Raw genomic sequence first — 106,979 nt, forward strand, 5'->3', positions numbered from 1 at the left:
AAAAGGCGCAGGGAAACAAGAGTAGGCCTGACCAGCCGATAAACACAAAGCGATCGCGCTTTAGCCAGTCGTCAAGGACGTCGAACCATCCTCGCTCGGCTTGCGCGCGTCCCATTGCTATGGTCATGTCAAATCCTCTTTATATGACATCCAATCCATAAGGTCGCGGCTCTTTTAGATCCAATTCCAATTCTAGATTTGAATTGTGCCTATCAGAGCATTGCCTCAGAGCAGGGGTTTATATCTACTAAGTATTCCAGATATTAGAGCCAGGGGGACAATATTCCTACCCTAATAGCGATGACCCTGCCCGAGTCGCACCTGTTAGCTCCTTACAGCCAAGCATTAAGCCGGGCTGAGAGGGGCTAGGTTTCTATTTATGATAAGGAGTGTTCTAATTTTTTACAATCTGATACGTAAATTCTCAGGTGGGCGGGTCGGAGGTTTGCCCGGTTGGCAGTGCTCAAGGGCCGTTTGCTCCGGTTCTTCGGGTGCCTGTGGGGGTTTAGACTAAGGGTATCTACTGTTTGGTATAAGTTGATGGTTGGTGGTAGCTCTGCCCACAGGTGAGCCGTGAGGTGAGCCCGGAGCTGCCTGGGTCACCCGGAGCTGCCTAGGTCAACGGCATTGCTGCCTCTGACTGTTTTTCTTAGCGTTTTTAATTCGTTTACCCGTTAGCCCCATTAGTTAGACAGCTATGACCGCCTCTATTTCTTCGACTCAGCCGCAGACTCTGAAGCGCTCCGTGCTGGGGGCTCGTCGCCTGAGCAATATTTTCTGGGCCACGGTACTCACGCTGGGGGGGCTGGGGTTTGCCCTGGCGGGAGCCTCTAGCTACCTAAAAACGAACTTGTTGCCCTTTGCGGACCCCACCCAGCTGGTCTTTATTCCCCAGGGCATCGCCATGGGCTTTTATGGCGTGGTAGCCCTGGGTTTAGCAGCCTTTCTGTGGGTGGTAATTAGTTTGGACGTGGGCGGTGGCTACAACAGCTTTGACAAAGACAGCAACCGTCTCAAGATTGTGCGCAAAGGATTTTGGGGCAAAAACCGCCGTATTGAAATTGAGCACCCTTTGGAGGATGCCACGGCAGTGCGGGTATCAATTAAAGAAGGACTGAACCCGAAGCGCACCCTTTACCTGCGGGTCAAAGGACGGCCCGATATTCCTCTGACTCGGGTTGGGCAGCCCATTCCGCTGTCAGACCTAGAGAATCAGGGGGCTGAGCTAGCGCGGTTTTTGCAGGTGCCGCTGGAGGGCCTGTAGAAGCTCAATCAGACAAGGCTCAAGCAGACAAGGTCTCGATCGCCCCGGCCCCCGTCGCCGATCCCTTGAGATAATATGGGGGGTCGGTTGAACTTTAGGAATTGACGTATTGATGGCTCTCTCTATGCGCCCGTTTACCCTGGCCCTCGCCGCTGTCCTCACCCTGTGGCTGGGGGCTTGCGCCAACTCAGGCAATCTGGATACTACAGCGGGTGATGCTCCCGCAAACCCAGGGGTAGCCGAAGAAGTAGCGGCAGCTCCAACCGGTTTAGCTGTGCTAGATGGGACGGCCACCGTGGAGATAGTAGTGAATGGTAGCCCCATTGTGATGGAGCTAGACGGCACCAATGCCCCCATCACCGCCGGTAACTTTGTGGACCTGGTGAATCGGGGGGTTTACGACGGTCTGGTGTTTCATCGTGTGGTGCGCGATCCGGAGCCTTTTGTGGTTCAGGGCGGTGACCCCCAGAGCAAAGACCCCAGCGTACCTGCGCAGCAGTTGGGTACGGGCAGCTTTGTTGACCCTGACACCCAGGCCCCGCGCTACGTGCCCTTAGAAATCAAGCCAGCGGGAGCCGAGGAACCCATTTATAGCGAGACCCTTGAGGAAGCCGGAATTAGCGAACCCCCAGAGCTACCTCACACGCGTGGAGCGGTGGCAATGGCGCGATCGCAGGCGGTAGACTCGGCCTCGGCCCAGTTTTACATCACCCTGGCGGAGCTGCCCTTTTTGGACGGCAGCTATGCGGTGTTTGGCTACGTCACCAGCGGCATGGAGACGGTGGATGCCATTCAGCAGGGCGATCGCATTGAGTCGGCGCGGGTGACGGCTGGGCTGGAGAATTTGAAGACTGAGTAGGCAGGAATGGGTGGATGGGTGGACGGGTGGATGGGATAGCGGGCTGGTGCTTTTGCGTTGAGCGCATCCCTGAGTAACCAGAAGTCGGGCGATCGCCGGGTGGTAGTGTCGGGCCTGGGGCTGGTGACGGCTCTCGGTACCACTGCTGCAACCACCTGGGAGCGTTTACTAGCGGGAAAATCTGGCCTTTGCTTGCGGCAGCCGTTCCCTGAGCTCTCCCCTCGCCCTCTGGCTCTGGTGGGCGAACAGCCCGCCGATCTAAGCGATTTGCTGGGGCTGGCGGTAGCGGAGGCGATCGCCGATGCCGACCTATCCCTACCCCAGACCAACTGTGGTGTGGTGATCGGCTCTAGCCGCAGCTTTCAGGGCCGCTGGGAGCAGATGGCTCGCCAGCCCGACTGGGCTGAAAGTCCCTGGCTGGAGGCCTTGCCTCACATGGGGGCGATCGCGGTGGCCCGCCAGATTCACGCCCAAGGCCCAATGCTGGCTCCAATGGCGGCCTGCGCTACGGGGCTGACGGCGATCTTTCAGGGCTACGAGCTGGTGCGGCGGGGGCAGTGCGATCGCGTGGTAGTTGGTGCCGCCGAAGCGCCCATAACGCCGCTCACCCTGGCGGGCTTTGAGCAGCTGGGAGCGTTGGCCACCACGGGCTGCTATCCCTTTGACCCCGAACGGGAGGGGCTGGCGCTGGGGGAAGGGGCGGCGGTGCTGGTGCTGGAGTCTGAGCGATCGCTGGATCAGCGAGGGGGACCGCCCCCCTACGGCTACATTTTGGGGGCCGGGTTTAGCAGCGATGCCTACCACCGCACGGCCCCTGACCCAGAGCTAAGGGGTAGCCGTTTAGCTTTGAAGAACTGCCTTTACCACAGCGGCCTGAGGCCAGATCAGGTAGGCTACATTCACGCCCACGGCACTGGGACGCGGCTCAATGACGACCACGAGGCGCGGCTGCTCCAGTCGGGTTTTTCTCCACTGCCGTGGATGAGTTCGACCAAGGGGGCGACCGGGCACACCCTAGGAGCCTCGGGGGCGATCGGGGCGGCCTTTTGTCTTTTGGCTTTGCGGCATCAAAGGCTGCCACCCAATGGAGGATGGCGAGGTGAGAGCATTTACTCAAAGCTGGTGACTGAACCTCTTCCCGCCACCCTAGAAATGGCTCTGTGCTTTAGCTTCGGCTTTGGTGGTCAAAACGCGGTGCTGGCTTTAGGGCGAGCGTAGGTATAGCCGTCGCCGTTAGGGTTCGGAGGTTTTCACAGCAGTCGGTTAAGCGATCGCCATGCGCTCATTCGTTGCCCCAGTGTTGGCCACGGCTAGCAGAACTGGCCAACGCCATCGTCTTAAGCGACAAACCAATTGACGTTGCCGCTCAGGGGTAGCGGTTTAGCTGAAGCTGCTAAAAAATTTCATCGCTATTTGAGGCAGGTGGCTGATCTCAAACCACACTTGCCTGGGGTTAATGCCAAACAGGTATTGCAGCCCCATAAAAATCACCGCTAGACCAAGCAAGGGCACCAGCCCTACACTCAGAATTCTGAAAAATAGCTGGGAAGCTAAAACCACGACGGCGATTGCCGCAACCAGCAGCACTAGCTGAGAATCAATCGAATTAAGCAGAGAATCCATAAAATCTGCAACCCGCTAACCATCAAAGACCATTCCAGAGGAATTCAGGTCATCCTACCCCAACTTCCCTGGGTCAAGCTGTTACCGCCGTCACGGCGAGTTTGCTGATAGCTCAAGCGCATAGGCCACAGCAATCTCCACCAGAGGATCCGAAACTGAACACTGGTAAACGTCGTGTAGGTTGGGCGTCCTGCCTGGCCGCAAAGTGGACAGCCGAGAAGGATATCCGCCAAGATTGGGGCCTTGACCTTAAGCAATTTCGCTAAATACATAGACCATTGCCGCCATGGCCAGCACGGTGACAACGGTACCCACCACCTCTACCCCCACCGAGGCGCGGCGGTGGGCAGGCCGCAGCCAAAAATTGAGCCAGCGCACGATGCGGGGCATCACCACCAGGGTAAAGACGCAGGTGGTGATCAGATTGTTGGCGAGCATGGCGCTGGCCGGGTCCCAATCGTCAAACAGGCCCAGGCGCTCTAAAACAAAGCCCTGCACCATGATGATTGGGTACAGCCCCAGCACCACGGCCAGAATTTCCTTCCAGGCCGGGGGGCCAAGCCCGGTTAGCTCTTCTCCGGCTTCGTTGCTAAACCAGCCCTGCATGCCGGTCTCAAAGGAAGTGAATTTGTAGGAGATAAAAATGTCGCGCCCGGCTTTGAGTAGAGCTTCGCGATCGCTTGACTGCAACCAATCCCTGAGCTGATCGGGCTGCTCAAAGTGCAGCACTGTGTACCACTTCAGGCAGCCTTCTTGCACCGCCAGAGGGCGGTAGCGGTCGGCCCGCAAAAAGCCCTGCGATCGCTGGGCTGATTTCACTACACGGCGGTGCCAGCTGCGAAAGGCCCAACTTTTATTACTCGGCACGATGTACTCAATGATGACGCTGGGGCTAGGCAGATCAGAAGCTTCTTTGCCCAGAAGGGCTCTAAACCCATTCGATGTCGCCAACCGCCGACGGAGTCGATCCCGCAGCCGGGTGATATTTGCCGTCACCGATTCCTGTAGAGCCATGGTGCCCAATGTCCTTTAGAAGCCCACTACTGTGGACTGTATTCAGTATACAATTGCAAATGTTGCGGACAGGTGAAATTCTTGCAGCTACAAGCATAGGTCGATTCACCAAAGAATTAGCCTATCTAAGGGCAGACTATGAGGGCTTTAGGGCTATAACCCGGAACCTTTCTGGTGCATCGCCGCCGGTAACATAGCCCCCCTGCTGCTTAATAGCCGTGAGATGGGCGATCGCTGCCGCCGTAATTTGCTCCCCCGCCACCAGCGTCGGGATACCGGGAGGGTAGGCCGAAATCGTGTCAGCGCTGAGACGACCGACGGCAGCGCTGGCCGCGACAGTCTCAGTAGCTGCAAAGAAGGCTTCGCGGGGCGACATCTCCGGCAGAGTATACGGGGTGTTGGCAGGGTCTACCACAGGCTGAGGCCAACGATCGGCGATAGAACGCTGCGGGATAAATCGCTCGGCCAGCGATCGCAGCCCCACCACGCACTGCTGCCCATCCGCCTCGGTATTGCCCAGGCTAACGATCAGCGTCAGGTGGCGCAGCTCCGGCAGCTCCACGGTGACGCCCAGTTCCGCATGGAGAATTTCGTCGGCCTCTAACCCCGTGATCCCTAGGCCCGACACATCTACCGTCAGCCGGGTCAGATCGAGATCGCCAACGCTAGAGAAGGCTGATACAGCTGGCTGATCAATCACCGTCAGGCCAAGAATTTGGCCCAGCTCCCTTCGCATGTGCTGGGCCAGGGCTAATGTACCAGACAACAACGCCTTGCCCTCGCTTACCACCTGGTGACGAGCAGCATCCAACGACGCCAGCAATAGCGCATTGGGGCTAGTGGATTGGGTGAGCTGAAGCGCTGCTTGCAGTCGCAATGAATCGATGCGGTTCCCTTTTGTATGCAGCATAGCCGCCTGGCTCAGCGCCCCCAGAACCTTGTGGGTTGACTGCACCACCAGGTCGGCCCCCAACGCCAGCGCTGGAGTGGGCAGATCGGGGTGAAAGGCGAAGTGCGGGCCGTGGGCTTCGTCGATCAATAAGGGAATGCCGTGGTGGTGGGCTAGGGCTGCGATCGCCCCAACATTTGAACAAATCCCGTGGTAGGTGGGCGACACCAGCAGCACCGCCCGAGTGTCGGGGTGCTCAACCAGGGCCGTAGCCACGTCCTCCGCCTTCACCCCCAGCGCCAAGCCCAGCTCTCGGTTGTATTCTGGCGACACAAACACCGGCATCGCCCCTGCCAGTACCAGCCCCGCTACCACCGAGCGGTGGGCATTGCGCGGCACAATGATTTTTTCCCCAGGGCCAACGGTGGCGAGAATGGCCGCTTCAATGCCGCAAGTCGAGCCGTTGGCAAGGAAATAGGTGCGATCGGCCCCAAATGCCTCAGCCGCGAGTTCCTGCGCTTCCAAAATCACGCCTTCTGGAGCAAATAAATTGTCTAGCTCTGGCAGCTCCGGCAAATCAGCCGCCAGCGCCGCCCCCAGCAGTTCCTTCAACCGAGGCGATGCCCCCTGCCCCCGCTTGTGCCCCGGTGCGTAAAACGCCGCGTGGGGCCGCCGACTACTGGCCTGCAACGCCGAGAGAAGCGGAGTTTGCGATTGATCGAGCATGGCGGTGTAGATCGATTAGACGAGCTGTGAAAGATTCTCGATCTCAATGGGATGCTTTTGCGGCACGATCAATCCCCTAATCCTCGCCGTAAAAGTGAATCACGTTGCCCCTAAAAAGGGGGCCAGAGCGATCTCCCAAGCATTTCCCATGCTCGATAGAGCGTGCTGGCTTCCCGATGTTTCTCACTTACAAAGATCTATTGTGTCCTCCCCTTTCCAAGGGGACAGGGGAGATCTCTTCTTAAGGGAGCAGGGATGACCTTTACCCGCACCACCGCCACCAGATTCGCTATAGTCTGAGAGGAAAATCTGGAGAGTATCCCATGGCTAAAGCTACCTGGAACGGCGTTGTACTGGCTGAGAGCGACGCCTGCGAAGTGGTCGAAGGCAACCAGTACTTCCCCCCCGACTCGCTGAATATGGACTACTTCAAGCCGATTAGCAAAACCACCGGCTGCCCCTGGAAAGGTACCGCCAGCTACTACGACATCGTGGTGGACGGGGAGACCAATGCCGGTGCCGCCTGGTACTACCCTGAGCCGAAGTCTGCCGCAGAGAACATTAAGGGCTATGTAGCGTTCTACAGCAACAAGGTGAAGGTAGAAGCGTAGGTCTATGTAGGGGCACAGCAGTGCTGTGCCCCTACCGCCCAGTTACGCTTTCTTCAGCCAGCTAAACATGGCCCGCAGATCCTTACCCACCTCTTCGATGGGGTGCTCGGCTTCGCGGCGACGCATGGCGGTAAACCCGGCGTTGCCCGACTGGCTTTCGAGCACAAACTCGCGGGCAAACTGGCCAGTCTGAATTTCCTTCAGCACCTTGCGCATTTCGGCGCGGGTTTCGTCGGTGATGATGCGGGGACCACGGGTGTAGTCGCCGTACTCAGCGGTGTTGGAGATGCTGTCGCGCATTTTGGCGAGGCCGCCTTCGACCACCAGATCCACAATCAGCTTCACTTCGTGGAGGCACTCAAAGTAGGCTAGCTCGGGCTGATAGCCAGCATTTACAAGGGTTTCAAAACCAGCTTTAATCAGCTCGCTGAGGCCGCCGCAGAGCACCACTTGCTCCCCAAACAGGTCGGTTTCGGTCTCTTCGCGGAAGGTGGTTTCGAGTACGCCAGCGCGGGTGCCGCCGATGCCCTTGGCGTAGGCCATAGCGCGATCGCGGGCCTGACCGGTAGCATCTTGATAGACCGCAAACAGGCAGGGCACTCCCTGGCCCTCCTGGTAGGTGCGGCGCACCAGGTGGCCGGGGCCTTTGGGAGCCACCATCACCACATCGACATCTTCGGGGGGCACAATCTGGCCAAAGTTGATGTTAAAGCCGTGGGCAAACAGCAGCACGTTGCCCGCTTCGAGGTTGGGGGCGATCGCTTCTTTATAAATAGTGCGCTGCACTTCGTCGGGCAGCAAAATCATGATCCAGTCAGCGAGCTTCACGGCATCGGCCACAGGCTTGACGGTGAGACCTTCGGCCTCGGCCTTGGCGGTGGAGCGGCTGCCTTCGTACAGGCCCACAATGACATTGACGCCGCTGTCTTTGAGGTTGAGGGCGTGGGCATGGCCTTGGGAGCCATAGCCAATAATGGCAACGGTTTTGCCGTTGAGCAAATCTAAGTTGGCGTCACTGTCGTAATACATGCGGGCCATGGGGTTCTCCTTGAAGTTGACGGGCTGCGGTGTTTTCTGTGCAAGCTCTTGATTCTATCAAACTAAGGGGGGTAGCCCAATACCTCAGACCATGATGTGGGCTGCGCCGACCGGGTTAGCTCAGGGCAACGGCGGTGCTTGGGCCGATCGGTAGAATAGGGACAGGCATCAAAATTATGGTTACAGTCCTCCCCGTGAGCACCGCTGATGGTCAAAGCCACCTCTCCCCCCACCCTTTACCAGCAAGACTTGGTGGCCTGGTGTGACGACACTGTGGCCAAGCTCAAGGCGGGCGATTTTGCCGCCCTGGATATCAATGCGCCGCCAAGCCTGCGCCAGCATTGGCCAAACACATTTCCTGAACTTTGGGAAAATGCCCTCTCCGATGCGCGAGAAGACCATCCCCAGACGGTGTTTCCCGATCGCTGGCCAGGCAGCACCGATCTAGATGCCCTGCTGAGTGAAAAGGTTTGGTAGCCTCTCCATGAACCCGCAGATCTCGACCTCCGACAAACAGCCCACCGTTGCCCTGGTCACTGGAGCCAACCGAGGCATTGGCTTAGAAGTAACCCGCCAGCTGGCCCAGGAGGGAATGACGGTGATACTAGGCAGCCGCGACCTGGCCAAGGGGGAAGCCGCCGCCGCACCATTGGTTCAGGCCAGGTTAGAAGTTTTGCCGCAGCCTCTCGATGTGACTGATCCAGACAGCATTCAGCACCTCGCCCAGACTGTAGAGCAGCAGTTTGGCCACCTCGACGTGCTAGTCAACAATGCGGGCATTCTCTACGACACCTGGCAGCAGGCCAGCAATGCCGATCTGGCGGTGGTGCAGGAGGCCTGGGATACCAATACCCTCGGCCCCTGGCGTATGGCCCAGGCCTTTTTGCCCTTGCTCAAGCGCAGCCCCCACGGTCGCATTGTCAATGTCTCTAGCGGAGCCGGAGCCCTAAGTAGCATGGGGGCAGGCACCCCGGCCTACAGCACGTCAAAAGCGGCCCTAAACGCGTTTACCCGACTACTGGCCGCCGAGCTGAAAGGGACGGGCATTTTGGTCAATGCGGTGTGCCCTGGCTGGGTCGCTACCGATATGGGCGGCAGCGGCGGTCGCCCAGTGGCGGATGGCGCGGCCAGTGTTGTGTGGGCAGCAACCCTGCCCGATGATGGCCCCACGGGCGGGTTCTTTCGCGACGGCAAACCGCTGGATTGGTAGAGCGGCTGGAGGGCTAGCGGCGAATCCATTTGGTGAGTATGCGCATGGGCAGGCCGGTGGTGGGGTCGAGCTGGGGTTAACCCACTGGCCAAATAGCTCCACTAGAAAGGCTTCGCCCTCGTTGAACACCTCAACGATCGCACCCGACGTACCCTCTGGTGCAGCATTCCCCTCCGTCAAAGGCACTGACTCTAAAAGCTGCACGCTATCAAAAAGCTGAAACTGAGTCATGCTAAGCCTCCTGCGCGATCGGGCACAGCTGTTACAAACCGGGCAACGCTGGTTCCAAATTTAACAATCCAAACAGTCCGCACTCGTCTCACCAGCCCCACTGGGCCATTGAGCAATAAGTACGCTCGATAAATTTTGCCATATTCATTCTGGCTTTGATAAGCCAGTGCTTCAGGGCTGACAGCCGCCAGTATGGCAGTGCGAATTGCTGAGGGTGAGCGAAAACCCATAATGCCAGTCCAGAATCTCTGCTTATCTCCCCCCCTGTCCGGGCTTGCCCCTAGCGCTAAACAAATATTCTGCTTTCTCTAGGGGAAATTCAAACCGCTCTGGGGGGGAATCTACACTGGCCATACTCGCCCACCCACCTACTCATCCACTCCCCTACTTACTCTCCCCAGGCTCAACCCAGCGCCCATCAGCCTTGATCAAGTTGATCAACTCCGCCACGCCCTGGTCTTCCGGCACCTTCTTAATCTCATCACGGCCCCGGTACAGCGAAATATAGCCAGGGGTTTTGCCCACGTAGCCGTAGTCGGCATCGGCCATTTCGCCGGGGCCGTTGACGATGCAGCCCATCACCGCAATGTCTAGCCCGGTCAGGTGCTTGGTGGCTTCGCGCACCTCGTGGAGCACATCTTCGAGGTTAAACAGCGTGCGACCGCAGGAGGGGCAGGCCACGTATTCCACCATGGTTTTGCGCAGCCCCAGGGCCTGCAAAATGCTGTAGCAGACGGGGATCTCTTTTTCGGGCGCTTCGGTCAGTGACACGCGGATGGTATCGCCAATGCCCTGGGCCAGCAGGGTAGCGATGCCCGCCGTCGACTTGATGCGGCCATACTCGCCGTCGCCCGCCTCGGTTACCCCCAGGTGCAGAGGGTAGTCCATACCCAGCTCGTCCATGCGGTGGGCCATCAGCCGGTAGGCGGCCACCATCACCGGCACCCGAGAGGCCTTGAGAGAAATCACCAGGTTGCGAAAGTCGAGAGATTCGCAGATGCGGATGAACTCTAGAGCCGACTCCACCATGCCTTCGGGGGTGTCGCCGTAGGTGAATAACATGCGCTCGGCCAGCGACCCGTGGTTGACGCCAATGCGCATCGACTTGCCCTGGTCGCGCAGGGAGACCACCAGCGGCTCCAGAGTTTCGCGAATTTTGCTGCCGATGTCGTCAAACTCGGTTTGGGAATAATCGGTGCGGCCCGCCTGGGGCTTCTCAAACACGTAGAGGCCGGGGTTAATGCGCACTTTATCGACATGCTTGGCCACCTCCAGGGCAATTTTCATGCCGTTGTGGTGCACATCGGCCACCAGGGGCACGGGCTGGTAGGTATCCTCTAAAATTTTGCGAATGTCGGCCAGAGCCTTGGCGTGGGCCATGCTGGGCACCGTAACGCGTACAATTTCGCAGCCAATTTCATGCAGGCGACGAATAGCGGCGGCAGACCCTTTGATATCCAGCGTGTCTTCGTTGATCATTGACTGCACCACGACCGGGTGGCCGCCGCCAATGGTGACGCTGCCCACGGGCACCGGACGGGTTTTGCGGCGATGAATGGTGGTGTCGAAGGGGTCAAAGGCGGGGGTGGCGGACGTCGAAGAGACAGGGTTAGGAAGCGTTTGCATAGCCTTTGCTCAATGGTTGCCGGTGCTTAGAAATAGAGGGTTTGGCAGTTTTTATCTACCTCCCAGAGTGCCACAGAATGGCGGCTCAGAGATGATAGAGCAGCAAAAATGGCCCGCTGCTGTGATCCAGAATTCATTTTGGTGAAGAAGATTGACTAGAGCAGCGGCTGTACCTGACGGAATGCCTCAATGTCGATCTGCTGAAGGCGTTCGTAAGCGCGATCGATGCTGCGCTGCCCCCGCAAAAAGCCAGTGCTGGCCCCAGGGCACAGATGGGCAAGGGATTCAGCAGAAAAGCGAGTTTTCAGCGCCTCGACCTGCTGGAGCTGGCGGGGCCAGTGAAAGGTTTTGGCCAGACGCAGCGGCTCGGGTTCGCCCGTTCGGTTGGGCAGCAGGTGCCGCCCGGTAAAAAGCACCCCGCCGTGGGCGCTGTAATAGAGACAGGCTGAACCTGGCGAATGGCCGGGGGTCCAAACCGCTTCTAGCTCGGGGCTAAACCTGAACTGGTGGTGAAAGGTCGTGGTGGGGGTATCGGGCAGCAGGTAGGCCTCCTGCTCTTGAATCACGACCTCGCAGTTCAACGCTTTGTGAAGCGTAGCCGCCCGCCCAATACTGCCCCGGTGGGTGATAAACAGCCACTGCACTCCGCCGTGAGCAGTCAACCATTCGCGGTTACTCTCATCCCAAGCGGGGGCATCGATTAGCAGATTGGCCGGTTGGCCTTCGGAGCTGTTGTTTACAATAAAGTAAGCGGTGGCTCCTTGGGTATCGCGGTTGGGGGGGAACGCATATACAGTGTCAAACACCAAGCGCGGAGCCTTAGGGCTAGGCGGCGGAACTGGGGCTAAAGCGGCTGTCATAGGTGCAGGAGGAGGGGTGAGAAACACCTTTGAAACGCCTATACTAACTGAACTCTGCCCCGACTACCTCGGCTAGCACCCACTGAAATAGTTTAATGGGTCTGTTTTTTGGGTCAGTTTTTGAACTCTGTCTTCACAAAGCACGTTGCCCTGGCTTGAATCGTTGCACTCCACTGGCTACACGATGGTGTTTTTCTGGCTTTTTGTTCTTGGTCTGCTGACCTATGTGCTGCTTCAGCGCAGCGTTAGCCGCATCACCCGTACCCCTGTGTGGCTACTGTGGCTGGTGATGATGTTACCGGCGTTTATTTTAACTGGTTGGGTAATAGCCAACGGTCCTGAGGCACCGGCTCCTACAGCTCTGCTGCTGGGTTTGTTTATTGCCTGCCCGATTTTGTACTGGGCGCTGATTCAAAAGGGGAGAATTTCGGTGCCCCAGAGCGCTAAACCCGAGGCCGAAGCCGGTGAGACCAAACGAGCGATCGCACCACCGCCTAAGCCTACCCTGCGCCCCATCGATAAAGACGAAGAAGCAATGCTGCAGGGCTGCTTTCCGTGGTCGGTGTACTACCTACAAAACATTGAGTACCGTCCCCAGGCCATGATCTGTCGGGGCCAGCTGCGGGCCTCGCCCACCGTAGCCTACGACACCGTGCGCGACAACATTCGACGCCATTTCGGCGATCGCTTTCTCGTCCTCTTTCAGGAGGGGTTGCAGGGCAAGCCAGTGTTTGCGCTGGTACCCAACCCTCAGGTGGAAAAGGGCGATCGCAGCACCAAAGCCCTGACCCGTCCAGGGCTGGCCCTGGGGCTGCTGCTGGTTACCCTATTTACCACGACGGCGGTGGGCACCTACCTGGCTGGAGTCACCGAAGAGCAGCTACAGGCCGCGCCCGCTTTGATCTTGCAGGGGCTGCCCTACGCCCTGGGCCTGCTGTTCATTCTGGGCTGCCACGAGATGGGCCACTACCTGGCCGCCCGCCGCTACGGCATGCGGGTGACGCTGCCCTACTTTATTCCGGTGCCGTTTTTCTTAGGCACCCTGGGAGCCTTTATTCAAATGAAATCGCCGGTGCCCAACCGCCGCGCCCTGTTTGATGTGGGCATTGCCGGGCCGCTCTCAGGGCTGGTGGTGGCGGTGCCGCTCTTGCTGTGGGGGCTGAGCCAATCGACCGTGGTGCCCATTCCCGAGGAAGGCTCCAGTCTGCTGAACTTTGAGGCCCTCGACCCCAAGGCGTCGCTGATGCTGACGCTGCTCTCTAAGCTGGTGCTGGGGGCTGGGGTAGCGGCTGATCAGGCCATTCACCTGCACCCGATCGCGATCGCGGGCTGCCTGGGCCTAGTGGTCACCGCCCTCAACCTGATGCCGGTGGGTCAGCTTGACGGTGGCCACATTGTCCACGCGATGTACGGCCAGCGGGTGGGCGGTGTGGTAGGGCAGGTGGCCCGGCTGCTGGTGTTTGGCCTGGCCCTGGTGCACCCGGAGCTAATGATTTGGGCCATTCTGCTGTTCTTTATTCCGGCGGCAGATCAGCCTGCCCTCAACGATGTCAGCGAGCTAGACGATCGCCGCGATTTTCTGGGGCTGCTGGCCTTGACACTGTTAGTTATGATTGTGCTGCCAGCACCGGGAATTCTCACTCGCCTGCTGTACTAGCCCCAGGGCTGCCTGTTGTTTTGATAACCGCCATGTCCCAAGACCTAACCCAGTGGATTACGGAGGTGCGCACCCTCCAGCGACAGCTGGCCGACACCCAAAAGGAGCGTGACCAGGCCTACAACAGCGCCGCCAACTGGCGTCGGCTCTACGAAACCGAAGCCCGCCAGCGCCGCGAAGAAACCGCTGAATTTCAGAGCCAGCTCGAAGCGCTCCAGCAGCAGCTGGCGGCGGCTCCAGCGATCGAGGCCAGCGACCTCAGCGGGGTTAACTCACTTCAGGGCTTGCAGCAGCATCTCGATGGCCTGGTGCAGCGCTGTCAGGAACTAACTGATCGCCTGGAGGCCGAGCGCCAGGCCCACGCCCAAACCCGTCAGACCCTTACCGCTGCCCTCGGCGATACCTTTGACGCGCTCAAGTAATTACAACGATTTTTACGACAGAACCCCAGATTCTTTTGGAGCTAGCCAGCGATAAGGCTGTCCTGTGAAGAAATCTGGGTTCCGGTCGAGCGGTTCTTGTCATTCCAAACCCACACCGAGTCCAAGCTCAAAAACCTCGGATCAAAACAGGCATCTCGTAGGGGCGTAGCATGCTACGCCCCACGGCAAATTGAGGGTGTTCATCGGGGTTCGCTCTGTAAATAGCCGTTCCCTAACCCCTTTGGGGCGGCTGAGTGCCCAGCACTCGCTGCGCGAACACCAACGACTTCGCTCAGGGAACGGCTATGGCTGCTCTGCTAATGGGGGTACGGCACTAGCGCATAGACGATTAGGATTAGACATCAACCACCCGCAACGAAGATATAGCGCAGCAAAAAGATCGCGGCCAAAATCCACATGCCGACGGTGGTTTGGTTCGTTTTGCCCTGAAAGGCTTTGATCAGCGGAAAAGCAATCAGGCCCATAGCTAGCCCTTCAGCGATCGAAAACGCCAGCGGCATCATGATGATGGTGAGAAAAGCTGCGATCGCATCGGCGGGTTCGTCCCAGTCAATGTTTTTGGCCCCCGACATCATCAGCACCCCGACGATGATCAGCGCCGGAGCTGTTGCGAAAGCCGGAATGCCCTGCAGCAGCGGAATAAACAGCACCGACGCCAGAAACAGCGCCGCCGCTACAAGGGCGGTAAACCCGGTGCGCCCGCCCTCGGCAACGCCTGAGGCCGACTCGATGTAGGTGGTCACCGTTGAGGTACCCAGTACCGCTCCGGCAGTAGTACCGATCGCATCGGCCATGAAGGCTTTTTCAACCCCTGGGAATGAGCCATCTTCTCTGATGTAGCCCGCCTTAGACCCCAGCCCCGTGAGCGTACCGATGGTGTCAAACAAGTCCACAAACAGGAACACGAAGATGATGCTTACCATCTGCCAGAAGTTGATGCGGAAAAGCTCGCCCAACCCCACAAAGGCCTGACCAAACAGGTCAGTAGGAGCCTGAGGCACAGCCATCAGCCCGGTCGGCCAGGGCGACACGCCAAAAATCCAGGCGAGAATGGCAGTACCCAAAATGCCCCACAGCAGCGCTCCGGTCACCCGACGGGCAAAGAGCGCGGCAGTAATGCCTAGCCCCAGCAGCGCCATCGCCGTTTGGGGCGATCGCAGGTTACCCAGGGTCGTAAAGGTTGCCTCCGAAGACACAATAATGCCCGCGCTCTTGAGGGCAATGTAGGCGATAAACAGACCGATCCCGGCGGTGGTGGCGTGCTTTACCGCATCGGGAATCGCCTCCACAATTTTGCTGCGCAAGTTGGTGATGGTCATGAGGATGAAGATAATCCCCTCGATGAACACCGCCGCCAGGGCCACCCGCCAGTCAATTCCCAAGCCGAGCACTACTGTAAAAGCAAAGTAGGCGTTAATGCCCATGCCCGGTGCCAAAGCAAAGGGCAGCTTGGCGTAGAGCGCCATAATTAGCGTGGCCAGGGCGGCAGAAAGGCCTGTCGCCATCACCAGTTCCCCAAATAAATCTCCCGACTCGTTAAGAAAGACCGCATTCGACAAAATGGCCGGGTTCACAATCAAGATGTAGGCCATCGTCACAAACGTTGTTAGCCCTGCCAGCGCCTCTGTGCGAAAGCTGGTGCGGTGGGCGGCAAAATCAAAAAATTCCGCAATTTTGTTGCCCGGCCCCGAGTTCGAGGGTGCCTGAGGCAGTTGTTCAGTGGGCTGGGTCACAGTAGCACTCCTTGTGAATGGATAGATGATTGGCCGATATAACCCACAAGGCCAATAGACTCAGCCCCCAGTCCACGATATCTACTCAGTTGAATCTGTTATGAATGCTACATTCTCTTGATTTTTACGCATACTGTAACGTCCCTATGCGTCTCTCGTTGGAGGGATTCAAGTGCCAAAGCATAGTTATTCTGGCGTGAGGTCACTTGCGCCAGGGCCACCGAGTACCCATTTCGGTAGCCGCCGACCAGCCTAAATACAGCACTAGCAGCACAACGCCAATCAAAAAGGGGGCAAAGTCTTCAGGCATAATCTACAGAATTGGAGACAAGTTTAGGGGTAGCGCGATCGCACACAGCTAATCCCAAAATTTTAGTAAATCACACCATGCTGCGATCGCGCAGATGAGCGTCATAACCCACAGTTCCAGTCCTAATATTTTCCTTTCAAAGGAATACCCCTCAGAATTGCCAAACCCAGCAATCCTAAAGGGTATTTACTCAGCTATAGCGCAAGCTACATAATTAAATAGCAAGCAGATTGGAGATTTGAGACCGCATTTCATCCTGCCGTGCAGCGAGGTTCAGGCCCTACTCAGATTCCTTTGCGGCCTCAAAGTCTTCCTTCTTTTGCTCCTTCTTTTCGGCCCCTTTCTCGTCAAGATTGTCTACGAATTCACGAATGCGCTCTTCGTTCTTCTCAGCGTAGGACTTATTCTCTTCAGTAGTCATACTGTTAACCTCGATTTAATTACACAAAATCATTAAGCTCAATTTAGTCGTCCCCTTAAAAATAACCATCTACTCTATGAGTGATTTGAGTTGGGCAATGTTCTACCGCAGGGGTTAAGGTGCCGGGGCTATACCAAGTTTGAAAGGATGGCTGCAACAGCTCGCAAACGACCATCTCACGCCCTTTACGTAGTGATGTGACCACGCAGTGGTGTGAGGTTGGCTAACGCCTTGCTCTAGCCCAGTAAAAGAACCATAGATGGGCTACAAGCAGAAGCTTTATCACGATTTAACCAAGACCAAGGGCGCAATGCCGCTGTGGAAGCGATCTGGGGCGCGCGTCAGTACCAAGCAACAATTTCTTGCTCCTGACCCAAAGGTCTCAACTTAATACGAACCAACTAAACCGATACGGAGAGGGTGGGATTCGAACCCACGGTCCTTGCGGACACCCGATTTCAAGTCGGGCGCATTCGACCACTCTGCCACCTCTCCAAAGGGGGATGACTGCCGTTACAGCAGCTCTTCTAATCTGTTATATCACTCCGCTGGCTCAGTTCGGAGGCTAATCTGTCTGCCGATAAGCCCACCTCCTGCCCTTTGATGGTGTGCCAGACAATTCACAGGCACAAGGCTGGTCTTCAAAAAAGAGGCTCTTCGTCACAATGGTTCACATTAATCACGCTTGTCTTTGGAGCCACAGCGCCACCCGACATCTAGCCCTCAGTGGCTTATGGGTGGCCATGTAATGTCGGCCTACTACTAAAAGCTATGAGTCAATCCATGTTCTCGACCTGGCCTGTTTCCCTTAGTGCCCCTAAGTCTGCTGTCAAGCCTGAACAGTTGACCAGCACAGAACTGGTAGCCCTTTGCCAGCAGCGGCTCCGGCCCGAGCGAACCATGTTCGCCGAACTTCTGCGCCGCTACCAGAGTCATGTAGATAAGCTGCTCTACCACCTGGCCCCCGACTGGCCTGATCGGGCTGATCTAGCCCAGGAAGTTTGGATTCGGGTATATCGCAACATGCGCCGCCTGAACGACCCAGCCAAGTTCAAAGGCTGGCTGGGCCGCATCACTACTAACCTGTTTTATGACGAACTGCGGCGGCGCAAGCGCAATCGAGCCACACTTTCTCTTGATGCCCCTCTAAATTTAGAAGATGGCACTATCGATTGGGATGTGCCTGCCAGCGCTCCTGGCCCTGTAGATACCATGATGACGCGGGAGTTTTACGACCAGCTGCATCGCGCTATTGCCGATTTGCCTGAGGTGTTTCGCACGACCATTGTGCTGCGGGAGATTCAAGGACTCTCCTACGAGGAGATTGCCGATATGACTGAGGTATCTCTGGGTACTGTAAAATCTCGTATTGCCCGTGCTCGCCAGCGCTTGCAGGCCGAGCTACAGCCCTATCTAGGCTACTAAACTAACCTGCAACCGTCACTTCGCAGGGTGCTCTGCCAATTCCTCACCGCGTGCCATCGGGTGAAACCACCTCCCTTAGAGTTGAGCCTGAATTGCGCTATTAGAAAAGTCTGTAAACCTCTACCTATTGATTTGTGTTTTACCGATTAGAAATGCTCCCAAGAGGTTACCGATTTTAGGGTGTTGGCATTATGATCAATACCGGCAGTAAAAATACCTGAACTGACTTTTGGTTAACCAGGGGTCGTTTAAGGCCTGATGCCTGCCTTGGTCGTTGTTTAGTTGCTTATTTCAGGTGTTGTTTTTGGTATGACTACCTCTCCTTACACGCCTAATCAGGTTCAGCCGTTACCCTCTCAGGGCGTTCACCCGGATGGGCCTCTGACCTCAGCTGCGTCTTGTTGTCACGACTTAGATGCCACTAAGCGCGATCGCTTCGAGTTGCTAAGCGCTTACCTCGATGGTGAAGTTACCTCCGAAGAGCGTCAGCAGGTACTGCGCTGGATTCAGCATGATGACGGTACCCGCCGTCTTTACAATCGTTTGCTGGCCCTACGCCAGGGCATACGCAGTCAAAGCGCCCCTCCAGACTGCAATGCAGAAGCAACGCTGGTAGGGGTATTTCAGTCCCTCAACCACCGGCTCAGACTAGCTACTATGGCTAGCGCTGGAGTGGCCGCTATTGGCGTTATTAACCTACTGTCTGGTACTGGGCTGGGCGCTCCGTCCTGGCGAATGGCTACCGTTGCCCAGCCTGAAGTTCTAGAGATTGCTCTCGACAAGCCTGCTTTTCCTATTCCTGAAGCCTCGGCGGTCATATCCACTGACCTTACTAAGCCTCTCGAAGCGGGTGGCTTGCCCATCGACTCCGAGCTTTAGACCCTAGAGGACAATTAAAACCCCAGCAATGGCTGAGGCTGAACTCGACAGCGGACCTGCTGGCTATAGCCAGCAGGTCCGCTGTTTTAAGGCAGCTCCATACAGAAGCTAAAACTTCTCCAGTTGGTCAAGGTGTAGCCAAATGTTTGGGGTAGGTACTATCCCAAACTTAACCAGGGCGTAGTCGTCGCTGATATCTAAAATTTCGCCTTTGGTTTCGAAGAGGTAGGACGGAAACCGAGTGTCGCTGGCGGTGGCCTCCAGGCTATTTTCGAGTTTTTCGCGGACGGCCCGCACCAGGTCGCCCCGCTTCAACGCTGCTGCCATAAATTTACTTACTATCAACCTCAGCTTTACTGTACACGAAATCACTCTGCTGCTGCCTTGCTCCTGGCTATCGCTGGCTTTCCTAGCTTGCCCAGGTGGGCTCTGTCGCGCCGCTGGCACAGTCTTCTATCGCTGGCACTGGGGACAGTAGTGGGCCGAGCGCCCCGCTAGCTTGAGCCGACAAATAGGAGTAGCACAGACTCGGCAGGGCTCGCCGTCGCGATCGTAAACCCAGGCAACGCCGCCGTAGTTGCCGTTAATGCCGTAGATGTCGCGGTAGTCGCTAAAGGTCGTGCCCCCCGACTCAATGCTGGTAGTAAGTACCTTGCGGATGGCGCTGTGCAGGCGTTGTAAACGCTGCAGACCAATGCGATCGCTGGGAGTAAGCGGGGGCAAACCGCTTAAAAACAGGGCTTCGTCGGCGTAAATATTGCCAAGGCCCGCCACCAAGGCCTGGTCAAGCAGCGCATTTTTGATCGGGCGACGGCTGCGGGCCAAGCGCTGGCGCAGATAGGCCACTGAGAAACTGTCATCAAAGGGTTCTGGCCCCAGGTTACGCAGCCCTGTCATGATGGTGTCTGGGGCAACCCCGGGGGGAACCCACCAGAGACGGCCAAAGGTGCGCTGGTCAACATAGCGCAACTCGTGGTTTTGGCTCAGCCACAGCCGCACTCGGCAGTGGGTCTGCACTGGAGTTTTAGGGTCAAGCCACAGCAGCTGACCGGTCATGCGCAGGTGCACCCCCAGGTAGCCGCCAGGGCTGCCGTCAGCCTGAGTCAGCTGCCCCAGCAAATATTTTCCGCGACGGTGCCAGTCACTCAGGGTAGACCCAATCAGGCCCGCCAAAAAAGCAGCCTCGTCAGCAGGGTACGCAATCGCCCTGGAGAGCAGCACCTGTCCCCCCTCTAGCCGATGGCCAGGCGTCACCCGTGCCAGCCCGCGCCGCACAGTTTCAACTTCAGGTAGTTCTGGCACAGCCTAGCCCTGGGCCTTTGCTCCCGTTACGGTGTGTCTTTGCACTATAGCAACGCTCCTGGGAAGAACGCAGACCAGGAACCAGTGCGTCGGCAATATGAGGACGCTTATGCGCCTGGTAGCGCCCTAGTATTGCCCTTTTGGCGATTAGCCTGTGGTCTAAGCTATCGGACCCCCGCTACAAATAGCTAAGGCCCATGCCGAAGCACAGGCCTTGGAGTTTGTTAGCTGTAGCCAAACTTGCCAGTAAGGCCAAAAACCCAGCAAGCTGGGTCAGTAGTCCAGCCTTGGGGCCAGCCGCCTAGGAGGCAGCCTTTTTAGCGGCCTTGGGGGCTTCAACTTCCTGAAGCTCAGACAGCGCAAAGTTGTTGGTATTGATACCAGCGTAATTTACCTTATCGAAGCGCACTACCGCGGGGTATTTAATGCCGCTTTGGTCAATGGTAGCCACGGTACCGACTTCACGGAACCAGTAGGACTCTTTGCGGAGAATACGAACTTGAGAACCACGTTGAACCATGAACAATGCCCTCTTGAAAAATCAATATTAATGGCGGCTTGCCCCGGCCAACCTCTAACCAAGGCTTATTACAGAAAGCCTATAGCCAAGCTTGGATGGGGGTTATTCCATGTCCACCAGATTACTACGAGTCTTCGAGTCCCACGGCTCTAGAGGGTTTAAGTTTTATTGCAAGCCGAAAAAGCGGATCCAGCCTCTCCCAAGGTGTTTTGGAAGTTGCTATTTCGCAGCAGCCAAAGGCAGCAAACGGAACGGCTGGCGGATAATAAGATGCTGGCAGTCGCACCAAATCTCTTTGGCGAAAGTTTTGTTTACATTTCGCAACATTCGGGCATACTAACGTTACCTTACCTCAGGAGACTTACCTAGCGTGCTTACCAACGTTGAGGCTCTGGTTCAGGCTACCGATGGTCGCTACGCCTCTGACCAGGAACTGATGTTCTTTCAAACCTACCTGTCTACGGTTGGCACCCGATTGCGGGCTTACCAAAAAATTCAGGCTGCTGAACCGCAAATTGTTGCCCAGGTGATGACTCGGCTCAAAGTTCAAAGACCCGGCTTGTTTCAGGTGGGGGAACAAGATTTGGCCGCCAAGTGGCAGCGAGACACAGTGCGCGTCTTGCGATACAGCGCCATTGCGCTGCTGCTGGATGACCCTGAGCGGTTTAAAGAAACCCTGCTGAGCTGGTTTCAAACAATTATGCGCGCCTTTGGTGCCCAAGAGAGCTGCGACCTCACCTACACAGCTATGCAGGCCGTCATGCCTCAGTTTCTCAACGCCGAAGAACTCACGCTGTTTGTGCCTATCCTGGAGCTGAGCCGAGTCACCCTGGGCCGGTAGGGTTATGTGAGCACGTCTTCAAGCAGGCTAGACGCGGCAATTTGGCTGGAGGTAAGTAGCTAAATTGTCGATAGATTAGTTATTTACCGACATCGCCCAGGAAATCAGAGATGGTTTTCTGGGCGATTTGTATTAAAGAAATACTACATTTTGTATCGACTAGACGAACTGGCGAATAGTCCAAACCCCTCTGTCTTCTACTATTTGGGCCATGGGTGCAGCGTGAACCCAGAGCGCGATCGCCCTGCAGAGTGGTGAACTCTGCCCAGGCCTGGGCACATTACACCTATCGCTGAAAACAGTCTTACAAGGCTTGTTCAATCATGGTTATGACCACCGAGACCGCCCACCGTCTGCACCAAAAATTTCCTAAGAAGCACAACCACTATGCCCTGCGGGATTTCTTTCAATTTAATGGTGAATACGGCACCATTACCGACTGGAACGATACCCGCAATGTGCTTACCAGTGAAGACTTTATTATTGGCCTGCTAGAAGGGCTGCAGGAAGAAGTCGGCGATGCCTCTTCAGCCATCATGTACACCGTGGGGCTGGAGTGGGGCAAAATCGACTCGCTCCAGTTTGAAACCTGGTTTGAGCGCGAGTTTGCCATGAGCCCCCGCCGAGCCAATCTGATGTTTCTGCTCGAGACCTGGTGGTGGCCCTACATTTCTCAGGGCTGGGGCCGTTGGGAAGTAGACATGAGCGATCGCAAGCAGGGTTTCATGTTCATTAACCTGTTTGATTCCGCCGTGGCGCGCACTCTGGGCGATGTGGGCAAGCCCGTCTGCCACCTGTACGCCGGGTTATTCGCCGGTTTCTTCACCGAAATGGTGCGTAAGCAGCTGAGCTGCATAGAGATTCAGTGCTACTCCATGGGCGAAACCTACTGCAAGTTTCTGCTGGGGGGCCGCGAGCGCATCGATGCCGCCGCCTTCTGGATGAATGAAGGGGCCAACGCCCGCGACATTGAGAAGCGGCTGCGGGCCGGGGAAGGTGGCCAATGAGCGCGTTCTCTCTCGATGCGATGACCGAGTCAGATGCTCCTCAACCCTGGCTCAAAGAAACCGTCCAGGCTTTCTTTCAGGCGGTGGCCTGGGACGGGCGAACGGTACTGGCCACCCCCGGTCTAGGGGGCACCGCCCGCTCAGAGTCGGCTATGACGATGACCGTCAGCGATTTCTTTGAAAATATCGCCTGGGACGGTCAGCCCACTATTGGGGTGCCCATTGCGCCCCTAGAGGCCGCCCCAAATACCCCGACAGATTCTGACCTCGATTTGACCCTAGACGGATTTTCTGACCTGTTTGGTTAGCCGCCGCGCTTGGCGAAGACCGACCTCAAAGCTGACCGTTAGAACCCGTTATCCCTGGTTGTCTACTCGACCTACCCTGCCCCTCCAATCCAGAGGATTTTGCCATGACTTTCAAGCTCGACGCCCTGTTTGACTCGCCCGATAAGCAATACCTCGACGCCAACGACCTCAGCACCCTGAGCCAGTACGTTAGCTCGATTCCAGAACGGATGGCGGTCTACCGCACCCTGCGCGACCAAGAAATTGCCATTGTGCAGCCCATTGCCGATGCCCTACAGCAGCAGGCCGGTCACCCTGAGCCATTGGTCGAGCGCAGTGTGCGTAACGGGCTGATGGTGCTGCGCTACGCCGCCATGGCCATGCTGCTCGACGACGAGGGCTTTGTCGAGGAGCGCCTGCAGGGTTGGCTACCGGAGATGGTCAAAGCCTACGAAACCCGGGCGGTTGATCAGCAGCTGTTTCAGCTCCTGCACAAGCAGTTGGGCAAGGTATTTTCGCCGGCTCAGCTCGGCCTGCTCAAGCCCAGCCTTGAGAAAGCGCAAAGCCTGATGCTCAACACTCGCGAGACCGTTACCCTAGCCGGGCTGCTCTAGGCGCAGCGGTTATCCAATGCGGCTTAGCGCCCGTTCAGCGTTTGGGGTTGCCCCTGTCTGCCCGCAGTTGGCGGGTCTGACCACCATCATCATTCTCCTGTGAAGGACGTTACCTATGGTTTCTGTTGCCGATTTACTCACCGATGGCCGGCTGCCCGGCAACTACTTTGCCCAGGATCTCTACGTACGGGGGTCAACCGAACTGGGGCTGCTCGAAAACCGTCGCGGCGATCGCCTTTTGGCCATTCCCGACGCGCTGCTGCAGGCCATCTACTCTGGTCTAGAAAAGGAAACCGGCCAGGCGTCACGGCTGGTGCTCTACAACTGCGGCCGCTGGTGGGGCAAAAACTTCTACGCCCGCTTTTGCGAAGAACTGGCCGACTACTACAAGCAACCCCTGGCTAGCCTGTCGATGGCCGAATTTTTGCAGTCGCTGCAGCAGTGCTGGAAAACCCACGGCTGGGGCCAAATTCATTTGGATATTACCTACCGCGATCGCGGGTTCTTGGGTGTAGAAATCTGGCATTCGCCCTTCACGGCGGCAGCGCCCCAGGGCCAAAAGCCCTCCGGCGATCTCGAGCGCGGCATTTTAGAGATTTTCTTTACCCAGCTCACCGGGCGCGAACTGCGCTGCGCCCAGACCAGCTGCACCGCCAAGGGCGACGACTGCAACCGTTTTATCTTGGGTCTAGAGAAGCGGCTCGCCCCGGTAGAAGGGATGGTGGCAAACGGCCAGGCCCATCAGGCCATTATGCAAACCCTGATGCAGCAGGGGTAACCGAGTGGTGGCCCTAACCCGGCAGATTAGGCGATCGCAGTATCGTATCCTGGGGCTGGTCGGTCACGGACAGTTTGGCCGAGTCTACTGTGCCATTCACCGCACCACTGGCGAGCTGGTCGCCATTAAAGACCTCCACAAAGACCGCTTCCCAACCCACAAGTTTTTGCGGGAGCTGCGGTTTTTAATTAGTCTGGAGCACCCTAGCATTGTCACCTGCCACGCCCTGGAGCACTCCACCAGCGGGCGGCAGCTGGTGCTCGACTACTGTGAGGGGGGCACCCTGCGATCGCTGCTGGAAAGCGATACCTTACTCACGGTGCAGGAGGTGTTGGGCTTCGCGCTCGATATTCTCGCGGCCCTGGAGTGCGCCCACCGTCAGGGCATTGTGCACTGCGACATCAAACCCGAAAACATTCTCATGGAGCTGACCCCTGGCGGCTGGGTGGCGCGGGTGTCTGACCTGGGCATTGCCCGCCTCAGTCAGGAGGCCGCCGAAGCGGATATGGGCCACACGGGGTCGCCCGCCTACATGGCCCCCGAGCGGTTTTACAACCAGCATCCCCCCGCCGCCGACCTCTACGCGGTGGGCATTATTTTGTACGAGCTACTGCTGGGCCAGCGCCCCTTTTCGGGCACTCCCATGGAACTCATGGTGGCTCACTTAAACCGCCATCCGATCGTACCGGCGCAGGTACCAGAGGTGTTGAGTCAAGTACTGCGCAAGGCTCTGCAAAAGCTGCTGCCCAAGCGCTACGTTACAGCCCGAGACATGCGCACCGACTTGATGGCAGTGTACGAAACTTGCCAAACCCAGGGGCTGCTGACCCAGCCCGCCTGTCTGAAGGGGTTGCCTGAGGTTGACCTGGCCTCAGACTTGCCCTTTGTGCCGCTGCCCCACTCGACGGTGGTGATGGGGCTAGTTCCGCTCCCTAAGGGGCATCTGGTTGTAACCTGCGGCCAGCAGCGGGTGTGGTTTTACCACTGGGCTCAGGCAGGCATGGCCGCGCCCCAGGTGAGTCAGGGGTTTACGCTACCCGCCCCGGTGCACGCCTTTTTGTCCATTCCTCAGGGCGGAATCATTGTTACCGCCGAGTCGCTGCACCTGCTGTCGATGACCCACGGCCTGGGCTGTATTGCCCAGGGCACTCACCCCAACCAAGTGGCGGTGGCCCCAAACGGCCGCTGGTTTGCTACCGCTGCGCAGGCAACCAGCGACTGGGTAAAGGTCTCGATGCGCCAGCTGACGATGCCGCCGGGTCAGGGGGTCAAAATATCGGCTCCGAAGACGGCAACCCTGCCCAGCCAGCCGGGGGATCGGCTGGTGGCGCTGATGGCTACGGACAACCGCCATGCGACGTTGGTAGTACGTCGGGGCAGCCGCACGCTGTTCCACGGCGTTACGCGCCGAGGCACCTACCTGGGCACGATTTCGGCGTCGATACCAATTTACAATCTGGTCGCCACCAGCCACCCCTACCGCTACCTGGCCCTCGAAGAAAACTGCCCCAACGCCGTGCTGATTGTGGATTTAATGCCGTTTAGAATGTTGCGCTATCGGGTTGATATCGCGCCTCACTGGCTATTCGAGACTGCGGTAGGCTACGGTTTGCTCAGCCAGGATGGAGAATTTGCGCTGATCAATGACGAAGGCCGGGTGATGAACCGCATGACCGGACTGCCTCGCCCGACGGCGATCGCGCAGCGCACGCCTGCACAGTACCTGTGGAGCGTAAACGAGGGCGATCGCAGTCGTATCTACACGGTCAATCTGGGCGATTTAGCGCCGGATATTTTGTTCTAGCTATCGTTTTGGGCATCTTTTACACAATTTAGGCGACACTATAGGGCGGTTGTTTCAAACACTAAGATTAAGCCCATGCTGGAGTTTATGACCCTGCCCAACAACGTGCTGCCTCCGGTGGCTCCCTACTCCCATGCGGTAAGAGCCGGGGATTTTTTATTTGTGACTGGGCAGCTGGCAGAGGATCCGGCCACGGGCGAGGTGGTCAAAGGTCCAATTGAAGAGCAGACCCGTCGAGTGATGGAAAATTTGGCCCTGGTGCTTGAGCACGGGGGCAGCGGCTTTAACAAAGTGGTGATGGCGCGCATTTTTGTCACCGACTTTCGCTATTACGAAACGGTGAACGCCATCTACCAGTCGTACTTTGGCCATGCCCCCCAGCCCAGCCGCACCACAGTAGGCGTGACGGCGCTGGCGGGCTATGGGGATGTGGAGATTGATTTAATTGCGTACTGCGGAGAATAAACTGAAGCATGAATCTGGGTGAGGGCAAATGGCCGTTTGCCCATACGAGAGACTTTGCCGTTTTGATTGGTACCTGTATCCAGCAAGGCTCGCTTTTTAGCTGCCATCCCTCCTATTCTCCAGATCGGGGGGCCCGTCGCCTGGTGCCAAACATGTGGGCATACACATAGGAAAACTCGCAGCCTGCAAAAAAGATTTGGCAGGCCAAAAAAATCCACAGCATCAGAATCATCACGCTGCCGATCACGCCGTAGGAAATGAAGCGGCTGCCCAGGCTGATGACGCTGTTGCTGACCAGCCACTGCAGCCCGGCCAGCAGCAGGGTAGTCAGCAGGGCACCGGGCCAGATGTCGCGCCAGGAGAGTTTGATCGAAGGCAGAATGCGGAACAGCCCGGCGATCGCAAACCCCAGGGCCAAAAACGACCAGCCCGCCTCCAGGCTTTTGCTCAAAATGGCTTCGTCAATGGTGAGCAGGTCAAAGGTTGCTTGAAAGGTATTTACCAGGGTAAGAATGACCTTAATCACAATCTGCGACAGCAGCGAGGCCAGCAGCAGCAGCGCCGTGGCCAGCACCAGCAAAAACGCCGACAGCTTGTTGACCACAAAAAAGAGCACCATGCGGACGGGCGACCCGGCTTCGCTGACGCGGCTGGGAGTTTCCCAGATTTTATTTACCGATCGCTTCAAAATTGCAAAGATGGTGCTGGCGGCAAACAGCAAAATGCCAAAGCCAATCAACCCCGCTCCGACGCTGTTTTCGTAGAGAGAAACGATGGTGTCTTTAATTAGCTCGTGCACCTCGGGGGGCAGGTAGCGCACAACCACCGCCTCGATAGCCTCAAACACCTCGGTATTTGGCCCTACCAGCGCCCCGGCCACGCTCAGCACTACCAGCAGCAGCGGAAACAGCGAAAACAGCGCGTAGTAGGACAGCGCCGCCGCCATACCGGGCACGTTGTCGCGATCCCACTTGAGCCAGGTTTGCACGAGCAGCTGGGCGGGTTTGGAGGGCAGCACCTGGGTGCGCAGGTAGGGCAGCAGGCGCGATCGCACGTAGTTGAGCATAGGGGTAGGCCGGTGAAACCGAGGGTATTATCGCCCGCAGCCGATGCCGACCCGGCCCTAGCAGGCTGGCGATCGGGGCTGCACTAGGGTGGCGATCGTGCTCACCAGTAGGTCGGGCTCGATGGGTTTGGCCAGGTGCAGCTGAAAGCCAGCGGCGAGGGCCTGCTGCTGGTTGACCTCTCCGGCGTAGGCGGTGAGGGCGATCGCGGGGATATTGCCCCCCTGGTCGTGCAGCCGTTTGCGGATCTGCTGAATCAGCGCGTAGCCATTCATTTCGGGCATGCCGATATCGCACAGCAGCAGGTCGGGCACCGCCTGGTTGAGCTGGCTGAGGGCCTGAATGGCAGAGGCCGCCGTGGCTACCTCTGCCCCCGCCTGGGTGAGAATGAAGGAGGCCAGCTCGCGCATGTCGGCCTCGTCGTCTACCACCAAGATTCGTAGCCCGGTTAGGTCGGTCGCCTGGTTAAGGGGGGCCGCGGCAGACGGCTGATTCTGGCTGGTCAGGGCCAGCGGTAGCCGCACCGTAAAGGTTGCACCCAGGTTCTGGCCTGGGCTTTCGGCGGTAACCAGCCCGCCGTGCAGTTCGGTGAGCTGGCGCACGATCGCCAGCCCCAGGCCTAGGCCGCCAAACTGTCGGGTGGTGGTGCCATCCTCCTGGCGGAAGTAGTCAAACACGTGGGGCAAGAAGTTGGGGTGAATGCCTTTGCCGGTATCTCTAACCTGAATTTGAGCGTAGGTGTCAACTTGATCCAGGGTGATGGCGACCTGCCCACCCGCTGGGGTGAACTTGACCGCGTTGGAGAGCAGGTTCCACACCACCTGCTGGAGCCGGTTGGTGTCGCCTAAGACCTGGCCCGCGATCGCCTCCAGCCTGGTTTGAATTTGAATCCGTTTGGCTTCCGCCGCCAGGCGAACGGTTTCAGCCGCCGCTTCAATGGTGGTGACTAGGTTTACCGGAGCAATGGTCAAAGTCAGCTTGCCCTGCAAAATACGGGAGACATCGAGCAGGTCTTCGATTAGCTGGGCCTGAAGTTTGGCGTTGCGCTCAATGGTTTCGAGGGCCTGGTCGGTTTTGGCCGCATCCAGCGGTTTGCTGCGCAATAGTCTGACCCAGCCCAGAATTGGATTCAGGGGCGACCTGAGCTCGTGGGACAGGACGGCCAAGAACTCGTCTTTGATGCGGTTGGCGGCTTCGGCTTTGGTGCGATCGCGCTGGGCAGCCTGGTAGAGCTGGGCATTTTCGATCGCCAGCGAAGCCCGATGGGCCAGTTCTTCGGCCAGCTGCAAATCGGCGGTCGTGTAGCGGCGGCCCGACTCCGCCGAGATAAACGAGATCACGCCGATGATGCGGTCTTGGCTACACAGCGGTACTGTCATTACGGAGCTAAAGCCCACCTGCCGCAAAATCTCTAAATGCTCAGGGTCTTTGGCGGCATGCACCAGCAGCTCATCGGGAATTTCGGGCACCAGGTCGGGTTGCCCAGTGCGCAGGGTGAGGGCGGCACCGCGCTCGGCCTCGGTGTCTAACGGGTACTTATCTCGGATCTGGTAGGCCCATTCCAGTTTGGCTGGGTCAATGTGGGCCACAGCAATTTGGTCAATCGCGCCACTCTCTTCCGCAATGTGGACGGTACACCAGTCGGCCAATTCTGGCACGGTGAGCCGGGCAACTTGCTCCAGGGTGGTTTGGTAGTCGAGAGACGACGCCAGCACCGCGCTCGACTCAGCAAGAAACCGCTGGGCGTGCTCTAGCTTGACCTGCTCAGTGACATCGACCACGTAGGCTAAAAGCCGCTCTACCCGCTGGTCTGAGTCGACCGTTGGCAGGTAGTAGACGTTGTAGTAGCCGGGACGGCGATCGTCGCGGCCAGGAGTGTTAATGGGCAGGTTTGGCGAGAGAAACGGCTGACCCGTGGCATAAATTTGACGAAAAACGTCAACAATTTCGGGATCGACTTGGCCAAATAGATCTTGAATAGACTTACCCAGGTGATAGTCACGGGGTAACCCATTGATCTCGGCTAGGGCTTCGTTGATGGCGATATAGCGCTGCTCACTGTCCAATAGCGCCAGCCCAATGGGGGAGGTGTCAACGATGGTTGCCAACTGCTGCTGGGCGGCTTCAGCCTGGGCTCGGGCCAGGCGTTCTCGCTCTAGCCACTGTTCTCGCTCCTGCTCGGCTTGCTTGCGCTCGGTGACATCCAGCACCAGAGACAAAACCGAGGTCATCTGTCCCGACTCATCTCTAAGGCTGGAGTTGTACCACTCGCAGTGGACCACGGCGCGATCTTTGGTGTAGTTGCGGTTGTAGGAAAAAATGTGGGACTCTTCACCGTAAACCAACCGGCGGCAGGATTCAGTAACCGGTTCTAGATCGTCTTCGTAGATCAGCGGGATCTCGGCTAGCGTTTTGCCCAGCATTTCTTCGGCTCGCCAACCCAGAATGCGCTCGGCACCCGCAGACCACCGGGTCACGCGAAAGTCTCGATCCCACTCGACAACGGCCATCGGCGTGTTTTCAACGTGAAAGTTGAGCTTTTGCAGCGCTTGATGCAGGGCCTCTTCTGCCTGCTTGCGCTCAGTAATATCGATTACCGCACCGATCGACTGCCTGGGGTTGCCTTGAACGTCGTAGGAAAACTGCCCTCTAGCCTCGACCCAGCGAATAGAACCATCGGGCCAGCGCAGGCGATATTCGTGGTGGTACTCAGTGCGGTCTTGAATTGCCTGCCGGAGCTTTGCCTTGGCCAGTGCCAGATCATCGGGATGGACGCGGTCGGCCCACATCCTGTAGCTCGGTTCGCCCTCGTCGGGCTGGTAACCCAGTATGGTGAAATGTCCTGCCGACCAGCGGATGACGTTAGTTTGCAGGTCTCGTTCCCAAGTGCCCATGCGGCCAACGTTAAGAGCGATCTGGAGCCGCGCTTCGCTTTCGCGCAGCTCTGCTTCGGCCCGCGATCGCTCCACGGCCAGCCAGGTTTTTTCGGCAATGCGCTCCATCAGAGCCGCGTCGTCGGCCGTCCAGTGGCGCGGCGTGGCGTGGTGGAGCACCAGCAGGGCCACAAACCGCCCCCGCTTTACCAGCGGCACGCAAACCAGCGATTTGGTTTCAATGGCGGCAAAGGCTACCGCTCCGACCCCAGCGGTGCGAGGGTCGCGATCAACATCGTCAACCACGACGGTTTTGCCCTGCTTGAGCTCGGCAATGATGTCAACCCCAAACGAATCCATGTGGTGTTTGCCGACAACGCTAATAACGCCGTCGCAGTAGTCGCGCTCGACGATCACATGGTCTTGGGCGGCGTCAATTTCGCCGTAGGCACAGCGGTTGACGTTGAAGTGCTGGCCGGTGGCATTGACCACCTGCCAGACAATTTCCTCGGAGTCTTGCAGGGTGCGAGCGGCGTCGTTTAGCTCAATTAGAAACTGCTGCTGCCGTTCTTTGCGCTGCAGTTCGGCCAGCAGGGCCTCGCGGTTGGCTTCGATTTGCTTGCGATCGGTAATGTCGATCGAAACCCCGATCATGCGCACGGCTTGCCCGGCTTCGTTGAGGTAGACCTGTCCCTGGCTCTTGAGCCACCGCACCCCACCGTCGGGGGCAATCACTCGATAGTCTTGGGCAAAGGCCCGATTTCCCACCACGGCTTGCTCGGTCGCCTGCCTGAGCAGCGGTCGATCGTCGGGGTGAATGCAGGCTCTAAATGCCTTGGTGGTGCCCACCTGCATACCCCAAATCTCTTCGGCATTGGGAGAACATACAACCTGCTGCGTTTCTAGATCCACATCCCAGGCCACCATTCGGGCCGATGAGAGGGCTAGCTGTAACCGTTCTTCGGCCTGCCGCAGATTTGCCTCAATCTGCTTGAGGCGGGTCACATCCTGAAACATGCCAATGCCGATCGCCGGGTGTCCGTACATGGCGGGCAATATTTCTCCCCAGCACAGGGTGGCGCGAATGCCGCCGGGGGTATGCCAGTTCATCTCGTAGTTCTGTAGCTGCTCCCCACGGGCAATCAGCACGGCGGGCATTTGGTCGGTTGGAATGCGACCGCCCTGGGCATCGGTGCAGTAGTAGGCGTTGGCATATTCCTCTAAAGATTTGTTTTTAGGTAGATCGCCCCCGGCTAACTCATTGGCAATGCGATTGGCAAACGTGACGTTTGCGGTTTCTGGTTCAATGAAAACAGTGGGCGTTGGCATCAGATCGAGAACGGCTTCTAACCATTTCTGCTGGTTTTCAAGGTCTTCCGCCTGCTGTCTGAGGAGCCTTTCGGTGTGCTGCCGTTCGGTAATGTCTTGAAACACTACAACGGCCGCCAAAATTTGCCCCTGCTTATCTAAAATTGGGGCCGAACTAACTGTAATCACGGTACGCTGACCATCCTCCTGGCGCAGCTCCATCACCTCATCGCTAATGACGTCACCGGCTCTCAGCGATCGCGCCAGCGGATACTCATGGGACTCGTACTTTTGGCCATCGGAGCGAAACACCTCAAAGGGCATGATGGACACATAGTCTTCCAGTTCGTAGGAGTGCTCGTAGCTATAGCCCAAGATTTGTTTCGCCTGCTCGTTGGCCAGCATTAATTTGTTAGACGCGGCCTCGGCAATCAAAACGCCCGCCGGCATCTGTCGCAGCACCGCTTCAAACTGAGCCCGTTCTGTTGCCAACTCGCGGAGCAATTGCTCTCGTTCCGCCTCCGCTTGCTTGCGGTCGGTGACATCTCGAAAATAAACCGTGAGGCCCTCCGCCGAGGGATAGGCTATGGCCTCGATCCAGCACTGCACCGGCTCGCCAAACTCTTCCCAGGCGACCGGCACTTGCTCTGCGATCGCCCGGTGCATGGCCTTGTAGGCTACCCCATCCACCAGCTCAGGAAAAACCTCTTGCCAAACCTCCCTGCCAAGCAGGTCTTCTGGCACTCTGTGCAAAATCTGGGCCGCCGCCCGATTGACGTAGGTGTAGCGCCAGTCGCGGTCAAAGGCCACAAAGGCATCGGTGATACTCTCCAAAATGGCGGTGACCTTGCGTTCCGTTGCCCGGTCTACCTGAGTTGAGGTACTGGCTAGCTGCGCCTCCAGCGCCTGTTTTTGCTGCTGTAGCTCAAGCAGCTGGGCTTGCAGCCGCCCGATTTGAGCATTTTCTTCGTCGCAGCCGGTAGCGTCTGCCGCGCCTAAACTGCGGGCAAACCGCTCAATGACTTCGGAGCGGGACGTGCCTCGCTGCTGCGCCACTTGATCGAGCGATCGCCAGGCCGTGTGGGTTAGAGATAGGCTGACTCGATGTTTTGTCTCTCGCTCCCAGTTGTTCACAAACTTGCCGCTCGCGTCGCGTCTCATGGAGGATGGAACCGTGTATATAAACGGTAAATTCCATTCAACTCGACTCTGTTGTAAATACAAATCTTCCGTAAGGAGGATGTTTTAGCTCAACCGAGCACTACGCCAGGGCTGTGCCCTAAAAAGGGTCTAGAGCGATGGCTACAGGCCTGTTTGCTATCCAAGTTTTTGCTCTTGACAACTGTTTTGCTCGGGTTTGATCGGGGGTTTTTGAACTCGGACTTGCTCTAAACATAGCCGTTCCCTAAACGAAGTCATTGGCGTTCGCGAAGCGAGTGCTGGGCACTCAGCCGCGCCAGCGGCATGGAAAATTTGTATCAGTATGTTACGGAGCCCGCTAGAACGCTAGCAGTTGCTGAATTAAGGCCTTTAGCTCTTTCATTTTGACGGGTTTGGGCAGGTACTGATTGGCACCGGCCTCCAGGCAGCGCTCCCGATCGCCGGGCATGGCCAGGGCCGTCAGGGCAATAATAGGTAACGTGGCAAATCGAGCGTCGCTGCGAATCAGCTGCATGGCCTGGAGACCATCCATACCGGGCATTTGAATATCCATCAGGATCAGGTCTGGCGCTTGAGTTTGGGTCAGCTCGACCGCCTCCTGGCCGCTTTTGGCGTAGATCAGGCGGTACCCCGAGGCGGTGAGAAAGCTCGAAATAGTGGCTACGTTCATGTCATTGTCCTCTGCCAGCAAAATCAGCGGCCTGTCTACCGCCTGGTGAGTAGGGTCGGGCAAGCTGACAATGAGCGCGGGAGACAGCGGGGCGGGGTGGCGTTGCTGCAGACTCTCTAGGGTCTGCTGGAGCTGCTGACGGGTGATGGGCTTGACCAAATAGTCTGAGGCCCCTAGCGACAACCCATAGGAGCGCTCGTCTACCACTGATACAACAATCACCGGAATAGCCTGGGTTTGGGGCGAAGCTTTGAGCTGCCGCAGCACGTCCCACCCCGAGCGATCGGGCAGCAGAATGTCGAGAATGATCAGGGCGGGCTGCGCCTGCACGGCCTCCTGCATGACGCGATCGCCGCTAGGGCAGACAATAGCGTCTAGCCCCTGTTCCTGCAGATAGCGAGCCAAAATACCGGCCGCTTCGACCGAGTCTTCGATCACCAGCACACAGGTATTGTTGGCATCGAGGGGCTGGGCCGGGGCGGTGGGGCTAACAGTCGCGTCTAGGCCCGTCTCGCTCAGGTAGGGCAGCGTGACGGTGAAGCAGCTGCCCTGATCGACCTCGCTGGTGACCGACACGCTGCCGCCGTGGAGTTCAACGATCTTGCGCACGAGGGCCAGACCAAGGCCAGTCCCCGTATACTGACGGCTTAAGCTGCTATCAATTTGGACAAAGGGCTGAAACAGTTTGGCTATGTTATCCGGGGCAATGCCAATGCCTGTATCGGTGACCGACAATTTAAGCCAGTTGTTGACAGCGCTGGCAGGGCCTTGCGGTTCAACCTCAGCCGTAAGGGTGACCTGCCCACCCGCGGGGGTAAATTTAACCGCGTTGCTGAGCAAGTTGATTAAAACCTGACGAATACGCCGCTCGTCTACCGCAATGTCGGGAATCGGTCGAAGGCTTTCTAGGCTAAGGCCAACGTTTTTTGAAAACGCTATTTGCCTGACGAAGCTCAAGCTCGACTCGCAGAGCTGCTTTACGTTCAACGCCACGGGCTCTAGCTCTAGTTTGCCGGCCTCAACCTTAGACAGGTCGAGAATGTCGTTGATTAGGTCTAGCAGGTGCAGGCCGCTGCGCTCGATGGTGCTGAGAGCCTGGCTTTGACGGTCATTGATGGGGCCAAAAACATGCTCCTTCAACCCCTCAGCCATGCCCAAAATAGCGTTCAGCGGCGTGCGCAGCTCGTGGCTCATGCTGGCTAAAAACTCGTCTTTGAGGCGAGTGGCGCGATCTAGCTCGGCATTGGTCAAGACCAGGCGCTCGTTAATGTGCTGGAGTCGTTCTTCAACCTGCTTGCGCTCGCTAATGTCTAGGTTCACCCCAATCATGCTTTTGGGATGGCCATCGCCATCGCAGCGCACCTTGCCGTAGGCTTTGATGTGGTGAATGCTGCCGTCGGAATGAACCACGCGGAATTCAGGATCGTAAGTAGCCTGCCCCAGCACAGTCTGCTGCAGCAGCACTTCTGCCGCTTCAAGATCGTCGGGGTGCACTTTGTCAGCCCAAAACTGGTAGGCCCAAGAGGCGTCGGCATCGGGGCCAAAGTCAGCCTTAGAGAGCCCGTAAAGCTCGTACATCCGCTCATCCCACAGGATAGTGTTTTGCTGAATATCCCACTCCCAGCAGCCGATCGCGCCGGAGTTGAGCGCCAGGCTCAGGCGTTCAGACAGCTTCTGCCGCTCCAGTTCGGCGAGTTTGCGATCGGTGATATCGAGGGCGGTGCCAAATAGTTTGACCACTTGACCCTGGGCGTTGCGTTTGACGTTGCCACGAGCTTCTAGGTAGACGAGGGTGCCGTTGGGCCTCAAAAACCGCACCTCGACCTCGTAGGGAATGCCCTCCTGCATCGCCCGGTCAAGGTACTGCTGCATGCGATCGCGATCCTCCGGCGGAAAGTAATTAAAATGCTCGGCGTAGGCCGGTTCGGGGTTGCTGGGGTCAAAGCCCAGAATGCGGAAGAGTTCGTCTGACCAGGTCAGTTTCTGGGTGAGCACATCCAGTTCCCAACTGCCCAAATGCACCATGCGCTGAGCTTCGGCCAGGGCAGCCTGGCTATAGCGCAGCTGGGCCTCGACCCGTTTGATCTCGCTGATGTCGAGCACCGTACCCACCAGCGCCAGCGGCTGCCCGGTTTCTCGATGCACCAGTTCGGCTCGCGACAGCACGTAGTGCAGGCTGCCATCGGGATGGTAGAGGCGGTATTCAGCCTCAAACGGCTGGTTCTGGTCAATCACCGCCTGGGTCTTCTGCTCGATCGCAGCGCGATCGTCGGCATGGATATACGCCAGAAATTCGGCGAAGGTGGGTGGCCCCGCCTCGGCGGCCCGACCGAAGATGCGGTAGGTTTCGGCTGACCAATCAATCGCGTAGGTGTGCGGGTTAAACTCCCAACTGCCCAGGCGAGCAACGCGCTGGGCCGCCGCCAGGTGCGCTTCGTTCTTGAGCAGCTGCTCTTCGGCCTGCTTGCGGCGATCAATGTTGGTTTCTGAACCAATAATGCGGACGGGGTTGCCGCTGTCGTCCCAGCAGGCCTGACCCCGATCCAGAATCCAGAGGTAGTGGCCGGCCTGGTGCCGAATGCGGTATTCGGCCTCGTAGAAGGGGGTTTTTCGGGCCAGGTGAGCGTTAAAGGCGGCCAAAACGCGATCGCGATCGTCGGGATGAATGCCGTTCAGCCATGCGGTCTGGCTAGCATCTTCCAGCGTCGATAGCCCCCGCAGCTCCTTCCAGCGCTCGGTGCGAAAGACCTCTCCGGTGATCAGGTTAAGGTCCCACAGGGAGGCATTGCTGCCCTGGATAGCCAGCTGCCAGCGTTCCTCGCTCTCGCCCAGGGCGGCGGTGCGCTGCGCGACGCGCTCCTCCAGCTCGCGGTTTAGAGCCTGAAGGGCAACTTCGGCCCGGCGGCGATCGCTGATATCGCGAATGATCAGCAGCACCTCAGTGGCGCTGATTGCGATTGCCCGCAGCTCCTCGTACTGTAGGCGATCGCCCACCTGAATCTGCTGTTCGTGAACCTGCAGCTCTCGGGTTTCTAGGGCACGACGAATAGCGGCCATCTGGAGCTGTGCCACCTCTGGCGGCAGCAGCTCGGGTATGGTGCCGTTTGGCATTGCCAGGGCAGAAGCAAAGACATTAAAACTGCGATCGGGGCTGATGAAATCGAGATATTGGCCCTCGGCACTGACCCGTACTAATAAGTCTGGAATCGCCGCCAGAATTGCGCGGTTGGTGGCCTCGCTCAGGGCCAGCGCCCGTTCGGCCTGGTCGCGTTCGGCTTCGCTGCGTTTACGCTCGCTGATGTCGCGAATCACAAACAGCACGTCATCACCGTTAATCGAGCTAGCTCGCACTTCTTCCCAATACAGCTCACCCTCGATCTCGAGCTGATGCTCGTAGACCTGAACAGCCCCGGTCTCAATTGCTTGCCGTGCCATCCGAACTTTCTGAGCAGCCAAAGGCTGGGGCAGGACATCGTAAACGGTGTAGCTGAACGAAGTTGAGGGGGGCAGCAGCACTTTTTTGACTGAGCCACCGCTCAGTATGCCTAGATATTGCCCCTGCCGGTTAATCCGCACCAGCAGATCGGGGATGGCTTCAACAATGGCTCGGTTGGTAGCTTCTAGCGCTTTGTGTTCGGTAATATCGCGCACCACAACCAGCACCTCATTAGTAGCGCAGGGGTTAATTCTCACCTCCTCAGTGCGGAGGCTGTCGTTGATAACAATCTGCTGTTCATAAATTTGCAGATCCCCCGTCTGAAGCGCCTGCTGAATGTGCCTCAGTCGCAGGGTCGCTAACTCTGATGGCAGAATTTCATCGAGCCGCTTGCCCGGCAGAAAAACATTGCCACAGTGAACATTGGAGCTAGGTGACAAAACGCAGTCAAGATAGATGCCCTCCGCCGAGGTTCGCATAATCAAGTCGGGCAGCGCCTGGATCAACGACTGATACTGCTGCTCTCGGTTGCTGAGCGAAGCTGCTAGAGCCTGCTGTTCTTGGAGCACCTCCCACAGGTGGGGCTGCAGGCGCTCTCGGGTAATCACCCCCACCAGCACACCGCGATCGTCTAGAACAGCCAGGTGATCGGTGGAGTGCTGCTCTAGCTGCTGCATCAGCATCGAGAGATCGCCCAGGTCAGCCTGCCGCACCGTGACAACCGGCGATCGCATAACGGTAGCGATGGGCAGATCGCTGAGCGATCGCCCCTGAACCACCAGCGACAACAGATCGCGCTCAGTAAAAATACCCTCTAAATTTGCCCCGTCGGCAACAAAAACACAGGGAAGTTGCGGTTGACTACCGCCCATTATCCGTAGCACATCGGCAACAGATGTATCGCCGCATACCGAGGCAGTAATCCCGACAAAAGAATGGCGCATGGATGATATAAAGCAGCGGAAAATTACGCTAAAGATAGATTGCCCTAGATCCCAGGAATAGGATGATCATCCTGAGCCTCAGAAAAATCATTGAGACGCCTAGGTAAGGGGGAACTTATTGAGACAATCGGCATTTTTTTAGCCAAACACCTCAGTATCTCCTATAAATATAAATATTCGCCAGCAGCCCAATTCTAGGTAAACGAAGAGCGGCCCTGTTGCATCGCATTGCGCTTAATGGTTAAAGCTTGTGTATAGATTCAAGTCTATAATTCGGAGTCTTTAAAGCGCTTGGGGCTGTAGCTTGTTATGACATGTCAACATTCCCAAGTCGTTGATTTAAGCCTTTTTCTCTGCACAAAAGCGTTGAACAGCCCTCTCAAAAATCGATTGATATCATGCGGCTTCTGCTAAAAATAGACATTCAAACTGTTGCTCAGGTTCCTGGTATTTTTCTGAATTCTTTATAAGTTTGGTTGCTTCTGTACTGCAAGCAGCCCTCGCCAGAGGCGTTTGGGAACGCTATGGAAGAACCCTACAAAAGCGTCTAGAGAACGATCAAAGCCTCGCCACTCGCCAGCCGAGCAGCCGATTGCTTTACTTGCTCAAATAGCCTCATTAATAAGTCTATGTCCTCTGCTTACCCTCACTCAATTCTCATCGTTGATGACGAACCCAGCAATTTTGAAGTGATTGAGACACTGCTTGCCATTGACGCAGCAGAAGAGACATTTTCTAAGCAGGCTCAAACCTATCAACTGCACTACGCAGCCAGTGGAGCAGCGGCGGTCGCGGCCCTCGACCTCTTTCAACCCGACGTCATTTTGCTCGATGTCATGATGCCAGGCATGAGCGGGCTGGAGGTCTGCCAACACATCAAAGCCATGCCCCGGTGGCAGGCGGTGCCCATCATTATGGTGACATCCCTCACCTCTAAGGCCGATTTAGCCCGCTGTTTTGCAGCCGGGGCCGACGACTTTATTGGCAAGCCGGTTACCCGCCTAGAGCTGACCGCCAGGGTGCGATCGATGCTGCGCATTCGCCAGCAGTATCAGGCCCTGGCGACCTTCAACGCCAGCCTAGAGAAAACCGTGCAGGAGCGCACAGCCCAGCTGCAGGCCAGCCTCAACCGCGATGCCCTCACACAGCTGCCCAGCCGCGCTTTTTTGCTTCAGCAGCTGGACGCGACCCTGCGGGCTAACTGTTTCTCCTTTGCGGTGGTCTATTTAGACTGCGACCAGTTCAAACTCGTCAACAGTGCCTTTGGCCACGCCGTTGGCAATCAGCTCCTGCTGGCGATCGCTGAGCGTCTGCGACAGCTGCTGCGCCCCGACGACAGTTTGGCGCGGCTAGGTGAAGATGAATTTTGCTTTTTGCTGCATCACATTCACCACGAAGCCGATCTAGAGCCTTTTATTCGCACGGTGCTGCAGAGCTTTGCTAGCTCGTTTATGATCGGCGACTGCGAAATTTTTATGACCGCCTGCCTGGGGGTAGCCCTGGGCAACAGCGCCTACCAGCACCCCGAAGAACCTCTGCAGGACGCCGATACGGCGATGTACAAAGCCAAGCTGCGGGGCAAAAACATCTGCCAGGTCTTTGACTGCCAAATGTCTCTGACGATGCTGGCGCGCCTCACCCTGGAGACAGACCTGCGCCGGGGCCTCGACAACCAGGAGTTTGTGGCCTACTACCAGCCCATTGTCAACCTAAAAACTAAGGCGGTGTGCGGGTTTGAGGCGCTGGTGCGCTGGCAGCACCCCGATCGCGGCATGGTTTCCCCCGGCGAATTCATCCCCTGCATGGAAGAAACCGGGCTGATCGTGCCCGTAGGCATTATGGTGCTGCATCAGGCCTGCCGACAGCTGCTGGCCTGGCACCAGCAGGGTTGGACAGATCTGACCATGAGCGTCAACCTATCGGTGCGCCAGTTTGCCTCTGCCACCCTGCTGACCGATATCGATCGCGTGCTGGCCGAAACGGGCGTCAACCCTAGCCGTCTAAAGCTAGAAATTACCGAAAGCGCCCTGCTCGAAAACGCCGATACGGCCATAGACCTAATGGAACAGCTGCGATCGCGCCACATTCGCATCAGCGTTGATGACTTTGGCACGGGGTATTCGTCTTTGAGTTCGCTCCACCGCTTCCCCCTCAACGACCTAAAAATCGACCGCTCCTTTGTCAGTCAAATGCATGAGAGCAGCCGCAATTTTAAGATCGTCAACACCATCGTTTCGCTGAGCAACCAGCTTGAGCTCACCGTTGTTGCCGAGGGCATCGAAACCCGCCAGCAGCTAGACCAACTGCGGCAGCTCGGCTGCGCGCTGGGTCAGGGGTATCTCTTTCATCCGCCGCTCAGCGTTCGAGATATTGAGACCCACATTCTCACCCGGTCTGCCTACACCGGGTGAAAGAAAAACGACGCGCCCAAAATAGCGAAGGTGGAGAGCAGCAGCACCCCCTCCAGCCAGTTCGATTTGCCGTCCTGGCTAATTAAGTTGACCACCGCTACGGCAATCACCACCGCGATCGCCTCAAAGGGGCCAAAGTTAAGGTCCATCGGTTGACCAATAAACTGGCCCACAATCACCAGCAGAGGAGCCACCAGCAGGGCCACCAGCAGGCTCGACCCCATGGCGATCGACACTGACAGATCCATGTTGTTTTTGACCGCCATCCGCACAGCGGTGACGTACTCCGCCGCGCCACCTACTAGGGGCAGCAAAATCACCCCCGTAAACAGGTCCGTCAGCCCCAGGCTGTTGGCAGTTTCTTCCACCGCCCCCACAAAAATTTCTGACTCGATCGCCACGCCGATGGTGGCGGCCAAGAGCACCCCAATCCAGAGCCACAGATTGGGTTTTTCTCCGCCGTGCTCGCCCTCGCCGTGGCTGCCCTCCAGGTCACTCACCCCAACATCGTAGAGATAGCTATGGGTCTTGAGCGAAAACAGCAGCGTTAGCCCGTAGACCAAAATCATCACCGCAGCCACCGTTAGCGACAGCCGGCTAATCGCAACCGGCTCGACGATGTTGGAGGTGTTGATCACCATGGCCGGTAGCACAATTGCCGTCACCGCCAGGGCCATGGTGCTACCGTTAATGCCCGCTACGTTTTGGTTAAACTCCTGCTCTTTGTAGCGCAGCCCGCCAAAGAACATCGACAGCCCCAACACCAGCAGCAGGTTGGCCAAAATCGACCCGGTAATGCTGGCCTTGACAATGTCGATCAGGCCCGCCTTCAGCGCCACCAGGGCAATAATCAGCTCGGTGGCATTGCCAAACACCGCATTGATTAAGCCCCCAATGGTAGGGCCTGTGACTACAGCTAACTCTTCAGTCGCAGTGCTCAGCCAAATCGCCAGGGGCACAATGGCCAGCGCCGACAGCACAAATATAGTGAGGGCACCCCACTCCAGCCGTTCTGCTGCGATCGAAATTGGAATAAAGAGCAGCAGACCCAGGGAGACAATATTCTTTATCGACATAGATAGTTAGCTCAAGGAATTAGGTGGGCACTGGATAGGCCAGCAGCAGCGCCATCTGCTCCTGGCTCAGCACGTTACCGACCACCCGCCGCACCGGCTCCGGCCACACCTGAATTAGCGTTGGGGTGGCTGAGACATGGGCCGCTTCGGCCTCACCGGGGTGAGTAGTAACGTCGATTACCTGAAGGGTGTAGGCGCTGGGCAGGGTCGACTCCAGGGTAGTGTACAAAAACCGCAGCATTCTCTCGGTGGCTACGGTGTCAGCGCCGCTGACAAACAGTTTGAAACAGTGGGGCTGAGACACCGCACCGAGAGCGTCGATCGCATCGATTGGCAAAAGCTCCTCTGCCATCCCAATAGACTGCTCAACCCGCATGATTAAGTCGTGGCATTCCCACAACTGCGGAAATATAGGCCGATACGACTCAATCAGCGCCACAGAACATTCCTCGGTGCTGCTGTAGTTGGGCTGCCACTGGAGCTGACCCAGGCCAAACAGAGCGTTGAGCAGAGGCTGAAACCGCAGGGCGCGGGGGTAGGCCTCGGCGACTGTAACCGGTGACTGGGTGGTAGGGTTGACCCAGCGATCTACGGTGGCCGTAAAGCAGGGCAGCAAAAAATAGGGTGGCTCGGTCAGCCCCAGGTGGGTTTGAAGCGCGGCACAGAGGTCTAAGTGCCAGTGGGCGCGCTTTTGCTCGTCTAGGCAGTAGACGCAGTCGCCCCCAGGGGTAAATAGGGCAATGCCCTTAAAGCTGGGGGCAACCGAGTCAGACATCGCGAAGTTAGACACGGCCCCGCAGCATTTGGGCCATTTCGTTTTGCTTGGGCGACATTTCCAGCGCGGTCTCTTCGGTAATGCGCCCCGACTCGTAGAGGGCGTAGAGCGACTGGTTCATGGTACACATGCCGTCGAAGGTACATTTGGGAATCAGCGCTTCGACTTCGTCGAGCTGACCGCGCAAAATGTAGTCTTTGATGGCGTCGGTGTTAATCAAGATGTCGTGGAAGGCGGCCCGCTTGCCGTCGGTGGTGCGGCAAAGGCCTTGGGCAATGACGGCCACCAGCGACTCCGCCAGGGAAACTCGCACCGGGGCCTGCTGCTCGGGTTCGTAGAGGTTGAGAATCCGCTCTACGGTTTTGACGGCGCTGTTGGTGTGCAGGGTGCCCATCACCAGGTGACCCGTTTGGGCTGCTTTAAGGGCGGTGTTGACGGTTTCTTTGTCCCGCATTTCACCGACCAGAATGATGTCGGGGTCTTCCCGCAGGGAGGCTTTGAGGGCGTTGTCGAACTTTTGGGTGTGCATGCCCACTTCCCGCTGTTTGATCAGCGATCGCCGGCTGGTGTGCACAAATTCCACCGGGTCTTCGATGGTAATGATGTTTTTGGGCATCTCGGTGTTGACGTAGTCAATCATCGCCGCCATGGTGGTCGATTTACCCGAACCGGTCGGCCCCGTCACCAGCACCAGGCCCTTGTGGTAATGGCACACATCGCGAAAGATGGGCGAGAACCCCAGCTGGTCGAGGGTGAGAATTTTCACCGGAATTAGACGCAGCACCATGGCCGGGCCGCGCAGCGAGTCAAAGATGTTGATCCGGATGCGGGTGAAGTCGTACTGGGCGGCCCCGTCAAAGTCGAGGGTTTGGCGAAATTCTTGAATTTCTTCGGGCTTGAGAATTTCTTCAAGCCAGCTGTAGAAGGTGGCTTCGTCGGTGGTTGGGTACTCAGTGACCGAGATATCGCCGCGATCGCGGAACCGAGGGGTTTCACCCACCCCCAGGTGGATGTCTGAGAAGCCTTTGTCAAAGGCCTCGCGCACAATTTTTTCGAGGGTAAGCCCGCCGCTGACCTTGAGGGTGTCAGCCGCCTTGGGCATGGGGGGTGGAGAAGCCGGTCGATGGCGAGCCTGCCCTGGGGGCGGAGCTGCCGGAGCCGCAGCCGCTGGAGGCGGGGGCGGAGCTGCCGGAGCGGAAGCCGCTGGGGGAGGGGCCGGAGCCGCTGAAGCCTGACCGGCAGCAGCCTGGGCGGCGGCCTGACCAGCGGCGCGGGCGGCCGCCTGGGCGCGGGCCTGCGCAGAAGCCTGGGCCTGGGCCGCTGACTGGGGAGGTCTCGGCGGCGGCGGCGGTGCGGGTTGGGCCGCGGCGGCGTTGGGTAACTCAGCCATGAAAGGATTCTCCATAATGGACTCAACAGCGACAGGTACAACAATCGGGTAAAAACAGCGCGGCTACCCGTGGAATACAGTCAGGTTGCCCACATTAGGTGCAGAAGTTAGCCGAGCTATGATCTCCGGCTATACCCTAGCAGCCCATCGACGTTAATGGTTTTGATCGGCCTGGCTGACACCAAGTCCAGCTCGGAATCTGTAGTTGTCCCACCGGCAGAACTTCGCTTTTGGACTTAGATGACGTGTATAACCCCTGAGTATACGTCATGTCTCGGGTTAGCTCATCAGGGTGCGCCCCAGCAGGTGGCCGTGGCTAAAGACCGATCGCATCAGGGCCAGGCGCACCGGGTTGGGGGCGCGGCCAAACAGCCCGATCATGGCCTGCACCACCTCGGGCAAGGTCATACTATCGGCCAAAAAGCCCGCCCAGTCGTCGGTGGGCAGGCTAAAGAAAGCGGCAAAAAACTGGTGCAGCTGGGGCGCATCAAAGGCCATCAGGTTTTCGAGGCCAAAGAGGTAGAGGTAGTGCTTGCGGACGCGTTCGGCGGGCCATAGCGCTTCCCAGGCCTGGCGGGCGGCCTGGGCCGAGGTGGTCTGGGGTGAGCTGAGCGCGGCGGCGATCGCATCGGCCAGCCCCGGACCGCGCCGCAGCAGTGCCCCCACCATATAGCCCGAGGCCGGATGCACCATACTCGCCGCCCCGCCAAAGCCCACCACCCGCTGGGTAAAATCGGGCAGCGGCTGATTCATCGGAAACAGGCATTGCTCAACGTGGTGAATGTCTGTAACCTCAATGCCCCGGTGGCGCAGGCGCTGATACAGTCGCTGTTTTAGGGTCTCCAGTGCGATCGCCGGGTGGTGAGCCAGGGAAGTCTCTTCGACAAAATACACGTCGTCGCCCAGATCCATAGCATAGAGAAAGGTGGGCGGCTCCTGGCGATCGCTTGGCGGCAGGTAGTCGTCACGAAAGTCCATGAATACCATCTGCTGAGGATCGGTGGGGGGCTTAGAAAATCGTCCTACGATGCCATAGGCCGCCTGAAAGGCTACCTCTGACGCCTCCGGACGCTGCACCAGAGCCGTCCGATGCCCACTGGCATCGACCACTAACCGGGCGGTAAGCCGGTCCCCCGTCTCGGTCGTGACCTGGGTGTAGTTGGGGAAATGCTCAACCTGGCAGGCTTTGCCCTGATGCCAACTCACCTGGTGCTGGTTACCCTGGGCGAGCCAGTGGGTTTGCAGGCGGTCTCGGTCTAGCAGGCCGTACTCGCGGTGCAGCGGCAGCTTGCCGCCGTTGACATGCACTACACAATCTTTCCAGCGATGCTCTAGAAACTGCACCAGACCCAAATCTTCGAGTTCATCGGCCCAAATGCCGTAGGTGTTGGGCCAGGGCTGCGCCGGATCGTTCAGGGCCAACCCCTGCACCGCTAGCCCTGCCTCTGCCAGAGCTGCCACCAGCGATAACCCCGCCGGCCCTGCGCCAATGACCAACACATCCTGCATGAACTGTTTGCCACCTCAATGGTTGCTGTGAACCCCTATCTTACAAAGATTGTGACCCTTGTTGGTAAGGAGATGGGGAAGGTGAGGAAATGAGGAAGGTGAGGAAATGAGGAAGGGAAATTCAAAGTTCAGAGTTCAAAATTTTGAATTCTCAATTTTGAATTTTGAATTTATCTATCCACCCACCTACCCATCTACTCACCTACCCATCCACCCACCTACCCATCCACCCATCTACCCACCCACTCACTGCCCCCCGTCAGCCGATGTATGATTCAGAGGCGATTTACCCAATAGTTTGGCCAATGGCAAATCTGGCGAGCGATCCGAACGTGCTGGCTACGGCAGTGGGCATTGTCGCCCTGGCCCTGGCTCCCCTAGCGTTTTTGCTCTGGTTTTTCTACACCCGCGACAAGCTCAACCCTGAGCCGCGCGGGCTGGTGCTCAAGATTTTTGGTCTGGGACTGCTGGCGTTTATTCCGGTATTTTTGGTGCGCCAGTTTGTGCCGTTGCCGACCTGGCTGATGGCGATCGCAGTCGTGCCGGTGCTGGCCGAACTAGCTAAGTTCTGGGTGGTCAAGCGGGGCGTATACAACCACCCCGAGTTCGACGAACCCGTAGACGGCATTATTTTTGCCGCCGCTGCGGGCCTGGGCTTTGCCACCCTAGAGGTAATTGGCTCTATGCTCTACGCCTACTTTGCCGTCGCTCGGCTGGGGGTGCCGGGTGCCGCCGTCAATGCCTCGGCCTGGACGGCGGTGCTGACGATGTTTGCCCTGCGGGGGCTGCTGTCGGCCCCAGGCCAGGCGTTGTGGTCATCGCTGTGGGGCTATAGCCTGGGGATAGCCAAGTTTTCGCCCCCTGGGCAGGGCAGCGGGCGAGTGCGCAACGGGCTGCTGGCCGCGATCCTCGCCCATGCGGCGTTTAACGCCCTGGCGCTGGAGTCGAGCTGGTGGGTGAACCGAGTGGGCCTGGTACTGGTGATTGCGGTGCTGTGGTTTGTGGTAATGCGCTGCCTGCGCTACGCCTTAGCCTTGACGCCCCAGGAAGATCAACGGTAGGAGCAAATGGCATTTGCCCTGCCAAATTGGGGACAACTCAATACTGCATCAGCACGGTGATGGGCACGTCGGGCAGTTTGGCACGTCCATCCAGCCCCACTAGCTCGATCACAAAGCCGAACCCGGCCACGGTGCAGCCGGTTTTCTCCACCAGCTCGGCAGTGGCGGCAGCGGTGCCCCCCGTGGCGATCAGGTCGTCGACAATTAGCACGCGGCTGCCCGCCGGAAAGGCGTCCTGGTGCAGTTCTAGGGTGTCATTGCCGTACTCCAGGGCGTAGCTGGCGCTATGAACGGCGGCAGGCAGTTTGCCGGGTTTACGCACTGGGGCAAACCCTACTCCCAACTTGTAGGCCAGCGGCATCCCAAATATAAAGCCCCGCGACTCGATGCCCACAATGTAGTCGGGGCGATGCTGGGCCACCTTTTCGGCAAACAGATCGAGGCTGTACTGCATGGCGGTGGGGTTACCCAACAGCGGCGTAATGTCGCGAAATAGGATGCCGGGCTTAGGAAAGTCGGGAATGTCGCGAATATGGGCTTTGAGATCCATCGGGGTGCAGGAGTTGTGGGCGTTGTTATGGTATCAGCGTTTTGTGGTTGAAAAATTGTCAAACCAGCCGCGTTTCCAGAAAAAGTAGATTTGCAGTATGGCGATCGCCCCCATCACCCCCAGGCAGATGACGTAGCCCCAGTACCATTCCAGCTCGGGCATGTTGAAGGGTGAGTCTTCGGTGTCAAAGTTCATGCCGTAGACCCCGGCGATGAAGGTGAGAGGAATGAAGATGGAGGAGATCACCGTCAGCAGCTTCATCACCTCGTTCATACGGTTGTTGATCGATGATAGGTAGACATCCATCAGGCTGGAGGCGATTTCGCGGTAGTTTTCGATGATGTCGACCACCTGCACGATGTGGTCATACACGTCTTGCAGGTAGACGCGCACCTCCTGGCTAATTAGCTCGTCGCTGTCGCGGATGAGGCTGTTGATCACGCTGCGCTGGGGCCAGATGTAGCGGCGCAGCTTCATTAGCCCCCGGCGCATGCGGTGAATTTTTTTGATAGTGGCACTGGTCGGATTGGCGACCACTTCTTCTTCCAGTTCTTCAAGGGTTTCGCCAATCACCTCTAGCACCGGGAAAAAGCTGTCAACGATGGTGTCGAGAAGGGCGTAGGCGAGGTAGGCGGCGTTTTGGCGGCGAATGGTGCCGGTCCCCCGCCGAATGCGATCGCGCACCGGGCCAAAGGAATCCCACTCGGGTTCTTCCTGAAAGGTGATCAAAAACCCCTGGCCCAGCACAAAGCTGACCTGCTCGCTGCCCACCCCGGTTCCCGAAGGCTTGGGGCGCACCATCTGCATGATGATCAAAATCTTGTCATCGTAAAAGTCGATTTTGGGCCGGTGGGGCACGTTGACAATGTCTTCGAGCAGCAGCGGATGCAGGCCAAAGGTCTGGCCCATGTCGATCAGCGTTTTCTCGGTGCCTAGCCCCCGCGCGTCAAGCCAGGTCACGCTATCGCTTACCCCCAGCGCAGAGCACTCCTCGGGATGGTCGATAGTGGCGGTGCGCACGGCATCGGGGCCGTAGTCGATTAAAAACAGCTCCGTAGGCAGGGCATCGGGAGGAATCCGCAGCGTACCGGGCAGCGCACCAGGGGGCGAATATCGGTATTCAAACAGGCCATCGCCATCGCCATCGACAACAGGGGCGAGGTCACAGTGAGGGCCACTGGGGTTGAACGACGCTGGGTCAGGGATGTCTGCCGTCAATGGCGTTAGCGGTGAATCGATGGGCGATGTCGACTCAGAGTCTGAATTGGGTCTTCGCTGCGACATCGCTTAACTCCTTTAATATTTGGCCACTTAAAAAGCATAGGGGCACAGCGATCGCTGCACCCCTAGAGATTAAGCATTTATTCAAGGATGGTCGAGATAGCGGGCTACATCATGCCCATGCCGCCCATGCCGCCCATGCCGCCCATGCCGCCCATGCCACCCATGCCGCCCATGCCACCCATACCGGGGTCACCAGCGGGTGCAGGAGGCTCAGGAATTTCGGCTACCAGGGCTTCGGTCGTCAGCACCATGCCTGCGATCGAGGCAGCGTCTTGGAGGCCAGAGCGCACGACCTTGGCCGGGTCGATGATACCGGCCTGAATCAGGTCTTCGTAGCTGCCGGTAAGGGCGTTGTAGCCCATGGGGAAGTCCATCGCCTTCACCTTTTCGACGATGACCGAGCCCTGCTGGCCAGCGTTGTCGGCAATCTGCCGCAGGGGTGCTTCCACCGCCCGCATGACAATGTCAACCCCGATTGCCTCTTCAGCGCTGAGAGAGGCTTTGAGCGACTCTAGCTTGGGAGCCAGGTGCAGCAGGGTGGCCCCACCGCCAGGGACGATCCCTTCTTCCACAGCCGCCTTGGTGGCGCTGAGGGCATCGTCAATGCGCAGCTTGCGATCTTTGAGTTCGGTTTCGGTGGCGGCCCCAACTTTGATCACGGCAACACCGCCCGCCAGCTTGGCCAGCCGTTCAGAGAGCTTTTCTTTGTCGTACTCAGAGTCGGTACGCTCTAGCTCTTGGCGAATTTGAGCGATGCGCTTGTCGATATCGCCCTTGTTGCCCGCATCTGAGACCAGAGTGGTGGTGTCTTTGGTGATGGTGGCCTTGGTGGCGGTACCCAGCATTGACAGGTCGGCAGTATCGAGGCTGAGGCCCACTTCTTCGGAGATTACCTGACCGCCCGTGAGCACGGCGATATCCTGCAGCATGGCCTTGCGGCGGTCGCCAAAGCTAGGCGCTTTGATGGCGGCTACATTCAGCACACCCCGTGCCTTGTTAACCACCAGGGTAGCCAGGGCCTCACCCTCAATGTCTTCGGCGATAATCAGCAGGGGGGCACCCTCGCGGGCGACGCGCTCCAGCACCGACACCAGATCCTGAATAGAGCCGATTTTTTTGTCAGTGATTAGCACGCGGGCGTTGTCGAGTTCGGTCACCATCCGCTCTTGGTCGGTGACAAAGTAGGGGGAAATGTAGCCGCGATCGAACTGCATCCCTTCTACAACGTCCAGTTCGGTGTAGAGCGACTTAGACTCTTCTACGGTAATCACGCCATCCTTGGTGACTTTGTCCATGGCTTCGGCAATCATTTTGCCGATTTCCTCGTCGCTGCCAGCGGACACCGTAGCCACCTGGGCAATGGTGGCGTTGCCTTCGACGGGTTTGGCCACGGCGGCAATTTCACGCACCAGGGTGGTCACGGCCTTTTCGATGCCGCGGCGTAGGCTGACGGGGTTAGTGCCAGCGGCCACGTTCTTCAGCCCCTCTTTAACCATGGCCTGGGCCAGGACGGTGGCGGTGGTGGTACCGTCACCCGCCAGGTCTTTGGTCTTAGAAGCCACCTCTTGCATGAGGCGCGCGCCCAGGTTTTCAAAGGGGTCTTCTAGATCGATTTCTTTAGCAATGGTGATGCCGTCGTTGACGATCTGGGGTGCCCCGTACTTTTTCTCGAGAACGACGTTGCGCCCCCTGGGACCGAGGGTAATTTTAACGGCGTCCGCTAGGGCGTTGACGCCTTTTTCGAGGGCCTGCCGCGACGCCTCATCAAAGGAAACTCTTTTTGCCATGTCCTGTCTTTCAGCTCTCCAGAGACAAACTTAGCACTCGCTGTGTCAGAGTGCTAACCCAGCTAGATTACCGTTGTCAGCGACGGTCGGTAAGTCGCAATAACCGATCCTCGACAAATCCTCAACTGACTGGGTTGGGGCAACAAAAGAGCAGGATTAGGGAAATGCCTGTTTGAAGGCGATCGCTTCCTTCGACTCGGCTTGCGTGCGCTTCGACTCCGCTCAGCGAACGTTCGACTCCGCTTGTGTGCGCTTCGACTCTGCTCAGCGAACGCCCGCTCGGTGAGCGCCCGCTCGGTGAACGGTTCCTGAGCGGATCGGTGAACGGTTCCTGAGCGGAGTCGAAGGAGCCGTTTAGGGTGAGCCTAACAGTGATCAGGGCAGCTGTTGCAGAAGCCACAGGCCAGTGGTCGTCATGCCCGAGTCATCGGGGCGCACCAGCAAAAAGTGTAGCCCCTGGCCATCCCGCTTGCGCTGCTCGAACCGCTGACCGGCGCTGGCAACGTCGGGGTCGTCGAAGGTGGTGAAGACCCAGCGATCGCACAGTCCGGCCTCCAAAATCAGCCCGTCGGGTTCTCCCCGCACGTAGCTCACCCAGGCGGGATGCTGGGCCTGAATCCATTGGGCCAGGGCCATCGCCTGTCGTCCGGCATCCACCACCACACCTGGAATAGGGGCCGTGCTGGCCAGCCCCAGGCGAGAGGGCATCAGGCTGGCGGGCAGGTGGCGCAGGGGAATGGGTTCGTAGGGCAGAGTTTGCTCAAAGTCGTAGGCGGCCAGGGCGGTAAACCCCCAGCGATCTCCCCACAGGCGCTCGGGCAGGGGCACCGGGGGCGGCGACTCGATGTGCAGCGGGTTGTAAGGAATCGGGATGGCGTTGGGCTGGCTGGGGTACCACTTGGCTCGCTGCTGTAGCCACTGGTGTAGGGCGAGGGGATGGCGGGTGGGTTCAACGGCAATGCCCAGCGGTTCGCAGGCAGTGGTCAACAGCGACAGGGCCTGGGGACGAAACACCTGAATTTGGCTAGGCGTCGCGCCCGCTTTTTGAATCGCGGTGGTGAGCTGATCCGTTACCCAAGCTTTGTTGATCGCAGCCTGGGGCGCTGTGGCCCCGTAGCTAAAGCCAAAATCGTCGCTGCACAGCAGGAGTTCCCAGAGGGGTGCGCCGCTGTCGCTGGCCAGAGGTGGACGGTGCAGGTCGGCCTGCCAGAGGGGCATAGACACAGTGCTCACGACGACACAGAGCTAACTACTACCGGGCTAGGGCTAGGCACATACATTTGGGTGAAGTACTCGGCTACCATGCGATCGCTATTGTAGTGGGGCGCGCAGGAGCGAATCGACGCTTTCATCATCGCAATCCACTGGCGGGGTAGCCCGGCGCGATGGCCCTCCGAGGCCGAGCCTTGCCCATCGCGCTGGTAGTACAGGGGCGCAATGTGGTGCTCCAACAGGTCGTAGAGGGAGTCAGCATCCTGCTGGTTTTGGCTGTCGGGGTCGGTGTCCGGATTAGCTTTGCCAATCACCCAGCCGTTGGCCGCCTGGTCAGCGCCTCCGGCATGGTAGGCCTCGGCCCACCAGCCATCGAGGGTGGCGCAGTTGAGGCCGCCGTTGAGGGCCACTTTTTGACCGCTGGTGCCCGAGGCCTCGGGGCGACGGGGATGGTTGAGCCACACATCGACACCGGGCAGCAGCAGCTTGGCCACCGCCATGTCGTAGTCTTCGATAAAGGCAACGCGATCGCGCAGGGCCGGGTGGCGGCACCACTCCATCAGCCGCTGGATAATGCGCTTGCCCTCGTCATCGGCGGGGTTGGCTTTGCCCGCAAACACAATTTGAATTGGGCGGCGGGGGTGGGCCAAAATGCGAATCGCCCGGTGCAGATCGCTGAACAGCAGCTCGCCGCGCTTGTAGGGGCTAAACCGGCGGCCAAAGCCCAGGGTTAGCACCTGGGGGTCGAGCAGGCGATCGACGGCGGCAATTTCATCGGCGGCCTCGCCCCGGCTGTGGCGGGCGGTACGCACGCGATCGCGGGTGTAGGCAATTAGCCGTTCTTTTAGTAAAGTGTGCCGCTGCCACAGCTGGTCGTCAGGAATTTCGTCGATCCGGCTCCAGCGGCTGGGGTCGGTCGTGGGGGTGGGGTCGTCGTAGCCCAGGTACTGGCGGTAGAGGTCGCTCATCAGCGGGGCCGTCCAGGTGGCGGCATGGACACCGTTGGTAATCGCCCCAATCGGCACCTGGTGCATCTCGCAGTCGGGGTAGAGAGCCTGCCACATTTCCCGACAGAGTTCGCCGTGGCGGGGGCTGACGCCATTGGCCTTGCCGCTTAGACGCAGAGCCAGCACCGTCATCGAGAACAGCTCCCAGGGGTCGTCGGGGCGGCGGTTGCCCAGGGCCAAAAAGTCTTCCCGCGACAGGCCTAGGTGGGGCCAGTAGCCGCCCAAAAACGACTCGATCAAGTCGGCGGCAAACACATTGCCAGCCGCCGACACGGGGGAATGGGTGGTAAACACGCTGCGCTGGCGCACCTGAGCCGCGATCGCCCCAAAGTCGGCCTCGCTGTGGCGCAGGTCGCGCAGGGCCACCTCCAGCAGCCCAAAGGCCCCGTGGCTGCCGTTGAGGTGGTACACCATCGGCTCGATGTCGAGGGCGTAGAGCATGCGCACGCCGCCAATGCCCAGCACCAGGGCCTGGGCCAGCCGGGTTTCGGGGTTGCCKCSGTMRRRYYRAMKGRTRRKKSRKMGWWSSMGGKGKWSKKYKYMKCKSCRAWSGSWKYSGMGSMGGKRSRSKKSYSAKSKMYCYRMMTSMACYCRMYRCRMCYSCMCMSSCMCKSSMCGCTGGCGAATGTCAAGCTTGATCGTCACCGGCTGGCCAAACTCGTCGCGCACCAGCTCCATTGGCAGATGGTTGACCTCGCAGTGGGCGTAGTGTTCTTCCTGCCAGCCGCTGCGGTTAAGGCGCTGGTGACAGTAGCCCTGGCGGTAGAGCAGCCCCACTCCCACCATTGGCACCCCCAAGTCAGAGGCCGATTTGAGGCTGTCGCCCGCCAGCACCCCCAGCCCACCCGCGTAGAAGGGCAGCGACTCGTGCAGACCAAACTCAGTGCAGAAGTAGGCCACCGGGCGATCGGAGCTGAGCTGGGGGATAACCTGGTTGGCCCAGGGAGTTCGTCCCCCCGAAGACAAGGGTTGCCCCTCACGGCGGTAGGTCTCAAACTGGCTCACCAGATGCCGCAGTCGGTTGAGGTAGTAAGGGTCTTCAGCCACCTGCCAGAGCCGTTCTAGGGGTACCGCTTCTAGCAGCGCTACGGGGTTGTGGCCGCAGGCCTGCCACCGGGATGGATCGATGGTGCTAAATAGCGAAACCCGCTCCTCAGTCCAGCTCCACCAGTAGTCGTAGGCCAGGTCAGCCAGGGCAGCTAGGGGGGTGGGGAGTTTGGCCTTGAGGCGTAAAACAGAAGTCATGGGCAAGGAGAAGAACGGCCAGCGGAAACGAGCAAAGGCTTTTCCCAAGCATAGGGGAGAAGGCTGTTTATGAACTACCTAAGTTGAGCCGGTAGTTGGTTGGTTGGTTCTTAAACGACGGTGTAAGGCCCTAAGGTTGCAGACAGCTCCCCAAGCCCGGAACTAACGGCAATATGGCCCAGTCTGTGGAGTTCAGCTGCAAAGATTGGCGATGCACCCACCCCTGGGAGGATGTCTCAGGCTCAAAAAATGGTGGTATATGATAGGCCGTGGTGCAAGTGGGGATGGCAGGTGAATCAAGTCTTACGGGTAAATCGACCCACGGTTTTTGTGCTCAGACCCGAGCCACCGTCGCAGCTAGCCGCCAATGAACAGGCGGCGATCGCAGCGGGCAGCCTCTACCCGCTGCAGTCCTACGCCTACGCCGACATCAACGGCGGCTTTGAAGGACACGTTAAAGTGGCGCTGCGCGATCGCACCATCGGCGGCTTTAACACCTGGTTTGTACCCACCCAAGCTATTCAGGTCGAGGCTGACGGTGTCATCGTCTACCCCCACGAAGACCAGGCCACAAGCCCTGTACTGTGGATCAACACTGGCACTCTGCTCAAACGCCGCCCCCTCGACTCCAGTTTGCTTCCCCCCGAAGAGACTGTGGCCGTGCCGCGGGGCCAGACCTATAATCTGCATTCCTACGCGTTTGCCGATAGCCAGGGCAACTTCAACAACCACATCAAGTTTGCCATTCGCAACACCGAAGACTTTGTCAACGGCCTCAGCACTTGGTTTGTGTATACCCCCCACGCCTTTGTCGCCCTCGACAACGACGTGGTATTTCCGCGCCAGGACCCCAACGCCTTTGTGCTGCGGGTAACCGCCAACACCCTGTTTAAACGTCGCCCGGTTGACAGCGGTCAACTGGCTGCCAACGAGCAGGTGGCGGCCTCACCAGGAACCACCATCGTGCTCAGCTCCTACGCCTTTGCCAACGCCCAGGGGTCATTTAACGGGCACATTCGCTTCACCATCAAATACGTCAAAGACGACATCAACGGGCTCAACACCTGGTACGTATTCCAGGGCCACGCCCGCGTCGAGCGGGCCGGGGTTGTGGTCTATCCGCCGCCGGCCCCACCGGCCCCGCCGCCGCCGCCCCAGTACGTCGGTCGCCCCTTCCGGCTGCCGGGCAACACGTCCACGTTCTACACCGACCAGCCAATTATTCCCGGCGGCAGCTTTACCTGGGGCGAGGCCACCCGCGAGGCCACCCGCATTCCTGAAACCCAGGCGATTGTCGACAACATTATTGGTCTGGCGCGAGCGCTACAGCCCGTGCGCGATCGCCTCAATCGGCCCTTTCAAATCACCTCCTGGTATCGCCCGCCGGCGGTCAATGCGGCGGTGGGTGGTGCGTCCCAAAGCCAGCACCTGTACGGCAAGGCGGTCGATGTTCAGGTCCAGGGGCTCAGCGGTCGACAGGTGGCCAACGCAGTCATGCTCTCCTGGCCGGGGGGCGTCGGCATCTACAGCAACATTCCCAACATCATTCACCTCGACACCGGTCCCAAGCGCACCTGGGGATTTTAGCGCTAGGGTCAACGTCTTTGGGTGCCGCGCGCTGCCGCAGGTGCCTGCCGGGGCAGGTGCCGCTCCAGGCTCCAGTAGCTAACTAGCCGCGCCACCAGCAGCCACCCGTTAATTGCCAACAGCAGCGGCCATAGCCCCAGCCATTCAGCCCCAGCCATGGGCCTGACCAGCAGATGCAGCAGGAGCACGCCAGCGAGCAAAAGCGCGTTGAAGGCCAGCAGCGATCGCCAGCGGTTGACGGGCCAGCCAGGCTTGCGGTACCAGGGTTGCCGGGCGGCATAGGCGGCGTAGCAGCCCCTATGGATGGAATGCAGACCGCGCCCGACAACCGCCAGCGTCTGGCGAGAGAGAATTGGCCTGCCACAGTGCTGACACATGATGTCGTGCTTCATCCCCTCCGCTCCTGTGGCCATACTTGTGGATCGATGCCGCTAGGGGTAAACCCGAGGATAGTCGACCGGGTCGACCTGTTCCCCTGGCGAGTCGCTACATTCTTGGTAGCGGAAGGTGGTCAACTCCAGTTCGGCCCCTGTCCACCGATACTCGGCCAGCGAGCCGCAGTCGCCCAGCCCCCGCGCTTTGCTAAACACCGTCAAGAGACTGGTCTCTGGGTCAAAGCTGGTCAAACCGCCCACGGTAGCCTCGCTGGTGCGCTCAAACTGCCCTGACTCGTTGGGGTAAAACAGGTCTAGGGTCAGCGGTTGCAGCGTGCCATCGGGCTGCACGCCCACAAAGGCATAGACCGACTGGTAGGCCGCCGTAGCGCACTGTAGCTCCACTAGAGCGCGATCGCCCGTGCGGTACACCCGCGATTCAGCGGCAGCCACCTCCGGCTGATAAAACCCATCGCAGCTGTCCTGGCTTTCCGCCTGCTCCAGCACAGTTTGTAGAATCACCTCGTCGGCGGGCAAATCGCTCTCGCTGGCGGGGTCGGCGGTAGCCTCGGGTTCTGCCGAGCCGGAGGGCGGCGGCGCATTGCAGGCTGCGATCGCCGTGAGCAGCAGCGCCGCAAGCGTGGTCTGGCCAAGGGCAATTTGTCTCACCATAGTCTCCCTGGGGCGATCGCCTGTCGTGGGGTTATTATTCCCGAAGTTTCGTGATTTCTCTAGCTATAGAATCTGCAGCGGGTTCCGTTCCCTAGTTATCATAGAAAGCGATTTAACCAATTTTTGCTGATTTCGCTGAATAATCATGGCCCAGCCTAAACATACCCAGGCCCACCTCTCCCGCACGGTGCCCAAGGATCAGTCTGAGTTTTTCAAAAAGCGCACCCGCGACTCGATGGAGTACTACATGGGGGCCAAGCTGCTGGAAGTGGGGGTAAACCCTAAAAATACCGTCTATCGCTGGACCTCAGAGATCAAAGGCAGCCAGGAAGTAATTACTGTCAGCGCCTACTGGGGCGAGTCGCGCGAAAAGCTAGAGGCCGAAGAAAAAGCCTAAGGCCCTGGTTAAGCGCCTATTTGGAAACCGCAAGCTAGTGATCTGCCGGATCGCTAAAAGGCTTGGCCTACCGTAGGGTGGGCACTGCCCACCAGCCTGGAATCAAAGGACTTAGCTAAACTCTAGGGGCTGTCATCAATTAGCTGCTAAACGCCCAAAATCAAGGTTTACAGCCCCTAGCCTGTTCTTGGGGTCGGGCGTGGCAAGGCTTGATACGCCAAACTTTTGGCCACAATTGACGACACGCCCTAAGTCTCCTGTAGCTTCACCATAAAGAAGCCGTCCATGTTGTGGCGGTGGGGCCAAACTCGTATCCAGCCTTGGGGAGAGACCTCTAGCCCGCCACCAAACCCTGGCTCAGGAGGTTGAATACGCCAGTTGGAATGAGCTTGGCAAAAAGCGCCGATCACCGCCTCGTTTTCGGCGGGGTGCAGGGTGCAGGTGGCGTAGACCAACGTGCCGCCGGATTTAACGCAGCGAGCGGCTTCGGCCAGCAGGACGCTTTGCAACTCCGCTAGGGAGGCAATGTTGGCGGGGGTCTGTCGCCAGCGGGCGTCGGCGTGGCGGTGTAGGGTGCCCAGGCCCGAGCAGGGCGCATCAACCAGCACCCGGTCGAACCGCTGGTGAAACTGGGTTAGCTCGGTGCTGTCGCCCGCATGAATGTGCAGGTTCGTGAGGCCCAGACGGGCGGCATTGGCGGTAATTTTTTTCAGCCGGGAGGGGGCGCGATCGCAGGCCCACACCGTCCCGGCCTGCCCGACAATCTCAGCCATCTGCGTAGCTTTGCCCCCCGGTGCCGCGCAAACATCCAGTACGGTGTCGCCCGGTTGGGGGTCAAGCAGCAGCCCCACTAGCTGAGCACTGGTATCCTGCACGCTCCACCAGCCTTCGCCGTAGCCCGGCAGGTCGGCGAGTGCCCCCTGGTGGTTGACCAACCGCAGCCCAAAGGGAACGCCGGGGATTGGTTCCACAGCAATGTCAGCGGCATCAAAGGCCGTTTTTACGTCAGCAACCGTGGCCTGCTGACGGTTCACCCGCAGGTCAATGGTGGGCACCTGGTTAAACCACTGGCAAAGCTGGTCAGCCTCCTCAACCCCAAGCTGGTCGAGCCACAGGGCCATCAGCCAGTCAGGGTAGCTATGGCGTAGGCCCAGAGCAGCTACAGGCTGATCGGGCAGAACTAACGGATCTGCACCCTGCTCGGCCTGACGGCTGTACTGTCGCAACAGCCCGTTCACCACGCCAGACAGGCGACCCAGCCCGTTGGCTTTGGCCAGATCTACGCTGGTATTCACCGCTGCCGAAGCAGGTACGGCTGTTAAGTAGCGCAATTGGTAAAGCCCCAGGTGCAGCACCAGCCGCAGCACCGGGGGCTGTTTGTCAGCGGGGCGGGTGCCCAACTGGTCGATTAGAGCATCTAGCGTGCGCTGGCGACGAACGGTGCCATAGACCATCTCGGTGGCAAAGGCGCAATCGCTCACGCTGAGATTTCCCTGGGATAGGGTGCGGTGCAAAGCGACATCGGCATAGGCTCCCGCCTGTACCTGAAGCAGCACATTCAGCGCCAGCTGCCTTGCCCCAGCAGCCTTTGAGGGGGCGGCAGACGGAGTGGTCATGGTGTTGGCCAAGCTATGACTTAGCGCGGCGTTTGGGAGTCGCCTGCTGGTCGTTTTTACGACGACGGCGATCGCGCCAGTCGGCAGCAGTTAAGTACACCACGCCGCCTGTTACAACGACCATTAGCACCAGGGCAACGGTCGCGAGCACGCTAAAGACTTGAGCTTGTAGAGTTGCTTCCATAGCTATACAGGCATTGGGTTTAGAACCCGTTGCGACCCCAGATCACCATCGACAGAGAGAACGTAAACGTAACCAGCAGCGCCACCCAGCCAAACGACAAAATATCCATAGGTGCTTTCTAAAGCTCAAAACATCACAGCTATTTTTATCATAATGCCACGGCGTTTCCTCGGTTCAATATCTCTACTTGAGGTCTATTTTTTCCAAGGCAAAGAGCGTCTAGGGGAGGGGTGGATCCCAAAGCTTTTCGAATAATTCCGTCAAACGGTCCCATTAGACAAGCCCATCAGGCAGCAGAGCTTATATACAGCTCTAGCCCCTACATTGCCGTCCCACTCGCCGTCGCCCACCTCACAGAGGTCAAAGCCGATAATCTGCCGCCCACTGCGCACCACCTGGCGAAGCAGGCAAAACACCTCTTCTAGCTCTAGCCCACCGGGAACGGGAGTGCCGGTGCTGGGGCAGAGCTTGGGGTCAAGGCCATCGGCATCAAAGCTGACGTAGACCTTTTCGGGCAGATCCGCCACGATCGCCTCACACTGCTGCATCCAGGGCACGCCCCGGTAGGTGTTTTCTTTCACCACCGTGTCGTAGTGAGTGACGATGCGCCCCTCCGACCCTTTGATCAACGCCACCTCGTCGTGGCACAGGTCGCGAATGCCCACCTGTACCAGCCGACTCACCTGGGGTAGCCCCAGCAGGTTGTACATAATCGACGCGTGGGAGTAGCGAAAGCCCTGGTAGGCCTGCCGCAGGTCGGCATGGGCGTCGATGTGCAGCACGCCAAAATTGGAATGGCGCTCAACCAGGGCTTGCAGGTAGCCCAACGGCACGCTGTGGTCGCCGCCGATTACCCCCACTCGCTTGCCCGCGTCGAGGGTGGCAGCAGTCTGGGCGTAGAGCCAGCCGGTCATTTGTTCGCAGGCGTGGTTGACGTTGTCGAGGTCGGTTTGGAGTAGGGGCTGGGATGCGATCGCAATCCCCTCCTCCGTTGCCTGAATGACGCGATTTGCCGCCTCGCGCACCTGCTGGTTGAGATCGTACAGATGTTGCGGAATGGGCGGCATAAAAATTCCCTGCCGCCAGCCCTCGGGGTTGTCGCGATCGTACAGGTCGAGCTGGGGGGAGGCCTCTAGCACTCGCCGTGGTCCCTGGGCCGCACCCTGGTGGTACGACACCGTCACCTCCCAGGGCACGCCGAAGACAATAATGCCGGCGCTGTCGTAGTCACAGGGCAGGCCGTAGAGGTTGCCGTTGTCGAGGCCCACGCCGCTGGGGTCAAAGGTCTGTAAGTTGGCAGTTGAGATAGTCATGGCGAGTTAATGCTTAAGTTTTTAGGCCTGCCTAATTTCTGAGCCTGCCTAATGTTTAGGTGGCTCAAGTTTCTGGAGGAATGTGTAACACCAGCTCTGCAATCAAAGGAGGAATTTCAGCCTTAACCACATTCCAAACAACAGTGAGATCGATGTCGTCGTAGCCGTGGACCAGGCGATTTCGCATGCCGTTGATTTCTGGCCAGGCAATGTTGGGTAAGGCCTGTCGAGTAGGTTCTGAAACCCGCCTGGCGGCTTCGGCAATCACCAGTATGCGACGGATAACAGCATCCTGAAGCTGAATATCTTCAGCAAACTCGGCTTCAGAACAGTGCTTTGTGTAGGAAACAATTAGCTCTGCCGATTGCAGCATATCAAGCAGAAACTGAAGATCCCGTTGCATAGACCACCTGGGCAGAGGAAAGAATTTCGCGGCGGCGCAGGTAGTTAAGGCTGGTTTCAATACCCTGACGGGTGATCAGATCGACCTCTCGGCCAAACAAAGCCTTCAGCTCTGCTTCCATGCGATCGAGGGTGCGAAAGGTGGGGTGGGCTTTAGGGTGAAATTGCACCATCACATCCACATCGCTATCGGCGTGAAAGTCGTCGCGCAGAGCAGATCCAAACAGAGAAAATTCTGTGACTTGCCAGCGATCGCAGAACTCAGCAATTTGCTCCATGGGTAGTTCAATCTGCGCGATCGCCATACCAGCCCGACCTGAGAACGACAATATTCCTCTGTTGAGTAGAACCGGAGATAGGAGAAGCGTGGCCTCCCCTATCTTCAGCAATTTCCTCTATCCCTTCAGCATAGTCTGTACAAAGGTGGGTAGGGCAAAAGCCGCTTGGTGCATGCCCACGTTGTAGTACTGCAAACCGTGCTCAGCGGCAAAGGCCTCAGACTTCGCCGCGTCCATGCCCTGAATCGGGTGGGCTGCGCCCTTGGTGGCGTAGTTAAAGCTCCACATGCCCGTCGGGTAGGTGGGAATAAACGCCAGGTAGCAGAACACATTCTCGTCGCCAAAAATGCCTTTGAGGCAGTGGTGAATATCCACAAAGGCGTGCTGGTTGAACCGGGGCGACTCGCTTTGGGCGGCGATCGCACCACCCGGCTTAAGGGTGCGATACACCTGCTCGTAAAAGGCCGTGCTAAACAGCCCCTCCGATGGCCCCACTGGGTCAGAGGAGTCGATCACAATCAGGTCATAGCTAGCGTCGGGGGCGTTGGCCACAAAGGCAATGCCGTCTTCGATCCGCAGGTCGAGTTTGGGGTCTTCGAGGGCACCGGATAGCGAGGGCAAAAATTTCTTTGAGGCCCGTACCACCGCCTCGTCAATTTCGACCATGGTGACATGTTCGACCTGGGGGTGGCGCAAAATTTCGCGCACGCTGCCGCCATCGCCGCCGCCAATCACCAGCACGTCCTTGAACGTCGGGTTCAGCAGCATGGGCACGTGGATGATCATCTCGTGGTAGGCATTTTCATCCTTCTCGCTGCACATCACCATGTTGTCGATGGTGAGCATTTTGCCATAGGCGAAGGTGTCGAAAATCTCCACGGTTTGGTAGGGCGACTTTTCGCGGAACACGCGATCGCCCTTGTGGCGAATCGATAGGGCAATGTCGTCGTTTTTGTCGGTAAACCAGACGCTGCGGCTCTGTTTGGGGGTAATCAGCTTATTGGTTACCTCATCGCGCAGTTCCCCCAGGTCAACGTCGATGCGCTCCAGCAGTTCGAGCTGGCCTCGGTTCATCTCTAGGGCCGAGCCGTAGTCGGCCTTAAAAGCCAGCTTGAGTTTGTCAAAGGAAATCCAGGGGTTGACGGTGTCGCCGCAGGTAAATAGGTCTACCGCTGCGTAGCGGTACTCGGGCCAGGTGTGAATGGCCAAGTGACTCTCTTGAATCACCACCACCCCAGACACACCAAAGGGCGAAAAGTGGTGAAATACCGAGCTGATCACCGTAGCTCCGGCATCGGCAGCGGCCCCTACCATGCTGCTCTCAATCAGCGGCACGTCGTTGAGAATGTCTGACGAGCAGCCAAAGAACTCAACCAAAATATGTCGTCCGAGCGAATTCATGCGCCCTTTCTCTCCTACAAGTTGGCCCAAATCAAAGATCGATCACTGTATCACTGTTTTAGAGTCTATTGGCCCAGACCGTTTCGACCAGTGACCTTAGGTATCTTGTAATGGTTTAGACGCTCAGTGTCCGGTTTGGATGTAGGGCAGATCACACTTGCGATGGCCAAAGGGGTGCTTGACCATGGGGTGTTTGACTAAAGGGCGGCGCGACTGGCTCTGACTACTACGCTATTCCCTAGGCCGCCTGCTGCAACTTATCCAACTCGGCTAGCACCTCGCGGCTGTGGATCACCGGCTGCACTCCTAAAAAGCGCGCCTGCATTGTGCCATCGGGGCCAATGATATAGGTATGGCGCAGCGACACGGCCCCCAGCCACGACCCGTAGGCCTTACTTACCGTTCCCTTTGGGTCGGACAGCAGCGGAAACTCTAGCCCCTCCGCATCGCAGAACTCGGCGTGGGACTCGACGCTGTCGGCGCTGATGCCAATAATCTGTGCATTGCGGGCCTGGTACTCGGCTATATCGCGCTCAAACCGCTGGGCCTCAATGGTGCAGCCTGAGGTAAAGTCGCGAGGGTAAAAGTACAGCACCACCCACTGGTCGCGAAAGTCGGCCAGCGAAACTTCCCCATCGCCAGCGTTGGTGGGCAAGGTGAAGTCGGGGGCCGGGTCGCCCAGCGGAATTTGTGCACCACCCATCGCTAGCGCTTGCAGAGGCGAGACTACCCAGCTCAGACAAACCAGACAAATTCCCAGAACGGCTTGCAGCAGACGACGGCGATTCATAGAGTTTCTTCCTAAGGGATGATTCTGAAAGCTCTTTACCAAAGTTTACAATAGCGCTGTAACCTGCCCTCATTCCGGAGTCGCTCCATGTCCCCCACTGCCAACCTGCAAACCGTGACCCTAGGCCCTAACGGCCTCGTTGTACCGGCGCTGGGGATAGGCACCTGGGCCTGGGGCGATTCGCTGTTTTGGGATTATGGCAAAACTTATAGCGACGATGAGATACAGGCCGCCTTTAACGCCTTTCTCGACGCCGGGCTGACACTCTTTGACACCGCCGAGATCTACGGCTTTGGCAAATCTGAGCGTCTAATTGGTCGCTTTATGCAGCAGCGCCCCCAGCAAGCTGTCGTGGCTACCAAGTACTTTCCCTTTCCCTGGAGGTTTTCCAGGCAATCTGTGGTTGACACCCTAACCGCCAGCCTCGATCGCCTTCAGGTGGCCTCCGTGGCCCTGTACCAGGTGCACTTTCCGCTCGATTTTTTGCTCAGCCAAAAAGACCTCATGCAGGCGCTAGCTGCCGAGGTTAGGCGAGGCCGCATTGGCGCGGTAGGGGTCAGCAACTACTCGGCGCAGCAAATGCGCGATGCCCATCGCTACCTGGCCGAAGAAGGCATTCCCCTGGCCTCCAACCAGGTGCACTATTCGCTGATTAACCGCAAGGCGGAAACTAGCGGCGTTATCGCTGCCGCGCGGGATTTGGGTGTCACAATTTTGGCCTACAGTCCCCTGTCCCAGGGGTTGTTGACGGGTAAATACACTCCCGAGACTGACCTCAAACCTACCGGGGCGCGCTGGCTTGACCCACGCTTTAGCCAGAGTGGTCTCACCAAGCTGATGCCTGTGATTGGGGCGTTGAAGGAGATTGGGGAGAAGCGCGATCGCACCCCTGCCCAGGTAGCCCTCAACTGGCTGGTGTGCCAGGGCAACGTGCTGCCGATTCCCGGCGCTAAAAACGCTCGCCAGGCCGCCCAAAACGCTGGGGCCCTCGGCTGGGAACTCACCCCGGATGAAAAAGCCCAGCTCACCCAAATTACCGAGAGCTATTGCTAGATAGACCCGGTCAAAAAGAATCTATCTTTAGATAAGTTGTCTCAGCAACAATTTAGAGCAATGGAATTGTTGCTGAGACGACAAAACCAGGAGATGTTTAAGGTGTTTCGTATCGTCCTAAAAGGCCTCACGTAAAAGTACCTAAGCCAGTGGATAGAGCCAAAAGATAGAGTTACTTATTTGGGCCAAAACATCTAGTCAAAAGTGCCAAAACTTTCTTGACATCTCCAGTTAGTTGCGTCTAGACTCTATCAATCGAACAAGTCAGCCTAGTCTATCGGTACCTAGTACCCATAGAGCGGGGGAACCAGTAAAGGGGCTAATCTCCGAGTTCTAAATACCCAAATGAGGGTAATCGGAGAAGGACATCTCTCAGTCCTAGCCCGTCAGCTAACCTCGTCGGCATTGAGGGGAGATTGAATCGTCAGCATTTTTACAATGTTTGGCTGTTTCAGTGCCCTAAGTCGTGTTACCACCACGGCTTGTTCGCTGTCCATGACCAGCCTCTAGGAGGATCTCATGCAGCCCAGGTCCCAGACCCGTGCCGCGTCCCGTTTGGGGCGGCCCAATTCTGCTACGAAAAAGTTCCGCTTTCCTTGGGAAAAGATTGTATTACCGGCGATCGCCTTCGCCGCTGTCTTGCTGCTCTGGTGGGTGATTGCCACCTTCTTTACTACCCTAATGCCCACCCCCTGGCAGGCATTTCAGGACAACCTCGACTACATTCTCAACCCATTTTTCCGGCGAGGACCGGGTAACTTAGGCATTGGCTGGCTACTTTTAGCCAGTCTGCGCCGGGTGCTGCTGGGTTTTTTGTTGGGCACCTTGGTAGCTATTCCGATTGGCTTTTGGATTGGTCTTTCGCCCAGGGCCATGACGGCGATCAACCCCCTAGTGCAGCTATTTCGTCCGGTGTCTCCGGTAGCCTGGTTGCCTATTGCCCTGGCGATATTCAACCTGGCTAACCCGTCGGCTATTTTTGTGATTTTTATCACCTCGTTGTGGCCTACGGTTATCAATACCGCCCTAGGGGTTTCTAGCGTACCCAAAGACTATTTAGACGTAGCCCAGGTGCTAGAGATGCCCCGTTGGCGACAGATGTACAAAATTATTTGGCCCGCCAGTTTGCCCTACATTTTTACCGGGCTACGGCTGAGTTTAGGTATTGCCTGGCTGGTGATTGTTGCCGTCGAAATGCTTACGGGCGGCATTGGCATCGGCTTCTTTATCTGGGACGAATGGAACCGCCTCAGCCTTAGCTCGGTGTTTTTGGCGGTGATTGTAATTGGCCTGACCGGCCTGGTACTCGACTACGCCATTACCCTACTTCAGCGCTGGGCCACCCACCGCCCCGTCAAAGCCCTCTAATGCTGGCTAACTGACAAAATCAATCCCGTAGGGTGGGCACTGCCCACCACCCCCTCTGGACACTTACAAGCCCTCCTGCGCTGGCTCTTTCGAGCTAGCAGGTTTTGCCAAATAGCCCCACCAAGGGATTTTTTGAAAACCCTATGCTTGGTGGTGGGCAGTGCCCACCCTACGTGTCTGGTCTTTCTAAAACTTCCTGACAACCCCACGACTAAAGGATTAGAGCCATGACCACGATCAATCGGCGATCGCTCCTGCAAGGGGCGGTCGGGTTTACAGCGGGGCTAGCGGCCTCGGCCTGCGGAGCCACACTGCGCCAGGGCGGTGCCACTCCCAGCGGCGGTGCAGCGGCCCAGGCGGCCAATATTGAGCAGGTCGTTGACCCCGCCAGCCTAGAGCGCTCCAGCATTCGGGTGGGCTACGTGCCGGTGAACGACTGTGCCCCCTTTGCCGTGGCCCAGGCCAAAGGTTTTTTCTACAAATACGGGCTAAATGTCACCCTCAACCGCGAGGCCAGCTGGGGCACCTCCCGCGACGGCGTAATTTTTGGCCGCCTGGATGCCTCGCCAGTGGTGTCGGGGGCCGTGACCAACGCCCGCATTGGCGCAGAGGGTGCCCGCAGTGCCCCGATGTGTGCAGCGATGACTATTCACCGCCACGGCAACGCCATGACCATGAACTCCGCCATGTGGGAGGCTGGTCTGCGCCCCTGGCGCGAGTACAACGGTGACCTGGAGGCCTTTGGCCGCGACTTTCGCGGCTACTTCAATGGGCTATCTCCCGATCGCCGGGTATGGGCCGTGGTGCTGAGTTCGGCCATTTATGAATACTTCATTCGCTACCTGGCGGCGGCGGCGGGGGTAGACCCCCTAGAGGAGTTTCGCGTTATTATCATTCCGCCGCCGCAGATGGTGACTAACGTGCGGATTGGGGCCATGCAAGCCTACATGGTAGCCGAACCCTGGAACACCCGCGCCATCACCGGCAACGAGGGCGTGGGCTTTACCTTTGCCCACGGCAAGGAAGTGTGGCGCGGTCACCCCGATCGGGTGCTGGCGGTGATGGAAAACTTCATCAACGAAAACCCCAACACCTACCGATCGCTCGTCAAGGCCATGATCGAGGCCTGCCAGTACTGCGACGACCCCGCCAATCGGGCAGAAGTGGCGGAAATTATTTCGGCGCGATCGTTTACCGGGGCACCGCCCAAGTTTACCGAACCAGCTCTGGTGGGCAACTACAACTACGGCGGCTTTGACGGCCAAGATCGCACGGTGCAAATGCCCGACAGCACCATTTTCTTTGATCTGCCCGACGACCTGCCCCAGCCCGCTGGCGACCACTCCACCTTTTTGTGGCAGTCGCAGTCGATCTGGCTGATGACCCAGGCCACCCGCTGGGGACAAATTGCCGATTTTCCAGCGGATGCCGAGGCTAAGGCCCGCCAAGCCTGGCGCACCGACCTCTACCGCGAAATTGCCGCTGAGATGGGCATTGCCTGCCCGGCCGACGACTACAAACTGGAGCCAGGGGAGGTGTTTATTGACGGCGTGGCCTACGACCCCAGCGACCCGGTGGGCTATTTAAACGGGTTTGAGATTCGAGCGAAGCGCCCCCAAAAGATCTTTTTGTCGTGAAAAGTTAAATCCTCGCCTTCTAGTTAGCTGCATTTCTCAGGAGAACATCATGGTTAAAGCTAATCACTACCCTCAGCCCGCTGACCAACGCCAGGTGGAGTTTGAAACCGATTTTTTGGTCATTCAAGACTTAGTAAAAGCCTATCCCAGCGGCAGTGGCGATCAAACCGTTGTGCTCGATGGAATCAACCTCAGCGTGGGGGCCAACGAGTTTATTGCCATCATTGGCCACTCGGGCTGCGGCAAATCGACGCTGCTAAAGATCGTGGGCGGCCTTGAGCAGGCCACCTCAGGAGCGGTGTTTTTAGAAGGCAGCCCGATCAAAAAGCCGGGGGCCGATCGCATGATGGTGTTTCAGCAGTACTCGCTGCTGCCCTGGCTGACAGTGCGCGAAAACGTGCGCCTGGCGGTGGATGAGGTGTGCGATCGCATGTCCCCCCGCGATCGCAACGACCTGGTCGAAGAACACCTGGCCATGGTCAACCTCACCGCCGCCGCCGCCAAGTACCCCGACGAACTCTCAGGCGGCATGAAGCAGCGGGTCGGTATCGCCCGCGCCCTGGCTATTCGCCCCAAAATGCTGCTGATGGATGAACCCTTTGGTGCCCTCGACGCCCTCACCCGCAGCCGCCTACAGCGCCAGGTGCTCGACATCTGGGAGCGCAACCCCCAGGCGGTGATGATGATTACCCACGACGTCGATGAAGCCATCTATATGGCCGATCGCATTGTAATGATGACCAACGGCCCCAACGCCAATATTGGTGAAATCTTGACGGTGCCCTTTGATCACCCCCGCGATCGCGCCGCTCTGCGCGAGTCATCGGCCTACTATGATCTGCGGAACCACGCTCTGGGCTTTTTAGATAGCTATTTTGAGCAAATGAGCTAGACCATGGGTGTAGGCGGGCCCAGAGTGCCATTACTGATTTGAAAAGGCCAACTTTGCTTAAGCTCCAAACTCGTTATTGGTCGCTAAAGCCCCCATTTTGGCCCCTTAAAACGCCTACCCTCTCTATGACTGAGGTATAGGAGCCGATCCAGGCGAGATAAAACAGCACCTCAAAGAATTCCGCTACCCCTTGAAGATGCCTGGGCATCTTCAAGGGGTTTTTGTTGTCTCAGGCACTATTACCGCCTTGTCTGGCGCAGCGGGTTGGGCTACCACACAAGCAGCCTTTAACTCGCTACCGCCCGATTTAATAACCTATGGGGATCATAGGTTTCTTTACCTTCAGCAACGTTAAACCGCCTCCTATGCGTTCAGACAGGGCACAACACAGCACAGAGCGAGTGTCTCAAATCCTTCCTTCGGATGATGCTTACCGTCACAAAGAGCTTTTTAATTGTTATTAGGATCATTTAGGTTGATGACAAAAAACAGGGCCGCATATTTCCTTTTCTCAACAAATTTAGAATCACTTAAAGATCTTCATCCCAATCTTTTTGGTCTAAACAAATGGTTATATAACGTAATCTTCAGCTTGACACTTTTTGTTTTTCGAGTTTAAAATTTAAAGGAATCGAACAAGTCAGCCTAATCTAACTGTGCAGCCTCCAACCATATATCTATGTTGTGTAGGCTGCTAGAGCGGGGGAACCAGATAAAGGGGCGTATTTCCGAGTTCTAAATGCCCAATTGAGGGTATTCGGAAAAGGACATCTCTCAGTCCTAGCCCGTCAGCTAACCTCGTCGGCATTGAGAGGAGACTGAATCGTCAGCTTTGAACTGTTGACTACTTCAGTGTCCTAAGTCGTGTAATCACGGCTTGTTCGCTGTCCATGACTAGACTCTAGGAGGGTCTCATGCAGCTCAGGTCACAATCTGGTGCGCCTGTCCGTCAGCGACGGCAGAAGGCACGCTCTGTACAATCGTCAGTCTGCGAAGGCAAATCGGTACTTAAGCCCATGCTGATGCGTTTAGAAACCGCGCTGGGTAGCGAAGGCCTGACGCAGCGAATGGTGCTACTGTCTAAGCCCAGACCCCCCCAGGGGAATGATGAAACGGCGGAGCAGACCATCAATTTTGTCGTTGGCTATAGCGGCTCTGCCAGTAGCCAAGGCGCTCTAGACATAGCGCTGTGGATGGCCCACCAAACGCGATTGGCCAAGCCCAATCCGGTGGTAGTCCACGTGGTGTACGTGGTTGACAAAACCAAGCCCAAAACCATCGCCAATGCCGATCGTATTCTCTGGCAGGCACGCTGCTTGGCTAGCGAGTGGCGAGGTTCGCTCAACGCCCACCTTCGCATTGGTCAGGTGGCAACCGAACTCAGCGAGGTGGCCAAAGAACTGCAGGCAGAGGTCGTGCTGGTAGGCTGCCAATCGGCCACTCACAAACTGGTGCAGCAGCTAGCCCCTCAGATACCCTGCTCAGTGTTGGGGTTACCCAAGTAGGGGCGTAGCATGCTAAGCCCCTACAGCTCGGGAATAGTTGTACGGGATTTGGTCTACAAATAGCCGTCCCCAACCCCTTTAGGGCGGCTTCACCAACGACCTTGCTCAGGGAACGGCTATGGCTTTTCTATCGTTGGGGGCGGTTCGCTTGCGATCGCCCCATACTCGCCGTCAAACCCTTCCCAACTGGCTGCCCTTACTGGTTTAACGAATCTGAATTCACAAATGCCAATGCCAACCCCACTCCGTTAAGGGGAAAAACCTATGCGCTATCAAAAGATTCTGGTGGCCCTCGATCGCACGGCTGCCTCCGATCGCGTCTTTGATCACGCCCTAGGCCTAGCCCAGGCTTCCCAGGGGCAGCTACAGCTGGTTCACAGCCTCAACGTCAACCCCTATGACAACCTGGGTAAGCTCATTGACGCTGGAGTAGGCCTGCAAAACTCTGCCAAAGTGCAGCACGAAGAAGAAGCTGCCCAGCTTCAGCGAGTTCAAAAGACCCAGCAATGGCTGGAACAACTGCGCACTGAGGCCCTAAACCGCAGTATTGAAGCAGATTTTGTCTGTAAGGTGGCCGACCCTGGCCCCTTTGTTTGTCAACTCGCTGAAACCTGGGCCGCTGATGTAATTGTAATGGGCAATAGCGGCAAAAAGGGCTTGAAAAAGCTCGTTTTGGGCAGCGTAAGTGACTATGTAGCAAAGCATGCCCCCTGCCCAACTATTGTGGTACCCAGCGACAGTAGTCTAGAGGCTGAACTATTCTCAAAAATGAATTAGCTTTGCTTGTTCCATGCTCTCGCTGCTCATTGGTCAAATAGCTCGACCCAATAGTCTATATATCTGCGGATAGATTGGATGAAAGAATGGGCGATGCTAGAGTTTTTGGAATATTAATTTGACCGCCTAATCTAGGTATGCGTTGGGCGCTGCACCTGCAGCGCCCAATGTTCTAGAACGGGGGAACCAATTCACTGGGGCCAATCCTGATGGGTCGAAGGACACTAAATCCTTTGACCAATAGCCAGGAAGGACATCTCTCAGTCCTAGCCCGTCAGCTAACCCCGTCGGCGTTGAGAGGAGACTGCAATTCAGCCTTCCTTAGGGAGCACGGAATTTGTCAGTGTCCTTGGTTGGTACCGCAACGGTACGGTTTTGTATCGACCTTGAACTCTGGAGAATCTTCCATGGAATCAATTCTAGGTATGCCTCTGCCAGTAGAAGATCCTATTTTGATCTTCGGCATTTGTATGGTGGTAATTTTGGCCGCACCGCTGATTTTTGAGCGGTTTAAACTGCCGGGGCTAATTGGCCCCATTGTGGCCGGGGTAGTGTTGGGCACCAGTGTGCTAAACGTCCTAGAGCGGGGCCAGGCGATCGAGCTTTTGGGCAACGTGGGGCTGCTCTACATTATGTTTTTGTCGGGGCTTGAGATCAACATGTCTCAGTTTCGCAAAAACCGCGATCGCAGCTTTATTTTTGGCGTTATTACGTTCACCATTCCCCAGCTTGCGGGCACCTTAATTTTTCGATATTTGCTGGGGTTTGACTGGCCCGCCGCCATTTTAATTGCCAGTATGTTTGCTTCTCACACCCTGGTGCCCTACCCAATCATCAGCCGGTTGGGAATCATGAAAAACGACGCGGTGGTCACCACCGTAGGCGGCACTATTCTCACCGACACCGTGGCCCTGCTGGTGCTGGTGGTGGTAGCCCGAGGGTTTGAGGGCGAACTCACCACTCGCTTCTGGATTTCTCTCGCCCTGGCCATGGTGATCTACGTGGCGGCGGTAATTTATCTGCTGCCGCCCCTGGCTCGCTGGTTCTTTCGCAATGTGGAAGACGGCGGCAAGAGTGAGTTTGTGTTTGTGCTGGCGGTGGTCTTTATTGGCGCATTTCTAGCCCGCGCCGTGGGCACTGAGGCGATTTTGGGAGCCTTTTTGGTGGGGCTAACCCTGAATCGGCTGATTCCTGAACGCAGTCGCTTGATGACTCGCATTCAGTTCTTTGGCGAAGCGTTTATCATTCCTTTCTTTCTAATTTTCATCGGTCTGCTGGTGGATGTGTCGGTGCTCTTTAGCAGCCTCACCGCCTGGATTGTAATGATCTCGATGCTGGCGACCAATGTCATTACTAAATTCATTGCCGCAGGGGTAACCCGGCGCATTTACAACTACACTCCCGCTGAGGGCTGGGTGATGTTTGGTCTCTCCACCTGTGAGGCCGCCGCTACCCTGGCCGCTACTCTGGTGGGCTACGAACTGGGCATCATTGGCGACGACGTGCTCAACGGCGTGGTGCTGATGATTTTTGCCACCTGCATTCTCGGCCCCTCGGTGGTCGATCGCTTTGGTCGCCAGGTAGCCCGCCAGCAAGAGGATCAGCAGTACGAACCACGTCAGGCTCCCCAGCGAATTCTTGTGCCCCTGGCCAACCCCTCCACCAGCGAGGCCCTGGTCAACGTTGCCGCCCTGCTGCGCGACCAAAAATCTGAAGAAACGGTCTACCCCCTGACGGTAATTGCGGAGGAAAGCGAGGCCGACAACACCGAAAGCAGCGTTGCTGCCGCCGAGCGCCTGCTGGCCCACGCCGTGGTGCATGCCGTGGAGCTAGACCTGCCCGTGAACCCGGTGACGCGGGTGGCCCGCAACCCCGCTTCAGGCGTGGTCGAAGCCGCCATGGAGCGCCGCATCAGCGACATTGTAATCGGCTGGAACGGCAACCGCTCCGCCCGGCAGCGCATCTTTGGCTCGGTGATTGACCAAATGCTAGAGCAGACTCCTCAGCAGGTGTGGGTATGTAAGCTCAACCACCCAGTCAACACCTTTCAGCGGCTGGTGGTGGTGCTGCCCGCCGTCATCGACCACAACCCAGGGTTCTATGAAGCGGTGCGATCGCTCAAGCACCTGGCCTACCAGTTGGGGGCCAACCTTCAGGTGCTAGTGGTAAACGACGGGGCCGAACCCTACCGCCAACACTTTGAGGATGTGCCCATTGAAGTGAGCATCGGGTTCATGGAGGTAGCTAGCTGGGATGAGACCCACATGGCTCTGCAAGACTCATCTAGTGACAAAGACTTGATCGTGCTGATGAGCGCCCGCGAAGGCACCGTCGCCTACGATCGCGCCCTGGAACGCCTGCCCCAAACCCTGGCCGATTTGCAGCTGAGCTTTTTGGTGCTCTACCCCTCCGAAAAAGACGCCCAGTCCTTTGGGGCCGCCCAGCCGATGTCGCTGGCTAGGCTGCTCTCCCAGGAGCGGGTGCGGCTCGACCTCACCGCCACCACCTACGAAGAGGCAGTCGATACGCTGCTCAGCACCGCCATCGATCGCGACGACCCGCGCCACGAAAGCGTGCTCAAGGCTCTAGCCTTTGACGATGTGGGCTACGCCAGCGAGGTACTGCCGGGGGTGATTATCTCCCACGCCCGGGTACCAAAACTCAAAGGCACCCGCCTGTGCCTGGGGGTTCACCGTCGGGGTATGCAGCGCGATGGGCAAACCCCGCGCACCAGCCAGCTCATCCACGTCGTGGTACTCCTGCTCACCCCCGCTCAGGGCACGACCCAAGACCACCTGGCCCAGCTGGCCGCTGTGGCTCAGTACTTTAGCCAGGGCGACTTGCTAGAGAAACTTATGGCCTGCACCACGGTCGATCAGCTCCAGGGCTGGTTTGAGCAGCAGGCCCTGGTGAGACCCTAAGATCAAAGCACCAGGGGGTTGCCCCGGTTGGTAAAGGTCACCGATTCAATTTTCCAATCGGGCTGGTTGATCAGGGTCTCGCGCAGGCTGCCCAGCAGCGCCTTCTGCTCACACACCGACAGTGACTGCAACACCCGGCGCGAGGTGCGGGCCACCCGTAGATCGATGGTGACGGTTTTGGTCTGGGGGTCAAAGCGGGTGCGGTAGCCCGAGAGAGTGAGGTCTGGAACCCTCTGTTCCGCCAGAATCAGATCGACGGTGTTCTCCATGCTCTGCTGGCGGGGCACCTGGATAGGTTCGGCCTGGTAGCTTTCGCAGGTGCGATCGAGGGTGTAAAGATCAACGGCGACCGGGTCGGCGGGCACCACCAGCCGCCGCGCCTTGGCCTGGATCAGGCGGCTGGCCCCTACCAGGGCATCGGCAGGGTTGGGCGCTGTCTCTAAAGACTGGAAAGCGGCTGCGAGCGCCGGTTCGGCAGTGCCCTCAGCCTGGGGCGATGTCCCATCTCCATCCCCCGAGCATCCACCCAATAGCCCCAACAGCGCCAGGCAAATCGCTCCAGAGATTTTTCCAGACTGCATCGCTAAGACCCTCGGCCAGGTATGGTGGGGACGGTATTGAGCGGGGTTGAGACAACGGGCCATGGCAAGTGCTTCCTGGAATCGACGACACGTGCTGTCGCTGGCTGATTTTACGGCGGCGGAGTTCGAAACGGTAATGGAGACGGCGGTGAGCTTTTGGCAGGTGCTGTCGCGCCGCACCCGTAAGGTGCCCGCTCTTCAGGGGGTGGTGGTCACCAACATGTTTTTTGAACCCTCCACTCGCACCCGCAGCAGCTTTGAGCTGGCCGCCAAGCGGCTGTCGGCGGATGTGCTCAACTTTGCCCCCGGCACCTCGTCCCTTACCAAGGGTGAGACCATTCTAGACACCGCCAAGACCTACCTGGCCATGGGCACCAACCTGATGGTCATTCGCCACCAGGAGTCGGGGGTGCCAGGGGCGATCGCTGCCGAGATGGACCGCCTGCAGACCGGCGTCGGCGTGCTTAACGGGGGCGACGGGCTCCACGCCCACCCCTCCCAGGCCCTGCTCGATCTATTCACGCTGGGGCTGACCCTAAATCCGGATCAACCCACCGCTGGGCTGCTGAAAGGCAAAAAAATTGCCCTGGTGGGCGACATCCTGCACTCTCGGGTGGCCCGCTCCAACCTGTGGTGCCTTACCGCCTGCGGTGCGGAGGTGCACCTGGCCGCACCCCCCACCCTGCTGCCCCCCGGCTTCGCCGACGCCTTCATCACCCAGTCGCCCATCGACACGCCCCGCGCCATCGTGCAGCACAGCACCCTAGCCCCAGCGCTGGAGGGAGCCGATTTTGTCATGACCCTGCGCCTGCAAAAGGAGCGCATGGCCCAGCACCTGCTGCCCAGCCTGCGTGAATACCACCAGGGCTTTGGGATAACGCGCGATCGCCTGCGCCACTGCCAGCCCACCGTTAAAGTGCTGCACCCCGGCCCCGTCAACCGCGGCGTCGAAATCAGCTCCGATGTCATGGATGACCCCGAGCTAAGCCTGATTAGCGACCAGGTGACCAGCGGCGTTGCGGTGCGTATGGCCCTGCTGTATTTGATCGGGGTGGGGGATAAGGGGTGAAGGGGCAGATGGGTAAGGGGGGGGATGGGTAGGGGATACTCATCCACTCTCCCACTCATCCACTCTCCCACTCATCCACTCTCCTCCTCACCCCCTCACCGCAAACCCCGTCTCCCCGGTTTCGCGGGCAAAATAGCGGCCCATCATGCCATAGCCAATCAGGCCAGCCCACTCGCGCAGCACTAAGAACTGGCGGTTGCGGATGTCTAGGCCGTTGGGCACTGGGCTGGGGTGAGGGGTAACCTCAAACCCCAGGCTGCGAAAGGTGAGCAGCGATCGCGCCATGTGGGGCGGGTCGGTGACCAAAATCAGCCGCCTGATGCCCTGGGGTTGCAGCAGCGCAGCGGTAAACAGCGCATTTTCATTGGTGGTGGCGGAGCAGGGTTCGCCGTCAACTGCGGTTGCCGGTACCCCAGCCGCCTCTAGCATTTGCCCAATTTCGATCGCGTCGCTGCGTCCGCTGGCAAATATGAGGGGCGCTCGTCGCTGTTGCCAAAGCTCAGCGGCTACCCGCACCCGGCTGGGGCGAAAATCTCCCCCCCGACCCAGCACCACAATGGCCTCGGCAGGCTGACCACTATCGCGGGGAATCAGCAGAGCTAGCCCCTTCCCCCCAACTTTAACCCCGATAGGAGACAGCCCCAGACAGTAGGTCAGCACCAGCAGCACCCCGACCAGACTGATGCGGTGCTTCCAACGCCGAGGGCGCACAATCCAGGGTGCAAAAATCATAACCGCTAGCACCGGTAGCACAACGCCTGGCTGTAGCAGCAAATTGAGCAATCGCCAGAGCGATCGCGTTAGGTCACCCGCCGATGTAATTTGGCAGGCCGATAGATCAACCACGGTATACCTCCACTCGACTGAGACCTTAGCAGCAGGGCCATCCTATAATGCAAGGCATTGGCGACGGGGGATGTCGGCCCCAATACTAGCCAAGCCCGCTCGGCCTGGTTTGGGTTTTAGGGATAGGCACCTGCACGACGTTACCGCCGATCACAGTAGACGAATTTTTGTTAAGCCGGTGCCGCCGCTGTCGTTTTTCATGGCTTCTTTATGCAGCTTGCTACCTCTGGGCCTTCCGTAGATACCGCTGCCCATAGCCTGAAGATCACCTTTGCCCCCCTCTCTTTAGAGGAGGTCTACGCCGCCGCCGATGACTCCGCCAATGGAGCCGTGGTGGTGATGAGCGGCATGGTGCGCAACAACAGCGAGGGCAAGGCGGTGGTTGCGCTGGAGTACCAGGCCTACGAACCGATGGCCCTGGAGGTGTTTAAGCAGATCGCCGCCCAAATTCGCGCCACCTGGCCCGACGCCACCCGAGTGGTCATTCACCACCGCACCGGCAAGCTGGTTGTGGGCGACATTAGCGTGCTGGTGGCGGTGGGCTGCCCCCACCGGGCCGAGGCATTTGCCGCCTGCCAGTATGCGATCGACACCCTTAAGCACAACGCTCCGATCTGGAAGAAAGAGCACTGGGAGGATGGCTCCACTAGCTGGGTGAGCATTGGTGCCTGTGAACAAGAGTAATGTGCGTTCTTAGAGGTAGGTCAGACCTAGCGTTCGCTTTGCTGGCCTAGACGCGCCAGCTTTGGCACCCGCCCCAGTCGGCCGGTCATTAGCCGTAGCGCCAATCGTTTAAGAGGAGGTACCGAGCCCAGCACCCACAATCCTGCTCGCCGCAGAGCCACCAGAGGCCAAATTTCATTGGAGAACGTGCGGGTCAGCAAATCAGTAAAGCTAAGAATTACCCAGTTCTCCAACCGTCGCCAGCGTTCGTAGCGGCGCAGCACGGCAACATTGCCCAAATTTTCGCCCCGTTGGTAGGCTTGGGTCAGCACTTCCGCCAGCGCCGCTGCATCGCGAATGCCCATGTTGAGTCCCTGACCGCCGACCGGGTGACAGCTGTGGGCAGCATCGCCAATAAGCGCAAGGCGGGGCTGCACATAGCGATCGCACTGCATCAGCTGCACCGGAAACAGAGCCGGGGGCGTCAGCCGCTTGAGTCGCCCCATTTGGGTACCGTAGCGCCGCTCTAGCTCCGCCATAAACTCGGCTTCAGGCATGGTTAGAATGGCCTCAGCCTCAACGTGGGGAGCTGTCCACACGATCTGACAGCGCTGGCCTGGCAGCGGCAAAATAGCGAAGGGGCCGCTCGGCCAAAACCGTTCGTAGGCTATATTTTTGTGAGAATACTCAGGCTCTAGCACCGTGGTCACGCAGGACTGGCGGTAGCGCCAGCCGACGCTGCCGATGCCCGCTCGCTGCCGCAGGAGAGATTCTTTACCGTCAGCAGCAACAAACAGAGGCGATCGCAGTTTGATCACCTTCTCCGGCGTACTCACCTCGGCAATAACCCACTTGCCCTGCTCATAGGTTTCACCCAAAGTAGCCGAACAGAGGTAGTGAATGTTGGGAGTAGCGGCGATCGTTTTCTGGAGTGCCGCCATCAGCACCCCATGCTCGGCCCCATAATAAACAGCCTCAGTACCCAGGTCAGTCGGCAGGAACTGCACCACCCTAGCGTAGTCACTGTCGGAGAGCTGTACTTTGTCAAAATGGCAAATGTACGGCCCAACCTGCGGCCACAGCCCCAACCCTTTAAAGATATCGGCTGAGGTCAGCGAAAAAGCATAGGCGCGTTGCCGTGAGGCCGCTGCCGCCCTCGTCTGAGCCTCGACGACAGCAATGCTCATGCCACAGGGAGCTAGAGCTGCTGCCAACGTCAACCCGACAATACCCCCACCAACAATGACTACATCCGCGGCTAACTCTGCCTGGAAACGATCTAACTGAGGCTGATCCACTGGAGAGGGAGAGCAAAATTGCGGAGTTGTAGCAGTCATAGGAGCAAAAGTTAGCCGTTGCTGTACCTTGCAGTTTCAAACCATTTCCTGAGCGGAACCGCTGGAAGCCTTTCCGGAGGAATAGGGAGGTTTTACTTCATTCTGGCCCGATTCCACCGAAGAAAGCAAGCTAAAACAACGCTATCGAGAAAACAACTTACGTTGTGCACCGCACCAGCGCGGCTAGGGCAAGCACGAGTCTTGCAGGCATTTACCAACCTCCCAAGTCAAACTCATCTGAACACACCTCTAAAACCAATTCATTAGCTATCGCCGTCACCTTAATAAATTGGAGACGGCTGTTTTCTATAGCTTTCGCATTAAATCACTTCCAAAACCGGAACTTTAGCAGGAATCAAATGAGAGGAGTAAGTATCTAGGAGCTGCATAAGGTATGCTCCGTATTCGCTTTTAGCTAGAGGCTTAGCTAAATCATAGAGCTGTTCATCTGTAATGTAGCCTTTCTGGTAAGCGATCTCCTCCACACAAGCTATCTTCAAGCCCTGACGCTCCTCTAGAGTTTGAATAAAGCTGGAAGCTTGATGAAGTGACTCGTGTGTGCCGGTATCTAACCATGCATAGCCTCGCCCCAAAATTTCGACCTGAAGCTGGCCCTGGTCAAGATACTTTTGGTTGAGGTCTGTGATTTCTAACTCTCCTCGGGCTGAAGGCTTAAGTGTTTCAGCTAAATCACATACCTTAGAATCATAAAAATAGATGCCCGGTACAGCATAGGGAGATTTAGGAAACTGAGGCTTTTCTTCAAAACCAAGAACTTGCCCAGACTGATCAAATTCAATGACACCGTACTGCTGTGGATTAGCAACTTGGTAACCAAAGATTAGAGCTCCCTGCTGCAATCGGGCTGACTGCTGTAGCAGACTCCCTAGTCCGTCACCGTAAAGGATATTATCACCTAGCACTAGACAAACAGGTTCACCATCGATAAACGAGCGTCCTAGGGTAAAAGCCTCGGCAATGCCCCCTGGACAAGGTTGTTCCATGTAGCTCAATCGCAGACCCCACTGATTCCCGTCCTGAAGTAGTTGACGAAATAAGGGTAAAGAATTGGGAGTGGAAATGATCAAAATATCTTGAATGCCAGCTAGCATTAGCACCGACAAGGGGTAATAGATCATCGGTTTGTTATACACTGGCATTAGCTGCTTATTAACTGTGAGCGTAAGGGGGTAGAGGCGAGTTCCAGTTCCTCCAGCCAAAATAATGCCTTTCATAAAAGTTCTCCTAAGGTTTTCAAGATCGGACGTAATAGAGTTTTTATCTAGCGTTTTATGCTAGTCTGCTAGCGTAGTTTTCGTGAATCCAGTCCTGGTATTTTTTTGATTGTATTTGCTCAACCCAACCAGAATTATCCAAGTACCATTTCACCGTCTTGAGCAGTCCGCTTTCAAAGTTTTCTTTGGGAGACCAGCCCAACTCGGATTTAATCTTTTGGCAGTTGATGGCATAACGCTTATCGTGACCAGGACGATCTTTAACAAACGTGATCAGCGACGAATACCTCATGCTTTTTTGAGGAGCCAGCTCATCGAGTAGGGCGCAAATAGATTCAACTACAGAAAGATTGGTCTTCTCATTAATGCCGCCTACATTGTAGGTCTCACCTATACGTCCTTTTTGTAATACCTGGTAGATAGCATCACAGTGATCTTCGACGTAAAGCCAGTCCCTAATATTTTGACCATCTCCATAAATAGGCAAAGGCTTGCCACTAAGAGCGCTAAGAATAGTTAAAGGGATTAATTTTTCTGGAAACTGATACGGACCATAGTTATTGGAACAGTTGGTGGTAAGAGTAGGAAGACCGTAGGTATGATGGTATGCCCTAACTAAATGATCAGATGCTGCTTTACTTGCTGAATAGGGGCTATTGGGGGCATAAGGAGTATTTTCGCAAAAAGCAGGGTCTGTAGGATTGAGAGAACCATACACCTCATCTGTGGAGACATGTAGAAACCGAAACTGATCGCGATTTTCTAGTGGCAAAGAGTCCCAATGGTGGCGAGCAGCCTCCAACAGTCTAAAGGTACCGACGATATTGGTTTGAATAAACGCTTCAGGACCAATGATGGAGCGATCGACGTGACTCTCTGCCGCAAAGTGCAGCAAAGCATCAGGACGATATTGACGCAGAATATTGCTGACTAGTTCAAGGTCGCCAATATCACCGCGAACAAATTGGTAGCCTGAATCATCGCTTAAGGATGCCAAGCTATTAGGATTACTAGCGTAGGTTAGCTGATCCAGATTAATAATATTGGCCCACTTTTCTCTTCGGGCTTTAAGCACAAAGTTAGCGCCGATAAAGCCTGCACCGCCTGTAACCAAAAAGGTTTTCATAGATACATCAACCAATACTGAAGGATTAAAACTACACAGTCTAAAAGCGTTGGCCTATTCAGGCTAAGACAGATGCTGCCTTGGTTCGATCAGGCGTAATCAGCGTGCAGGGAAACCTGTTCTGTGGTCTTCTGTTTGCTGCCATTCAAGCTATGATCAGCCAGCCATTGATGATCAGCAGGTGATTGGCTAACCCACCGGCTCACCAAATCGGCCCATTTAACAGGCAGTCGAAGCTGATGCCAGGTTGCATGGGAAACTTCAGAGATACGCCGATAGGTGTCTGTGTTGGTTAAGACTTCCTCAACACAGTTTGCCAAAGCCGAAGCATTGGCCTCAGGGAAAATCATAGCGTTGACCTGATGCTGCAAATAGCCTTTGAACATGGGATGGTTAGAGGCCACTATTGGAGTACAGGCTCTTAAAGCGTGATGAATTACCAAAGGAAATCCTTCAGGATAGTTATGCCGACTAGGAACAATGACAAGATCCATGCTATTCATCAAGGGTTCAACCTCGTGGTTGGGAACAAACCCTAGTAGCTCTACAGAGTCTTCTAGACCAAGTTTCGCAATCATGTCCTTAGCGAAGTTCGTACTATCCGACCCTACCAGGCCAAGGCGAACAGAAATTGATCTTGACCTTAATTGCTTAACAGCTTTAAGCAGGTCACCAACTCCTTTATCTTCACTAATAGAGCCTATGTAGCATAGGCTCCAATCCTGTTTGCTTTTCGAAAGAATTTTGGGCGAAAAACCCCCTGGATTGGCATCGATCAAAAAATCCCAAGGCACAATCTTTTCTGGTTTGACTCCTAGCTTTTGGAGCTTTTTCGATGAATTTATGCCATAGCTACCAACCCACTCTATATTTGGTTGATTGAGCAGTGAGACGATCCTATGATTCTTAATTCTCCTGAGCAAACTATGCAAAGGAGTAGAAGACTGCATGGAAATCGCATTAGCAAATGTAGTGATGGTTGGAATTTTTCTTTTGACGGCCCAATCCAAAACATTTTTGTCTACTGTCAACAGAACCAAATGTGTTGGATCGTAGTTTTCGATCAATTGAATTATTTTTTTAGGATCTATATCTTCAAATTGACGAAAGCCACAGCCAATTGCCCGAACGCCATTGGGCAAAACTTCGTCGTAGGCTTCTTCAGTTAAATAGATCAGGTCTGCGACTTCTTCTGCATACTGTCTAAGTCTAGCGTAAGACTCAATAGAATACTTTTGTGCATAGTATGTCTCAGCTCCTCCAGAGTTAAGACGATGGAAGTCTGTGCGAATATCACCCGCAAAATTGACAATCAAAAGTCGCATCGAAACTCACTCCACATTGAAAGACTAGTTCAACACCCCTGTGCTATTTACTACTTAGAGCAAGGATTCATGAATCAGGGAAATGATATAATCTGTTTCTTCAAAGGTCATATTGGCAAAAAGAGGTAAGCGAACAATGCGATCGCAGATATCTTCTGTAACATTTAGCTTGCCAGACGGCCGACCATATTTTTTTCCTGCCGGGGCGCTATGCAGAGGAACATAGTGGAAAGTTGCTTGCACACCAGAGCGCTTTAGATGGGCCAAAATCTGAGTGCGAGTTTCTAGGCTATCTACTAGAAGATAATAAATGTGTGCGTTATGTTGACATTGCTGAGGAATGATTGGACGTCGCACTCTTCCGTCTTTTTCAAGAGCTTCAAAGGCAAGGTGGTATCGATTCCAAACATCTTTTCGGTGCTGAGTAATGCTGTCAGCTTGCTGGAGTTGCGCCCATAAAAACGCAGCGAGAATATCGCTGGGCAGGTAGGAAGAACCTATATCAACCCAAGTATACTTATCAACGTCGCCTCGGAAAAATTGGCTTCGATTTGTACCTTTTTCCCAAATTATTTCTGCGCGCTCAATTAACAAAGGGTCATTAATGGCTAATGCACCACCTTCCCCTGAAACTATATTTTTTGTTCCGTGAAAGCTGAAGGCAGCCAGGTCACCATAGCTACCGATCGGTTGGTCATTATACCTGGAACATATGCCTTGGGCTGCATCCTCAACCACTCGCAGGCCATACTGAGTTGCGATCTCAGAAATTGGAGCCATCTCGCAGCTCACCCCTGCATAGTGAACCGGAGCAATTGCTTTGGTTCTGGTTGTAATGGCTGCTTTAATTTTGGCTTCGTCTAAGTTTAGGTTATCTGGTCGAACATCGACAAAAACAGGTACACCTCCCCTTAGAACCACAGCATTTGCTGTAGATACGAAAGTGTAAGACGGCATAATTACTTCATCACCGGGCTGAATATCAGCCAAAATAAAAGCCATCTCCAGGGCGGCTGTGCACGAATGTGTCAGTAGTACTTTTTTTGAGCCCAGCCGGTTTTGCAGCCACGTCTGGCACAGCTTTGTATATTTGCCATCGCCTATAATGCCGCCACTTGCTATTGCTTCCGTGACGTGAGCAAGCTCGTCTCCACTCGCACTAAACTTACTAAAAGGAATGTTCTTAATTTTTTGATCTTGAGGTAACAGAGTTGCTTTACGAAGTGAATTCACGAACGGCTCCTAGATTCGCTATGCGGCTTTAAACTATTTAAGTGCGCAAAAACATTCAAACTCACGATAAATCGAGACTTTGCAAGGCTTTCATGAATATTTTTGTCTAAAGGAAATAAATAGAAGATTCGATCTTGTTTGCGCCTGAAATTAGCTCAAATCGCCTCTCTTTTGTATCATGCCCTACTGAAGATTCCCCCTTATCGTGGGAGGCTAAAATGGTTAGTTTATTTACATTTCTACTGAGAAGATGAAAAGACTGTGAAGTCTAATTCATCCTTTCTAAGTTTTTCAGTTCTCATCAGCGCTAACCTACGTGGTGCAAAAACACCAGCTGGACTCCCTAGGAAAATGCGCTGATTTGGCTAACTCGCTAGGCGTAATTGGTTGGTAAATTGCTGAAGCTAGGGCAGACGCTAGGCCCGCAACTGGCTGAACTGTGGTCAAACCACCCTAGCTACGTGGCAGTTATGGCAAGCTTTCTTAGGCTTTGTGCATCAGTCGACACGCAAGTCTTAAAACACGGGTCAACGGTTTTGGTTTTCGCGCCCTTGGGTTCGTCAACCGTTCCAAAAGCAGTCAAAATTTGTACCGGCTAGCTGGAGCAGGCAGTGGGGCTAGGATGCGGGTTGAGTTTTGCTAACCTGGGTTCCCGCCCCAAATGCGCACCTTATAGTAGCCCCCGATAGCGGATAAACAACAGGGTTATCGCCCAAGACCCCAGCGCTACCTTGAGCGCCACCAGGATGTTTAGCAGCGGTATTACGCCACCGCTCAGCAATGTGCCAAATTGGCCAAGGGGTAACTCGGCCCCCACCAGGGTCAGCACCGCCAGCGCGATAAAAATTAGTACCGATACCTTTTCCCAGGCGGCGGCACGCCAGCGCTCGTAAATTGCCTGCATCCATTCGGGAGAGGCGGCGGTAATGGCGATCAGACCGATCGCAGTGCCGCCCGCTACCCCTGCCGCAAAGCCACCGCCAGGGCTGAGGTGGCCTCGAATTGCCAGCTCGATTCCCACTAACGCGGCGATCGTGGCTCCGAGTCGGGCCAGCACAATGGAGGGCTGATCGGTAAAGCTATAGAAGGGAACGGTGGGAGTTTCGTCGGCCAGCAGGTACTTGGCCCCCATAATGGCAATGGTAAATACCACGACCTCGAAAATGGTGTCGTAGAGGCGGTTGCGGAAAATGATTCCCGATACCGCATTGGGAATGCCGGTATCGGCGGCGATCGCATCTACCACCATCAGCTCAGCGTTCGCCGTCGTCGGGTCGGGCAGAATTAGCATTTTAAGAAAGAACAATAGCCCCGCCGTCAGGTAAACCCAAATCATAAATGCTCCTCCGTTAGAGCTGAGGAAAGGGGTAAGGGGTCGAGTTGATCGTCGCGGTATAGCTTGGCTTCTGCGATCGCCCCCGGCAACTCCGTCGCAAAAATATCCGCCAGTCGCCGCACCCGCACCAAAATGCGGGGAGCTACCTCCTCAGCGGTTTGTCCAGTCCTGTCCATTAGACAGATACCGTGCACCTCTTTGGCCGCCAAAGCCTGGTACAGAGCCTGGTCATCGGCGTAGGGCACTAGCTCTAGTCGCAGCTGGTAGCGTTTCAGCAGCGCGCGTAAATAGTCGAGCATTGGCTGCCACTGCAGGTTTTTCTTAGCGCCCTCGCCCTCTAGTACCCCCAGCCGCATCACCAGCGACGATCGCACCGCCACGACATAGAGGGTGATGGCCAACATCGTCCCCACCAGGGCTTCGGTCAGAGCTACATCGGCCCCGCCCAGCATGGCGTAGACCAGAGCTGCGATCGCTCCCAAAATGCCCCGCATTACGAGCGCCTGGTAGGGGTTGCGCTGAAGAATCACCATCGCCGCCGACAGCGGCAGCAGCAGCATAATCGCATAGACATAGCTGCTCATCATCGGGCTATCCGCCATGGCTCACCTCCTGTCCGCCGTCATCGGTAACGCAGTAGGCCAGCACGTAGCCCAGCACCGTATTCCAAATCGCTAGCGAGATCAGCGCCAGCACCAGCAGTGGCCACTCCTGCGGAATGCGCAGCAGCAGCCCCACCACGATCGTCATCGACCCCAGAGTATCGGCCACCGACAGCCCGTGCAGTTTGTAGAGCACCGATCGCCGACCCAGCAGGGGCCAGGTGCCCCAAAACCAGAACACCAGGCCGAGAACAATACAGCCGTAGCTGAGAATATTAACCATTATCCCTCCATTCCATCGGTTGGTTCTACCAGTCCCCTCATCAGTCCATCACGTCGCTCAGGCGCTTGATAATGTGGGCCAGCAGCATCAGGGCCGCATTGCCGACGCTGAGAATTAGCACCCCCACCACGCCAATCATCCAGTCATCCTGCAAGACGGCAATCACCAAAATCATCACCGAGGTCTTGGTGGCGATACTGGCAAAGGCCAGCATGCGCTGCCAAATATCCTCATCCTGAAGGGCCTCGATCATCGGTATTAGCAAGGCCCCAATCATTGCAATCAGCACCAGAGTCATGGGGTCTCCCTCCGCTGAATGTAGTGAACTTCGTACCAGCCCCGACTGTGGTAGCGCTGCACAATGGTCTTGGGCGTAAAGGTAATCAAAAAAATATCTAAAAAGATCAGACTGGGAGTGCGCCGAGGTTTAACCCGCTCTAAAACAACCGTTTCTTCGTGGTGCGGGCAAATCATAATTTCAAAAGCCTCTTTATAGGCCTGGGGAATGGCTACTACCACCTCTCCCAGGGTGCGCAGCCAGTCCTTGAGCAGGCCTAGATTTGTCACCCCTCGGGGCAGCAGCAGAGTCACGGCCACCCCAATCAAAATGTTGGCCCAGCTGAGGTCAGCAGTCAGTAAAAACCAGATGGTCAACCGCAAAATTATGTTTAAATATCCTGTCATGCCAGCACCATGCCAAACAAAACCATCAGCATCACACTCATCACCCCAATTAGATGTTCAAACTCCTCTAGTACCCGGGGCAGTTTCACCACCATCCGCTGAATAATGAGTAGATAGACCAGCCAGCCCAGGGCAATAATGGCCAGCGGCTTGGCGATATTGGCCAAACTGTAGGCGTCGTAGTAGGCCACATTGGCCACCACCAACCCCGCCAGCAGCAGCAGCACCGCCGGCCAAAACCCTCGCTTAACCAACTGCTCTTTGGCGGGGCCGTGGGGCAAGAAAATAAACTTAGCAAAGGAAATCGCGGTGCCCAGGGCGGCCATATTCATGGCGATTACCTGCCAGGGCAGCAAGTTTTTCATCGTCAACACTTTAGCTCCAAAACCCGACAGCAGCGGAAAGCCAGAAATCGAGAAGCTGGCAATCACCAGGGCAATCCAAATCGGGGTGTGAATGGGCTGATTGTGCAGTTCCTTAAAACTGCGGCTGGGTAACGCCCCTGCCGTTAAAAACAGAGCGGCTTTGACCAGGCCGTGGGTGAGGGCATAGAAACCACCCACCTCTGGGGCCGCCAGCACAAACCCCATCTGCGACACCGTGTGAAAGGCCAGCATGCGCTTGGTGTCTTTTTCAAACATGGCGTAGGCTACCCCCAGCAGAGCGGTGCCCGCCCCAAAAATGCGCACGATTGGGTCGAGTTCTTCAGACATAAGAGCAATGCGCACCAGGGGAAATACCCCCGCCTTTACCACCACCCCCGACATTAGGGCCGAAACTGGGGTTTCTGACTCAGAGTGGGTCAGGGGCAGCCACAGCCCCGAAATAAAAATGCCGCCCTTGGTCAGCAGGCCCACAAACAGCAGGGCTATAGCCTCTACCGGGGCACCCTCCAACGCCTCAAAGGAAAAGGACTGGTTGGTGAGATACACCAGCGCAGCCCCCATCAGGTAGAACAGCATGGCCGTATTGCTGACGAACAGGTAGCGCAGAGCCACCCACAGGCTGCGATCGCTGCGGGGGTAGGCAATCAGCAAAAATACCGCAATGCCAATCACCTCCAGCGCCACGTAGAGGCTAATCAAATCAGCACAGATAAACGCTGCATTGACGCTGCCATGGAGAATGATCGCTTGGGTATAGAAAAAAGTCGTTTTGCCGCTGTACCAGCAGTGGAGAATCACCGCTGCCGTCACCAGAGCATTAGTGAGAATAAAAAAGGCGCTGAGGTCGTCGGCCATTAGCGTGACGCCAAAGTTGTCGAGCAAATGCCAGCTCAGAGGAGCCGGCTGCTCAAACAGCACCATGGCAAAGGCCATCGACACCAGGGTGACGAGCAAAGCGAGAATGCGATCGCCCTGGGGCAGCAGATAAATGCTAAACCCGACAAAAAACGGAAGGGTCAGCCACACCATCATCACGGTCGTCATGATGGGTACCTCCGATAGCTGTAGAACCTCATACCACCCATGACCACGTGATCCAAAACAACGTCACCAGCACCAAACTCATGCCCCCAACCAGGTGGTCAAACCGTTCCATAGACCGAGGCAGAGCCAGACTCACCCGCTGGATCACCAGCCCGTGAATTAGACAGCCCAGCGCAATAATGGTCAGGGCCTTGACTACATTGCCAGGGGCATAGGCGTCGAGGTAGCCGAGGTTGGCCATCAGCAATGCCCCCAGCAGCAGCAGCAGCGCCAGCCAAAGGCCAGGCTGGGCTGCCCAACGGTCGGCCTTTGGGGTAGGGCGATGGGGCAAAAAGACAAATTTGGCGTAGAGAATAGCTGTGCCAACGGCGGCACCATTGAGCACCGCCACCTGCCAGGGCAGACCTTGCTTGAGGGTGAGCATTTTGGCGCTAAACCCCGCCAAGAATGGAAACCCTGAAATAGACAGACTGCCCAAGGCCAGCGGCACCCAGTAAGCGGTGTCGATGGGCTGCTGCCTCAGCACGGCCAGGTTGCGGCTGGGCAGTTTGCCCACCACCAAAAACAGCGCCGCCTTGCCCAGCCCGTGGGCCAGGGCATAGAACCCCGCCGCTTCAGGAATTGCCAGCACCCAGCCCACCTGGGACAAGGTACTACAGGCTAAAACTCGTTTGGTATCGGTTTCGACCAGGGCGTAGAGCACCCCCAGCACCGCCGCCGCCACGCCAAACAGCCGCACCGCCGGGTCCAGGGTTTCGACCATCAGGGCAAACCGCACCAGGGGAAAAACTCCCGCCTTCACCACCACCCCCGACAGTAAGGCCGAGACCGGGCTTTCGGCCTCGGAGTGGGTTTGGGGCAGCCACAGGCCCGAGACAAAAATGCCGCCTTTGGCCAACAGGCCCAAAAAGATCAGCGCTTGGGCTTCCGCCGAGGCTCCGCGCAACCCCGTAAAAGCAAAGGACTGGTGGGTCTGGTAGACCAGCACCGCCCCAATCAGGTAAAACAGCATGGCGGTGTTGCTGATAAACAGGTAGCGCAGGGCGACCCAAAGACTGCGGTTGGTGCTCGGATAGGCAATCAGCAAAAACGCCGCAATCCCAATTACTTCTAGGGCCACGTAGAGGCTGATCAAATCGGCGCAGATGAACACCGCATTGATGCTGCCGTGGAGAATGATGACCTGGGTGTAGAAAAATTTGGCCTTGTCCGTGCCCCAGCAGTAGAGAATGACCGCCGCCATCACCAGGGCATTGGTGAGAATGAAAAAGGCGCTCAAGTTATCCGCTAGCAGCGAAACCCCAAAGCTATCCAGCAGGGACAGGGACAGGGGAGCGGGTTGGACAAACAGCGTTGTGGCAAAGGCCAGGGATAGCAGCGTCACCCCCAGCGCTAAAACTCGGCAATCAATAACTGACCTTGACCGGCGATCGCCCTGGGGCAGCAGGTACAGACTAAAGGCCACCAAAAACGGCAGCGCAATCCAAAGTACAGTCCAGAGGGTCATGGCCGGTACTCCTCCTCAATGGCGCGGGTTTCCAGAGTTGGGTTGTCGCGGGCCAGCTTCATCACTGCCACCAGCATCAGCGCCTGAATCGAAAAGCCAATCACAATCGCCGTCAAAATCACCGCCTGGGGCACTGGATCGGCGTAGGCTATCGAGGGCGCTCCGCTGAGAATAGGCGTGTAAGTACCACCCCTAGCCGCCACCAGCACAAACAGGGCAATTACTCCGGTACTCATCACATCCATGGCGATAATTTTCATCACCAAATTTTCCTTCAGCAAAATGCCAAAGAAACCTAAAAGGATAGTGGCGTAAACACAGGCGTAGAGCATTTTGAGTGGATGAGTAGATGGGTGGATGGGTAGGCGGGTAAATGGGGATGAAAGGCCCGTTTGCAGAGCAGAGGTTTAAACCGATGATCGGTCGATCCTTTCCGGGAGGTGAAGGACGACGGAGCGCCCTTCTCGTAGGCCGGAGGAGGTGCGGAGCTGGGGGTCTGGGGCCAGCGAAATGGCCCCAGCAGCAGATCTGGCTATTGCCCCCAACTGTGCGCCGCTAAACCAACTGCAGAATCAATCAAACCGTGGTGGGCAGTGCCCACCCTACAGCAACTGCGATCGCTAGCTCAAAACGGGGATCTCCTTTCCCAGAAACCGCTTAAGAAGCCACATCAGCCGGTTCAGGTGCAGCGGCCTCCGCGATCGCCTCTGCTTCACTACCCTTAAACGCAATCCGCAAAAACGGTGGAGCCAGAAATGTGGTGGCAATCACCATGATGATAATGGCCGCCTCCAGGGGCTTAGTCAGCACCCCGCTAGCCGAGCCAATGCCCGCAAACACTAGCCCTACCTCACCGCGCGGCACCATACCAATGCCAATCGCCAAACGATTCAGCGGCTGACCAAACGCGGTCCACCCAGTTATAACCTTGCCAACAATGGCCACCGCCAGCAAAAATACCGCAATCACCAGCCCTTCTCGGTTGGCGGCCACCGCCGGGTTTAGTACGCCTAAATCGGCCTTAGCCCCCACCGTAACAAAGAAAATTGGCACCAGAATGTCGGCAATGGGCATAACCTGGCGGTCGAGCTCTTTGCGCTTGTCGGTTTCATCTAGCACCAGACCCGCCGCAAACGCTCCCAAAATTGCCTCAAGGTGAATCACGTTGGCTAAAAAGGCCATCAAAAACGCAAAGGTAATCGCTGGAATCACTAGATTGCCGCGAGTTTGCAGTCGGTCTGCGATCGCCACAAACGACGTATTAAAAAACTTGCCTAAGAAAATTGCCCCCAGCAAAAACCCCGTGGCGCTGATAATCAGGTACACCACATTCATCACATCCACTTCGCCGGTCTTAGCCAAGCTGGCCACCACCGCCAGCACGATAATGCCCAGCACGTCGTCAATTACCGCCGCGCCAACAATAATCTGACCTTCCGCCGACTTCAGCTGGCCAATCTCCGACAGCACCTTTGAGGTAATACCAATGCTAGTGGCCGTCAGCGCCGCCCCCGCAAAAATTGCTGGAATCGTCGGCACACTGAACAGCAGCATTAGCCCTGCGGTACCCAGGGCAAAGGGGGCCGCTACGCCTACCACCGCCACGATCGCCGCCTGGTAGCCCACCTTCTGCAGCTCCCGCAGGTCAGACTCCAGACCAATCTCAAACAGCAGAATGATCACCCCCAGTTCCGCCAGCACCGAGATCACCTCGCTCTGGCTGCGGAATACCTCGGTCACCATTTCGGGGGTGAGCCCACCGAGCCACTGCAACAGCCCCATTAGCTGCGAGTCTGCGGCCACCGACCCCGTCTCCGGAAACACAATCAGGTGCAGGGCCGACACACCGACCACCACCCCGGCAACCAGTTCTCCTAAGACCGGCGGCAAATCGAGCAGCTTAGACAACTCGCCCCCCAATTTGCTAGCTACATAAATCACCACCAGGCTCAACAGCACCCCAGCTAACACCATTGGCCCCATATCCGCCTCGGGGGTGGCCGCTAGCAACGGCGCAACTAAAGGAGAGTCTGGCCACGGTAGCCAGGAAAGTGCAGAAACAGCGTTAGAAATTAGCATTGATACCTCCTAATTACAGTCCAGATTTTAGGAACGAGCCCCTGGGGCCTTCAAAATAATCTCTAGCCCCAGGCAAAACTCATTGAGTCAGCGCCAGGGAAACACCAGCGGATAGTGCTTCAGCGCCAAGCCGTCAAACCTAACAAGCAGACTTCGTATACAACAGCCTCTATGAGAGGAGGGCCACAGCCTGGCTGCTAACCCGTTAAGCTGTCTATACCGAATCCTTACGCTCTTACAGCGCTGCCGTCCCAGGCTCAACGGCAATGCGAGGGGGCTCCACGCCATCCCGTGCCGCCAGCAATCGCAAAGCCGATTTGAGCGCTGCGGTGCGGTTTTCCAGCAGGTGCTCAGGCGGCACAAACCGGAGCGTGCCCAGCTTTTCGAGCCGCTTTAGGGTTTTGCCCCGCGCCCCAGACAAAAATACGGGCCGACCGGCATCGCTAGCGTCCTGAATGGCATTTTCTAGGGCCAGGGCAGCGGTCACACCCAGGTGGGGGACATCCTGTAAATCCACAATTAGAATGTCGTGGGCATCCATAGCCGTATGCTCTTGGGAAATCGCCCGCGCTACCCCAAAGATCATGGGGCCGCTGAGGTGAAACATCAGCACTCGGCCATTGGCCTGATCCATCAGTGCTTTGTCTTCAGCACTCATCGGCACATCTTCATCAAAGTCGGTGATGGCCTTCACCTGGTCAGACTGAAGCTTGCTGAGGCGATCGATTGTGAGAATATTGGCAATAAACACACCAACCCCAACCGCCACAATCAGGTCGACAAACACCGTCAAAGACATGACGCCGTACATGATGGCGGTACCTTTCCAGGACACCTGGTGGGCCCGCTTCAAAAAGCTCCAGTCGAGAATGTCGAAACCAACTTTGACCGCAATCCCTGCTAGCACCGCCAGCGGAATTGTTCTAGTTAAGGGCGCGGCCCACAGCACCACCACCAGCAAAATACCCGCCCTCACCAGGCCCGACAGAGCGGTTTTGCCTCCGGCCTGAATATTGACTACGGTACCCATGGTGGCTCCAGCCCCCGGCATACCGCCAAACAAACCCGACATCATGTTGCCAATACCCTGGCCAATCAGTTCCTTGTTGGCATCACTCTGGGTACGGGTAATGCTGTCAGCAATCATCGCCGTCAGCAGGGCATCAATGCAGCCGAGCATCCCCAAGACCAGACCATCCACCAGCATGACCCGCAGCTGATCGGCACTGAACACGGGCAACTGCAAGCTTGGCAACCCGGTGGGAATTTCGCCAATCAGCCGTAGTTCAGCACCGGAAAACACCGTTAGAGCTAGCAGGGTACCGGCTACCAACACCAGCAGTTGAGGCGGCACCCAGCGGCTAAACCGCTTTGGCATGAGAAACAGCACAGCCAGGGCAAAGACACCCAAGGCCACCTCCGCCGGGTCGAGGGTGCTTACCATCTGGGGCAGGTTGGTGAGGGTACCGACTACCCCGCCCTTGGGCGTGGCGTGGCCCAAAAATGGCCCCAGCTGCAAAATGATCAGAATTACCCCAATGCCCGACATGAAGCCCGAGATTACCGGGTAGGGCATCAGCGTGACGTAACGACCGAGCTTGAGAAATCCAAAAATAATCTGGAACAGACCCGCTAGCATGACCACGGTAAAGGCCATGGCCAGACCGTTTTCGGGGTCTGAGGCAACCAGTTGAGCAATAACGGCGGTAAATACCACCGTCATTGGCCCCGTAGGTTCTGAAATCAGCGTCGGCGTGCCCCCAAACAGCGCCGCAAAGAATCCAACAATGACTGCCCCATAGAGACCAGAGGCCGCTCCAGCCCCTGAGGCTACACCAAAGGCCAGGGCCATTGGCAGGGCAATTACTGCAGCGGTGACGCCCCCAAAGACGTCACCGCGCACATTGCGGAAGTTAATACGATTTGTGATGCCCATCGCCAGCACCTACGCTCCTTTATTGAGTTGTGTAAATGAAAAAAGCTTTGACATCGATAAAAGTCTATGGAAAAACTGTATCACTTCTGCTTTAGAAAACCCAACGGGTGGGTAATTGGTTTTTCTAATCAGATAGACAAGGATCCTTTAGAGCTTTGGTACAGCCATCGCCAGAACGGTTAGGACATGACTCATATCCCCTAAAGCGGTGGCTATACGCCGTGGAGGTGTCTCAGTTTTTGCCAATGGAAGAGGCCAACGTCCTAAGCGCGATGGCCATCGCTATAGCTACAGCGAGAGCCAGGGAGTAGATGGATGATTCATCTCTTCCCTGGCTCTCGCTATGGTTATGAATATGAGCGATTAAGCGGCTGCGATCGCCTTTTTCCTTGGAAACCAGTGCTTGAGCTGCACGGTAGCCAGAGCGGTGACCAGGGTGCCCGCTGCGATCGCCACAATATAGAGCCCCGCATTCTCAACCGCATTCGGTATGGCCAGCACAAACACGCCGCCGTGGGGAGCCCGCAGGGTGCAGCCAAAAGCCATCGACAGTGCCCCGGTCACCGCCGATCCAGCAATACAGGCAGGGATAATCCGCAAGGGGTCGTTGGCCGCAAAGGGAATTGCCCCCTCAGTAATAAAGGAGATACCCAGCACCGAGGCCACTTTCCCCGCCTCCTGCTCTGCCTGGTTAAAGTGTTTCTTAGAAATAAACGTGGCTAGGGCCAGACCCAGGGGTGGAGTCATGCCCGCCGCCATCACCGCCGCCATCGGCGCGTAGAGGTTGGTGGCCAGCAGCCCCACTGCAAAGGTGTAGGCCGCTTTGTTCACCGGGCCGCCCATATCTACCGCCATCATTGCGCCCAAGATTAGGCCCAGCAGCACGGCATTGGTGCCGCTTAATCCTTCTAGATAGGTGGTCATGCCCTCCATAATGAACCGCACCGGGCCGCCAAAGACGTAGACCAGCAGCAGACCGACAATCAGCGTGGCCAACAGCGGAATCACCAGCACGGGCTTAAGGCCCTCAAAGTTGGCGGGCAGGTTGACCTTGTCGCGCACAAACTTGGCGACATAGCCCGCCAAGAAGCCGGACAAAATACCACCTAGAAAGCCCATACCCAAATTCGCCGCCAGCATACCGCCAATTAGGCCGGGGGCAATGCCGGGGCGATCGGCAATGGAAAAGGCAATAAAGCCCGACAGCACCGGCACAATCAGCGCAAAGGCCGCGCCGCCGCCGATCTGCATCAGCGCGTCGCCAAAGGTGCCTGCCTCGGGGTTAATGCCAAACACAAACGAGAGCGCAATGATCAAGCCGCCCGCTACAATCACCGGCAGCATGTAGCTCACCCCGGTCAGCAGGTGATTGTAGGGGCCAGAGCGACTTTCAGAGCGCTCGGCCTTGGCCTGATTGACCTCGTCCACATAGCTGCCCGTGCCGCCCTTGCCGCCGCCAACCACAGGCGCATCCATCGCCGCCGTCACCACGTTTGCCCCATTGTGAATGGCGGCCTTAGTCGAGGTTTCGTACAGCCGTTTGCCGCCAAAGCGGGACAGGTCGACGTGGGTGTCGGCGGCAATAATCACCGCCTCGGCGCGGGCGATTTCGTTATCAGTGAGGGCATTTTGTGACCCAACGGAACCTTGGGTTTCGACCTTGATGTCGTGACCCAGTTTCAGGGCTCCCTGCTTTAGGGCTTCGGCAGCCATGAAAGTGTGGGCAATGCCTGTGGGGCAGGAGGTAATGCCCACAAAGAATTTACTGGCCGGGGTGGATGGAGGGGTGGGTACAGCCTCGTCGCTAGCGACATCCCCTGGTAGCGGGTCGTGGGGGTGGGGCGTGGTCTTGATCGCCCCCAAGCGTGGCCCATAGCCCACCAGCGCCACGGCGCTCTGGATCACCATTTCGGTATTGCGAATGGCCTCGCTGGTGGAAACGGCATAGACGGGTTTGCCAGCGAAGCGATCGCGCTCCACCGCCCCGTCGGCCCCCACGATCACCACATCGGCCTGCTCAATGTCATTGGGGCTGAGGGCGGTGACCACAGCGCCCAAACTCTGGGCCTCGGTCACAATCTCGTGGCCCATTGCCTGGGCGGTGCGCTTGAGAGCCTCTGCCGCCATCTGGGTATGGGCCTCGCCAGCGATGCTGGCGGTAACGGCAACAATTTTTGTCATAGTCTGCTTTGGGTAGAAGGGTAAAGGGGTAGATGGGTAAGGGGTGATGGAGTTGTAGGGTGGGCACTGCCCACCTTAGGCCTTCGGCAAAAACACGTCATTTAAGTCAGTGAGACTGCCCTGCGCTTGAGGGGATGGTGGGCACTGCCAACCCTACGGGAGCAAGAAATTGGGAGGATCATCTCACCTCCTGCACGGTCACCAGTTTTCGCATCGCCTGAATCTTCTCCATAGGCGGCAGTCGGGGGCCGATTTCGCCCAGTGCCCCCATCGAAAACGCCGTAGCCAGGGTGGCGCAGTCTCGCAGCGACTGGCCGCTGACTAGCCCTGCCACCGTGCCCGCCACCATCGCATCGCCAGCCCCCACAGTGCTTTTGATGTCAACGGAGGGCGGCTGAGCATGGAAGGCCTGGGTACGATCGACGAATAGTGCCCCCTCACCCCCCATCGACACCACCACGTAGGGAATGCCGGAGCTAATCAGCTCGCGGGCGGCGGCGACAACCTCACCGTGACCAGACAGGCGGGTATTCAGCACCTCCTCTAGCTCGGCCTGGTTGGGTTTAATCAGGTCGGGCTTGGCGGGCAGGCCAAAGCGTAGGGCGTCGCCGCTGGTGTCGAGCACCACGGTTTTGCCCTGGGCCTTGAGCGGGCCAATCAGCTCGTCGTAGATGTCGGTGGACAGGCCCGCTGGCACACTGCCCGAAAACACAAACCAGTCGCACTGCTCGGCCAGGGCGTGGACGGCCTGCTTGAGCGTCGCCACATCCCCATGGGTCGGCGCTTGGCCGGGGTAGTTGATGTCGGTCACCTGACCCTGGGCATCATCGACAATTTTGATGTTGATGCGGGTGTCGCCGGGCAGGTACACAACGTGGTCGTCAATGCCCTTTTGATGAAACAGCGTCTTGAATAGGGCGTCATTCTCTCGGCCCAAAAAGCCGCTAACGCTGACCCTGTGGCCTGCCTCTGCCAAAAAGGAGGCCACATTCACGCCCTTGCCCCCGGCGTCATCCTGTTTCCAGGCCACCCGGTTTACCGCATCGGCCTTGAAGTTAGGAATCGAGACCGTCTGGTCGATCGCCGGGTTCAGCGTCACCGTAGCGATCCGGTGGTTCCTGAGGGGATGGGTCATAGCGCCCTCACCTCCTCGGCGGTGCGACAGGCCAAAGCCTTCTGCGCCAGCCGCTTCATCTGCTTCATCGACGCCCCCCGCAGCCGCGCCTTGACCTTCGGAATGCTGGGGATATCCATGCTCAGCTCTTTCACCCCCAGCCCGGCGAGAATCATTGCGCCCTGGGCATCGCCCGCCAGCCCGCCGCAGACGCCGACCCACTTGCCAGAGAGCTTGGCCCCCTGCACGGTTTGGGCGATCGCCCGCAGCACGGCGGGGTGCAGGGCATCGGCCTGCTTGGCCAGAGTGGGGTGACCCCGATCCATCGCCAAGAGGTACTGGGTGAGGTCGTTGGTGCCCACCGAGAAGAAGTCAACTTCCTGGGCAAACTCCGCCGCCATCAGTACAGCGCTGGGCACCTCGACCATCATGCCGATTTCCACCGGTGGCCCATCGATCGCCGATCGCACCGACTCCAGCACCGTCTTGGCGGCGCGAATGTCTTCCAGCGTGGCAATCATGGGGAACATGACGCGGATGTAGCCGCCGCCCGCCGCCCGCAAGATCGCTCGCAGCTGAGTTTCAAAGAGATCGGTGCGCTCCAGGCACAGCCGCACACCGCGAATGCCAAGGAAGGGGTTTTCTTCGGCGGGCTGGTTCAGGTAGGGCACGTGCTTGTCGCCGCCAATATCCAGCGTACGGACGATCAGCGGCAGACCGTTGAGCGCCTGGGTCATGGTTTGCAGCGCGTCATACTGCTCGTCTTCGCTGGGGGGCGTGCTGCGGTTGAGAAAGAGAAATTCGGTCCGCACCAGGCCAACCCCTTCGGCCCCAGCATTCATTGCCTGGGCGGCTTCCGCTGGCCCGCCGATGTTGGCGACCACTTCGATGCGGTGGCCGTCGGTGGTGATAGCGGGCTGGAACCGGGTCTGCTGCTCCACATCGCGAAGCTGGGCGCGATCCGACTGGGCCTGCTTGGCCTTCGCCAGATCCGCCTCAGTCGGGTTGGCGTAGAGCTGGCCCTTGTCGCCATCGAGAATGGCCGTCGATCCCTCCGGTAAATCCAGAATCGCTAAGCCAGCCCCGGCGATAGCAGGGATGTTGAGCGATCGCGCAATGATCGCTGTGTGGCTGGTCGCCCCGCCCGCCGCCGTGCAGAACCCCTGAATCTTCTCCGGATCCAGCCCGGCAGTATCCGAAGGCGTCAGGTCGTCGGCAATCAAAATCACAGGATGACTTGGCAGAGCTGCCCCCGCGTCACTCCCACCTACTAGCCGCGCCAGCACCCGCTGCCCCACGTCGCGCACGTCCGCCGCCCGACCCGACAGCACCGGATCAGCCAGCGCCTCCAGTTCCTCGGCCTTGGCTTCGATCACCTGCTGCCAGGCCCAGGGCGCACTGTGGTTGGGCGGAATTTGGTTCAGCGCCTCCTGCTGTAGCTCAGGGTCGGCCAAAAACTCGCGGTGGGCTTGAAAGATCGCGGCCTTGCCCTTGCCCGATCGCTCCTTAATAGTGGTGTATAGGTCGGTGAGATCCATGTCGGCGAGGGCGATCGCATCCCTCAGCCGATCCTGCTCGGCGGCTGGGTCACTGGCGGTTTCGGCAAACTCCAGCTTGGTGCGGTGGAAGCGGTGCAGAGGCGCGATCGCCAGCCCGGGTGAGGCGGCCACCCCAGACAGCGCGGGACTTTCCAACTCCAGCGCCGGGAGTTCTAGCACCGCAGTTCCCACTTCTTCCTCTTCCTCTAGTCCGTCCTCTACCGCCTGCTGGAGCGCACTCAGCGCCTGAGTGGCATCACTCCCTTTAGCCAGCACCCGCACCACGCCATCGCGCTCAACCCCCAGCTTCAGCAGCGACATCAGGCTTTTGCCGTTGGCCACCTGGTCGCCGTAGCGCACCCGCACCTCGGCGCTAAAGGATTTCGCCAGATCCGCAAACACCGTCGCGGGCCGAGCATGGAGCCCCGTGGGTGCGTCAATGGTGACATCGACAAATTGGTCAAAGCCTTCGGTATCCAGCCCTTTGCTGCTGGGAGATGACTTACCGGTGAGGCGATCGCAGATCACCTGAGCATCGTCTGTCTCCACCAGCGCTTGAACAGCGGCAGGATCATCCAGCACATGGGTCAGGTTGGTGAGAATCTGCAAGTGCTCGTCAGACTTAGCCGCAATGCCCACCACTAGCCGCACTACCTCACCAGGGCTCCACTCCACCCCAGCCGGAATTTGCAGCACCGCAATGCCCGTAGTCACAATTAGATCTCGCTTCGCGGGCTGACCGTGGGGAATGGCGATGCTGTTGCCTAGATAGGTATTGGCCTGGGTCTCACGGGCCAGCATGCTATCGACGTAGCCCGGCTGAATGCGACCGTTGGCCACCAGCAGTTCTCCCACCTGGCGAATGGCGTCTTCTTTGCTACGGGCCGTAGTCTTCAGCCGTACATCCTCCGGCGTTAGATTAATCATTTAAATCTCTCTCTTTGGAGTATCTCGTAGCCCATCTGTGAAGAAATTCAAGCGAGCTGACTAAGCAAATTTAAGCCCACAAAAATCGCCTAAAATTTCGCCGCTCTAGGCTAAGAATCATTACCTGTGGGGCGTTTCCCAATGCCTTAATTGTTCAAGACCAAAGGCGACCTGGGAAAGCTTTGTTATATTTCCTTAGACATTGCCTAAAGATTTGTATCGCCTCAGCACCAGCTCGTTAGGGTTCACAAAAATCAGGTGGCCTTGGCCCTATAATTTGGCCACAAACCTTTCTATAGAGACATGACATGGCATCAAAATACCCTTCGTCCCGCTGCCCTCCTGCGAAAACTGTATCTCTGCATACAGTACACATCCCGAGAGAACTCTATAAGTGGGGCTGACTAACCGGTGAGGTGAGATTGGCTCTTATTCAGCTGTTTTTCCGCTCAACACGGCTCTAAATCACGGCTCTACTATGCAAGATATTCAGATTGAACCTGTGCTTACCGTTGAGGCTGTGCCTGAGGAGCTTCAGGCAGAAGCAAAGGGTGTTTCCCTGCGGGATGTAACAAAGAAATACGGCTCATTTGCAGCGGTTCAAAACATCACCCTCGATATTCCGGCTGGGTCATACACCTGTTTGCTCGGCCCCAGCGGCTGCGGCAAAACCACCACCATGCGCATGATTGCAGGCCACGAAGACATCTCTGAGGGCGATATCTACATTGGTGATACGCGCATTAACGGCATTCCCGCCACCCAGCGCAACACGGCGATGATGTTTCAAAACTACGCACTGTTCCCGCACAAAACCGTGTGGGAGAACGTCGATTTTGGACTCAAAATGCGCGGCATGACCAAGGGCGATCGCCACCATCGAGTGGGTGAAATGCTAGAGGTGGTCGGATTGAGTGGGTTTAGCGATCGCAAGCCCGCCCAGCTCAGCGGTGGTCAGCAGCAGCGGGTCGCCCTCGCCCGCGCCCTAGTCACCCGCCCTCAGGTGCTCATGCTCGACGAACCCCTCAGCGCCCTCGACGAATCCCTGCGGGTCAAAACGCGCGGCGAGCTGCGTAAGCTCCAGCGCCAGTTCGGCATGACCTTTATCCAAGTCACCCACAACCAAGACGAAGCCTACTCCCTCTCCGACCAAATTGTGGTCATGGATCACGGTCGAGTCGATCAGGTCGGTACCCCCGCCGAAATCTTTTCCAAGCCCCTGTCAAAGTTTGTGGCCCGCTTTACCGGCGATAACAACATCTTTGTGGGCACCGTCACCAGCGCTGTGCAAGACACCCAAGGGCAGCTCATTCAAATGGACGTGCCCGCCCTCGGCACCCTGCTTTGCCTGGGCGACTACGCCCAGGTCGGTACTGAGGCCGCCTGCTGCATTCGCGCCGACCTGATGCAGATCAAATCCCTCACCGAGGCCGAAACCTCGGTCTGCGGCCCCGCCACCAACCGGGTTACCGCTCGCATTACTGCGATCGAGTTCACTGGCTACGTCACCCGCGTCTCGCTGGTGCTTGAGGGCAGCGGCGTGGAGGTTCTCTACAAAGCCCGCACCCCCGACTGGCTCACTACCTCGTTTCAGGAGGGTCAAACGGTGGTGCTCGACTGGGCCGCCGCCGACTGCGTTTTTCTGCCCCACTAAGCCCATCGGGTCAACCTAGCGTTCTCCTCCACACTCTCTACAATCCTTCGTCGTTCATTGAACTGTTAACTATGGCTAAGTTTTCTCGTCGCCACATCATCCGCACCGGCCTTGCCGCTGGGGCATTTCTCACCGCCACCCGCTGCGCCGCCCCCTCTGGCACCCCTAACAATCCTGCTCCCGGCCCCCAGGTCAACACCAACCAAACCAAAGACGTTACCCTGCGGCTGATTGGCACCGGCGTTTCGCAGATCAACGACATTCGCGACAAGGCTCAGGAAGATCTGGGCTTTAAGTTTGACATGCGAGCCCTCAGCACCGAGGAAAACAACCAGATCGCCATCACCCAGCCCGGCCAGTACGACATCTTCGACGGCGAATACTTCAGTCTGCCGCTGGTGGTACCCTCCGGCAACCTCCAGCCCATCGACACTAAGCGCATCACCAACTACGACCAAATCGTCTCCTTCTTTAGAACCGGCGAGTTTAAGGGCATGCCGGTTGAAGAATCCCAGGGTACCGCCCCCTTCCGAGTGCAGTACCTCACCGGCCCCGACTCTAAAGAATTTTCGACTACCCCTACCGACTACGCCACCCTCATTCCCTTCCAGTACAACGCCGACACCCTGGGCTACCGCCCCGACTTGGTGGGCCGCACCATTGAAAGCTGGGGTGAACTGTTCAACTCCGAATTTAGGGGCAAAACCTCCATCCTCGACATCCCCCAGATCGGCATTATGGATGCAGCCATGGTTGCCGAGGCGCTGGGGCTAATGACCTTTGCCGACAAGGGCAACATGACCCGCGCCGAAATCGACCAGATCATCGAAATCCTCAAAGAGCAAAAGAGAAGCGGCCAGTTCCGCGCCTTTTGGAAGACGTTCGACGAGTCGGTCAATTTGATGAACTCTGGAGAGGTGGTGCTGCAATCGATGTGGTCTCCAGCGGTAACTGCCGTACAGTCCCAGGGCACTGAGTGCATCTACGCCCCCCTCAAAGAGGGCTACCGGGGCTGGGGCGGTGGCATTGGCCTCTCCAAAAACCTGCAGGGGGTCCAGCTCGACGCCGCCTACGAATACATCAACTGGATGCTCGACGGCTGGGTAGGTGCATTCCTCGGTCGCCAGGGCTACTACAGTGCTGCTCCCGAAACCGCCCGCAAGTTTATGTCCGCCGCCGAGTGGGATTTCTGGTACGAAGGCAAGCCCGCGGCCGAAGATATGGTCGATCCCTTTGGCAAAACCTTGGCCAAGGCCGGTGTCACCCGCGACGGCGGCTCCTTCGACGAGCGCTTCGGCAACATCGTCTGCTGGAACTCCACCATGGAAGAAAATACCTACTTGGTGCAGAAGTGGAACGAGTTCATCGCCTCGTAGCAAGAGAGAGGAGGGGATAGGCGAGATAGAAAAGCGTTGATCTCCCCTATCCCCTCTAGCTCCTCTACCGCTCTAATCCTCCCCACCACCCTCATCCCTATCACCCTCCCCATGTCTGAAACCTGGAAAACGCTCAAGCCCTACGCGCTAATTACGCCCCAGACATTGGTATTTCTAATGTTTTTGGTATTTCCCATTCTTATGATTGGGGTGGTAAGTTTCTGGGAATTCAATGGGTACTCAATGACCCCAGCCTTTACCCTTGACAACTATCGAGGAGTTTTGACCGCTGTTACGTTTAATACGTACCTGAACACGTTTAAGTTTTTGGGCCTGACATGGCTGGCAACGCTGCTAATTGGGTACCCGGTAGCCTACTTTCTCTCCTTTCATGTGCCAAAGCTAGAATGGCAAATTCTGCTGTTTTTAGTCTGCACCATCCCCTTCTGGACCTCGAACATCATTCGCATGATCTCGTGGGTGCCACTGCTGGGACGAGGAGGACTGGTGAACCAGATGCTATTGGGCACTGGGGTTATTCAGCAGCCGCTAGAGTTTTTGCTTTACTCCGACTTTGCGGTGGTGCTGGGCATGGTGCACCTCTACATCATTTTTATGATCGCGCCCATTTTCAATAGCCTAATGCGCATCGATCGCTCATTGATCACCGCTGCTGAAGACTTGGGCGCATCTGGGTTTCAAATCTTCAAAGAAGTCATTTTACCGCTGTCGGCACCGGGCATTGCCATTGGTTCAATTTTCATTGTTACTCTGATTATGGGCGAATTTGTGACGGTGCGCCTGATGGGGGGCGGCCAGTCGGCCTCGGTGGGCAAGTTAATTCAAACCCAGATTGGCAGTTTGCAGTACCCTCTGGCGGCCGCAAATGCGATCGTGCTGCTGGCTGTGACGATGCTAATTATCGTTTCCATTCTGCGCGTGCTGGATATTCGTAAAGAGCTTTAGGTAAAAGTAGGTTTTCATCTGTTGAGTAGAGATCTCCCCCAATTTCTTGTAGCTAAAGGTTGACTGTCTACCCCCTTAATAGAAGCCCCTTAATAAAAGCGTAGAGGGGAGCCTTGCAGATATTTTCTATACAGAAAAACTAAATCTCAGCGCCCTGTAGGGTGGGCACTGCCCACCATTTCACCTATCAAAAATCACCCATGAAAAAGCGGTCTCTTTCCTTCTATTTATTGCTGGCCTTCTTCTGTTTATTCGTGCTGTTTCTCTACGGCCCGATGATTACTATTTTTATGCTGTCGCTCCAGGGGCCAGATGGCGGGCTGACCTTCCCCATGCGGGGCCTGAGCTTTTACTGGCTGGGTCAAGTGTTTCAGGAGCAGCGGGTGGGCAATTTTATTGAGCCATTTTTGCGATCGCTCCTCCTCGGCGTTGCCGTTATGGCGATCACTATTGCCGCCTCGGTGCTGGCCAGTATGGGCTTTCGCCAGCGGTTTAGGGGTTCTACGGTAATTTTCTACATGACCATTGCCAGCCTGATTGTGCCCAGCATTTTAGTATCTTTAGGCATTGGGGTAGTGTTTCAGGTAATGGGCTGGCCCACTAATTGGTTTACATCGGGTCTGGGAGCGCACCTGACCTGGACTCTGCCGATCGCATTCCTGATCATGCTGGGCATCTTCAACCGCTTTAACCCCTCCTACGAAGAGGCCGCCCGCGACCTCGGAGCCACTGACTCAAAGACCTTCTGGGAAATCGTCATGCCCCTAATTGCGCCAAGTTTGCTGGGGGTCGGTCTGCTGACCTTTACCCTCTCCTACGACGAGTTTACCCGCACCTCGCTAGTCTCGGGCCAGCGCAATACCCTGCCGCTGGAAATCTTCGGCATGACCACGAACGTTACCTCTCCAGCCCTCTACGCCCTGGGGACTTTAACGACAGTCTTCTCGGCCTCGCTGATTTTAATTGCCTTCTTTGCCTACAACGCGGTGGTTAAGCGCCAGCGCGGCCAGGTGTAAGGGATGTTAGATTTCGAATTGGCAATTCTAGCCATGATTTGGAAGATTGCCTAAGAGGCTTCCTTTCGGTGAGAGTTACGAACTCTCGCAACTAACCTTCCAAAATCTCGCCAGATCGGTTAAAAATCATGCTCCGATCGCCCTATGTTTTAGCCTGCCGACTAGGATGAGTCCATGGAAAGAGACTCATTTTTAGCCCAGCTGCGGCAGCATCGGGCGATCGCTGTTATCCGCGCCGACGATGTCAACTTAGGCTTACATCTAGCCCAGGCTGCCGCAGCAGGCGGTATCCGCCTCATTGAAATTACCTGGAACAGCGTTCAGCCCCAGCAACTGGTGAGCATTCTTAGGCAGCAGTTGACTCACTGCACCGTTGGTATCGGCACGGCCCTATCGGTAGCTGATCTCAGGCAAGCGGCGGCGGCTGGGGCGCAGTTTTGTTTTTGCCCCCATACCGATGCAAACCTGATCGAGACCGCCCACGCGCTGCAAATGCCCATCGTGCCTGGGGCCCTTACTCCTAATGAGATTGTGGCCGCCTGGCAGGCCGGAGCTACTGCCGTTAAGGTTTTTCCGGTGAACGCTGTGGGGGGTGCTAGCTACATTCGCAGCCTGCAAGGGCCGCTGGCCCACATTCCCCTGGTGCCTACAGGCGGCATCACTGTAGAAAATGCGACGGATATGGTCAGGGCTGGGGCGATCGCCGTTGGCCTCTCCACAGGACTGTTTCCCCAAGCGATGGTCGTTGATCGCAACTGGGCTGCTATTGAAGCTCTAGCCGCCAGACTAGTGAGGCAGTTGCCAACGACACAAGCCCTAGCGCTAGACGCGATCGCCGTGCCGTCTTAGCTCCCCAACTTGAAGGCTTCAAGGCACAGGGCATAGATAGCGCCAATTTTGAAACTGTTAATGCAGTCGAGCCAGAGTGGCTTAGGCACCTTTCTAAGTAAATCTGGATCGCGCCAGCGGCGACTGTACACTAGCCAGCTCATCAATTCTGCCCCCAACACCAAAAACGCCGATACCGCCGTATCTTGTACCGCCGCCTGACCTGCGATCGCCGATAGCGACACCGCAAAAAAGTAGCCCAACAGCAAACTAATCAGTACCAGAGACACCCGTCGCCAGGGGTTAACCAGCCATAGGCTCAGCTGGTCACCCAAATCGTCAATCAAAGTACTTAAACGGGTGCGCTGCATGGGTTACCCCCTCAAAATCCAAGCCTCAGACTTTAAACGTCGTGCTAGTTCTGCGGTCCTACCGCCAACGATCGCATTCAGCTAGCCTGAACAGTCAGCGCCGACAGGCAGGATGAATCCCCCCCTGGCTACATACATAATCCAGCTGATCAGCCTGCAGGTTAATCGCTTTAGAAAAGTCTACCCTGGCCAGGGCGCTGCCGGTATCGGGTTCGGCGACCGCAGTGACAAAGCTATCTCCAGACATCTGTGCAGAGGGAGAAAACTGCGCCCCAGCAAAATTTACCCCCGCTAGGTTAGCCCCGCTTAGCACAGCGCCCTCCAGATTAGCCCCCTCTAAATTAGCCTGACTTAGGTTGGCCTCGCTCAAGTCAGCCCCTTGCAACCGGCTGTAGCTTAGGTTAGTTCGCCTCAAGTTAGCCGCCCTCAGATCAGCCTCGCTCAGGTTAGCCTCACTCAAATCGGCTTCAGTCAAATCGGCCTCGGTTAGCTTGGCCGACCTCAAGGTAGCCTGGCGCAGACGGGCCTCGAGCAGACTAGCCTGACTGAGGTCAGCATCGGTAAAATCAGCTCCTACCAAGCCCGCACCATCAAAAATTCCGCTGCGAATATCAGCCGCAATAAACCAAGCGCTGCTAGCATTCGCTCCCGAAAAATCGGCGTAGGGAGCAACAGAATTGCTCAAGTTAGCCCGCAGCAGGCTGGTACTACGAAAAATGACGTGCCGTAGCTGAGCCGCCACCAAACTAACCTCAGTTAGATCTGAGCCACTAAAATCAGTAATCCAATCGTCGAAGGTATCTCTGCGACCATCAGCACCGGGGTCAAAGAACTTGGCCTTGCGAAATCGCGCCCCCGACAGCACCGCATTACGCCACACCACACCGGCCAGGTTTTGCTGCTCTAGCACCAGGGTAAACGCATCAGGGCTTTCAATGATGTAGCCCAAGTTGGTGCCGCTCAAATCAACCTGGTTCAGGTCGCCGTTGTGCAGCACCAAAATTTTAGCCAGGGTGCGCTTTACAGTACGCTGCCTGAGCTGAGGAATAAGCTGCTGATCCAGCGGCAAAGCCAGCAGGTCATTGGCCAACGCTAAGTTTAATCGCTGAAGCGAGGGAATAGCCGGAGGGCCAAGGGTGACCAGTGCCTGCTGTAGGGTGTCGAGCAATCGGGGGTCTTCGGTTTGGGCCAGCATATCCACGAGCAGCGGCACAGCGCGGGGGTCTTCGGTGCTGGCTAAAGCCAGGGCGGCCGCCTGACGATCGCCAAACGATGTTGCATTCCGGCTCAAGTTTTCTACCAAAGCTAAAAACAGCGCATCTTTGTTACCACTAGCCGCAGGCAAACGCCGATCAAGCCACAACGCCCCCACCCCTGCTAGAATCACAACCCCAGCCAGTACACCACCAATCACCGGCAGGTGTTGCCGCCAGCCCTTCGGCCCTAGCACCTGAGCCGAAGCCTCAGGGGAGAGCACAATCGCCCTGAGTCCCCCGTACTCTTCCGTAGTCAATCCCAACAAAGGCCCCGATGGCAGCGCTAAAACTTCAGCATCGCGGCTACCGCCGCCGTCTAGATTAGGGCTGTGGCGCATCGGCAACACCCCGCCCCGTAGCATCACCACACGGGTGCCGGCGAGGCGATCATACCAGGCCCGGTGAGAATGCCCATGMCCCCAAATGGCCGTCCCAACCCCCCCAACTAAAGCTAGCCCTGCCAACCACGGCAAACTGGGAAAGGCCCCACTGGCGAGCCAAATTCCGTAGGCCCCAGCAGTGGGAACACCCCAGCGTCCTGCTTCGCGCACTATAGCGGCTCGCATACCCGGTACAGAGCCCTCAATCGTCACTAACTGCAGCCCCATACAGGCCTTAGGCAGAGTTTTGCCCCGCCTAGCCAGGCTGTAGATCTGGCTACTGGCAACCGCTATCGGCAGCACCAGGGCACTGAACCACAAAACATTGGTTAGAGGCGGCACCTCAGTAACCAATCGCTGACGGGGTAAGCCCAATGGTCGAGCGATCGCATTTTGCAGCGCAACTACGCCTGAGTTCAACGGCACCGTTTCTGCTACCGGGCGCGATCGCACCGCCTCTCCCAAACTCCAGGGTAATGCTACGCTGCCTACCAATAAGCCAAGCTCTAATCCCCAAGCCGCGAGCCTTCGCCAAGCCAAACTACGCGATATCCGCAATCGCCCTGGCACCCGATCAGCAGATACCTGAGCCGAAATCGGCTGAGAGTGAGAGGTCTGCGCCATGAAAAACCTAAAACAATCCAGACTCTAAAAAATTTTGGAAGCAACCCGGCAGCCACCGCCCGGCAAACTGGCCCTAGTTTCTCAGAATAGTTGCCCTTCATCATAGCGAAGAGGTCTCATTTCGGCGGATATTAGCCCTCAGCATTTCAACTGATTGAGAAAAACTCAGGCACCCTAAAATCTGGCACATCTACTGTCACACCTTCCTGTATCCCCAGATACTATAGGTACATATCGAAAACGCTCCTAAAGAAGGAGGACACGCCATGAAGTCTCTGCTCAAGTTCTTTGCTCTGCCCGCCGCTGCCTTAGCCCTGGGCGCTGGTGTGGCCTCCGCCCAACCCGTTGCCCAAACCCCCCTCAGTCAGCCGGTGCAAGCCAGCGGCTCTATCAATCCCAGCCGCCCCTCTAACTGTGGCGTTTTGGGTGATAGTGCAGTTCAGGTTTTGCAGGTTACCCAAGCCTTTGCCGCCGTTGATATTTCTGTAAACGGCACCAACGGCCTCACCCTGCTTATTCAAGGCAGCAATGGTTTCAGCGAATGTCATACCGGCGGTGGCGGCACCATCAACGCACCGGGGCTGCTAAACCAGGGCACCTACTCCTTCTTCGTTGGCAACAATAGCCAAACCCCCACAAGCTACAACTTAACCATCCGCGAAAACTAAACTACCAACTAGCGTTACAAGCTGACTGCCTTAATCGACTTAAGGCAGTCAGCTTACTTTCTATCGATTCAAGTTGGTTAATGTTAGTAAAACAAGCATCTTGCTCGTGCAGACAGGGTCTCTCCTACAGGTCTTTACAATTCGGATGGGATTGCTATAGCAACAAATAAAATCAAGCGCTTATGTTTAGCCAACACAAAGCAAAGCAGCGCCACATGATAATCGTGTGGCGCTGCTTTGAATAGGGACCTGGCATCGAGCTATTTTGACGAGGGGCAACCCCCTCACTATCTTCGCCGCAGCTGCGTTTCACRTCTGAGTTCGGGATGGGTCAGAGTGGGTCCACAGCGCCAAAGACACCAGGAAAGCTTTCATTGCTGAATACTGTGTTGGAGTTCCTTGAAGAACTGAACGTGAGAGAAATGGGGCTGTGCACACAGC

Annotated in this window: 91 protein-coding genes, 1 tRNA gene, 1 rRNA gene, 2 pseudogenes and 3 riboswitches; of the genes and pseudogenes, 36 read left to right on the forward strand and 59 right to left on the reverse strand. The window is 57.1% G+C overall.

Translation table 11 applies throughout. The annotated features are described in order from the left end of the window. Positions 1-127, reverse strand: a pseudogene (locus tag IQ265_RS24370) (photosystem II D2 protein (photosystem q(a) protein)); the annotation flags it as partial. 570 nt (positions 128-697) lie between these two features. Between IQ265_RS24370 and IQ265_RS24375 the strand changes: the two are divergent. The 3 genes from IQ265_RS24375 to IQ265_RS24385 all read left to right on the forward strand — a co-directional run bounded on the left by IQ265_RS24375 (position 698) and on the right by IQ265_RS24385 (position 3,341). Further along, positions 698-1,264: a photosystem I assembly protein Ycf4 gene (locus IQ265_RS24375; protein ID WP_194058433.1), complete on the forward strand. Its 567-nt coding sequence runs from the start codon at positions 698-700 to the stop codon at positions 1,262-1,264. A 112-nt stretch (positions 1,265-1,376) separates the two neighbouring features. Beyond that, complete coding sequence (locus IQ265_RS24380) at positions 1,377-2,123, forward strand: peptidylprolyl isomerase (RefSeq protein WP_194058435.1); 747 nt, start codon at positions 1,377-1,379, stop codon at positions 2,121-2,123. 57 nt (positions 2,124-2,180) lie between these two features. After that, the gene (locus tag IQ265_RS24385; protein WP_228038428.1) at positions 2,181-3,341 is read left to right on the forward strand and encodes a beta-ketoacyl-ACP synthase; all 1,161 of its coding nucleotides are present in this window, start codon (positions 2,181-2,183) and stop codon (positions 3,339-3,341) included. A 162-nt stretch (positions 3,342-3,503) separates the two neighbouring features. On the opposite strand, the gene IQ265_RS24390 is transcribed toward IQ265_RS24385, so the two are convergent. From IQ265_RS24390 to IQ265_RS24400, 3 genes are all read right to left on the reverse strand, one after another. Then, complete coding sequence (locus IQ265_RS24390; protein ID WP_194058437.1) at positions 3,504-3,746, reverse strand: hypothetical protein; 243 nt, start codon at positions 3,744-3,746, stop codon at positions 3,504-3,506. Between the two features lie 249 nt (positions 3,747-3,995). Further along, the gene (locus tag IQ265_RS24395; protein ID WP_194058439.1) at positions 3,996-4,760 is read right to left on the reverse strand and encodes a hypothetical protein; all 765 of its coding nucleotides are present in this window, start codon (positions 4,758-4,760) and stop codon (positions 3,996-3,998) included. A gap of 136 nt (positions 4,761-4,896) precedes the next feature. Continuing rightward, positions 4,897-6,375, reverse strand: coding sequence for an aminotransferase class I/II-fold pyridoxal phosphate-dependent enzyme (locus IQ265_RS24400; protein ID WP_194058441.1), 1,479 nt, complete (start codon positions 6,373-6,375; stop codon positions 4,897-4,899). Between the two features lie 323 nt (positions 6,376-6,698). On the opposite strand from IQ265_RS24400, the gene IQ265_RS24405 reads away from it, so the two are divergent. After that, entirely contained in the window at positions 6,699-6,986 is a 288-nt protein-coding gene (locus IQ265_RS24405; protein ID WP_194058443.1) for a DUF427 domain-containing protein, read from the forward strand. Between the two features lie 42 nt (positions 6,987-7,028). Here IQ265_RS24405 and ilvC read toward each other — a convergent pair whose 3' ends face one another. Beyond that, positions 7,029-8,024, reverse strand: coding sequence for a ketol-acid reductoisomerase (ilvC, locus tag IQ265_RS24410; protein ID WP_194058445.1), 996 nt, complete (start codon positions 8,022-8,024; stop codon positions 7,029-7,031). 207 nt (positions 8,025-8,231) lie between these two features. Here ilvC and IQ265_RS24415 point away from each other — a divergent pair, with 207 nt between their 5' ends. Together IQ265_RS24415 and IQ265_RS24420 are read left to right on the forward strand one after the other, a co-directional pair. After that, positions 8,232-8,501, forward strand: a complete 270-nt coding sequence (locus IQ265_RS24415) for a DUF29 family protein (protein ID WP_194058447.1) — start codon at positions 8,232-8,234, stop codon at positions 8,499-8,501. A gap of 7 nt (positions 8,502-8,508) precedes the next feature. After that, positions 8,509-9,234: an SDR family oxidoreductase gene (locus tag IQ265_RS24420; RefSeq protein WP_194058449.1), complete on the forward strand. Its 726-nt coding sequence runs from the start codon at positions 8,509-8,511 to the stop codon at positions 9,232-9,234. Positions 9,235-9,461: 227 nt separating this feature from the next. On the opposite strand, the gene IQ265_RS30805 is transcribed toward IQ265_RS24420, so the two are convergent. The 3 genes from IQ265_RS30805 to IQ265_RS24430 form a co-directional block, all read right to left on the reverse strand. Then, a complete protein-coding gene (locus IQ265_RS30805; protein WP_347405015.1) occupies positions 9,462-9,695 on the reverse strand; it encodes a DUF6883 domain-containing protein in 234 nt (77 codons plus the stop codon). Between the two features lie 154 nt (positions 9,696-9,849). Next, complete coding sequence (gene ispG / locus IQ265_RS24425; RefSeq protein WP_194058451.1) at positions 9,850-11,091, reverse strand: (E)-4-hydroxy-3-methylbut-2-enyl-diphosphate synthase; 1,242 nt, start codon at positions 11,089-11,091, stop codon at positions 9,850-9,852. Positions 11,092-11,246: 155 nt separating this feature from the next. Then, positions 11,247-11,951, reverse strand: coding sequence for an MBL fold metallo-hydrolase (locus IQ265_RS24430; protein ID WP_194058453.1), 705 nt, complete (start codon positions 11,949-11,951; stop codon positions 11,247-11,249). 184 nt (positions 11,952-12,135) lie between these two features. On the opposite strand from IQ265_RS24430, the gene IQ265_RS24435 reads away from it, so the two are divergent. Together IQ265_RS24435 and IQ265_RS24440 are read left to right on the forward strand one after the other, a co-directional pair. Next, on the forward strand, positions 12,136-13,608 hold the full coding sequence (locus IQ265_RS24435) for a site-2 protease family protein (RefSeq protein WP_194058455.1): 1,473 nt from the start codon (positions 12,136-12,138) through the stop codon (positions 13,606-13,608). A gap of 32 nt (positions 13,609-13,640) precedes the next feature. Continuing rightward, entirely contained in the window at positions 13,641-14,030 is a 390-nt protein-coding gene (locus tag IQ265_RS24440; protein ID WP_194058457.1) for a hypothetical protein, read from the forward strand. Positions 14,031-14,392: 362 nt separating this feature from the next. Here IQ265_RS24440 and IQ265_RS24445 read toward each other — a convergent pair whose 3' ends face one another. The 3 genes from IQ265_RS24445 to IQ265_RS24455 all read right to left on the reverse strand — a co-directional run bounded on the left by IQ265_RS24445 (position 14,393) and on the right by IQ265_RS24455 (position 17,010). Further along, positions 14,393-15,784, reverse strand: coding sequence for an NCS2 family permease (locus IQ265_RS24445; protein WP_194058459.1), 1,392 nt, complete (start codon positions 15,782-15,784; stop codon positions 14,393-14,395). A 590-nt stretch (positions 15,785-16,374) separates the two neighbouring features. Further along, complete coding sequence (locus IQ265_RS24450; protein WP_194058461.1) at positions 16,375-16,515, reverse strand: hypothetical protein; 141 nt, start codon at positions 16,513-16,515, stop codon at positions 16,375-16,377. Positions 16,516-16,927: 412 nt separating this feature from the next. Then, positions 16,928-17,010, reverse strand: a tRNA-Ser gene (locus tag IQ265_RS24455). A 276-nt stretch (positions 17,011-17,286) separates the two neighbouring features. Here IQ265_RS24455 and IQ265_RS24460 point away from each other — a divergent pair. Beyond that, positions 17,287-17,940 carry a sigma-70 family RNA polymerase sigma factor gene (locus IQ265_RS24460; protein ID WP_194058463.1) on the forward strand — a complete coding sequence of 218 codons (654 nt, stop codon included), beginning with the start codon at positions 17,287-17,289 and terminating at the stop codon, positions 17,938-17,940. Positions 17,941-18,249: 309 nt separating this feature from the next. Continuing rightward, positions 18,250-18,819: a transcriptional regulator gene (locus tag IQ265_RS24465; protein ID WP_194058465.1), complete on the forward strand. Its 570-nt coding sequence runs from the start codon at positions 18,250-18,252 to the stop codon at positions 18,817-18,819. 108 nt (positions 18,820-18,927) lie between these two features. On the opposite strand, the gene IQ265_RS24470 is transcribed toward IQ265_RS24465, so the two are convergent. The 3 genes from IQ265_RS24470 to IQ265_RS24480 form a co-directional block, all read right to left on the reverse strand. Beyond that, complete coding sequence (locus tag IQ265_RS24470; RefSeq protein ID WP_194058467.1) at positions 18,928-19,146, reverse strand: NAD(P)H-quinone oxidoreductase subunit O; 219 nt, start codon at positions 19,144-19,146, stop codon at positions 18,928-18,930. A 126-nt stretch (positions 19,147-19,272) separates the two neighbouring features. Then, positions 19,273-20,121, reverse strand: coding sequence for a DNA-formamidopyrimidine glycosylase (locus IQ265_RS24475; protein WP_194058469.1), 849 nt, complete (start codon positions 20,119-20,121; stop codon positions 19,273-19,275). A gap of 301 nt (positions 20,122-20,422) precedes the next feature. After that, positions 20,423-20,641 carry a photosystem I reaction center subunit IV gene (locus tag IQ265_RS24480; protein WP_194058471.1) on the reverse strand — a complete coding sequence of 73 codons (219 nt, stop codon included), beginning with the start codon at positions 20,639-20,641 and terminating at the stop codon, positions 20,423-20,425. Positions 20,642-21,011: 370 nt separating this feature from the next. Here IQ265_RS24480 and IQ265_RS24485 point away from each other — a divergent pair, with 370 nt between their 5' ends. From IQ265_RS24485 to IQ265_RS24515, 7 genes are all read left to right on the forward strand, one after another. Then, complete coding sequence (locus IQ265_RS24485) at positions 21,012-21,482, forward strand: phycobilisome protein (protein ID WP_194058473.1); 471 nt, start codon at positions 21,012-21,014, stop codon at positions 21,480-21,482. Between the two features lie 323 nt (positions 21,483-21,805). Beyond that, positions 21,806-22,489, forward strand: coding sequence for a V4R domain-containing protein (locus IQ265_RS24490; RefSeq protein ID WP_194058475.1), 684 nt, complete (start codon positions 21,806-21,808; stop codon positions 22,487-22,489). Then, positions 22,486-22,797, forward strand: coding sequence for a hypothetical protein (locus IQ265_RS24495; RefSeq protein WP_194058477.1), 312 nt, complete (start codon positions 22,486-22,488; stop codon positions 22,795-22,797). The genes IQ265_RS24490 and IQ265_RS24495 overlap by 4 nt, the downstream gene beginning before the upstream one ends. 104 nt (positions 22,798-22,901) lie before the next feature. Beyond that, positions 22,902-23,390: a hypothetical protein gene (locus IQ265_RS24500; protein ID WP_194058479.1), complete on the forward strand. Its 489-nt coding sequence runs from the start codon at positions 22,902-22,904 to the stop codon at positions 23,388-23,390. 115 nt (positions 23,391-23,505) lie between these two features. Further along, positions 23,506-24,168: a V4R domain-containing protein gene (locus tag IQ265_RS24505; RefSeq protein WP_194058481.1), complete on the forward strand. Its 663-nt coding sequence runs from the start codon at positions 23,506-23,508 to the stop codon at positions 24,166-24,168. Between the two features lie 4 nt (positions 24,169-24,172). Continuing rightward, entirely contained in the window at positions 24,173-25,972 is a 1,800-nt protein-coding gene (locus IQ265_RS24510) for a serine/threonine-protein kinase (protein WP_194058483.1), read from the forward strand. A 75-nt stretch (positions 25,973-26,047) separates the two neighbouring features. Continuing rightward, entirely contained in the window at positions 26,048-26,437 is a 390-nt protein-coding gene (locus IQ265_RS24515; RefSeq protein ID WP_194058485.1) for a RidA family protein, read from the forward strand. 112 nt (positions 26,438-26,549) lie between these two features. Here IQ265_RS24515 and IQ265_RS24520 read toward each other — a convergent pair whose 3' ends face one another. The 3 genes from IQ265_RS24520 to IQ265_RS29025 all read right to left on the reverse strand — a co-directional run bounded on the left by IQ265_RS24520 (position 26,550) and on the right by IQ265_RS29025 (position 37,893). Further along, entirely contained in the window at positions 26,550-27,503 is a 954-nt protein-coding gene (locus IQ265_RS24520) for a YihY/virulence factor BrkB family protein (RefSeq protein ID WP_194058487.1), read from the reverse strand. A gap of 57 nt (positions 27,504-27,560) precedes the next feature. Continuing rightward, complete coding sequence (locus IQ265_RS24525) at positions 27,561-32,843, reverse strand: PAS domain S-box protein (RefSeq protein WP_194058489.1); 5,283 nt, start codon at positions 32,841-32,843, stop codon at positions 27,561-27,563. Between the two features lie 337 nt (positions 32,844-33,180). Continuing rightward, positions 33,181-37,893, reverse strand: a complete 4,713-nt coding sequence (locus IQ265_RS29025; RefSeq protein ID WP_228038429.1) for a PAS domain-containing protein — start codon at positions 37,891-37,893, stop codon at positions 33,181-33,183. Between the two features lie 629 nt (positions 37,894-38,522). Between IQ265_RS29025 and IQ265_RS24555 the strand changes: the two genes are divergently transcribed. Beyond that, positions 38,523-40,304, forward strand: a complete 1,782-nt coding sequence (locus IQ265_RS24555) for an EAL domain-containing protein (RefSeq protein ID WP_194058491.1) — start codon at positions 38,523-38,525, stop codon at positions 40,302-40,304. Here the strand turns inward: IQ265_RS24555 and cax are convergent. From cax to crtL, 4 genes are all read right to left on the reverse strand, one after another. Beyond that, positions 40,292-41,380 carry a calcium/proton exchanger gene (gene cax / locus IQ265_RS24560; protein WP_194058493.1) on the reverse strand — a complete coding sequence of 363 codons (1,089 nt, stop codon included), beginning with the start codon at positions 41,378-41,380 and terminating at the stop codon, positions 40,292-40,294. The genes IQ265_RS24555 and cax overlap by 13 nt on opposite strands. A 19-nt stretch (positions 41,381-41,399) precedes the next feature. Continuing rightward, positions 41,400-42,155, reverse strand: coding sequence for a circadian clock KaiB family protein (locus IQ265_RS24565; RefSeq protein ID WP_194058495.1), 756 nt, complete (start codon positions 42,153-42,155; stop codon positions 41,400-41,402). A 7-nt stretch (positions 42,156-42,162) separates the two neighbouring features. Continuing rightward, positions 42,163-43,545 (reverse strand): type IV pilus twitching motility protein PilT, encoded by a 1,383-nt coding sequence (locus IQ265_RS24570; protein ID WP_228038430.1) that lies wholly within the window; start codon positions 43,543-43,545, stop codon positions 42,163-42,165. A gap of 279 nt (positions 43,546-43,824) precedes the next feature. After that, positions 43,825-45,054: a lycopene beta cyclase gene (gene crtL, locus IQ265_RS24575; protein ID WP_194058499.1), complete on the reverse strand. Its 1,230-nt coding sequence runs from the start codon at positions 45,052-45,054 to the stop codon at positions 43,825-43,827. Between the two features lie 305 nt (positions 45,055-45,359). Here crtL and IQ265_RS24580 point away from each other — a divergent pair, with 305 nt between their 5' ends. Continuing rightward, positions 45,360-46,115 carry a PrsW family glutamic-type intramembrane protease gene (locus IQ265_RS24580; protein WP_194058501.1) on the forward strand — a complete coding sequence of 252 codons (756 nt, stop codon included), beginning with the start codon at positions 45,360-45,362 and terminating at the stop codon, positions 46,113-46,115. Positions 46,116-46,152: 37 nt separating this feature from the next. Here the strand turns inward: IQ265_RS24580 and IQ265_RS24585 are convergent, their stop codons facing one another. From IQ265_RS24585 to glgP, 5 genes and pseudogenes are all read right to left on the reverse strand, one after another. Continuing rightward, positions 46,153-46,665 carry an adenine phosphoribosyltransferase gene (locus IQ265_RS24585; protein ID WP_194058503.1) on the reverse strand — a complete coding sequence of 171 codons (513 nt, stop codon included), beginning with the start codon at positions 46,663-46,665 and terminating at the stop codon, positions 46,153-46,155. Positions 46,666-46,698: 33 nt separating this feature from the next. Continuing rightward, positions 46,699-47,949, reverse strand: coding sequence for a magnesium/cobalt transporter CorA (gene corA / locus IQ265_RS24590; protein ID WP_228038431.1), 1,251 nt, complete (start codon positions 47,947-47,949; stop codon positions 46,699-46,701). A 104-nt stretch (positions 47,950-48,053) separates the two neighbouring features. Beyond that, positions 48,054-49,736 (reverse strand): chaperonin GroEL, encoded by a 1,683-nt coding sequence (gene groL / locus IQ265_RS24595; protein WP_194058505.1) that lies wholly within the window; start codon positions 49,734-49,736, stop codon positions 48,054-48,056. Between the two features lie 375 nt (positions 49,737-50,111). Beyond that, a complete protein-coding gene (locus IQ265_RS24600; protein ID WP_194058507.1) occupies positions 50,112-50,954 on the reverse strand; it encodes a Tab2/Atab2 family RNA-binding protein in 843 nt (280 codons plus the stop codon). A gap of 11 nt (positions 50,955-50,965) precedes the next feature. Then, positions 50,966-53,200: pseudogene (glgP, locus tag IQ265_RS24605) on the reverse strand (alpha-glucan family phosphorylase). A 291-nt stretch (positions 53,201-53,491) separates the two neighbouring features. Here glgP and IQ265_RS24610 point away from each other — a divergent pair. Continuing rightward, positions 53,492-54,787 carry a D-Ala-D-Ala carboxypeptidase family metallohydrolase gene (locus IQ265_RS24610; protein WP_347405016.1) on the forward strand — a complete coding sequence of 432 codons (1,296 nt, stop codon included), beginning with the start codon at positions 53,492-53,494 and terminating at the stop codon, positions 54,785-54,787. Between the two features lie 8 nt (positions 54,788-54,795). On the opposite strand, the gene IQ265_RS24615 is transcribed toward IQ265_RS24610, so the two are convergent. Together IQ265_RS24615 and IQ265_RS24620 are read right to left on the reverse strand one after the other, a co-directional pair. Further along, positions 54,796-55,200 carry a hypothetical protein gene (locus IQ265_RS24615; RefSeq protein ID WP_194058511.1) on the reverse strand — a complete coding sequence of 135 codons (405 nt, stop codon included), beginning with the start codon at positions 55,198-55,200 and terminating at the stop codon, positions 54,796-54,798. 18 nt (positions 55,201-55,218) lie between these two features. Next, complete coding sequence (locus IQ265_RS24620; RefSeq protein ID WP_194058513.1) at positions 55,219-55,830, reverse strand: DUF1176 domain-containing protein; 612 nt, start codon at positions 55,828-55,830, stop codon at positions 55,219-55,221. Between the two features lie 148 nt (positions 55,831-55,978). On the opposite strand from IQ265_RS24620, the gene IQ265_RS24625 reads away from it, so the two are divergent. After that, a complete protein-coding gene (locus tag IQ265_RS24625) occupies positions 55,979-56,230 on the forward strand; it encodes a hypothetical protein (protein WP_106923204.1) in 252 nt (83 codons plus the stop codon). Positions 56,231-56,478: 248 nt separating this feature from the next. Here IQ265_RS24625 and IQ265_RS24630 read toward each other — a convergent pair whose 3' ends face one another. The 8 genes from IQ265_RS24630 to IQ265_RS24665 form a co-directional block, all read right to left on the reverse strand. Continuing rightward, positions 56,479-57,846 carry a 16S rRNA (cytosine(967)-C(5))-methyltransferase gene (locus tag IQ265_RS24630; RefSeq protein ID WP_194058515.1) on the reverse strand — a complete coding sequence of 456 codons (1,368 nt, stop codon included), beginning with the start codon at positions 57,844-57,846 and terminating at the stop codon, positions 56,479-56,481. A 13-nt stretch (positions 57,847-57,859) separates the two neighbouring features. Then, positions 57,860-58,030 (reverse strand): hypothetical protein, encoded by a 171-nt coding sequence (locus tag IQ265_RS24635; RefSeq protein ID WP_194058517.1) that lies wholly within the window; start codon positions 58,028-58,030, stop codon positions 57,860-57,862. Positions 58,031-58,049: 19 nt separating this feature from the next. After that, positions 58,050-58,139: a cytochrome b6-f complex subunit PetN gene (gene petN, locus IQ265_RS24640; RefSeq protein ID WP_106868429.1), complete on the reverse strand. Its 90-nt coding sequence runs from the start codon at positions 58,137-58,139 to the stop codon at positions 58,050-58,052. A 151-nt stretch (positions 58,140-58,290) separates the two neighbouring features. Continuing rightward, complete coding sequence (locus IQ265_RS24645) at positions 58,291-59,343, reverse strand: agmatinase family protein (protein ID WP_194058519.1); 1,053 nt, start codon at positions 59,341-59,343, stop codon at positions 58,291-58,293. 64 nt (positions 59,344-59,407) lie between these two features. Then, complete coding sequence (locus IQ265_RS24650) at positions 59,408-59,746, reverse strand: DUF86 domain-containing protein (protein ID WP_194058521.1); 339 nt, start codon at positions 59,744-59,746, stop codon at positions 59,408-59,410. After that, positions 59,718-60,050, reverse strand: a complete 333-nt coding sequence (locus tag IQ265_RS24655) for a nucleotidyltransferase family protein (protein ID WP_194058523.1) — start codon at positions 60,048-60,050, stop codon at positions 59,718-59,720. Before IQ265_RS24655 ends, IQ265_RS24650 begins: the two co-directional genes overlap by 29 nt. Positions 60,051-60,140: 90 nt before the next feature. Next, positions 60,141-61,424 (reverse strand): polyamine aminopropyltransferase, encoded by a 1,284-nt coding sequence (gene speE, locus IQ265_RS24660; RefSeq protein ID WP_194058525.1) that lies wholly within the window; start codon positions 61,422-61,424, stop codon positions 60,141-60,143. A 238-nt stretch (positions 61,425-61,662) separates the two neighbouring features. After that, positions 61,663-62,214 (reverse strand): peroxiredoxin, encoded by a 552-nt coding sequence (locus IQ265_RS24665; RefSeq protein ID WP_194058527.1) that lies wholly within the window; start codon positions 62,212-62,214, stop codon positions 61,663-61,665. An 87-nt stretch (positions 62,215-62,301) separates the two neighbouring features. On the opposite strand from IQ265_RS24665, the gene IQ265_RS24670 reads away from it, so the two are divergent. From IQ265_RS24670 to IQ265_RS24700, 7 genes are all read left to right on the forward strand, one after another. Continuing rightward, the gene (locus IQ265_RS24670) at positions 62,302-63,267 is read left to right on the forward strand and encodes an aldo/keto reductase (protein ID WP_194058529.1); all 966 of its coding nucleotides are present in this window, start codon (positions 62,302-62,304) and stop codon (positions 63,265-63,267) included. A 256-nt stretch (positions 63,268-63,523) separates the two neighbouring features. Beyond that, positions 63,524-63,687, forward strand: a riboswitch (cyclic di-AMP (ydaO/yuaA leader). Between the two features lie 99 nt (positions 63,688-63,786). Beyond that, entirely contained in the window at positions 63,787-64,635 is an 849-nt protein-coding gene (gene ntrB / locus IQ265_RS24675; protein WP_194058531.1) for a nitrate ABC transporter permease, read from the forward strand. Positions 64,636-64,862: 227 nt separating this feature from the next. Beyond that, complete coding sequence (locus IQ265_RS24680; RefSeq protein WP_194058533.1) at positions 64,863-66,272, forward strand: ABC transporter substrate-binding protein; 1,410 nt, start codon at positions 64,863-64,865, stop codon at positions 66,270-66,272. 49 nt (positions 66,273-66,321) lie between these two features. After that, complete coding sequence (locus tag IQ265_RS24685) at positions 66,322-67,164, forward strand: ABC transporter ATP-binding protein (protein ID WP_194058535.1); 843 nt, start codon at positions 66,322-66,324, stop codon at positions 67,162-67,164. A 664-nt stretch (positions 67,165-67,828) separates the two neighbouring features. Continuing rightward, positions 67,829-67,986, forward strand: a riboswitch (cyclic di-AMP (ydaO/yuaA leader). Positions 67,987-68,180: 194 nt separating this feature from the next. Next, positions 68,181-68,669 (forward strand): universal stress protein, encoded by a 489-nt coding sequence (locus IQ265_RS24690; RefSeq protein WP_194058537.1) that lies wholly within the window; start codon positions 68,181-68,183, stop codon positions 68,667-68,669. Between the two features lie 264 nt (positions 68,670-68,933). Then, on the forward strand, positions 68,934-69,446 hold the full coding sequence (locus IQ265_RS24695; RefSeq protein WP_194058539.1) for a universal stress protein: 513 nt from the start codon (positions 68,934-68,936) through the stop codon (positions 69,444-69,446). Positions 69,447-69,559: 113 nt separating this feature from the next. Next, a riboswitch (cyclic di-AMP (ydaO/yuaA leader) is annotated at positions 69,560-69,753 on the forward strand. 100 nt (positions 69,754-69,853) lie between these two features. Continuing rightward, the gene (locus tag IQ265_RS24700; RefSeq protein ID WP_194058541.1) at positions 69,854-72,367 is read left to right on the forward strand and encodes a cation:proton antiporter; all 2,514 of its coding nucleotides are present in this window, start codon (positions 69,854-69,856) and stop codon (positions 72,365-72,367) included. A 2-nt stretch (positions 72,368-72,369) separates the two neighbouring features. Here IQ265_RS24700 and IQ265_RS24705 read toward each other — a convergent pair whose 3' ends face one another. Further along, positions 72,370-72,948 carry a hypothetical protein gene (locus IQ265_RS24705; RefSeq protein WP_194058543.1) on the reverse strand — a complete coding sequence of 193 codons (579 nt, stop codon included), beginning with the start codon at positions 72,946-72,948 and terminating at the stop codon, positions 72,370-72,372. A 61-nt stretch (positions 72,949-73,009) separates the two neighbouring features. Between IQ265_RS24705 and IQ265_RS24710 the strand changes: the two genes are divergently transcribed. Beyond that, positions 73,010-74,017, forward strand: a complete 1,008-nt coding sequence (locus tag IQ265_RS24710; protein ID WP_194058545.1) for an aspartate carbamoyltransferase catalytic subunit — start codon at positions 73,010-73,012, stop codon at positions 74,015-74,017. Positions 74,018-74,104: 87 nt separating this feature from the next. On the opposite strand, the gene IQ265_RS24715 is transcribed toward IQ265_RS24710, so the two are convergent. Continuing rightward, the gene (locus IQ265_RS24715) at positions 74,105-74,863 is read right to left on the reverse strand and encodes a YdcF family protein (RefSeq protein WP_194058547.1); all 759 of its coding nucleotides are present in this window, start codon (positions 74,861-74,863) and stop codon (positions 74,105-74,107) included. A gap of 210 nt (positions 74,864-75,073) precedes the next feature. Between IQ265_RS24715 and IQ265_RS24720 the strand changes: the two genes are divergently transcribed. After that, positions 75,074-75,547 (forward strand): molybdenum cofactor biosynthesis protein MoaE, encoded by a 474-nt coding sequence (locus tag IQ265_RS24720; protein WP_194058549.1) that lies wholly within the window; start codon positions 75,074-75,076, stop codon positions 75,545-75,547. A gap of 26 nt (positions 75,548-75,573) precedes the next feature. On the opposite strand, the gene IQ265_RS24725 is transcribed toward IQ265_RS24720, so the two are convergent. From IQ265_RS24725 to ptsP, 18 genes are all read right to left on the reverse strand, one after another. Next, entirely contained in the window at positions 75,574-76,863 is a 1,290-nt protein-coding gene (locus IQ265_RS24725; RefSeq protein ID WP_194058551.1) for an FAD-dependent hydroxylase, read from the reverse strand. Positions 76,864-77,183: 320 nt separating this feature from the next. Next, the gene (gene rfbA / locus IQ265_RS24730) at positions 77,184-78,098 is read right to left on the reverse strand and encodes a glucose-1-phosphate thymidylyltransferase RfbA (RefSeq protein WP_194058553.1); all 915 of its coding nucleotides are present in this window, start codon (positions 78,096-78,098) and stop codon (positions 77,184-77,186) included. A 55-nt stretch (positions 78,099-78,153) separates the two neighbouring features. Next, positions 78,154-79,224 carry a dTDP-glucose 4,6-dehydratase gene (rfbB, locus tag IQ265_RS24735; protein ID WP_194058555.1) on the reverse strand — a complete coding sequence of 357 codons (1,071 nt, stop codon included), beginning with the start codon at positions 79,222-79,224 and terminating at the stop codon, positions 78,154-78,156. Between the two features lie 89 nt (positions 79,225-79,313). Next, on the reverse strand, positions 79,314-80,549 hold the full coding sequence (locus tag IQ265_RS24740; protein WP_194058557.1) for a glycosyltransferase: 1,236 nt from the start codon (positions 80,547-80,549) through the stop codon (positions 79,314-79,316). Positions 80,550-80,603: 54 nt separating this feature from the next. After that, on the reverse strand, positions 80,604-81,782 hold the full coding sequence (gene rffA, locus IQ265_RS24745) for a dTDP-4-amino-4,6-dideoxygalactose transaminase (protein ID WP_347405017.1): 1,179 nt from the start codon (positions 81,780-81,782) through the stop codon (positions 80,604-80,606). 670 nt (positions 81,783-82,452) lie between these two features. Then, positions 82,453-83,118 (reverse strand): Na(+)/H(+) antiporter subunit B, encoded by a 666-nt coding sequence (locus tag IQ265_RS24750; protein WP_194058559.1) that lies wholly within the window; start codon positions 83,116-83,118, stop codon positions 82,453-82,455. Next, positions 83,115-83,705, reverse strand: coding sequence for a DUF4040 domain-containing protein (locus IQ265_RS24755; protein WP_194058607.1), 591 nt, complete (start codon positions 83,703-83,705; stop codon positions 83,115-83,117). Before IQ265_RS24755 ends, IQ265_RS24750 begins: the two co-directional genes overlap by 4 nt. A gap of 4 nt (positions 83,706-83,709) precedes the next feature. Further along, positions 83,710-84,003 (reverse strand): monovalent cation/H(+) antiporter subunit G, encoded by a 294-nt coding sequence (locus IQ265_RS24760; protein ID WP_194058561.1) that lies wholly within the window; start codon positions 84,001-84,003, stop codon positions 83,710-83,712. 40 nt (positions 84,004-84,043) lie between these two features. Then, positions 84,044-84,301 (reverse strand): hypothetical protein, encoded by a 258-nt coding sequence (locus IQ265_RS24765; RefSeq protein WP_194058563.1) that lies wholly within the window; start codon positions 84,299-84,301, stop codon positions 84,044-84,046. Next, positions 84,298-84,687 carry a cation:proton antiporter gene (locus IQ265_RS24770; RefSeq protein WP_194058565.1) on the reverse strand — a complete coding sequence of 130 codons (390 nt, stop codon included), beginning with the start codon at positions 84,685-84,687 and terminating at the stop codon, positions 84,298-84,300. Before IQ265_RS24770 ends, IQ265_RS24765 begins: the two co-directional genes overlap by 4 nt. Further along, positions 84,684-86,117: a cation:proton antiporter gene (locus IQ265_RS24775; protein ID WP_194058567.1), complete on the reverse strand. Its 1,434-nt coding sequence runs from the start codon at positions 86,115-86,117 to the stop codon at positions 84,684-84,686. The genes IQ265_RS24770 and IQ265_RS24775 overlap by 4 nt, the downstream gene beginning before the upstream one ends. Before the next feature lie 28 nt (positions 86,118-86,145). Continuing rightward, on the reverse strand, positions 86,146-87,624 hold the full coding sequence (locus tag IQ265_RS24780; RefSeq protein WP_194058569.1) for a cation:proton antiporter: 1,479 nt from the start codon (positions 87,622-87,624) through the stop codon (positions 86,146-86,148). After that, a complete protein-coding gene (locus tag IQ265_RS24785; protein ID WP_194058571.1) occupies positions 87,621-87,956 on the reverse strand; it encodes a cation:proton antiporter subunit C in 336 nt (111 codons plus the stop codon). The genes IQ265_RS24780 and IQ265_RS24785 overlap by 4 nt, the downstream gene beginning before the upstream one ends. A gap of 325 nt (positions 87,957-88,281) precedes the next feature. Continuing rightward, on the reverse strand, positions 88,282-89,703 hold the full coding sequence (locus IQ265_RS24790) for a cation:proton antiporter (RefSeq protein ID WP_194058573.1): 1,422 nt from the start codon (positions 89,701-89,703) through the stop codon (positions 88,282-88,284). 235 nt (positions 89,704-89,938) lie between these two features. Then, positions 89,939-91,639 (reverse strand): SulP family inorganic anion transporter, encoded by a 1,701-nt coding sequence (locus tag IQ265_RS24795; protein ID WP_194058575.1) that lies wholly within the window; start codon positions 91,637-91,639, stop codon positions 89,939-89,941. Positions 91,640-92,002: 363 nt separating this feature from the next. Beyond that, complete coding sequence (locus tag IQ265_RS24800; protein WP_194058577.1) at positions 92,003-93,820, reverse strand: PTS fructose-like transporter subunit IIB; 1,818 nt, start codon at positions 93,818-93,820, stop codon at positions 92,003-92,005. Between the two features lie 178 nt (positions 93,821-93,998). After that, positions 93,999-94,955 carry a 1-phosphofructokinase gene (gene pfkB, locus IQ265_RS24805; protein ID WP_194058579.1) on the reverse strand — a complete coding sequence of 319 codons (957 nt, stop codon included), beginning with the start codon at positions 94,953-94,955 and terminating at the stop codon, positions 93,999-94,001. Continuing rightward, positions 94,952-97,399 carry a phosphoenolpyruvate--protein phosphotransferase gene (ptsP, locus tag IQ265_RS24810; RefSeq protein WP_194058581.1) on the reverse strand — a complete coding sequence of 816 codons (2,448 nt, stop codon included), beginning with the start codon at positions 97,397-97,399 and terminating at the stop codon, positions 94,952-94,954. Before ptsP ends, pfkB begins: the two co-directional genes overlap by 4 nt. 478 nt (positions 97,400-97,877) lie before the next feature. On the opposite strand from ptsP, the gene IQ265_RS24815 reads away from it, so the two are divergent. From IQ265_RS24815 to IQ265_RS24835, 5 genes are all read left to right on the forward strand, one after another. Further along, the gene (locus tag IQ265_RS24815) at positions 97,878-99,053 is read left to right on the forward strand and encodes an ABC transporter ATP-binding protein (protein WP_194058583.1); all 1,176 of its coding nucleotides are present in this window, start codon (positions 97,878-97,880) and stop codon (positions 99,051-99,053) included. 71 nt (positions 99,054-99,124) lie between these two features. Continuing rightward, positions 99,125-100,429: an extracellular solute-binding protein gene (locus IQ265_RS24820; RefSeq protein WP_194058585.1), complete on the forward strand. Its 1,305-nt coding sequence runs from the start codon at positions 99,125-99,127 to the stop codon at positions 100,427-100,429. A gap of 111 nt (positions 100,430-100,540) precedes the next feature. Next, positions 100,541-101,395 carry an ABC transporter permease gene (locus IQ265_RS24825; protein ID WP_194058587.1) on the forward strand — a complete coding sequence of 285 codons (855 nt, stop codon included), beginning with the start codon at positions 100,541-100,543 and terminating at the stop codon, positions 101,393-101,395. Between the two features lie 200 nt (positions 101,396-101,595). Next, positions 101,596-102,411 carry an ABC transporter permease gene (locus tag IQ265_RS24830; RefSeq protein ID WP_194058590.1) on the forward strand — a complete coding sequence of 272 codons (816 nt, stop codon included), beginning with the start codon at positions 101,596-101,598 and terminating at the stop codon, positions 102,409-102,411. A 174-nt stretch (positions 102,412-102,585) separates the two neighbouring features. After that, entirely contained in the window at positions 102,586-103,260 is a 675-nt protein-coding gene (locus IQ265_RS24835) for a bifunctional 4-hydroxy-2-oxoglutarate aldolase/2-dehydro-3-deoxy-phosphogluconate aldolase (protein WP_194058592.1), read from the forward strand. Here the strand turns inward: IQ265_RS24835 and IQ265_RS24840 are convergent. Together IQ265_RS24840 and IQ265_RS24845 are read right to left on the reverse strand one after the other, a co-directional pair. After that, complete coding sequence (locus IQ265_RS24840; RefSeq protein ID WP_194058593.1) at positions 103,257-103,610, reverse strand: DUF565 domain-containing protein; 354 nt, start codon at positions 103,608-103,610, stop codon at positions 103,257-103,259. The genes IQ265_RS24835 and IQ265_RS24840 overlap by 4 nt on opposite strands. Before the next feature lie 94 nt (positions 103,611-103,704). After that, the gene (locus tag IQ265_RS24845; protein WP_194058595.1) at positions 103,705-105,870 is read right to left on the reverse strand and encodes a pentapeptide repeat-containing protein; all 2,166 of its coding nucleotides are present in this window, start codon (positions 105,868-105,870) and stop codon (positions 103,705-103,707) included. 266 nt (positions 105,871-106,136) lie between these two features. On the opposite strand from IQ265_RS24845, the gene IQ265_RS24850 reads away from it, so the two are divergent. After that, a complete protein-coding gene (locus tag IQ265_RS24850) occupies positions 106,137-106,538 on the forward strand; it encodes a hypothetical protein (RefSeq protein ID WP_194058597.1) in 402 nt (133 codons plus the stop codon). A gap of 247 nt (positions 106,539-106,785) precedes the next feature. Here IQ265_RS24850 and rrf read toward each other — a convergent pair. Further along, positions 106,786-106,902 (reverse strand): 5S ribosomal RNA (gene rrf, locus IQ265_RS24855). Positions 106,903-106,979 lie beyond the last annotated feature (77 nt).

The organism is Nodosilinea sp. LEGE 06152, assembly GCF_015207525.1.
In the GTDB taxonomy this organism is placed as follows: Bacteria; Cyanobacteriota; Cyanobacteriia; order Phormidesmidales; family Phormidesmidaceae; genus Nodosilinea.

Bases quoted from the DNA above. Each gene is read 5' to 3' on its own strand.
- IQ265_RS24375 (WP_194058433.1), top strand. From the start codon at position 698: ATGACCGCCTCTATTTCTTCGACTCAGCCGCAGACTCTGAAGCGCTCC.
- IQ265_RS24380 (WP_194058435.1), top strand. From the start codon at position 1,377: ATGGCTCTCTCTATGCGCCCGTTTACCCTGGCCCTCGCCGCTGTCCTC.
- IQ265_RS24390 (WP_194058437.1), bottom strand. From the start codon at position 3,746: ATGGATTCTCTGCTTAATTCGATTGATTCTCAGCTAGTGCTGCTGGTT.
- IQ265_RS24395 (WP_194058439.1), bottom strand. From the start codon at position 4,760: ATGGCTCTACAGGAATCGGTGACGGCAAATATCACCCGGCTGCGGGAT.
- IQ265_RS24400 (WP_194058441.1), bottom strand. From the start codon at position 6,375: ATGCTCGATCAATCGCAAACTCCGCTTCTCTCGGCGTTGCAGGCCAGT.
- IQ265_RS24405 (WP_194058443.1), top strand. From the start codon at position 6,699: ATGGCTAAAGCTACCTGGAACGGCGTTGTACTGGCTGAGAGCGACGCC.
- ilvC (WP_194058445.1), bottom strand. From the start codon at position 8,024: ATGGCCCGCATGTATTACGACAGTGACGCCAACTTAGATTTGCTCAAC.
- IQ265_RS24415 (WP_194058447.1), top strand. From the start codon at position 8,232: ATGGTCAAAGCCACCTCTCCCCCCACCCTTTACCAGCAAGACTTGGTG.
- IQ265_RS24420 (WP_194058449.1), top strand. From the start codon at position 8,509: ATGAACCCGCAGATCTCGACCTCCGACAAACAGCCCACCGTTGCCCTG.
- IQ265_RS30805 (WP_347405015.1), bottom strand. From the start codon at position 9,695: ATGGGTTTTCGCTCACCCTCAGCAATTCGCACTGCCATACTGGCGGCT.
- ispG (WP_194058451.1), bottom strand. From the start codon at position 11,091: ATGCAAACGCTTCCTAACCCTGTCTCTTCGACGTCCGCCACCCCCGCC.
- IQ265_RS24430 (WP_194058453.1), bottom strand. From the start codon at position 11,951: ATGACAGCCGCTTTAGCCCCAGTTCCGCCGCCTAGCCCTAAGGCTCCG.
- IQ265_RS24435 (WP_194058455.1), top strand. From the start codon at position 12,136: ATGGTGTTTTTCTGGCTTTTTGTTCTTGGTCTGCTGACCTATGTGCTG.
- IQ265_RS24440 (WP_194058457.1), top strand. From the start codon at position 13,641: ATGTCCCAAGACCTAACCCAGTGGATTACGGAGGTGCGCACCCTCCAG.
- IQ265_RS24450 (WP_194058461.1), bottom strand. From the start codon at position 16,515: ATGACTACTGAAGAGAATAAGTCCTACGCTGAGAAGAACGAAGAGCGC.
- IQ265_RS24460 (WP_194058463.1), top strand. From the start codon at position 17,287: ATGAGTCAATCCATGTTCTCGACCTGGCCTGTTTCCCTTAGTGCCCCT.
- IQ265_RS24465 (WP_194058465.1), top strand. From the start codon at position 18,250: ATGACTACCTCTCCTTACACGCCTAATCAGGTTCAGCCGTTACCCTCT.
- IQ265_RS24470 (WP_194058467.1), bottom strand. From the start codon at position 19,146: ATGGCAGCAGCGTTGAAGCGGGGCGACCTGGTGCGGGCCGTCCGCGAA.
- IQ265_RS24480 (WP_194058471.1), bottom strand. From the start codon at position 20,641: ATGGTTCAACGTGGTTCTCAAGTTCGTATTCTCCGCAAAGAGTCCTAC.
- IQ265_RS24490 (WP_194058475.1), top strand. From the start codon at position 21,806: ATGGTTATGACCACCGAGACCGCCCACCGTCTGCACCAAAAATTTCCT.
- IQ265_RS24495 (WP_194058477.1), top strand. From the start codon at position 22,486: ATGAGCGCGTTCTCTCTCGATGCGATGACCGAGTCAGATGCTCCTCAA.
- IQ265_RS24500 (WP_194058479.1), top strand. From the start codon at position 22,902: ATGACTTTCAAGCTCGACGCCCTGTTTGACTCGCCCGATAAGCAATAC.
- IQ265_RS24505 (WP_194058481.1), top strand. From the start codon at position 23,506: ATGGTTTCTGTTGCCGATTTACTCACCGATGGCCGGCTGCCCGGCAAC.
- IQ265_RS24515 (WP_194058485.1), top strand. From the start codon at position 26,048: ATGCTGGAGTTTATGACCCTGCCCAACAACGTGCTGCCTCCGGTGGCT.
- IQ265_RS24520 (WP_194058487.1), bottom strand. From the start codon at position 27,503: ATGCTCAACTACGTGCGATCGCGCCTGCTGCCCTACCTGCGCACCCAG.
- IQ265_RS24525 (WP_194058489.1), bottom strand. From the start codon at position 32,843: ATGAGACGCGACGCGAGCGGCAAGTTTGTGAACAACTGGGAGCGAGAG.
- IQ265_RS29025 (WP_228038429.1), bottom strand. From the start codon at position 37,893: ATGCGCCATTCTTTTGTCGGGATTACTGCCTCGGTATGCGGCGATACA.
- IQ265_RS24555 (WP_194058491.1), top strand. From the start codon at position 38,523: ATGTCCTCTGCTTACCCTCACTCAATTCTCATCGTTGATGACGAACCC.
- cax (WP_194058493.1), bottom strand. From the start codon at position 41,380: ATGTCGATAAAGAATATTGTCTCCCTGGGTCTGCTGCTCTTTATTCCA.
- IQ265_RS24565 (WP_194058495.1), bottom strand. From the start codon at position 42,155: ATGTCTGACTCGGTTGCCCCCAGCTTTAAGGGCATTGCCCTATTTACC.
- IQ265_RS24570 (WP_228038430.1), bottom strand. From the start codon at position 43,545: ATGGCTGAGTTACCCAACGCCGCCGCGGCCCAACCCGCACCGCCGCCG.
- crtL (WP_194058499.1), bottom strand. From the start codon at position 45,054: ATGCAGGATGTGTTGGTCATTGGCGCAGGGCCGGCGGGGTTATCGCTG.
- IQ265_RS24580 (WP_194058501.1), top strand. From the start codon at position 45,360: ATGGCAAATCTGGCGAGCGATCCGAACGTGCTGGCTACGGCAGTGGGC.
- IQ265_RS24585 (WP_194058503.1), bottom strand. From the start codon at position 46,665: ATGGATCTCAAAGCCCATATTCGCGACATTCCCGACTTTCCTAAGCCC.
- corA (WP_228038431.1), bottom strand. From the start codon at position 47,949: ATGTCGCAGCGAAGACCCAATTCAGACTCTGAGTCGACATCGCCCATC.
- groL (WP_194058505.1), bottom strand. From the start codon at position 49,736: ATGGCAAAAAGAGTTTCCTTTGATGAGGCGTCGCGGCAGGCCCTCGAA.
- IQ265_RS24600 (WP_194058507.1), bottom strand. From the start codon at position 50,954: ATGCCCCTCTGGCAGGCCGACCTGCACCGTCCACCTCTGGCCAGCGAC.
- IQ265_RS24615 (WP_194058511.1), bottom strand. From the start codon at position 55,200: ATGGCCACAGGAGCGGAGGGGATGAAGCACGACATCATGTGTCAGCAC.
- IQ265_RS24625 (WP_106923204.1), top strand. From the start codon at position 55,979: ATGGCCCAGCCTAAACATACCCAGGCCCACCTCTCCCGCACGGTGCCC.
- IQ265_RS24630 (WP_194058515.1), bottom strand. From the start codon at position 57,846: ATGACCACTCCGTCTGCCGCCCCCTCAAAGGCTGCTGGGGCAAGGCAG.
- IQ265_RS24635 (WP_194058517.1), bottom strand. From the start codon at position 58,030: ATGGAAGCAACTCTACAAGCTCAAGTCTTTAGCGTGCTCGCGACCGTT.
- petN (WP_106868429.1), bottom strand. From the start codon at position 58,139: ATGGATATTTTGTCGTTTGGCTGGGTGGCGCTGCTGGTTACGTTTACG.
- IQ265_RS24645 (WP_194058519.1), bottom strand. From the start codon at position 59,343: ATGACTATCTCAACTGCCAACTTACAGACCTTTGACCCCAGCGGCGTG.
- IQ265_RS24650 (WP_194058521.1), bottom strand. From the start codon at position 59,746: ATGCAACGGGATCTTCAGTTTCTGCTTGATATGCTGCAATCGGCAGAG.
- IQ265_RS24655 (WP_194058523.1), bottom strand. From the start codon at position 60,050: ATGGCGATCGCGCAGATTGAACTACCCATGGAGCAAATTGCTGAGTTC.
- speE (WP_194058525.1), bottom strand. From the start codon at position 61,424: ATGAATTCGCTCGGACGACATATTTTGGTTGAGTTCTTTGGCTGCTCG.
- IQ265_RS24665 (WP_194058527.1), bottom strand. From the start codon at position 62,214: ATGAATCGCCGTCGTCTGCTGCAAGCCGTTCTGGGAATTTGTCTGGTT.
- IQ265_RS24670 (WP_194058529.1), top strand. From the start codon at position 62,302: ATGTCCCCCACTGCCAACCTGCAAACCGTGACCCTAGGCCCTAACGGC.
- ntrB (WP_194058531.1), top strand. From the start codon at position 63,787: ATGCAGCCCAGGTCCCAGACCCGTGCCGCGTCCCGTTTGGGGCGGCCC.
- IQ265_RS24680 (WP_194058533.1), top strand. From the start codon at position 64,863: ATGACCACGATCAATCGGCGATCGCTCCTGCAAGGGGCGGTCGGGTTT.
- IQ265_RS24685 (WP_194058535.1), top strand. From the start codon at position 66,322: ATGGTTAAAGCTAATCACTACCCTCAGCCCGCTGACCAACGCCAGGTG.
- IQ265_RS24690 (WP_194058537.1), top strand. From the start codon at position 68,181: ATGCTGATGCGTTTAGAAACCGCGCTGGGTAGCGAAGGCCTGACGCAG.
- IQ265_RS24695 (WP_194058539.1), top strand. From the start codon at position 68,934: ATGCGCTATCAAAAGATTCTGGTGGCCCTCGATCGCACGGCTGCCTCC.
- IQ265_RS24700 (WP_194058541.1), top strand. From the start codon at position 69,854: ATGGAATCAATTCTAGGTATGCCTCTGCCAGTAGAAGATCCTATTTTG.
- IQ265_RS24705 (WP_194058543.1), bottom strand. From the start codon at position 72,948: ATGCAGTCTGGAAAAATCTCTGGAGCGATTTGCCTGGCGCTGTTGGGG.
- IQ265_RS24710 (WP_194058545.1), top strand. From the start codon at position 73,010: ATGGCAAGTGCTTCCTGGAATCGACGACACGTGCTGTCGCTGGCTGAT.
- IQ265_RS24720 (WP_194058549.1), top strand. From the start codon at position 75,074: ATGCAGCTTGCTACCTCTGGGCCTTCCGTAGATACCGCTGCCCATAGC.
- IQ265_RS24725 (WP_194058551.1), bottom strand. From the start codon at position 76,863: ATGACTGCTACAACTCCGCAATTTTGCTCTCCCTCTCCAGTGGATCAG.
- rfbA (WP_194058553.1), bottom strand. From the start codon at position 78,098: ATGAAAGGCATTATTTTGGCTGGAGGAACTGGAACTCGCCTCTACCCC.
- rfbB (WP_194058555.1), bottom strand. From the start codon at position 79,224: ATGAAAACCTTTTTGGTTACAGGCGGTGCAGGCTTTATCGGCGCTAAC.
- IQ265_RS24740 (WP_194058557.1), bottom strand. From the start codon at position 80,549: ATGCGACTTTTGATTGTCAATTTTGCGGGTGATATTCGCACAGACTTC.
- IQ265_RS24750 (WP_194058559.1), bottom strand. From the start codon at position 83,118: ATGATTTGGGTTTACCTGACGGCGGGGCTATTGTTCTTTCTTAAAATG.
- IQ265_RS24755 (WP_194058607.1), bottom strand. From the start codon at position 83,705: ATGATGAGCAGCTATGTCTATGCGATTATGCTGCTGCTGCCGCTGTCG.
- IQ265_RS24760 (WP_194058561.1), bottom strand. From the start codon at position 84,003: ATGGTTAATATTCTCAGCTACGGCTGTATTGTTCTCGGCCTGGTGTTC.
- IQ265_RS24765 (WP_194058563.1), bottom strand. From the start codon at position 84,301: ATGACTCTGGTGCTGATTGCAATGATTGGGGCCTTGCTAATACCGATG.
- IQ265_RS24770 (WP_194058565.1), bottom strand. From the start codon at position 84,687: ATGACAGGATATTTAAACATAATTTTGCGGTTGACCATCTGGTTTTTA.
- IQ265_RS24775 (WP_194058567.1), bottom strand. From the start codon at position 86,117: ATGACGACCGTGATGATGGTGTGGCTGACCCTTCCGTTTTTTGTCGGG.
- IQ265_RS24780 (WP_194058569.1), bottom strand. From the start codon at position 87,624: ATGACCCTCTGGACTGTACTTTGGATTGCGCTGCCGTTTTTGGTGGCC.
- IQ265_RS24785 (WP_194058571.1), bottom strand. From the start codon at position 87,956: ATGCTCTACGCCTGTGTTTACGCCACTATCCTTTTAGGTTTCTTTGGC.
- IQ265_RS24790 (WP_194058573.1), bottom strand. From the start codon at position 89,703: ATGCTAATTTCTAACGCTGTTTCTGCACTTTCCTGGCTACCGTGGCCA.
- IQ265_RS24795 (WP_194058575.1), bottom strand. From the start codon at position 91,639: ATGGGCATCACAAATCGTATTAACTTCCGCAATGTGCGCGGTGACGTC.
- IQ265_RS24800 (WP_194058577.1), bottom strand. From the start codon at position 93,820: ATGACAAAAATTGTTGCCGTTACCGCCAGCATCGCTGGCGAGGCCCAT.
- pfkB (WP_194058579.1), bottom strand. From the start codon at position 94,955: ATGACCCATCCCCTCAGGAACCACCGGATCGCTACGGTGACGCTGAAC.
- ptsP (WP_194058581.1), bottom strand. From the start codon at position 97,399: ATGATTAATCTAACGCCGGAGGATGTACGGCTGAAGACTACGGCCCGT.
- IQ265_RS24815 (WP_194058583.1), top strand. From the start codon at position 97,878: ATGCAAGATATTCAGATTGAACCTGTGCTTACCGTTGAGGCTGTGCCT.
- IQ265_RS24820 (WP_194058585.1), top strand. From the start codon at position 99,125: ATGGCTAAGTTTTCTCGTCGCCACATCATCCGCACCGGCCTTGCCGCT.
- IQ265_RS24825 (WP_194058587.1), top strand. From the start codon at position 100,541: ATGTCTGAAACCTGGAAAACGCTCAAGCCCTACGCGCTAATTACGCCC.
- IQ265_RS24830 (WP_194058590.1), top strand. From the start codon at position 101,596: ATGAAAAAGCGGTCTCTTTCCTTCTATTTATTGCTGGCCTTCTTCTGT.
- IQ265_RS24835 (WP_194058592.1), top strand. From the start codon at position 102,586: ATGGAAAGAGACTCATTTTTAGCCCAGCTGCGGCAGCATCGGGCGATC.
- IQ265_RS24840 (WP_194058593.1), bottom strand. From the start codon at position 103,610: ATGCAGCGCACCCGTTTAAGTACTTTGATTGACGATTTGGGTGACCAG.
- IQ265_RS24850 (WP_194058597.1), top strand. From the start codon at position 106,137: ATGAAGTCTCTGCTCAAGTTCTTTGCTCTGCCCGCCGCTGCCTTAGCC.